We start from the raw sequence: 114,374 nt of genomic DNA, 5'->3' as shown, positions 1-114,374 counted from the left end.
GTCCGCGAGCTCGATTCCCGACCGCTCGGCCAGGGCCGTGCGCGCCGCGCCCTTCGACACCGCCAGCTCCAGCAGTCCCCGCGCATAGCCCGCGCCGACCGTCGGCTCAGCCATGGCGCCGTAGCCCCTGCAACCTGCGATCACGCTTTTGACGCATGGCGCCATGTTCCTTCGGTTCGCGGCGGCTAGGTTAGGTTCGAACAGCATGAGATCAAAAGTCCTTGCTTTCGTCATGGTGTTATAGTCAAGTAGTACACCAAAGCAAGCCTTAACCGCAGCCCCTGCGGTCCCGGAATGGATCATGGACTCCGAGTGGAATGACAGTCAGCCGATCTACCGCCAGCTGCGCGACCGTGTCGTGGCCATGATCCTCGATGGCGCCATCCAGGAGGGCGAGCCCCTGCCCTCGGTGCGCAACGTCGCCACCGAGACGCGGGTCAACCCGCTCACCGTGCTCAAGGCCTATCAGCAGCTCGTCGACGATGAGCTGGTGGAGAAGCGGCGCGGGCTCGGCATGTTCGTCAGCCCCGGCGCCCGCGGCCTGCTGCTGCGCGGCGAGCGCGAGCGGTTCCTCAAGGAGCAGTGGCCGCCGATCCGGGCCGCCATCCAGCGGCTCGGGCTGACGCTCGACGAGCTGCTCGCGCCTGCGAAGGAGCGCTGAGCATGACCGCCTCCATTCAAGCCCGCGGCCTTCGCAAGAGCTTCGGCAAATCGGTCGCCCTCGACGGCGTGGACCTCACGGTCGAGCCGGGGCGCATCCTGGGCCTGATCGGTCCCAACGGCGCCGGCAAGAGCACGACGCTGAACGCCATCCTCGGCCTCACGGAGTGCGAGGGCGAGCTGAAGGTCCTGGGCCTCGATCCCTGGGCCCAGCGCGACCGGCTGATGAACGAGGTCTGCTTCATCGCAGACGTGGCCGTCCTGCCCCGCTGGATGCGGGTCTGCCAGGCGCTCGACTATGTGCAGGGCGTCCATCCGCGGTTCGACCGGGCCAAGGCCGAGAGCTTCCTCGACCGCACCACCATCAAGCGCGCCAGCCGCATCCGCGAGCTGTCCAAGGGCATGGTGACCCAGCTGCACCTGGCGCTGGTGATGGCCATCGACGCGCGCCTGCTGGTGCTGGACGAGCCGACGCTCGGCCTCGACCTGCTGTTCCGCAAGTCGTTCTACGACAGCCTGCTCAACGACTATTTCGACGGCGACCGGACCATCGTCGTCTCGACGCACCAGGTGGAGGAGATTCAACACATCCTCACCGACGTGGTGTTCATCGATCGCGGCCGGGTCGTGCTCGACTGCAGCATGGAGAGCTTCGAGACCCGCTACGCGGAACTGGAGGTGGCGGCCGAGCACCTCGACTTCGCCCGGGCGCTGAAGCCGATCCACGAACGTCAGCTGTTCGGCCGCAGCTACCTGATCTTCGACGGCGCGGACCGCGACCGCCTCGCCACCCTGGGCGAGGTGCGCACCCCCAGCCTCGCCGACCTGTTCATCGCCACCATGGCCCCCGTGGCCGCCCAGGCCGGGAGGGCCGGATGAGCGCCTCGATGACCGACGTCTCCGCCCCTGCCGCCATCCCCGCCGCCCGGCGCGGCGTCCGGCCCTTCTACTGGTCGGTGCGCCGGGAGATCTGGGAAAACCGCGGCGTCTATCTCGCGCCCCTGGCCGTCGCCGGGATCGTGCTCGCCAGCTTCCTGTTCGCCCTGCGCCACCTGCCAGATCAGATGCGCCGCATCGCGGCCATGGCCGCGGAGCTGAACGCCACGCCGGGGACCCCCACCGCCGCCCTCGCGCTCGAGAAACTCGCGCTGGGCAAGGCTACGGCCGCCGTCGCCTTCCCCTACGCCGCCGCGGCCGGCGGGCTGATGCTGACCGCCCTGGTCTTCGCCATCTTCTATGCCCTGGCCTCGCTGCACAGCGAGCGCCGCGACCGCAGCATCCTGTTCTGGAAGTCCCTGCCGGTCTCCGACCTCACGACCGTGCTCTCCAAGGCGGCGATCCCGTTGCTGGTGCTGCCCGTGGCGACGGCGGTGGTGGCGCTCGCCACCCAGCTCGTCATGCTCGCTGTGGCGACCGGCGTGCTGGGCCTGAGCGGCCTCGATCCGTCGCTCATGTGGAGCCGGCTCGACCTCGGCGCGATCTGGATCGCGATCCCCTACGGCCTGGCGGTCCTGGCCCTGTGGCACGCTCCCATCGTCGGATGGCTGATGCTGGTCTCCGCCTGGGCCAAGCGCATGACCATGCTCTGGGCGCTCGCTCCGCCGGCCGCCATCTGCCTGTTCGAGCGGGTGGCGCTCGGCACCACCTATGCCTGGGACTTCCTGCGTCACCGCCTGGCGAGCGGCTTTACCGTGGGCTTCACGCCGCTGCCGGCCGGGCAGCACTCGATCTACGGCGCCGAGCGCGCCGACCCGGCGCACCTGCTGGCCAATCCCGGCTTGTGGGGCGGCTTCATCGTCGCCGGGGCCTGCCTCGCCGCCTGCGTCTGGCTGCGCCGCACCCGCGATCCGATCTGACCCCAAAGGACGCGCTCAGATGATTGTCCAGATCCCCACCGACGCCCCGCTGCTGTTGAAGGCCGCCGCGGGCAGCGTGCTCGTCCTGCACATCGGCGGGGCGAGCCTGGGTCTCGCGACGGGCTCCGTGGCCATCCTGGCCCGCAAGGGCGGAGGCCTGCACAACCTCGCTGGGAGGGTCTTCTTCGGCGCGATGCTCAGCATGGGCCTGGCCGCCGCGGTCACTGCGCCGTTCATCCCCGACCGGGTCTCGGCGGTGATGGGCCTTTTCGTCGCCTACCTCGCAGCCACCGCCTGGGCGGTGGTCCGCCGCCGGCCCGGTCAGGTCGGGCGCTTCGAGGGCTGGGCCATGCTGGCGGCCATCGGCATCTCCGCCGCCTTCTTCTCGATCGGCCTGATCGGCGGCGCCATGCCCGGCGGCGTCATCGACCATGAGCCGTCGCAGATCGGTTTCGTCGCCGCCGCCATCGTCGCCCTCGCCGCGGTCAGCGACTTCCGCGTCCTGCGCGCCGGCGGCCTCGCCGGACCCCGCCGCGTCGCCCGCCACCTGTGGCGCATGAGCCTGGCGCTGGCCATCGCCTGGGGCTCCTTCGCCGCCCAGCCGAAGGCCCAGCCCGAGGCGATCCGCGGTGCGCCCTGGTTGATCATCCCGGCCCTGGTGGTCGTTGGCCTGATGGCCTTCTGGATGGTCCGCGTGCGGATCGTCCCGGCGCTGCGCCGCGCCGCCCGCACCCGCCCAGACATGGCCGGAGCCGCGGCGTGATCATTCAGATCAGCCCCGACGCGCCCCTGCTGGTGAAGCTCGCGGCCAACACCGCGCTCGCCCTGCATATCGGCGGCGGGATCACCGCGGTGGTGGCCGGCGGCGCGGCCCTGATGGTCCGCAAGGGTGGACGCCTGCACCGGCTGGCCGGCGACTTGTTCATGATCGGCATGCTGGTCGCCATGACCATCGCGGCGATCACCGCCCCGCTATTGCCGCAACTGGCCAATGTGCCCGGCGCGATCCTGGCCATCTATCTGATCACCACGGCCTGGGTGACGGTCCGGCGCCCGCCCAATGCGGTCGGCGTCTTCGAGGTCGGCGCCTTCCTGGCCGCGACCGCGGCGACGGTCGCCCTGGGCGCCTTCGCCTGGACCGGCGCCAACAGCCCGCACGGCATGATCGACGGCGTACCCTACCAGGCGGCCTTGTTCATCGGCGTCTTCGCGGCCCTTGCGGCGGGCTTCGACTTGCGGGTGATCCTGCGGGGCGGCGTCTCCGGGCCACAGCGGCTCGCGCGGCATCTGTGGCGCATGTGCTTCGCCCTGTTCTTCGGCACCGGCTCGTTCTTCATCGGCCAGCCGCAGGTTTTCCCAGCGCCGCTGCGCGGCTCGCCGATACTGATCCTCGCGGGCGTCGCGCCCTTGCTGGCCATGATCTACTGGCTGGTCCGCGTCCAGTCGCGCGCGCGGCGTCGCCCGCTCCTGGCGGCGGCCGCCGCCTGAGCTCGGCTACTCGGCCGCCGCCATGGCCGGCGAGCGCGTGGCCGCCTTCAGCCGCTGCAACAGGGCCTCGTACTCGGCCCACAGGGCCTTGGGCAGGTGGTCGCCGAAGGTCTCGTAGTGCGGCTTGATCAGCGCGGCTTCCTGCATCCAGACCTCCGGATCGACGCTGAGCAGCAGGTCGAGCTGGGCCTCGGTGAGGCCGAGGCCCGAGACGTCCAGGCTGCCGCGCGCCGGCACCCGGCCGATCGGCGTCTCCTTGGCCTCGGCGCGGCCTTCCAGCCGTTCGACGATCCACTTCAGGACCCGGCTGTTGTCGCCGAAGCCCGGCCAGACGAACTTGCCGCGCTCGTCCTTGCGGAACCAGTTCACGAAATAGATGCGGGGCAGCTTGGCCGGATCGGCCTTGGCGCCCATGGCCAGCCAGTGCCCGAAATAGTCGCCCATGTGGTAGCCGCAGAACGGCAGCATGGCGAAGGGATCGCGGCGCAGCTCGCCGATCTTGTTCTCCGCCGCCGCGGTGCCCTCCGAGGCCACGTTGGAAGCCATGAACACCCCGTGCGCCCAGTCGCGAGCCTCGGTCACCAGCGGCACCGCCGAGGCTCTACGGCCGCCGAACAGGATGGCCGAGATCGGCACCCCGGCCGGGTCTTCCCACTCCGCGGCGATCACCGGGCACTGCGCGGCCGGCACGGTGAAGCGGGCGTTGGGGTGCGCGGCGGGCGTGGCGCTGGCGGGCGTCCAGCTCTCGCCCTGCCAATCGGTCAGGTGGGCCGGCGGCTTGTCGGTCAAGCCTTCCCACCAGACGTCGCCGTCATCGGTCAGGGCGACGTTGGTGAAGATGCAGTTGGCGTGCAGGGCGTCGATGGCGTTCTTGTTGGTGCTGGCCCCGGTGCCCGGCGCCACGCCGAAGAAGCCCGCCTCCGGATTGACCGCGTAGAGCCGGCCGTCGTCGCCGAAGCGCATCCAGCAGATGTCGTCGCCGATGGTCTGGGCCTTCCAGCCCGCAAGCGTCGGCTGCAACATGGCCATGTTGGTCTTGCCGCAGGCGCTGGGGAAGGCGGCCGCCACATAGTGCGCCGCGCCGTCCGGCGAGGTCAGCTTGACGATCAGCATGTGCTCGGCGAACCAGCCCTCGTCGCGGGCCATCACCGAGGCGATGCGCAGGGCGAAGCACTTCTTGCCCAACAGCGCGTTGCCGCCGTAGCCCGAGCCGTAAGACCAGATCTCCCGCGTCTCGGGGAAGTGGACGATGTACTTGATCTCGTTGCACGGCCAGGCGACGTCGGCCTGTCCCTCGGCGAGCGGCGCGCCCACCGAGTGCACCGCCGGCACAAAAAAGCCGTCCTCGCCGAGCTGGTCGAGGGCGGCTTTGCCCATCCGGGTCATGACCTTCATGGATACCGCGACGTAGGCCGAATCCGTGATCTCGACGCCGATGGCGCTGATCTTCGAGCCCAGCGGGCCCATGCAGAAGGGCACGACATACATCGTGCGGCCCTTCATCGATCCGGCGAACAGGCTCTTCAGATCGGCCCGCATCTCCGTCGGATCGAGCCAGTTGTTGGTCGGCCCCGCGTCCTCCGCTTTCTCGGAGCAGATGAAGGTGCGGCTCTCGACGCGGGCCACGTCCTTCGGATCGGAGGCGGCGTAGAAGGAATTCGGCCGCTTGGCCGGGTTCAGCCGTTTGAGCGTGCCGGCCTCGACCAGCTGCTGCGTCAACTCATTCCATTCCGCTTCCGAGCCGTCGCACCAGACCACCTTGTCGGGCCCCGTCAGTTCGGCGATCTCACGCACCCATTGGATCAGCCGCGCGTGTTTCGTAGGCGCAGGCTCGAGTCCCGGGATGGTGCGGTCGGACATACTCAAAAGCTCCTTGGCCCCAGACCGCCCCGCGCTCCCTCGTGGGCGGCCGACATTGACACGAGTTCATAAATGCAGATCGAGCGGCTGCATACCCGGACGCGACGGCGCTGCTCCGGATCAATTGCCACAACGCACAAAAGCCCCTTTGGATCAGCGACTTCCGATCACGGATGAGACATGGCGCGGGGCGCAAGGACCTGGCCCGCGCGCCCGGCCGCGACGTCGCGCGGTTTAGCGATTCGCCAGCGCCGTCTCCAGCCGCCGCAGCGCCGGTTCCCAATCGCCGGCCACCCGCTGGCGGAACAGCCGCGCGGTCGGATACCAGGGGCTGTCGTCGCGGCCCCGCAGCCAGCGCCAGTCGGTGTCGCGGGCCGGCAGCAGCACACAGACGGGCTTGCCCATCGAGCCGGCCAGGTGGACGACGGAGGTGTCCACCGAGACGATCAGGTCCAAGTCGGCGATGATCCGGGCGGTGTCCTCGAAGTCCTCGGCGCCGGTGGCCTCCGGCGTCAGGTCGCGGCCCAATTTCAGCAGCCGGTCGGCCTGGCGCAGCGACAGCGAGCGGTGCAGGTCGTTGCGGTGGGTCGCCGCGCCGCGGGCGACCACTCCGATCCCGCCGCCGGAGCCGATCGGCAAGCCCGCGAAATCGCTGGGCGGCGGCAGGGTCTCGAGCGTCGCCTCCAGGCGCACCGGCAGGGAGCCCGTCAGGGTCCAGTAGTCGGAGCGGATCGCTTCCGGGTCGGGGTTGGCGCCCACCACCGCGACGCCCAGCCTGGCCATCAGCCGGTGCAGCTCCGGCGGGCAGAAGAAGATAATCTCGGCGCCCTGCGAGCGAAGCGGGGCGAAGAAGCGCGAGAGCATGATCGAGTCGCCCAGCCCCTGCTCGGCGAACACCAGCAGCCGCCGGCCCGCCAGGTCCTCGCCGCGCCACTCCGGGAACGGCAGGTCCGGTTGCGGAATACGCAGCGCCGGCAGCTCGCGGCGCGCCTCCCAGAGCGGCCAGCCCTGCGCATAGCGACCGTCGGCCAACAGCAGCTCGGCCAGGGCGTAGCGGCTGCCGGGGTTGGGCTTGGCCGCCAGGGCCCCGCGGAACGCGGCCTCGGCTGCCTTGAACTTGCCCATCGCGCCCAGCACCAGGCCGAGATTGTGCTGCGCCTCCATCGGCTTGGAGCGGATCAGGCCGCGGTAGCCGCGCTCGGCCCTGGCGAAATCGCCTTTCTGGTGGGCGGCGTAGGCCTCGGCGAATTGGGATTCGATCGACACGGCGCAAAGCTAGCACGGGCGCGCCGCAGCGCCTCAGTTGGCGCAGCCCCGCGAATGGGGCAAACCAAGCCCGTGTCACCGCCTTCTTCCGGTCCGGGCAGCCCTGCAGGCGACGATCCGCTCGTCGAGGCCTATCTGGCCAGGCGCGCCAACCTGATCCGCTTCTTCGCCGCGCGCACCGGCTCGCACGCCGCCGCCGAGGACCTGGCGCAGGAGCTCTATCTGAAGGTCGCCGGCCGCCCCCCCGGGGAGGTCGCGGAGAACCCCGCGGCCCTGCTCTACCGCATCGCCACGAACCTGATGGTCGACCGCACCCGCGGAGAGGCCCGCGCCAGCGCCCGCGACGCCCATTGGCGCGGGGCCGTGCACACGACCATCGCCGGCGAGGATATCGCCCAGGAGCCCCCCGCCGACGAGGCGGCCGCCTCGCGTCAGCGGCTGCGTCAGCTCGTCGAGGCGGTGGCGGAGCTGCCGCCGCAGATGCAGCGGGCCTTCACCCTGCACAAGCTGGAGGGGCGCAGTCACGCCGACACCGCCCTCGCCATGGGAATCTCGGTGAAGTCCGTGGAGAAGCACATCAGCGCCGCCCTGAAGAACCTGACCGCGAGGCTGGGCCGTTGATCCATTTGCGGCCGCCAGGGACCGGGGGGCGCGGCGGACCGGCGCCGTCTTCACATGTAACAGGCGCGCTTTTTGGCGCGCATAAGGACGTCCGATGACCGGCGCTGGGCGCGATCAAGACCGAATGGCGGAGGCCGCCGACTGGGTCATCCGGCTGCAGGCCGGCGATCTGGACGGCGCCGATGGGCTGGCCTTCGACGCCTGGCTGCAGGCCGATGACCGCAACGCTACGGCCTATGACGCCGCGCTCGCGATCGACCAGGAGTTCGAGACCAATGCGGCCGCCGTGCGCGAGGGGCTGCGCACGCGCCGGCCCGGACGTGTCCTGGCCTTCCGGCGACCCTACTATGCGGCCGGCGCCGCAGCGGCGGCGGCGTTCGCCGCGGCGCTGATCGTGCCGGCCATGATGGTCTCGACCACGACCGCGGCCTATGCCACCGGCACGGGCGAGCACCGCACGGTGAGCCTCGCCGACGGCAGCAAGATCGATCTCGACGCCTCAAGCCGGCTCTCGGTCACCCTGGGCCGCCACGAGCGCCAAGTGACCATGGCCGAGGGCCAGGCGGTGTTCGACGTCACCCACGACTCGCGCCGGCCGTTCCTGATCGCCGCGGGCGACCGCACCGTGCGGGTGGTCGGCACCCAGTTCGACGTCCGCCATCGCGCCGGCCACCTGTCGGTGACGGTGACCCGGGGGACGGTCGAGGTGCTGCCCGCCGACGGCGCGTCCGGGCAGACCTTCCGCCTGCATCCGGGCCAGCGGCTGGAGCACCAGGAGGGCGCGATCAGCGCCCAGGTCGCGGCCGCCGCGCCCGACCAGGCGCTCGGGTGGCGTTCCGGCCGGCTGGTCTATCGCGATCAACCGCTGTCGATCGTGGTGGCCGACCTGAACGCCGAATTCGCCAAGCCCATCCGGATCGCCGACCCGGCGCTGGCGGCGACGCCGGTTTCGGGCGTCTTCATCGTCGACAGCGAGGATGCGGTTGTTCGTCGCTTGGCCTTGCTGGTTTCTGCCCACACGGTACCCTCTGACGGGGGCGTCACTTTGAAGCGCAACGAGACGCCCAACCGCTGATGGGGATCCGGGGCGATACCAAGACGGGGGCTGCAACTCGGCGGCATGCTCTGCGGGCTGGCCTTGGGCCTCGCCGCGCCGCGGGCGCTTGCGTCTGAGGCGCGATACCGCCTCGCGATTCCCCCCAGGCCCTACGCCGACGCCCTGATCGAGCTGGGCGTCCAGGCGAACGTCTCGGTCATCGGCACCTCGGCTTGCGGCGGCGTGGGCCAGGCCGGCGTCACCGGCGCGCTCACCCTCGATGAAGCGCTGCGCCGGCTGCTGGCGGGCGCGCCCTGCAGCTACCGCATCCTCGACCCCCGCACGGTGCGCATCTCCGAGCCCGTCCACACCCGCGCCGTCGAGCCGGTGCGCGCCGCAACCCTGGTGGCCGAGCTGCTGGTCACCGCCACCAAGCGGCCGGCCAGCACCAGCCGCCTGCCCGCCTCGGTCACCGTGATCCCGCGCGACCAGATAGAGCTCACCGGCACGGCCGACGTCCTGCAGGCCACCGGTCAGCTCTCGGGCGTGCTGACCACCAACCTGGGCCCCGGCCGCGACAAGCTGATCCTGCGCGGCCTGTCGGATGGCGCCTTCACCGGCCGAGCGCGATCTGCCGTCGGCAGCTATCTCGACGACGCACCGGTCAACTACAACGCTCCCGACCCGGACCTGCAGCTCGTCGATATCGAGCGGATCGAGGTGGTGCGAGGACCGCAGGGCGCGCTCTACGGCTCCGGCTCGCTGAGCGGCGTCTATCGCATCGTCACCCGCAAGCCGGATCTGACCGCGCCTGCCTTCGGCGTCGCCGGCCTGACGGCCGTCACCTACGGCGGCTCGCCCACCAACGAGATCGAAGGCTACGCCAACCTGCCGCTTTGGACGGACGTGGCGGCCGTGCGGATGGTCGGCTACCGCGAGGTGCAGGGGGGCTTCATCGACAACGCCACCCTGCGACTGTCGAACGTCGACCGCACCGTCCGCGACGGCGGCCGCGCGGCCCTGCGAGTGCAGCCGACCGACGCCTGGCAGCTGGACCTTTCGCTTTCCGCCCAGCGGTTGCGGTCAGCCGACACCTCCTACACCACGCCCAGCGACAGCGCCGCCATCCGACTCAGCACGACCGAGCGGCTGAGCCGCGTGCGGGAGGGCCACAAGAACGATTTCGCGGAGGCCAGCGCGACCTTGCGCGGCGAATTGGGCTGGGCCGTGATGCGCTCCACGGTGGCCTTCATCAGTCACGTGTTCTCCAGCCAGTACGACGCCTCGACCGTGCTCAACCAACTGGGGGCGGATCCCTCGGACCTGGGGGTCTATTCGGAGGGCGCCCGCATCAACATGGTCTCGACCGACACCATCCTGCGCTCCTCCCGGCCCGGTCCTTTCACTTGGCTCGCGGGCATCGAGAGCATCGCCACGATCGAGAAGACCCCCACGGCACTCGACACTCAGGCGCCGGCAGGGCCGCTGCACCGGATCTACAGCGAGAGCCGTCGCGACCGGGTGCGTGAGGTCGCGGCCTACGGCGAGGCCTCCTACGATTTCCGGTCCGGCTGGACGGCGTCGCTCGGCGGCCGGCTGTTCAGCAGCGACGTCAAGACCTCCGCCCTCATATTGGCGACCTTCCCCGGCGGGGTGTCGCGCGACTTCCAGGGCGCCCGCAGCTTCCGCGGCTTCTCTCCCAAGCTCTCGCTGCAGTACGAATTCCGCTCCGGCGCTCTGCTATATGGGCTCTATTCCGAGGGCTATCGGCCGGGCGGATTCAATTCCGGCGGCTTCCTGCAGATCAAGCCCAGCCGCATCGCCTTCTCGCCAGACCGTTTGACCAACTACGAGGTGGGGCTGAAGCTCAACCTGCTCGACCGCCGGTTGACCCTGCGCAGCGCGGTCTTCCTCGACCGGTGGAAAAACATCCAGACCGACCAGTACCGCCCTTCCGGCCTGCCCTACACGGCCAATGTCGGCGACTCCGACGTGGTCGGGCTGGAAAGCGAGATCGGCTGGGACGTCGGCGCGGGCCTCTCGCTGCAGGCCAACGCCCTGTTGGCGAACTCGCGCGTCACCCACACCAATCCCGACTTCGCCAACGGCGACCCGGTGGTCGCCAGCCTCCCCGGCGTCCCCAAGTTCTCGGCGGGGCTGCTGGTGATGTACGCGCATCCCCTGCCCCGCAACCTGACCTTCCGGCTGATGGGCGAGACCAGCTATGTCGGCCGATCTGCGCTTTCGTTCGACGCGGCCCTCAGCTCGCCGCAGGGGGAGTACGCCCGCACAAAGCTGTCCGCCCAGGTGGCGGGCCGGGGCTGGAACGCCACCCTCTTCGTGACCAATCCCGCCAACGCCGCCGGCGACACCTTCGCCTACGGCAATCCGTTCACCTTCGGACAGGTGCGTCAGTCGACCCCGCAGCGGCCGCGGACCATCGGTCTGCGCCTGGCCGCGAACTACTAACCAAATCTGGAAGCTTGACTGGGGGGCGAGCCCCCAGGGCGCCGTCTTACGGGTACGGGCGAGTTGTCCGGCCACGGGAGGACGGATCGTGGGGGTTAGGCTGTCAGCGCTGGTTTGCGTGCAGAATCAGGATGCCCGGCTGGCGGAATGCCTGCGCGGGCTTTCGTTCTGCGACGAGATCGTGGTGATCGCCGATCGCTGCACCGACCGTTCCCTCGAGATCGCGCGGCGCGCCGGCGCGGTCGTGACCACCGGCATCTTCCCCTTGGAAAATCAGCGCAGGATGGCGGGCCTCGCGGCCTGCACCGGCGACTGGGTTCTGGAGATCGAGGCGGACGAGCGGGTGGACTCCGCGCTGGCTTGGGAAATCCGGGCCACGCTGAAGCTGGGCGCGCAGGGCGATTACTTCCAGATCCCGGTGCACAACTACCTGGGCGATGACGCCATTCGGCAGGGCTGGGTCGGGGGACTCGGCGAAATGAGCGCGGTGCGTCTCTACCGGCCGGGCGTCAAGCAGTGGCAGGCGCGCCGGCGCGATCCCGGTCAGGTGGTCGCCGGGCGGTCGGCGGGCGCGTTGAAGGGGGCGATCCGTCGCGCGGCTGGGCGCGACGTGAACGACCTCGTGGAGAGCTTCAACCGCCTGACCGCGCTGCGCGGCGAGGACCTGGCCGACGCCTACGACGCCGGGGCCCTGGCGCCGGCCGTGGCCGCCGGCGTCGGCGCCTTCTGCCGCAGCTACCTGTTGCGCGCCGGCTGGCGGGAAGGCGGCGTGGGCCTGTTCCTGGCGCTGCTCTGCGGCTTCTACCCGGTGGTCTCGCACGTGAAGGCCCGGGAGACGCTGAGCGCCCGGCAACGCGCCATCGCGGCCAATCCGCAACCGACCTACCGCGAAGTGGTCGGCCTGGGCGCCTGAGCCTTCGGGTCGACGCCGCGGCGGCCAACGCCGTGGTCCACGCGACAGGAAGACGCATCCGCAAGCCGCCGATCCGCATCGAGGATCTGCTCTGAGCCGTTGCTGCGGCGCGCCGCGGCGCTCATACTGCCGGCCATGGGCAGCCGCTCCAATCCCGCCGCCAACGCCGATCTCGACCTGCGGGCCGAACGCGCGCCGCGTCGCGGCGCCCTGGTCCAGGTCGCGCCGGGCCCCGAACTGCCCGATGCGCGGGACAAGTCCGGCGCCCAGGCGGGCATGGCCATCGCCCTGACGCTCGGCGGCCTGTTCTGGGCCGCGGCCGGCGTCGCGGCGATCTACTTCTTCCGCCGCTAGGCCGAGCTCCCGGCGGGCGCCGATTGTCCGGTCACAAGCGCCTGAAATTGGGGCAGCTTGTCGGCCGATGGGCTGCGGCGGGCGGGCTCCCTGTGCGGGATGCGGCGTTTAGCTCTTGCTGGAGCTGGGAGGTGCGTCGCCGTCCATGGCGGACTCGTTCGACGAAATGAGCGGCTGGACCGGGTCTGACCCGCGCGAGGCCTATGGCGAGATCCGCCGCTGGCTGGAGGAGACGCCGCCGGACATCCTGCAGACGCGCCAGGCCCAGGCCGAGCTTCTGTTCCGCCGGACCGGCATCACCTTCAGCGTCTACGGCGACGCCGAGGGCGCCGAGCGGCTGATCCCCTTCGACGTGGTGCCTCGCGTTCTGACCGGCGCGGAATGGGCCCGGCTGGAGCGCGGCCTCATCCAGCGGGTCGAGGCGCTGAACCTGCTCCTGGCCGATCTCTACGGCAGCCAGGAAATCCTCAAGGCCGGCATCGTCCCCACGGAGCTGGTGATGGGCAATCCGCAGTACCAGCTGGCGGTGGCGGGCCACGTCCCCCCGCAGGGCGTCTATGTGCACATCGCCGGCATCGACCTGGTGCGCACCGGCCCCGACGACTTCTACGTGCTGGAGGACAATGCGCGCACGCCCTCGGGCGTCTCCTACATGCTCGAGAACCGCGAGATGATGCTGCGGCTGTTCCCCGAGCTCCTGGAGCGCTCGCAGGTCGCCCCGGTGGAAACCTATCCCGACCTGTTGCTGGAGACCTTGCGCTCGGTGTCGCCGGACGGCGCGGACGGCGACGCCGGCATCGTGGTGCTGACGCCGGGGCCGCACAACTCGGCCTTCTACGAGCACAGCTTCCTGGCCGACAAGATGGGCGTCGAACTGGTCGAGGGCGCCGACCTCTTCGTGCGCGACGACCGCGTGTTCATGCGCACCACCGAGGGGCCGCGCCGGGTGGATGTGATCTACCGCCGGATCGACGACGCCTATCTCGACCCGCTGTTCTTCCGTCCGGATTCGACCCTGGGCGTGCCGGGCCTGCTGACCGCCTACCTTGCCGGCAAGGTGGCCATCGCCAACGCGGTCGGCACCGGCGTCGCCGACGACAAGGCCATGTACAGCTACATGCCCGAGATCATCCGCTTCTATTCGGGCCAGGATCCGATCCTCTCCAACGTCCCGACCTGGCGCTGCCGCGAGCCGGACCATCTCTCCCATGTGCTGGCGCACCTGGGCGAGCTGGTGGTGAAGGAGGTCGACGGCTCCGGCGGCTACGGCATGCTGGTCGGGCCGCACGCCACCAAGGCGCAGATCGCCGGTTTCGCCGCCAAGCTGCGCGCCGCGCCGGAGAAGTTCATCGCCCAGCCGACGCTGGCGCTGTCCACCTGCCCGACCCTGTCGGACGGCCGCATCCAGCCGCGGCATGTGGACCTGCGGCCCTTCGTGCTGACCGGCGCCAGCGGCGTGAGAGTGGTTCCGGGTGGCCTGACCCGCGTGGCCCTGGCTCCCGGCTCCCTGGTAGTCAACTCGAGCCAGGGCGGCGGCACCAAGGACACCTGGGTGTCGGGCTAGGCATGCGGATGCTGTCGCGGACCGCGGCCAATCTGTTCTGGACCGGGCGCTACATCGAGCGCGCCGACTTCGTCTGCCGGCTGGTGGACGCCACGGCGCGCCTGGCGAGCCTGCCTTCGACCTACGGCGGCGACCCCACCGCCTGGACCGGCGCCCTGGCCACCGCCGGCGTGGCCGAGGCCTTCGCCGACACCGGGCTCGATCCGACCGAACTCAACATCACGCCGTTCCTGACCATCGGCGCCGCCAATCCGTCCTCGATCCGCAATTGCCTGGAGCGGGCCCGCGGCAATGCGCGGGCGGTGCGCACGGCGCTGACGCGCGAGGCCTGGGAATCCCTGAACGGCGCCTGGCATGAGGTGGAGCGGTTCACCGGCCCCCGGCTTTCCCGCGCCCGGGCCAGTGAACTGGTGGAGATGGTCCGCCGCGCGGTGCTGGCCTTCGACGGCTCGGCGCATCGCACCATGCTGCGCGACGACGCCTACTGGTTCCTGCAGCTCGGCGCGGCCATGGAGCGGGCCGACAACACCGCCCGCCTGCTGGACGTGAAGTACCACCTGCTGCTGCCGCGCGACGAGGCGGTGGGCGGCAGCCTGGACTACTTCCAGTGGGCGACCATCCTGCGCACGGTCTCGGCGCTCACCGCCTACCGCTGGGTCTATCGCGACACGGTGAAGCCCTGGCTGGTGGCTGATCTGCTGATCTTCAACACCCAGATGCCGCGATCCCTCGCCTCCTGCTATGGCGAGATCGTCGCCCTGCTGGACCACCTGGGCGAAGGCTCCGGCCGTCGCGGGCCTGCCCACCGGGTCGCAGGCGCCGTGCAGCTCGGCCTGGAGGGGACCGACATCGACCAGGTCTTCGCCTCCGGCCTGCACGAGTTCATCGACCGCTTCCTCGGCGACAACAACCGCCTGGGCGCGGCCGTAGCCGAGCAGTTCCTCTTCTGATGCGTATCCGGGTCCACCACGCCACCACCTACGACTACCAGTTCCCGGCCGAGGGCGTGGTCCAGGCGCTGCGCGTCTCGCCGTCGGCCCACGACGGCCAGCGGGTGATCCACTGGCGGGTCGACGTCGACGTGGACGGCGTGTTGCGCGAGCGGCGCGACGCGTTCGGCAATTGCCTGCACATCTTCTCCGCCGACCAGCCGGTGACCTCGCTCACCCTGCGGGTCACCGGCGAGGCCGAGGTGAGCGACACCGCCGGCGTGGTGCGCGGGGCCCTGGAGCCGTTCGCGCCGGCGGTCTTCCTGCGCACCACCGAGCTCACCGCCGCCGACGACGCGATCCGCGACTGGGCGGCGGCCACGGAACAGGGCGAGCCGCTGGCCCGTTTGCACGCGCTCATGGCGCGCCTGCACGACAAGATGGCCTTCGACGTCACCGCCACCAATGTCGCCACCCCGGCCGTCGAGGCCTTCACTCACAAGCGCGGCGTCTGCCAGGACTACGCCCACATCTTCGTGGCCGCGGCCCGCACCATCGGCATTCCCGCCCGCTACGTTTCCGGCCACCTGGCGCGGCCCGAGACCGACGCCCAGGACGCCGCCCACGCCTGGGCCGAGGCCTTCGTGCCCGACCTCGGCTGGGTGGCCTTCGATGCGGCCAACGGCGTCGGCGCCGACGACTCCTATCTTCGCGTGGCGGTGGGACTCGACTACCTAGATGCGGCGCCCATGCGCGGCGCGCGGCGGGGCGGCGGGGAGGAACGGCTGAGCGTGTCGGTGCAGGCGCGCGACGTCGGCCTCCAGCGCCAGGAGTAGGGCGAGGACCATTGACCTATTGCGTCGGGCTTCTGGTGAAGGACGGGCTGGCCATGCTGGCCGACACGCGGACCAACGCCGGCGTGGACAACATCTCGACCTATCGCAAGCTCAGAATCTTCGGCAATGACGGCCAGCGGCTGATCGCCGTCGCCTCGGCGGGCAGCCTGTCGACGACCCAGACGGCCATGGAGCGGGCGACGCTCGGCATCCTCGCGCCCGACACCGGCGAGACGGAATCGATCCAGACGGCGCCCTCGATCCACCGCGCGGCCTATCTGCTCGGCCAGGCGCTCCGCTTCACCCGCGACGAGATGGAAGGCCTGAAGCAGGAGGACGTGAACTTCGACGCCACCTTGCTGGTCGGCGGCAGCGTCGGCGGCGAGCCCACGCGCCTGTTCCTGGTCTATGGGGCCGGCAACTTCATCGAGTGCGGTCAGGACTCGCCCTATCTGCAGATCGGCGAGGTGAAGTACGGCAAACCGATCCTCGACCGCGCCCTGACCTATGACACTGAGCTCGACGAGGCGGTCAAGATCGCCCTGATCTCCTTCTCGTCGACCATGCGCTCGAACCTGGCGGTCGGCCTGCCCATCGACATGGTCAAGGCCCGCTCGGGCCAGTGCCGGGCCGAGCTGATCTACCGGATCGACGATCACGACGACTACTACCGCGAGCTCAACGACCGCTGGTCGGACGCCTTGCGCGCCGCCCAGGCTTCGATCCCAAGGCCGCCGTACCGCTAGTCGGGGGCCGCGGCGCCCTGCGCCGGCTTGAAGCCGACGGGCAGATAGCCGTGCAGGAAGCTTTCCACCGCCACCGTCACCGGGCCGGAAATGTCACGCTTGCCGGCTTCCATCTCCAGCACGCGCTTCTCGCCCTGCTTGTCGCCGCCGGCCAGCCTGAGCGCGCGCGCCAGGTCGAGCGGCGTCCAGCCCAGCGCTTCGCGCGCCTGTTTCAGATGCGGGCCGGTCTTGATCACGAGGCGCTCCACCACGTCGGGCATATCCGCGGGGCGCATAGCCCAGGGGGCGCCCGGCGGAAAGGGGGGATCATCTGCTTCTTGCGTGAGCCCGACAAAGCCCGTTTTCCGGGCGCCGCGTCGGAAAAACAGGCTGCGAACGCGCGGCGCAACCGGACCAGGCGCAACGGACGCCACACTTCCTGCGGGAAGCTTGGTGCGCGCGACCATGGGTTGCGATGCTCTCCAGGCGCGACAACCTGGGGGCTGCATCCGGCGCGGCGAACGCAAGCCTCTGTTTACCTTAAAGAAAACTTTGAAGGGTCAGGATGGCCCAAATGGACGCGGCAGGGATGCGCGCGTCCGGAGGAAAACCATGGGCTCGGCCCATCGAGGACCCGTCGGCGCGCGAAGCGCCCTGACCGTCGTGGCGGGTTGCGTCTTGCTGGCCGCCTGCGCCACCTCGCAACCCGAAGGCGGCGGCGCGGCCGCCCTGTTCAAGGCCCAGATCGGCGACATCTCCGGCGGCGTGGCGCCGGGCCCCCATTCCGTCTGGTACGTCCAACGGCAGCCGGTGGCCTATGTGAAGATGGGCTTCGCGACCTGGCAGCCCGAGCGCCACGGCCTGCGCGCCTGGTGGTCACGCCACTTTGGCCGCCATCCGACCGGCAAGGGCGCCGAGACCACCGGCGTCGCCTCCGCCAACCTCGGCCTGCCCGTGCCCTCCCGCGTGCAGGTGACCAACGTCGCCGGCGGCGAGGTGATCACCGTCCGGATCGACGACAAGGCGCCCATGGGCGACGGCATCCTGCGGCTCAGCCCCGAGGCGGCGAAGGCGCTGGGCGCCGATCCCGGCAAGCCGCTGCTGATCCGCATGCGCTACCTCGCCCCCGTAGTGGCCTACAACGAGCGGCCGACGCTGCGCTACGCCCTGCGCGGCGCCCCCCGCCGCCTCCCCGCTGCGGTGCAGCCGGCCGCGCCGACCGTGCTGGCCCAGGCCAGGCCGTCGCCGGCCCCGACCCCGCCGCCCGTCGCCGCGCCGCCCGAGATCATCCGCGTCGCCGACAGCCACCCCGCGGCCCTGGCGCTTCGCCCCCTGCACGCCGCCCCCGAGCCCAAGGCCCAGCCCGCGGCGCCTGCCGCCACGATGCATGCCTTTCGCGTGCAGGCCGGCGCCTTCGCGAGCCTCGCCAACGCCCATCACGCCGTCAGCATGCTGCAGCCCGCGGGCGCGGCGGTCATCGAGCCCGTCTCGCGCGGCGCCGAGACCCTCTACCGGGTGATCGTCCCTGGTCCGCGCGACGCCGGCTCGGCCGAGCGCCTGCGCGCTCGCGTGGCCCAGATCGGCTTCTCCGACGCCCGGCTGATCCGGCCGCTCTGAGCCCCGCACGGGCCTCGCCTCAGTCGACGGCGGGCTCGCGGTCCATGGGGATGCGCGGCGCGGGCTTCAGCATCAGGATCAAGGGCGCCAGCAGCATCACGCTCAGCGCCATCCAGCTGAACACATTGTCGTAGCTCACCATCGTGCCCTGGCGGGTGACCTCGCCGTTGAGGATCTGCAGGCCGCCGCTGGTGGCGGGGTCCATGATCCGCGGCAGTCCCCCGAGGAGCGAGGGATTGGCCCCGATGTGATCGGTGAGCCGCGAGTGGGCGATGGCGCTGTCGCGGATCAGCATGGCCTGCACCACCGAAATCCCTGCGCTGGAGCCCAGGCTTCTGGCCATGGTGGCCACGATCGTCCCCTCGGTGCGGTGGCGCGGATTCAGGGTCGCGTAGCCCAAGGTGTTCAGCGGCGCGAACATCAGGCCGGTGCCGAGCCCCTGAATGAAGCCCGCCAGCATTATCGGCTCAGCGGTCATGGAGAGATTGAACTGGCCCATCATCCAGGTCGACCAGACGTTCATGAGCACCCCCGAGAACAGCACCAGCCGCGCCCCGAACCGCTGCACCAGGAAAGGGATCATCAGGAACGAGATCAGCGACCCCAGGCCGCGGGGCATGCTGGCGATGCCGCTCTGCATGGCCGAATAGCCCATCAGGTTCTGCATGAACGAGGGCAGCAGCGCGCTTGTGGAGAACAGCAAGGCTCCCACGAAGAAGCCGAAGATGGTCGTGCCGACGAAATTCCGGTCCTTGACCAAGTCGCGGTGGAAGAACGGGTCCTTGGCGGTGGCCGTCTGCAGGACGAACATCCACAGCCCGATCGCGGCCATCACCGCCTCGACCCAGATTTCCTTGGAATAGAACCAGTCCTGGCTGGGACCGCGGTCGACCAGGATCTGGAACCCGAGCACGAACATGACCAGGGCGCCAAAGCCCAGGAAGTCGAACGGCCGCTCCCGCCCGCCCTCGTCGTGGCCCATGAAGGTCCAAAGTCCGAGGAAGGCCAGGATGCCCACCGGCAGGTTGATGTAGAAGACCCAGCGCCAGGTGAGGTTCTCGGTGATCCAGCCGCCGAGCGTCGGGCCGACGATGGGTCCCAGGATGACCGCGGCGCTCCAGATGCTCATCACGCGCGGGATCAGCCGCTGCGGATAGAGGTTCAGCATCACCGTCTGCGAGAGCGGCATCAGCGAAGCGCCGGCGATCCCCTGGAGGAGGCGGTAGAAGACGATCTCCGGCAGGCTGGTTGCGATGCCGCACAGCATCGAAGCGGCCGTGAAGCCGCCCACCGAGATCAGCAGCATCCGCTTGAGGCCGATCTTCTGGGACAGCCAGCCGGACAGCGGCGTCATGATCGCGGTGGCGATGATGTAGGAGGTGAGCACCCAGGTGATCTGGTCCTGGGCCGCCGAGACGCTGCCCTGGATGTGCGGCAGCGCGACGTTGGCGATCGTCGAATCCAGGGTGTTCATCAGCGTGGCCAGCATCAGGGCCCCGGTGATGGGTATCCGGTTGTCGATGTCCTGCTGTGTCGCCAAGCCGAAGGTCCGCCCCGTTCGGCCCTAGCGTCGCGGGGTGCGCGGCGTCCGTCCAGCCCGATCTGCGCGTTTCGTGACACGTGAAGGGCAGCCGATGGTGAAGTCGCAGGCGCCAAGCGACGGATCGCCTGTCATGGCGCGTTAATCGTTTGTGCGCCCCGCGCGTTGTCTGATGGTTGTGACGGCGCGCATTGATGGGCGTCGCTCCGCCGTGAGGGAGATGTGGCATGACCCACCTCAGTGCGTTCGACGGACCGCTCGGTTTCGCGACCCTGCATCCGCTTTTCACCTTCGGGCCGGTGCTGCTGGCCAGTTTCTTCGGCGCGCTCGCCGTGCGCCGCCGGCTGACCCCCGAGACGGTCCGCCGCCGGGCTTAGTTTCCGCCTGGGTTTGACCGCTCGCCTGCGCCGGCCGCACAGTGCCGGCGAATCCGGGAGCGGGCCTCGACATGACATCAGAGTTGCGGCCGCTCGCCCTGGTCACCGGCGCGTCGGCCGGCATCGGGGCCGCGTTCGCGCGGGCCTATGCGGCGCGCGGTCATGACCTGGCGCTAGTCGCCCGCCGCGGCGACCGGCTGGAGGCGCTGGCCGCTGAGCTCACGACCGCCCACGGCGTCGAGGCCTTCGCCATTCCCGCCGACCTGGCCGTGCTGGACGCCCAAGCGCCGATCCTGGCCGCCATCGAAGCCCGCGGCCGCCATGTCGACGTGCTGGTCAACAACGCCGGCTTCGGTATCGCCCAGAGCTTCACCGGCGTGCCCTGGGCGCGGCAACGGGACTTCCTGATGACCCTGGTGGTGAACGCCTGCGGCCTGGCCTACGGGGTGATCCCCGGCATGGTCGAGCGCGGCGGCGGGGCGATCGTCAACGTCGCTTCGCTGGCGGGTTTTGCGCCCGGCGCCGCCGGCCACACCCTCTATCCGGGCGCCAAGAGCCTGGCGATCAAGTTTTCCCAGGCGCTGGACGCGGAGTATCGCGCCAAGGGTCTGCGGGTGACCGCGGTCTGTCCGGGCTTCACCCTCACCGAGTTCGCGCAGGTGAATGGCACCCAGGCGATGATGGACGAGGCGCCGCGGCGCTTCTTCCAGACGGCGGACGAGGTCGTCCGGATCGCCATCGCGGCCAACCTGCGGGGCAAGGTCGTCGTGGTGCCCGGCTGGCACAACCAGCTGGCCGCCGCCCTGCTCCGCTACCTGCCCGAATCCCTGGTCGGCGCCGCGATCCGCCGCGGGGCGGCCAAGTACCATCTGGAGGATTGAGCCGTGGCGCATTTCGACGTCATCGTCATCGGTTCCGGCGCGGGCGGCGGGACGATCGCCCAGCGGCTGGCGCCCACCGGCAAGTCGATCCTGATCCTCGAACGCGGCGAGCATCTGCCCCGCGAGGCGGAGAATTGGAACCCGCGCGCGGTCTTCGTCCAGCACAGATATCGAACTCAAGAGAAGTGGTACGATAAGACCGGCAAGCCGTTCACGCCCAACACCCACTACTGGGTCGGCGGCAACACCACCTTCTATGGCGCGGCGCTCATGCGGCTGCGCGACCGCGACTTCGAGGAGGTGCAGCACGGCGGTGGGACCTCGCCCGCCTGGCCGATCAGCCTGGCCGACCTTGCGCCCTACTATGCCGAGGCCGAGACCTCTTGGCGCGTGCACGGCGCTCGTGGCGAGGATCCCACCGAGCACGGCGACGAACCGCCCTACGCCTACGCCGCCGTGCATCACGACCCCGGCGTGGCTCTGCTCAAGACCCACTGGGAGACGCAAGGCTGGAAGCCCTTCTCCCTGCCCCTGGGGATCAATCTGGACCAGGCCCATCCGGTCACCTCGCCCTGCATCCGCTGCAAGACCTGCGGCGGCTACCCCTGCCTGGTGAAGGCGAAGTCCGACGCCCGGACCCTGGCCATCGAGCCCCTGCTGGGCGTCGAGAACGTCACCCTGCTCACCGGCCGCAAGGTGATCCGCCTGGAGACCGATCCGACCGGCAAGTCGGTCACCGAGGTGGTCTGCCAGACCGAGGGGGGCGAGGAGCGCTGGACCGGCGATATCGTGGTGCTGGCGGCCGGCGCGGCGAACAGCGCGGCGGTCCTGCTGGCCTCGGCCAATGCCGCGCACCCCGACGGCCTCGCCAACGGCTCCGACCAGGTGGGGCGCAACTACATGTTCCACACCCTGACGGCCATGGTCTCGCTGACCGAGGCGGCGGTCGACGTCACCTTCCCGAAGACCCTGGCTGTGAACGACTTCTACTGGGGCGATCCGGCCGGCGGCTACGACCTGCCCATGGGGCATATCCAGCTGCTGGAATACATGTCCGGCCAGACGCTGGAAGGCCAGGTCTCCGACTGGTTGCCGCCGGGCCTGGTGCCCGACGTCATCAGCGAGGCGCTGGCGCAGCGGATGCTATCGATGCTGGTGATCTCCGAGGACCTGCCGCTGCCGCAGAACCGCGTCCGGCTGTCGGCCGACGGGCGGATCAACCTCGACTACGCCTACAACAACCTCGAGGGCCACGAGCGGCTGGTGGCCAAGCTGAAGGCCTCGCTGGACGGCTTCGTGGACCACGCCCACCCGATCTCGCAGCACCACCTGCAGTTCGACAGCCTGCTGCCGCTCTACGGCACCGCCCACCAGGCGGGGACGGTGCGGTTCGGCAAGGACCCGGCCGCCGCCGCCCTGGACCCGTGGTGCAAGGCCCATCAGCTGGACAACCTCTATGTGGTCGACACCAGCTTCTTCCCCTCGGTGGGGGCGGTGAATCCGACCCTGACGCTGGTCGCCAACGCCCTGAGAGTTGGCGACCACCTTATCGAGCGGCTGGGCGCCCGAAAGCCGGCCGCGAAGGCTGCCAAACGACCCCGGCCGAAGGGCCACGCGGCGGCCGAAAGCCTAAGCTGACGCCGCGTCACCAGGCCGGACTAGCATAGGTTAAGGCGCCATCTTCCGGCCGTTTTCGGAACTCTGCCGTGGATTCATGGTTTTGCCCCCCGGAGGCTGGACTATGGAAGCAACCGAGGCGGCTCATCGGATCGCTCGGCCGGTCGCGTTCGACGGCTGTGCGGGCTGGCTGCACCCCGCCCAAGGCCGCACCGCGGTCCTGCTTTGCAGCCCCTGGGGATATGAGGCGCTGTGCCTGCGGCGGGCCTGGCGGATGCTCGGCGACGCCTTCGCCGCGGCCGGCTTCCCCACGCTGCGCTTCGACTATCCCGGAACCGGCGACAGCCTGGGCGACGCCGAGGACGTGGTTTCGCTGGAGACCCTGAAGACCTCGATCCGCCGCGCCGCGGAGGAGCTGCGGACGCTCTCCGGGGCCAAACACATCGTCCTGGTCGGCCAAGGGCTGGGCGCCAGCCTGGCCGCGGCCGTTGCGACCGAGCTGGACGCCGCGGGGCTCGCCCTGCTGGCCCCGATCGTCCGCGGCCGGGAATACCTGCGCGAGCTGTCGGTCTGGGGCCTGACGGTCGCCGAGGCCATGCAGCTGGAGACCGGGTCGACCGCCCCGGGCGCGGTCGCCGGCTTCGCCTTGCCCGAAGGCCTGCGCGAGGAGATCGCCGCCCTCGACATGCTGGCCGGCGCCGTCCGGCTGCCGCCGACCCTCCTGGCCCTGCGCGGCCGGGTCGCGGAGCTGAAGCTGGTCCGCCGGCTGGACGAACTGGGCGGAGCGGTGAGCGAAACCTCCTACGCCGCCTACGACCAGGCCATCGGCAACCCGACGGTCGCCCGTCCGCCGCGCGAGACGCTGGAGGCAGTGGTGGACTGGGTGACGACGACGCTGGGCGCCGGCGGGCCGCCGATCGGCCCGTCTGAGCCTGCCGCGGCCATCCTGGAGGCGCCGGACTTCGTCGAGACCACCGTCCGCTTCGGCGCCGACCACCGGCTGTGCGGGGTGTTGTGCGAGCCGCGCGGCGCGCGGCGCGGCGCCACCGTGCTGATGCTGGGCGCCGGGGGAGATCCGCATATCGGCTGGGCGCGCGGCGCGGTGGAACAGGCGCGAACCCTGGCCCGCGAGGGCATCGCCTCCTTCCGCATGGACGCCAGCGACGTGGGCGACGCGGCCGGCCCGCTGACCGGGGAGTCCGTCCAGCTCTATGACGAACGCCACATCGATGACGCCCGCGCCGGATTCGACTGGCTGATGGCGCGCGGCCTGGGGCCCGTCCTGCCGGTTGGCCGCTGTTCCGGCGCCTTCGCGGCTTTCAACGCCGCCGCGCGGGACCCGCGCATCAGCGACATCATCCTGGTCAACCAGCTGCGCTACATCTGGAACAACAGCGGGGAATTCGACGCCGCCAGCGAGAAGGTGGGCTACTACCGCAAACAGGTGCGCAACCCCGCCAAGCTGTTCATGCGCTGGCTGCGCGGCGATGTGGACCTCGACGTGGCGCTGGCCAAGTTCGGCTCGGCGTCGATCGCGCTCGCCCACGCCACCCTGCAAGGCCAGGCGCGCCAGCGGCGGCGGCAGATTCGCGAGACCTTCGGCGGCCTGCAGAAGCGCGGCGTGCGGGTGAACCTGCTGATCAGCCGCGACCGCGAGGCGCACGAGGTGTTCCGCCAGTTCTTCGGCGCGGAGGGCGCCCGGCTGCGCCGCTACGGCGACCTGCGCCTGAGCTTCCTGGAGGGCGCGGACCACGCCCTGACGCCGAGGGCGGCGCGCGAGGCCCTGCTGGCGCTGATCCGCGAGACGGCGCTGGCCGGCCCGGAGACCTCAGCCCAGGCCGTAGCCGCCCAGGACCCGGCCGCCGAGCGCGAGCGCTTCGCCCTGCGGCCGGCCGGTCGCGGCCTGCTGCCGACCTGACAGCCGCACCCGCTTCGTCTCGCCGGGCAGCAGGACGAAGCCGTCGTCCGAAGGCTCGAACGCCGCATCGGCGATGTGAACATAGGGCTGCAACCGCTGCGCGGTGAGCGCGAGCGTCCAGCCTTCGACCGCCTCGCTCAGCGCGATCGCGACCTCGCCCTCGCCCGCGATCGGCGGCGCGAGCAGGTGGCAGGCCTCGGAGATGATGTCGCCGTCCGGCCCGATCAGTTGCGCCGCCACCGCCTCATGGGCCCGCGGGCCGAAGCGGTAGGCGTAGGACACATCGAAAAAGCGGCCGATCAGGTCGAAGGCCGAGAGCTCGACCGCGCCGCCAGCCGGCAGCTCCAGCGCGCGGCGCACGTCGATCAGCGGCCCGGGCTCGGCCCCGAACACCGCCAGCCGCAGCTCGGCGGCGAGTGGCTCGGGCCGCTCATTCAGCACACGGACGGCGAGGCCGTTGACGCCCTCGTCGGTCAGCAGCACCTGCCGCGGCTGCAACACCCGCTTCAGGGCGTACCAGCAGGGTTTCGGCTCTCCTAGGGCATCGATCAGGCCCCAGCCGGCGCCCGGCTCGAAGTCCTTGAGCAACCAGACGAGCCCCCCCGCGCACGGTGAGGCGGCGCGCCGCCACTCGGCGAACACCGCGGCCATGACGTCGCCGCTGACCTTGCGCGACAGGTCCAGGTAGAGCGCCGGATCGATGCGCCTCAGCGCGTAGGGGTCGCAGCCATAGAGCCGTTGCAGATAGTGGTCGCGCACGTCCTCGAAGTCCCAGCTCGCGCCGCGGTCGCGGGGCACGCGGGCCTTCCAGCGGGGATCGTGGACGGCCGGCGCGGTCAGCGCGTGGGCGAGGGTCTGAGGCTGCGGAACATTGGCGAAAGCCAGGCACTCGCTGGCGAACCGCACGCCGGCGGCCCGCGCATCGCCGAGCGGCCGCTCGTAGGCGCCGACGCCGTAGTAGTGGGTGACGCCCTGGTTCGCCACGAACGGCAACGGCCCGCCCCACGGCGTGTTGGGCACGAACGCGACGCCAGGCGCGAACCGCTCGGCCGCTTGCGCCAGCACATCGTCGAACAGCGGCCACGCCAGGCTACCGGGCGCGAGGCCCATCATGGCGGCCTGCTGCATCACCTCGCTGCCGCCGCAGAGCACGGCCAGGGACGGCGATCCCTGCACGCCCGCGAGGAAGGCCTCGGCCTCGGCGCGCACCTGATCCACGAACCCCGGATCGCCCGTGGGATAGTCGAAATTGGCGAGCATGAAGTCGTGCCAGACGAGGAGGCCGAGCTCGTCGCACAGCTCGAAGAACGCCCGGCCCTCATAGACCCCCACGCCGGTGACCCGGACCATGTTCATCCCGGCCTCGCGCATCCGGCGCAGGATCGGCTCGACCGTGGCGCGGTCGCAGACCAGGCCCACGAGGTCCGGCGGGACCCAGACGGCGCCCCGGGCGAACACCGCCGCGCCGTTGACCTTCAGGGCGAACCCCTGCCCGTCGGCCTCACGATCCACCTCGATGCGGCGAAAGCCGGTGCGGCCCAGGTCGATCTCGATATCGCCCGCCCGGACACGCACCGGATAGAGTGGCTGGTCGCCATGCGTGTGGGGCTGCCAGGGTTGCGCGGCTGGACAGTGGAGGCGGGCCCGGAAACGGTCGCCGCCCAGCGACTCCAGCGCTGTCGAGGCGCCGGCGCAGTCGAGGCGCGCGCCATCCGGCAGGCCGTGGATCGTCGCCTCCAGCCCCAGCGTCGCGCCGTCGTCGCCCCAGGTCGGCCGCAGCTTCACCTCGGCCACGCGCGCCGGTCCGTCCTCGATCAGCCGGATCGGCCGCCAGGGCCCCACCGCATGGATCGGCGGGCACCAGCCGCCCATGTGGCCGAGCAAGGTCGTGCGGACGAGCCGCAGCCCCTGGGCCTCGATCATGAACGGTCGCCAGCGGGCGCGGGGCCCCTTTGCGGCCAGCCGCGGCGCCAGCGCGCGGAAGCAGATCCACAGGGTCGCGCCCGGCGCGATCTCGACCTCAACCGCCTGCGGCTGGAACATCGACGACGAGGTCAGCAGCGGCGTTTCGTCGATCCAGACCTCGGCAAGGGTCGCCAGGCCGTCGAAGCACAGGCGCCGGCGGCCGCCTTCGGCAAGGTCAAGCCGCCACCAGGCGTCCTTGTCGTGCAGCGGCTCGGGCGCGTCACGCCGCCAGCGCCCGGCGACCTCCAACGCCTGGGCGACCGTTCCGGGCGCGCGGGCGGGGATCCAGTCGGCCAGCGCCCCGGCCTCGGCCGGCGTGGCGCACTCGCCCGGCGCGGTCAGGGCCAGGCGCCAGCCTTCGTCCAGGCTGACGACGCGCGTTCCGGTGATCCCCTTGATGGGCCCCATCCGGCCTTAACGCGTCATCGGGCGTTTCAGGCGGCGTCGCGCGCCTGGGCCACGTCGAACAGCGCGTCCCAGGCTTCGGCGGCGGGATCGAGGGTCGGGGCGAAGCCCTCGAGCTTGCGGCGCAGCACCGTGCGCGCGAGCTGGAACTGCGCCGTCTTCGCCGTCTCGGCGATCCGGCGGCAGAGCTGGGCGCGAGGATCGTCGGCCTGCAGCCAGGCGAGGCCCGAGCCGAGGAGTTCGAAGTTGGCGCCCATCAGGCGCAGGTTGTGGAAGGCGTAGGCGTGGAACGACTGCTCGGAGCCGTTCAGACGCTCGATCTGCTCCGGCGCGGCGGCCTGGAAGGCGCGGATCGGGTTGGCGCTTGGCCGGCGGGTCATGTGCCAGGCGAACAGCTCCCAGGCGATCGCCCGCAAGGCCTCGGGGGTCCGCCGGACCGGCTCGAGGGTGGTGAATTCCACATAGGGCCACATCCCGGGGCGGCCGCCCTCCCAGGAGGGGAAGATGCCGTCGAAGTCCTCGCCCTCGGCCACCGCGTAGCTGGCGTTGTGGAAATACTCGAGCCGCCGGGCCTCGGGGTCGAGGCGGTTCGCAGCGATCGTCGTCTTGCCGTGCTCGAAGCGGTAGGTCGTGCCCTCGGTGTCCGGCAGGAAGAAGGGATCGACCTCCACGAGGCACATCCGCTTGCGGGCCATCTGGCGCAGCACATGCTGCTCGACCGGCTCGTAGATGGCGAGTTCCGTGGCCTTCAGCCCATAGAGCGTCTCCAGGTCCTCCAGCGGGAACTTGGTGAAGGTGAACTGGTCGCCCTCGAAGTCCTGCGCCGCGGTGAAGCCCAGCGCCGCCTCGGGGGGCAGCCCGAGCGCGTGCAGGATCTCGATCCACAGATCGATGTAGCAGTTGGTCTCCGTCCAGCAACGGTCCCGCCCGTGAAGCCGGTGGGGCCGGAAACTCTCGACGGTCACTCTCGGCAGACAGGCTTTCAACTCAACCCCACAGGAGGCCACGGACACGCGATGGCCACCCCTGCACCTCCGGGCCGTGACGCTTGAACAGCGCCAGGGCCAGCCGCTCCAGACCGAAACCCACACAGCCCGTGTGCGCCAGGGTCCCATCCGCCAGCCGCACCCCCCAGGTGCTCGCGAAGTGGTCCTGGTGATAGTTGAAGCTCAGGCAGGCGGTCGGCTGGGCATTGGCAACGGGGATCACCATTTCGAGCTTCAAACCTTGCTCACGCTGGCTAAGTTTCATCATCTTGCCGGCGCGGCCAAAAAAAGGATCGTTCGCCGGCACGACGTCGAACGGCAATTCCAGCTTTCCGATCAATTCCTTGGCGCGCTCGATCCAGCCGGCGCGGAAGGCCTGCACCTGCTCCGCCGTGCCGGCCCGCACATACTCGCGCATACGGAACAGCTGCATCCGGCAGGGGTCGGTCGAGGGTTCGTGGCGGAAGCAGTAGGACTGCACGTCGAACAGCCGCCCCTCGGCCGGCAGCGTCCCCTGGGCGGCCAGCATCGGATAGAGCGGGTAGCAGGCGGCCGGCGTGAGCGCGATGTCGGTGCAGCACTGGTCTCCCGTCCAGTCCTCACCCGCGTCGAGTTTCTCGATCAGCGCGGCGTGCTGACCGTCGTCGCCGCAGAAGCTGTGCACCGTGCCGGCGAGCTGCGGGAAGCTCTTCATGTAGCCGCTGGTCTTCAGGAGCTGCATGGAGATGCCGGGGGGGAAGCGCAGCACCTCGGCGCCATCCGGCTCGCCGATTCCGGTGACCAGGGCCTCGAAGCGGGCAATGACATCCTCGAACACGCCGCTGCGGCCGTAGAGGCCGTCGACGCCAGTGGGCACCAGGAGACCCGCAGCGATCATCTGGTCCAGCAGCTTGGGTTGCGCGTCCATGGGGTCAGGCCCTCCGGGCCGCGGCGGGGCGCTGGATCAGCATCATCTGGCCGGCGCCGGCCATGATCCGGTCGTTGGAGATCATCAGCCGCGCGGAATGGATGTCGCGCAGGGGCCGGCCGAGGCCGTAGGGGCCGGAGTTCTTGTAGCCCTGCAGGCCACAGATCATCAGGGCGTCCTCGACCACCTGCAGGGCGGTGGTGGAGACCGAGACCTTCAGGGCGTTCATGGCCAGGCTGAAGCCCACGGTGGCGGCCCGTTCCGGCGCGGCGCGCATGGCGGCCCAGCGGGCCAGCGCGTCGGCGATCGTCGCCTCGATGGTGCGGAACCTCGCATAGGCTTCGGCGAGCTTGGTGGCGCTGGCGGGCGGCGAACCGGGCGACTTGCGAGCCTCGGCGATGACGAAGGCCTGCGCCTTGGCCATGGCGTCGGCCGCGATGCCGCACCAGACGCTGGACCACAGGATGTGCGAGCCGGCGATCATCGATTCCGCGGCGATGTCGGCGAACGGCCGCGGCAGGATCTGCTCGATGGGCGCCGTCGCCTTGAAGCGGAAGCCGTGGCTGCAGGTGCCGCGCATGCCGAGCGCGTCCCAGGTCGAAACCCGTTCCAGCTCGTACTGGTCGGCGAGCAGGACGCAGAGCACCTGGTCGGATGAGGGCGCGTCCGGATCGCGCCTCGCGGTCGCGAAGATGGCGTCGGTCTCCTCGCCGTAGGAGATCACCGGCGCGGCCTTGGCGAGGTTGAACGCCGCGCCGTCCGCCTCGACGGCGCAGATCGACTGGCGCAGGTCCCCGCCGACCCCGGCCTCGGTGGTGGAGGAGGCGAACAGCAGCTGCTCGGTGGTCGCCCGGTGCATCAGCTCGCGATGCCAGGGGCTCTCGAGGCCGCAGTCGATCAGGTTCGCCAGGCAGATGTGGTGCATGGCGAAGACCATCGCCGTCGAAGCGCAGGCGGTCCCCAGCGTGGTGCAGATCGGGGCGATGTCGGCCAGTCCCGCGCCCTCGCCGCCGAGCTCCGGCGGCACGGCGAACCCCATCAGGCGGTTGTCGCGCAGGGCTTCCACGGCCTCGATCGGGAAGCGGCCCTCGCGGTCAACGGCTTCGGCGTGCTGGGCGGCCGCCTCGACCGCGGCCTGCACGCGCTCGGCGAGGCTCGCGCCCGCCACGTCGCCGAGCGGTTTCATGCGGCCATCGACCCCGACGAGAGCTGCTCCACGGCCTGGGCGATGGCGCTGGCGCTGCGGAAGGTCGCCCGATTGAGCATCTCCTCCGGGAATTCGATCTCGAACGTCTCCTCGATGGCCAGCATCAGCTGCACCGAGGCGAAGGACTTCATGCCCGCGCGATAGAGATCGGTGTCGTCAGCGATCTCGCCGGCGCCCGGCGGCAAGCCGGCGTGCTGTTCGATCAATTCGCGGATTTTTTCCATCATCCCGAGCCGTCCCTTCCCGAGTCACAAAGTGAACTGCGCCGGACCCGTCCTTTCCGGCCGAGCCTGTGAACGCACGGCCAAGCCTCGTTGTTGCAAAGCTATGGATTTTCCGTCCTTTGTCGGCCTCCCGACGGAGTGCATCTCGAAAGCGCGGCTCAAATCAGCGCGCCGCGCGATATAGAATCTGAGATCGTGCACCCGCACTCAGCGCAGCCTTCGAAAGCCAACTCATGAAGCGGATTCTTGTCACCGGCGGCGCCGGGTTCATCGGCTCGCACCTGTGCGAGCGGTTGCTGGCCCAGGGGCACGAGGTGCTGTGCGTCGACAACTTCTACACCGGCACACGGCGCAATGTGTCACGGCTGCTGGACGACCAGAACTTCGAGCTGATGCGCCACGACGTGACCTTCCCGCTCTTCGTCGAGGTGGACGAGATCTACAACCTCGCCTGCCCGGCCTCCCCGATCCACTACCAGTTCGATCCGGTGCAGACGACGAAGACGTCCGTGCACGGCGCCATCAACATGCTGGGGCTGGCCAAGCGCCGGCGGGCGAAGATCTTCCAGTCGTCCACCAGCGAGGTCTATGGCGACCCGACCATCCATCCGCAGACCGAGGAATACTGGGGCAACGTCAACCCCATCGGCTTCCGCTCCTGCTACGACGAAGGCAAGCGCTGCGCCGAGACCCTGTTCTTCGACTACCACCGCCAGCACAAGCTGCGCATCAAGGTGGCGCGGATCTTCAACACCTATGGCCCGCGCATGCACCCCAACGACGGGCGCGTGGTGTCCAACTTCGTGGTCCAGGCCCTGAAGGGCGAGGTCATCACCCTCTATGGCGATGGCCAGCAGACCCGCTCGTTCTGTTTCGTCGACGACCTGGTGGAGGGATTCCTGCGCCTGATGGACACCGGCGACGAGATCACCGGCCCGATCAACCTGGGCAATCCCGGCGAGTTCACCATGAAACAGCTCGCCGAGACCGTGCTGGAGCTGACCGGCTCGAAGTCGAAGATCGAGCACCGGCCCCTGCCGCAGGACGATCCGCGCCAGCGCCAGCCGGACATCTCCAAGGCCAAGGCGATCCTCGACTGGGAGCCGACCATCCAGCTCAAGGAAGGCGTGACGCGGACCATCGCCTACTTCGACGAGCTCCTGAAGGAAGGCGTGGCCTAGGCCGGCCCGCCGACCGCGGTTGATATCCGCTCGATCAGCCAGAAGGCCGAAAGGCCGCCGATCGCGTAGGCCGGCGCCCAGCGGGTCACCAGCGGGCGCGCCAGCACGCCGCGCGCCGGCGTACGGCGGACCAGCCAGAGCAGGGCCAGGACCGCGGCGATGAAGCTCAGCTGACCGATCTCCACCCCGACGTTGAACAGGAACAGCGCCTGGGGCGCGGCCTTGGCCGGCAGGCCGATCTCCGCCAGGGCGCCGGCGAAGGCCATGCCGTGCAGCAGGCCGAAGGAAAAGGCGATCAGCCAGGGCTGCCGGCGGGCGAGCGTGTCGCCGCGGCGGCGAGGCGCCAGTTCGGTCGCCACGAAGACGATGGAGAGCGCCACCAGCGCCTCGATCACCGCGCTCGGGAACTGGATATAGCCCAACGCCGCCAGCGCCAGGGTCAGACTGTGGGACAGGGTGAAGGCGGTGATGGTCTTCACCAGCCGCCAGCTCGGCCCGACCAGCAGCAGCAGGCCCAGCACGAACAGCAGGTGGTCGAAGCCGGTGAGGATGTGCTCGACCCCCAGCCGCAGATAGGCCGGCACGGCGAGGCCCGACGGCCTGGCCAGGGCCAGGGTCTGGGTGGGCGACGCCGGCCTCAGGACGCCGTCGATCTGGCGGCCGTCGGCGGTGGTGATCCGCAACAACACATCGGTGACCGTCTCCGGCAGGCCCTCGATGCGGACCGTCTGGCCCTCCAGCGGCGGGCCCGCGGTGATGCGCCAGGTCTTCTCGACGAAGCCGGGCTCGGCGCTCTGGCTTGCGGGCGCGGCGTCCAGCCCGCCGCCCGACAGGCGCGGCGTCAGGTGGATGACCATCTCGCCCATGGCCGGCTGCTTCCAGGTCACGTCGTAGGCGTGCGGGCCGTGCTCGACGATCTGCAGCAGGGCCGGCCGGACCTCGTGGGCGCAGGCGCAGGCCGCGGCGCCCAGCCAGACCAGGAGGGCGAGCAGGAGCCGCCTCATGGCGTCTGGCCCGCCACCACCACCCGGTAGCGTTTCCGAAGGCTGTCCAGGAAGGCCGCATTGGCCGCCGCGCGGCGGTCCGCCAGCCAGGCGTCGCGCACCTCGTCGCGGACGGTCTCGAAGCGCGCGGTCGTTGCGCCTTGGCGGCCCTCGACCCTCACGACGTGGAAGCCGTAGGCCGAAGGGACCGGTCCGATCCAGGTCCCCAAGGGGGCGATCCGCACGGCCCGGGCGTAGGCCGCGCCATAGTCGCGTTCGATGTCGTCCAGACTGGCGTCGGCATAGGTCAGCGGCAGCAGGAAGGGATCACCGCCGGGATCCTCGCCCCGCCGAGCTCTGGCCAGGGCCGCGATCGCCGCGGCGCGGGCCGCCTCGGCGCCGCGGTCGCCGCTGAAGAAGGCGTGGCGCAGGGTGACGTGGGCCGGGGCCGGGTACTGGGCGCGACGGCGATCGTAGAAGGCCCGCAGCGTCGCCTCGTCCGGCTCGGCCACCGCGCCCAGGTCCTCGCTGGCGAAGGCCATCTTCTGCGCCAGCCGGCGGCGGATGATCATGTCGTCCTTGTCGAGACCCAGCCGATGGGCCTCGTGAGCCAGCAGCTCCTCGTCGACGCGGTCGCGGACGATGGCCTGCAGCTCCTGGCGGGTGGGCGGCCGCCCGCTCTGCAGTTCCCAGTAGGCGACCAGCTGGTTGAGGTCCTGCTCGGAGATGGTGACGCTCGGCCGCTGCGCTCCGCGGACCAGTTGAAGCCCCCCGAACAACAGGCCGCCGATGATCAGGAAATGCACCAGCGGCTCGCGCGCGATCCGCCTCAGCCCGCGCACCGCCGGATCGAACCGGGCCGTCCTGGGCGCGGCCTGCGCCACACTCGCCAAGACCTAGGCCCTCGGCTCGTACCAGATGGGCGAGGACCAGGCCCGCTCCATGATGGTCGCCGGCAGGTTCGGATTGGGCGGCGTGCCGTTGCGCAGCGCGTCCCAGGTCGACCACCGGCAGGAGGGGTTCTCCAGCACCCGCACATAGTAGAAGGCCCGCTGCTTCGGATCGAAGGTCGGGTCGCGCCAGACGGTGCGCAGCTCCACGTCGCCCTTGAAGCGGGTCGGCTCGCAGGTCTTGAGGTCGACGCTCGCGCCGTTGGCCGGGCAGCGCCAGCTGGCCTTGTCGAGGGTCAGGCGGTCGCCACAGGCCACGTCGAACACCCGCTCCTTGGCGACCCCGTTCTCGATCCAGCCTTTGACGACCTGCGCGCGCTGCAGATAGCCGCTGTTCGGATCGCGCACGCCCCAGATCAGAAAGGCCGGCGCCTTGCCCTTCGCGGGCAACAGGTCGCCGCCCATCGGCACGCCGTGCGCATAGGCCTGGGTGACCAGGTCCGTGCGCCTGTCGAGATCGGCGGGGAAGTCGTAGCCGGCGAAGAACCGCACGCGGATGCGCGGGCCGGAGGTGGCGAAGGTTTCCTTGCGCCGGAGCGCGGCATAGATCGCCTCGCGGCTGTTCTCCTCGGCCCAGACGCCGGCCAGGCCCGAGGCGCCCCACGCCTGGAAGCGCGCGGCCTGCGCGCCCGGATCGTGGACCACCCCGTCCCAGGTCCTGGCGCCGTCCGGTGGGATCGAGCCGCGCTGCGCCGGCGTCGCATCGATGCGGCCGACCTTGGAGAAGAAATTCCGCTCCTCCACCGAGCCCGGGGCCGCGTTGTGGGTGTCGCTGGAGCCGATGAAGCCGAGCTTGAAGGGGTTGAAGCCCTTCTTCTCCTGCAGCTCGATGCCGTCGAGCAGGGCCTGGCGAACGTAGGAGCCGTGGAACTTCGTGACCGCTTTGTTGAACCCGATGTAGCGCTCCATGATCTCGAAGTTCGCCCACTCGTCGTTGGGCGACAGCGACGGATGGGTCTCCGAGGTGCCCTTGATCTGGGTGATCTCGGTGAGCGGCTCGTTGCGGGCGCGCAGCTCGGCATAGGCCCTGTCGATCGGCGCTCCGTTGCGACGCACGCTGTCGAACATGATGCCGTCCGAGCCGTTGGCGTTGTGCGGGATGGCCAGGGCCTCGATGCCGCGCGCCCGCCAGCCGTCCATGGTGCGCCACAGGGTCTCCGGGTCGTTGGACTGCAGGGCGCTGTAGGGCAGGTCGGGCAGTTGCGTGCCGCGGAAGATCACGTTGCGGTGCAGGTTCCGGTGGTTGGGCGCCGAGGTGTACTCATAGCCGACGAAGGTCGTGAAGTGGCCCGGCGCGTAGTTGTGCGCGGCCGCCTGCTGGATCTCCGACCAGGCGCGCGAGACGATCCGCCGCTCGCTGAATTCCTTGGGCAGGGTTCCGGCGTCGTTGCCCTCGACCATGCGATTGAAGGCCGTCTGGATCGACTTGGGATCGGGGCTGAACAGGCCCTGGACCACGGGCAGTTTGGAGATCGGGCTCGACGGGTCGTTCGCCTCCTCCATGGCGCCGATATACTCGGAGTGGTCGGTCACCGCGACGAAGTCCAGCGGCCCGCCGGCCAGCCGGATGTTGAAGCCGGCCGCGTGCCCGATCGTCTCGCCCTTGGCGAAGCGGTAGGCGTCCTCGGGCGTCGCCCGCACATTGAAGATATAGGCGTCGAACGACAGCTTGGTGTGGACGTGCAGGTCGCCGAAATAGGCGTTCCGCTCGGGGTTCCAGCCGGGCAGGCGCCGTCCGGGCGGGGCGGCGTCGCGGGCGGTCCGGGGTCCGGCCGCCGGGGCCGCAGGGGCCTTGGCGGCGGGCTTCGGGGCGACGGCGTCGCTCGCCGCGATCGCGGCCCCGCCCGCGGCGATGGCCACCAGCGCGCCGGTGACCGTCCAGGCGCGCGCGCGATCTCGGCTTCTGGTCATGGTTCGCCCTCCCGATCCTGATCCGAGGGGCAGTTGGCGCTCGCCCGGCCCGCCTTGGCAAGGCGAAGGCTCCCCCAGCCCGAGCATGATGGTATAGCCTGGAGGCATGGAGCTTCGACATCTCGAACAGATCCTGGCGATCTGCCGCGCGGGCGGATTCAGCAGCGCGGCGCGATCCCTGCGCGTCTCGCAGCCGACGCTCAGCAAGAGCATTGCGCGGCTGGAGGGCAAGCTCGCGGTCAAGCTGTTCGACCGCTCGGCCGGGGCCGCCAAGCCCACCGCCTACGGCCGGTTCATCGCCGAACGCGCCGAGGGGCTGCTCAATGGCGTCGCCAGCCTGGAGCGCGACCTCGAGCAGCTCACCCACGGCGAGGCGGGCCGGCTGCGGATCGGCGTCGGCCCGGTGCCGCGGCTGGCCATCTTGCCCGGGCTCGTCCAGCACATGGCCGAGCGCTTCCCGACGCTGAAGCTGGAGACCGAGCAGGACAAGGCCCAATCCCTGCTGCGCGGCCTGGAGGAAGGCCGCTATGACGTGGTCTTCGTGACCTTCGAGGCGACCGAGCCGTTCGGCGACCTGATGCGGGTCAAGGTGGTCGAGGACGACCACGTGGCCGTCGCCCGGCCCGGCCATGCCGCCTTGCAGGAGGCTCAGCCGCTCTCCGCCCGCCAGCTGATGGCCTATCCCATGGCCACGGCGCGGCTGGTGCCGAGCTTCCGCCGCTGGGCCGGCGACCTGACGGAGGCGGAGCGCGCCAACCTCCAGGCCTTCGTCTCCGACGATTTCGACCTGATCAAGCAGCGGGTCATGGCCACGCCGCTCCTCACCATAGGACCGCGGCTGATCTTCCAGCCCGAGCTCGCGCAGGGCCGGCTCGTCGAGCTGCCGATCACCTGGGACACGCCCTACGAATGCTGGATGCTGACCACCGCCGATCGCTGGCGTTCGCCGGTGGTGAAAGCCGCCGCCGAGGCGGCCAAGGCGGCGGCCGCCTAGGCCCCTTCCCGCCCGGCGAGCCCCTGCTGGCCCATGCGCCAGACCATCTGGTCGAAGCGGTCCTGGCCGAAGAACGGCTCGTTATTGAACACCATCATGGGTACGCCCCAATGGCCGGCCGCGCGCTGGGCGGTCTGGTTGGCCTCGACGATCGCCGCGAAGTGGGCGGGGTCCGCATCCACGGCGGCGGCCATCTCGGGGAAGTCCAGGCCGGCGCGCTCGGCGGCGCGGGCCAGGTGGCCGCCCTCGTGCCAGTTCTCCACCTCGCCGCCCCAGATCACCGCGCTGGCTTCGCTCAGGAAGGCGAGCCCACGCCCCCGTTCCACGGCCGCGACGCCCAGGTGGGTCAGGCGGTGGATGTAGGGCTGTTCGACACGGTAACTGCCGTTCTCCATGCGCACGGGATCGGGCCGCGGCCAGCGGAAGGGCAGTCCCAGGAAGGCCGCCTCGCGGAACACGTCGCGCATGAAATAGGCGGTCCACAGGGGGTCGCGGGTCTCGAAGAACTCCGGCGTCCGCACCGCCAGCGGATAGACCGGCCGCACCTCGCAGCGGACATCGCGTTCGGCCTCCAGCGCCACGAGCCGGGGCAGCACCATGTAGGAATAGGGCGAGCGGAACGACCAGTAGAGGTCATAGCTCAGGGTCATGGGCGTCTCCCGCGCGGCCGGCGGTCCTTCCCGCCCCCAAGGGTCACCATAAGATGGGCTGACGGCGTAAGAAAATGCGGAGGGGTTTCGATGTCGAGGCGAAGGGTGCTGCGAGCGCTCGCGGGGATCGCGGTGGCGATCGGGCTGGGGCTGAGCGCCCGGCCGGCCGGCGCGCAGTTCGCCGCCGACTCGCCGCCGGCCCCCGACGGCCTGCGCGTGATCCTCTGCGGCACCTCGGGGCCCCTGCCCGTCCGCGACCGGTCCAAGGCCTGCGTGGCGATCCAGGCCGGCGACAAACTTTACCTCGTGGACGTCGGTCCGGAGGCGACCGAGAACCTGATCCTGTGGCGCGTGCCGCTGAACCAGGCCCGCGCCGTGTTCCTGACCCACCTGCACTCCGACCACATCGGCGAGGTGGGGGAATTCAACCTGCAGAGCTGGGTGGCTGGCCGGCCCGCCGCGCTGGCGCTCATCGGACCGGCGGGCACGGAGAAGGTCGCCGCGGGCTTCAACCTGGCCTACGGCCCGGACCACGGCTTCCGCAAGGCGCACCACGAGCACGATGGGTTCAAGTTCAACCTCGCCGCCGGCCTGCTGCGGCCGCGCGTGATCGCCATGCCGAAGCCGTCGGCCAGCGGGCTGCAGACGGCGACCGCGCTCCAGGACGGCGCCTTGACCGTCACCGCCATCCGCGTGCGGCACGAGCCCGTGGAGCCCGCCTTCGCCTATCGCTTCGACTACAAGGGCCGCTCGGTGGTGATCAGCGGCGACACCCGCAAATGGCCGCCGCTCGCCGAGGCCGCCAAGGGCGCCGACGTCCTGATCCACGAGGCGCAGAATGCCGAGATGACGCGCCAGTTCGCCCAGATGCTGAAGACCCTGGGCAACCCGCGGATGAGCTCGGTGATGACCGACACGCTCAGCTATCACACCACCCCCGTGGAGGCGGCTGACATCGCCCGCGCCGCAGGCGTGAAGCGGCTGGTGCTCACCCACCTCACCCAGTCCGGCCTGCCGATGTTCACGCCTGAGAAATTCACCCAGGGGATGGACGCCGGCGGACCGCTCGACTGGCGCCTCGGCAAGGACGGCATGACCATCGAGCTGCCGGCCGGGACCACAGACATCCGCTTCGGTCAGTTCTGAGCTGAAACAAAGCGTCGCACCGCCGCAATGAACTGGCCTAAGTCTGGCCGGCCTCTTTTGCGACCCAGAGGAACGGCTTCGCCCCCTCTACAGTTTAGGTCGCGGGGTTATGGTCAAGCTACGCGCGACGGAGGCGGAATGGACGTTACGGCCGGTGACCCACGGCGACGCCCCTATGCTCAGGCTTCCTCACGACGGCCCTGGATCATCCTTCTGGTCCTGCTGCTGCTCGCCGGGACCATCTGGGGCGCCTATGCGCTGACCCAGGCCTCCAAGACCGGCGGCCCCGGCGGCGGCTTCGGCCGGCGCGGCGGCCGGCCCCCGACGACGGTCGGCATGGCGAGCGCCGGGATCGCCGACGTGCCCGTGACGCTCGATGCGCTGGGCACCGTCACGCCCACCGCGACCATCACCGTGCGCCCGCAGGTCTCCGGCACCATCACCCAGGTGCTGTTCAAGGAGGGCCAGATGGTCCGCCGCGGCCAAGCGCTGGCGGTGATCGATCCGCGCCCGCTGCGCATGGCCCTGATGCAGGCCCAGGGCCAGCTGACCCGCGACGAGGCCCAGCTCGCCAACGCCCAGCTGACGCTGGGCCGCTACCGCACCCTGCTGGCCCAGGACTCCATCGCCCGCCAGGACGTGGACACCCAGGCCGCCACCGTGAAGCAGCTGCAAGGCGTGGTCACCTCCGACAAGGCCTCGCTCGGCACCGCCCAGCTCAACCTCGGCTATTCCCGCGTCACCGCCCCGGTGAGCGGCCGCGTCGGCCTGCGCGCCGTGGACGTCGGCAATGTGATCAGCGCCGGCGACGCCAACGGCCTCGTGGTGCTGACCGAGGTGGCCCCCATCGACGTGGAGTTCACCGTCCCGCAGGATCAGGCGCCGCAGATCATGCAGCGCGCCGCCCACGCCATCCTGCCGGTGGTCGCGCTCGACCGCACCCGCACCACCCCGCTGGCGCAAGGCGCCTTCTCGACGCTGGACAACCAGGTGGATCCGACGACCGGCACGGTGCGGGCCAAGGCGCGGTTCGCCAACACCGACGCGGCGCTGTTCCCCAATCAGTTCGTCAATGTGCGGGTGACGCTGGACACCTTGCAGAACGCCATCGTCGTACCGCTGACGGCGGTGCGCACCGGTCCCAACGGCGACTTCGTATGGGTCGTCAAACCTGACCAGACGGTCACCCAGCGGCCCGTGACGCGCGGCCAGAGCACCGCCACCCAGATGGTGATCCTGTCCGGCCTGCAGCCCTGCGAGCGTGTGGTCACCGAAGGCGGCGACCGGCTGACCGAGGGCGGCAAGATCCTGCTGCCCGGCCAGGGCGGCGGCGGGCGCGGCGGGCGTGGTCGTGGCGGCGGTGCGGCGGGGGGCCGTGGCGGAGCTCCGGCGGCCGGTGGTGCGGCGGGCGAGCAAGGCGGCGGCGCGGGCGGCTATGGCCAGCGCGGCGGCGGGCGCGGCGGCGCCGGCGGGCGTGGCGGCTTCGGCGGCGGCGCGGCGGGCCCCGGATTTATCGCCGGCCCCGGATGCCCCGGCGGTCCGCCGAAGGGCGCACCCTACCCCACCCCGGGCAGCCAGCCCGGGTTCGCGGCGCCCGGCGGCGCGGCCCAAGGTGGCCCAGCCCAGGGCGGCGCGGGCTTCACGCCGTCGCCGGAAATGCAGGCGGCGCGGACGGCCATGCGCCAGGCCTGCAGCGCCGACATGCAGAAGCTGTGTCCCGGTCAGGAGGGCCGCGAGGCGTTCATGTGCCTGCGCCAGAACGCCGCCAAGGCGGGCGCGGCCTGCCAGACGGCCATGGCCTCGGGGCGTCCCGGTGGCGGATCCCCGCCGGCCGCGGCGCCTTCCGCCGCACCTGGGCCGGCAGCGCGGGGCCGACCGGCTCCCGGCCCAGCCGCCGCGCAACCGGGCGCTGGCCAGGGCGGCTTCACGCCGTCTCCCGAGATGCAGGCGGCCCGCGAGGCCATGCGCCAGGCCTGCGCCGCCGACATGCAGCGACTCTGCGCCGGGCAGCAGGGACGTGAGGCCTTCATGTGCCTGCGTCAGAACGCCGACAAGGCGGGCGGGGCCTGCAAGGCCGCCATGGCCAAGATGCCCCGCCGCGGTCCCGGCGGCGGCCAAGGTGGCGGCGGACCCGGCTGATGGCCGGGCCTGGCGACGAGGAATTCGGGCCGCCCGGCGCGCCGCCGGCGGACGCCGCCGCGCCACCCGGCGGTGGGCCCTCGCGGCCGTTCATCCTGCGGCCGATCGCGACCTCGCTCCTGATGGTGGCCATCGTGCTGGCCGGCCTGGTGGGGCTGCGGCTGATGCCGCTGTCGGCCCTGCCCCAGGTCGACTACCCGACCATCCAGGTCCAGACGCTCTATCCGGGCGCCAGTCCCGACGTGATGGCCCAGACCGTCACCGCGCCGCTGGAACGCCAGTTCGGCCAGATGTCGGGCCTGTCGCGGATGAGCGCCGTCAGCTCCGCCGGCGCCTCGGTCATCACCTTGCAATTCGACCTGACGGTGAACCTCGACGTCGCCGAGCAGGAGGTGCAGGCGGCGATCAACGCCGGCGGCGCCTTGCTGCCCGCCGACCTGCCCGCCCCGCCGGTCTACGCCAAGGTCAATCCGGCCGACGCCCCGATCCTGACGCTGGCCGTCACCTCCGACACCGTGCCGCTCACCGAGGTGCAAAACCTCGTCAACACCCAACTCGCCCAGAAGATCAGCCAGGCGCCGGGCGTCGGCCTCGTCTCGCTGAGCGGCGGCCAGCGGCCGGCCGTGCGCATCCAGATCGACACCCAGGCCTTGGCGTCGCGCGGCATCGGCATGGACGCGGTGCGCACGGCGATCACCAACGCCAACGCCAATGCGGCCAAGGGATCTATCGACGGCCCGCTGCGCTCCTACGCCATCAACGCCAACGACCAGCTGGTCTCCGCGGCGGACTACGGAACCCTGGTGGTCGGCTACCGCAACGGCTCGCCGGTGCGCCTCTCCGACGTCAGCCAGGTGGTGGATTCGGCCGAGAACGTGCGCCTCGCGGCCTGGGCCAACATGACGCCGGCGATCATCGTCAACATCCAGCGCCAGCCGGGCGCGAACGTCATCCAGACGGTCAACGCCATCAAGACCCAGCTGCCGACGCTCACGGCGGGCCTGCCGCCGGCCGTCAAGGTGACGGTGCTCTCCGACCGCACCACCGGCATCCGCGCTTCGGTGCAGCACGTGGAGCTCGAACTGTTCCTGGCCGTCGCCCTGGTCGTGCTGGTGATCTTCCTGTTCCTGCACAGCCTGCGCGCCACGGCGATCGCCAGCCTGGCGGTGCCGGTCTCGCTGATCGGCACGCTCGGGGTGACCTACCTCTTGGGCTACAGCCTGAACAACCTGTCGCTGATGGCGCTCACCATCGCCACCGGCTTCGTGGTCGACGACGCCATCGTCATGCTGGAGAACATCTCCCGCCACGTGGAAGAGGGCGAGACGCCGTTCCAGGCGGCGCTGAACGGCGCCAAGCAGATCGGCTTCACCATCATCAGCCTGACCGTGTCGCTGATCGCGGTGCTGATCCCGCTGCTGTTCATGCAGGAGGTGGTCGGGCGCCTGTTCCGCGAGTTCGCGGTGACCTTGGCCATCACCATCCTGATTTCGGCGGTGGTCTCGCTGACGCTCACCCCGATGCTGGCCGCGCGCTGGCTGAAGCCCGGCGCCCAGACCGAAGGGGGCGCGATCGGCCGGCGATCCAAGACGGTCTTCGACAATCTGATCGAGCGCTACGACCGTGGGCTCACCTGGGTGCTCGACCGGCAGCGGGCGACGCTGATCGTGGCCGTGGCCACCCTGGTCCTCACGGTCCTGCTCTACCTCGTCATCCCCAAGGGCCTGTTCCCGACCCAGGACACCGGTCAGCTGCAGGGCCGCACCGAGGCCGCCCGCGACATCTCCTTCTCGCGCATGAGCCAGATGCAGCGCCAGGTGGTCGACGAGCTGCTCAAGGACCCCGCCGTGGACAGCATCAGCTCCCTGGTGGGCGTCGACGCCTCGACCAACGCCATGCTCAACACCGGCCAGATGCTGATCAACCTGAAGCCCAGCCACGGCTCGCAGGACAAGGTGATGCAGCGCCTGAAGGACGCCGCCGCCCGCGTCGCCGGCATGACCCTCTACCTGCAGCCCACCCAGGACCTGACCATCGACGCCGAGACCGGGCCGACCCAGTATCGCCTGTCGCTGGAGGGCTCGAATACCGCCGACGTGCAGGAGTGGGCGGGCCGCCTGGCCGCCAAGCTCGCCACCGTCAAACAGCTCGCCAACGTCTCCACCGACGCCCAGGCGACCTCGCCGGCGATCTTCATCGACGTGGACCGCGACACCGCCGCCCGGCTCGGCATCAGCACCTCGGCCGTGGACGACGCGCTCTATTCGTCGTTCGGCCAGCGCATCGTCTCGACGATCTTCACCGAGACCAACCAGTACCGGGTGATCCTCGAGGCCCAGGCCGGGCTCGCCACCACGCCGCAGGGCCTGGGCCAGCTGCAGATCGCCACCAGCGGCGGTCAGCCGACGCCGCTCTCGGCCATCGCCACCATCCGCGAACAGCCGGCGCCGCTACAGGTGACCCACGTGGCCCAGTTCCCGGCCGCCACCGTCGGCTTCGACACCGCCCCGGGCGTCTCGCTGGGCGCTGCGGTCAGCGCCATCCGCGGCGCCGTCAAGGATCTCGGCCTGCCGACCTCCGTATCGATGACCTTCCTCGGCGCGGCGGGGGCCTATGAGAACTCGCTCTCCAACGAGCTGTGGCTGATCCTGGCGGCTGTGGTCTGCGTCTACATCGTGCTGGGGGTGCTCTACGAGAGCTACATCCATCCGCTGACGATCCTGTCGACCCTGCCCTCGGCCGGCGTCGGCGCCCTGCTGGCGCTGATGATCACCGGCCATGACCTGGGCGTCATCGCCATCATCGGCATCGTCCTGCTGATCGGCATCGTGAAGAAGAACGCGATCATGATGATCGACTTCGCCATCGACGCCGAACGCGAGCAGGGCAAGAGCCCGCGCGAGGCGATCCACCAGGCCGCCCTGCTGCGCTTCCGTCCGATCCTGATGACCACCATGGCGGCCCTGTTCGCCGCCGTGCCGCTGATGATCGGCCTCGGCGAAGGCGCTGAGCTGCGCCGGCCGCTGGGCGTGGCCATCTTCGGCGGCCTGATCGTCAGCCAGCTGCTGACCGTCTTCACCACCCCGGTGATCTACCTGGCCTTCGATCGGCTGAAGCCGCGCAAGCGCCGCACTGGCGCCACCGCGGGCGAGCCGGATCCGGAGCCCGCGACGTGAACCTCTCGTCGCCCTTCATCCGGCGGCCGATCGCCACCATCCTCTTGACCATCGGCCTGGCCATGGCCGGGATCGCGGCCTTCTTCGTGCTGCCCGTCGCGCCCCTGCCCAACGTCGACTATCCGGCAATCTCGGTGAACGCCAACCTGGCTGGCGCGAGCCCGTCCAACATGGCCACCAGCGTCGCAACCCCGCTGGAGCGCAGGCTGGCCGTGATCTCCGGCGTCAACGAGATCACCTCCTCCAGCTCCACCGGCTCGTCACAGATCTCCCTGCAGTTCGACCTGTCGAAGGACATCGACGCGGCCGCCCGCGAGGTGCAGGCCGCGATCAACGCCGCCCGCGCCGACCTGCCGATCAACCTGCGCAGCAACCCGACCTATCGAAAGCGCAGCGCCGCCGCCCAGCCGGTGGTGATCCTGGCCCTGACCTCCAAGACCCGCACGCCCGGCCAGATCTACGACGCGGCGTCCAACATCCTGCAGCAGCGGCTCAGCCAGGTGCCGGGCGTGGGCGAGGTGGAGATCGGCGGCTCGTCCCTGCCCGCGGTGCGGGTCGAGCTCTTGCCCTATGCGCTCAACGCCTACGGTCTTTCCGGCGAGGACGTGCGCGCGGCGGTTCAGGCCGGCAGCGCCAACCGGCCCAAGGGCGCCGTCGACGACGGCGAGCGCCGCCTGCAGCTCTATACCAACACCCTGGGCCACACGGCCGCCGACTACCAGAACCTGCTGATCGCCTGGCGCAATGGCGCGCCGGTCCGCCTGCGCGATGTGGCCCAGGTCACCGACAGCGTGCAGGACCTGCGCACGCTCGGCCTGTTCAACAGCAAGCCGGCCATCGTCGTGCTGGTCACCCAGCAGGCGGGCGCCAACATCATCCGCGTCGTCGACAGCGTCCTGAAGGCGTTGCCGCAGCTACGCACCGAGCTGCCCTCCGACATCACCCTCGAGGTCGCCTCGGACGCCACCACCTCGATCCGCGCCTCCCTGCGCGAGATCGAGATCACCCTGCTGATCGCCATCGTCCTGGTGGTGCTGGTGGTGAGCGCCTTCCTGCGCAGCGCGCGGGCGACCGTGATCCCGGCGGTCGCCACCATCGTCTCGCTGACCGGCGCCCTGGGCGCCATGTACCTGCTGGGCTTCTCGCTCAACAACCTCAGCCTGATGGCGCTGACGGTGGCCACCGGCTTCGTCGTCGACGACGCCATCGTCGTGCTGGAGAACACCACCCGCCATCTCGAGGCGGGCATGGACCGCTTCCAGGCGGCGTTGCTGGGCGCCCGCGAGGTCGGCTTCACGGTGCTGTCGATCAGCGTCAGCCTGGTGGCGGTGTTCATCCCGCTGCTGTTCATGGGCGGCCAGGTGGGACGACTGTTCCGTGAGTTCGCCGTGACCCTGTCGGCCGCGGTGCTGATCTCGCTGGTCATCTCGCTGACGACGACGCCGATGATGTGCGCCTGGCTGCTGCGCCGGGAGGTCCGCACCCGCCAGCCGAACCGCGCCGCGCGCTGGCTGGAGGCCGGCTGGAGCCGGATGCTGAAGACCTACGAGGGCAGCCTCGACTGGGCGATCGGCAACAAGCTCCTGATCCTCTTGATCCTGTTCGCGGTGATCGGGCTCAACGTCTACCTCTACATGGCCGTGCCCAAGGGCTTCTTCCCGCAGCAGGAGAGCCGGCGGCTGAACGGCGGCATGCGCGCCGACCAGTCGATCTCGGCGACCGCCATGGGCGGCAAGCTGATGCAGATGCAGCGGATTATCGGACGCGATCCGGCGGTCCAGACGGTGGTCGGCTTCACCGGCGGCGGTCGGGCCGGCGGCGGCTTCCTGGCGGTCACCCTCAAGCCGCCATCGGAGCGGCCGGGCGTGAAGGGTCAGGACGTCATCGCGCGCCTGCGGCCGCAGCTCTCGCGGGTGACCGGCGTGGCGGTGTTTCTGAACCCGCAGCAGGACGTCCGCATGGGCGGTCGCGGCGGCAATGCCCTCTACCAATACACCCTGAAGGCCGACAACGACGCCGACCTGCGCAAGTGGACGGTCAGGCTCACCGACGCCCTCAAGCAGGACCCGACGCTCACAGACCTCGACAACGACGTGCAGGACAATGGCGTCGAAGCCTTCGTCAACGTCGACAAGGACACCGCCGCCCGCATGGGCGTCACGCCGCGCGACGTGGACAACGCGCTCTACGACAGCTTCGGCCAGCGGCAGATCTCGACCATCTACGAGGACGTCAACCAGTACAGCGTGGTGCTGGAGAACGGTCAGGCCTACGGCCAGGGGCCCGAGGCGCTGGCCAGCGTGCGCATCCCGGCCAAGACGCCGACCACGGTGACGAGGCGCGCCGCGACGCCCCTGACGACCCTCTACCGCGTCATCGCCGGCCGAACCGCCATCACCGACATCAGTCCCTCCATCGCCAACCCGTTCGGCGCGACGGCCACCCCGACCGGCGCCCCCAGCGGCGGCGGCGGCGGCGCCTTCAGCGTGACCCAGGGCCGGTCCGGGGCGACCGGCGCCGGCGAGGGCGCGGTCGCTGTCGCGCCGGCTCGCACCCCCGATGAGACCGCCCAGAGCGGCTCGGTGGCCGGCGGCAGCGCCGGCAGCGGCGCCTTCGGCCAGGCCGCGGCGGGCGCCGGATCCAGCGGCGGCGGTGGCGGCGGGAGCGCGGTGGCCGTCGGCGGCTCGCTTGTCCCGACGCTCAGCGGCGCATCCGGCGGCGGCGGCTCTCGCGCCACCACGACCTCGACGACCTCCAGCGCCGCCAGCACCGCACGCGCCAATCCCGGGCTGCGCGACAGCGCCACCGGCGCCGGCGTCAGCACCGCGGCCGCGCCGATGATCCCCCTGCCGGCGCTGGCCACCTTCAGCGAACGGGCAAGTCCGGCCAGCGTCAATCACCAGGACGCGGAGCTCGCGGCGACCATCTCGTTCAACCTGGCGCCCGGCAAGTCGCTGAGCGACGCCCAGGCTGCCTTCACCGCCGCCGAGTCCCAGATCGCCATGCCGACCAATGTGCGCGGCGGCTTCCAGGGCACGGCGCGCAGCTTCCAGGACCAGCTGAGCCAGGAGCCGGTGCTGGTGCTGGCGGCCCTGGTGGCGATCTACATCGTGCTGGGCGTGCTCTACGAGAGCCTGGTCCACCCGATCACCGTGCTCTCCACCCTGCCCTCGGCCGGCGTCGGCGCGGTGCTGGCCCTGCTGCTCTTCAAGATGGAGTTCTCGATCATCGCCCTGATCGGCGTCTTCCTCTTGATCGGCATCGTGAAGAAGAACGCAATCCTGATCATCGACTTCGCCCTGGAAGCCGAACGATCGCGCGGCCTCAGCGCCGTGGAAGCCGTCCGCGAAGCCTGCCTGCTGCGCTTCCGGCCGATCCTGATGACCACGCTCGCCGCGGGGCTCGGCGCCCTGCCCCTGGCCATCGGCTTCGGAGAGGGTTCGGAGCTGCGCCAGCCGCTGGGGGTCGCCATCATCGGCGGCCTGATCGCCAGCCAGCTCCTGACGCTGCTGACCACGCCCGTCGTCTACATCTACCTCGACCGCCTCCGCCCGCGCGGCAAGGACGAGCGGTTCCTGAGCCGGACAGGCGGGCCGTCGCCCGGCGCGCCCATTGGGCCCGCGCCGGCCCCAGCGCCGTCCATGGGTTGAAACACATGCGAAACCGCCTGATCCACGCCCTCGTCTCCAGCGCCGCCGCGGCCTCGCTCGCCGGCTGCATGGTCGGGCCCAACTACCATCGCCCCAGCCTGCCGTTGACGCCGGCCTTCAGGGAGCAGGGCTGGAACCCGGCCCAGCCCGGCGACCTCACGCCGCGCGGTGACTGGTGGACCCTGTTCAACGACCCGGCGCTGAGCGCGATCGAGAGCCGCGTCGTCGTCTCCAACCAGAACGTCGCCGCCGCCGAAGCCGCCTATCGCCAGGCCGAGGCCCTGGTGCGCGAGCAGCGCGCGGCGCTGTTCCCAACGGTCGATCTGACCGGCAGCGCCACCCGCTCCGGCTCGGGCAAGGGCTCCACCGGTACGGTCGTCACCGGCACCGGGGGAACGACCGTCGTCACCGGCGGCGGCGGTCGCACCACCAACAACTACCGCGCCAGCATCGGGGCGAGCTGGGAGCCGGACGTCTGGGGCCGCATCCGCCGCGGCATCGAGAGCGCGCGCGGCAATGCCCAGGCGAGCCAGGCTGACCTCGCCGCGGCCACCCTTTCGGCCCAGGGCTCGCTGGCTGTCGACTACTTCGACCTGCGCAGCGCCGACCAGCAGATCACGCTGCTCACCCAGGCGGTCGCCGGCTACCAGAAGAGCCTGCAGATCGCCCAGAACCGCTTCAACGCCGGCATCGCCCCGCACAGCGACGTGCTGCAGGCGCAGAGCCAGCTGGCCACCACCCAGGCCGACCTCACCGACCTCACGCGCACCCGCGCCATCTTCGAGCACGCCATCGCGGTGCTGGCCGGCCAGACCCCGGAGAGCTTCGCGATCCCGGCCGATCCCAACTGGGTCGCCGCCATCCCGCAGGTCCCGCCGGGTGTGCCCTCGACCCTGCTGCAGCGGCGTCCGGACATCGCTGCGGCCGAGCGGCGGGCGGCCTCGGCCAGCGCCCAGATCGGCGTCGCGACCGCGGCCTACTACCCCAGCCTGACGCTGACCGGCTCCTACGGCTTCGCCGCCACCGAGCTCGGCAAGCTGTTCAGCGCGTCCAACAGCGTCTGGTCGCTGGGGATTTCGGCGGCCGAGACCCTGTTCAACGGCGGCCTGACCCATGCCCAGGTCTCCGCGGCGCGGGCGTCCTACGATCAGGCTGTGGCGCGCTATCGCCAGGCCGTGCTCGCCGCCCTGCAGGACGTGGAGGACCAGCTCGCCGCCACCCGCGTCCTGGCCGAGGAATACACCTACCGCCAGACCGCCGCGACCGACGCCGACCTCGCCGCCACCATGGTGCTCAACCAGTACCGCGAGGGCCAGGTGGCCTACACCAATGTGGTCACCGCCCAGGTGAACGCGCTGAACACCCGCCGCACCCTCGTGCAGGCGGCCGCCACCCGGGAGACGACGGCGGTGGCGCTGATCCAGTCGCTGGGCGGCGGCTGGACCGCTCCGTTCTGAGGCGCGGCGCCGAAAAAAACGGCGGGGAGGTCGCCCTCCCCGCCGCTTGTACGAACGCTTTGGACGCGGCGGACCGCGCCCCTCCGGATTACCGGAACAGACCCAAAAGGACGCTGGTCGACTGGTTGGCGATCGACAGGGCCTGCACGCCGAGCTGTTGCTTGGTCTGCAGAGCCTGCAGGCTCGCACTTTCCTGGGCCAGGTTGGCGTCCACCAGGTTGCCGATGCCGGCGTTGAGACTGTCCTGCAGCTTGCCAACCAGGGAGATCTGGTTGTCGATAGCCTTGGAGTCCACGCCGAAGCCCGACAGGCCTTGGGTCACCGACTTGATGGCTGCATCGACCTCGGTCAGGGCGCTCTTGGCGTTGGCGCCGGTGCCGTCGGCCCAATTCCCCTTGCTCGTGACCTGATCGGCAGAGGCGGTCGTGGCCGGAGCCACGACCGTGCCTGCGACGACGGTTACCGAGGTGGTGAACAGGGCGGCGGCGTTCAGAGCGTTGTGCGCCGAGGTGATCTTGATCCCGCCGTCGGACGAGCCGATGGCCGAGATGTTCCCGGTGGAGGCGTCGACCAGGTTGACGCCGTTGAAGCCCGCGGACGCGATCACGTTCGCATAGCTCTGGGCGAGCTTGGCGAACTCGTTCTCGTACTGGGTCCGGGAAGGATCGTCGATGCCGGCATCAGACGCGGCCAGAGCCTTGGCGCGCATCTGGTTCAGGATGTCGGTCATCTGGCTGCCCGCCTGCAACGTCGTGTCGAGAACCGACTTGCCGTTGTTCAGCGAGTTCGTCACCGCGTCGAGCGAGACGGCTTGCGCCTTCTCGGTCTGCGCGATGGCCCAGATGGCCCCATTGTCCTTCGCGCTGGCGATCTTCAGGCCGGTATCAATCCGGTTCTGGACCTGCGCCAGCTCAGTCTGAGTCGCACTAAGGTTCTGCAGCGCGACCATGGCGGCTGCATTGGTGTTGATGGAGTTTGTAGCCATCTTGGATAGTCCTTCTTCTCAGGTCCGGACGTCTTTCTGACGTCGGGGGCAGTTGCCCGGTTGTGCGCGGCGCAAGTCGCGCGCCAGTTCGAAACGGCTGTTTTGGTTGGTCTTTCGCGAGCCCGCGGCAGAAGTTGCGCCGGCGCCTAGGCAAGCGCTGCAGCGGCCGCGGCAATTTCTACAGCGCCGCGGCCCGCGGCCTCTGGCGGCCGGTGGCGCCATCGCGTAATGCCGCTCATCGGCAAGGACGAGGCCCGGCATGGATACTTCCGCCCTCAACAGATTCGTGGGTGAGATCTGGCGAAACGAGATCACGCCTGAGCTGGTCGACTACATCCGCATCCCGGCCAAGTCGCCGCACTTCGATCCCGACTGGCAGGCGCACGGCCACATCGACGCCGCCGTCGGGCACATGGCCCGCTGGGCCAAGGCCAAGATCGCCGACCTGCCCGGCGCGACCCTGGAGGTGGTGCGCCTGGAGGGCCGCACGCCGGTGATCCTGATCGAGGCGCCCGGCGAGATCGACGACACCGTCCTGCTCTATGGCCACCTGGACAAGCAGCCGGAGATGAGCGGCTGGTCCGAAGGCCTCGGCCCCTGGGAGCCGGTGATCAGGGACGACAGGCTCTATGGCCGCGGCGGCGCCGACGACGGCTATGCGATCTACGCCTCGGTGACGGCGCTGCTCGCCCTTCAGCAGCAAGGCGTGAAGCGCGCCCGCTGCGTGGTGCTGATCGAAGCCTGCGAGGAGAGCGGCAGCTATGACCTGCCCTTTTACGTCGACCACCTGGCTGGCCGCATCGGGTCCCCGTCGCTGGTGATCTGCCTCGATAGCGGTTGCGCGAACTACGACCAGCTGTGGCTGACGACATCGCTGCGCGGCCTGGCCGGGGGCCAGCTGACCGTCGAGGTGCTGACCGAGGGCGTGCACTCCGGCGATGCGTCCGGCGTGGTTCCCGACAGCTTTCGCCTGGCCCGCGCCCTGGTCTCTCGCCTCGAGGACGAGAAGACCGGCGAGGTGCTGCTGCCCGAGCTGACCGCCCAGGTCCCCGCCGACCGCATCGCCCAGGCCAAGGTCGCCGCCGCCGCGCTCGGCGACGAGGTCTGGCGCAAATTCCCGTTCGCCGGCGGCACGCGCCCGACCGCGTCCGACGGCGTCGAGCTGGTGCTGAACCGCACCTGGCGCGCCCAGCTGGCCATCGTCGGCGCCGACGGCCTGCCCGCGCCGGAGAACGCCGGCAATGTCCTGCGGCCCCAGACCACCCTGAAGCTCAGCATGCGCCTGCCGCCGACCACCGACGCCGCCTTGGCCGCCGAGGCCATGACCCGCGCGCTCACGGAAGATCCGCCGCAGGGCGCGCAGGTCCGCTTCGAGGCCGAGCAGGCGGCCGGCGGCTGGAACGCCCCGCCGCTCGCGCCGTGGCTGGAGGCCTCGATCCAGCGGGCGTCGCAGGCGACCTTCGGGCGCGCGGCGGCGCTGATGGGCGAAGGCGGCTCGATCCCCTTCATCGGCATGCTGGGCGCCAAGTTCCCGGCTTCGCAGTTCCTGATCACCGGGGTGCTTGGGCCGCACTCCAACGCCCACGGCCCCAACGAATTCCTGCACCTGCCTACCGGCGCCAACGTCACCGCCTGCGCGGCGATCATCCTGGCGGACCACGGCGCGCGGAAGGGCTAGGCTCCGGCCCGAACCCTGGAGCTTTCGAAGTCTTGGAAACGGCGGCCGAACCCGACAAGCGCGCGCGGCTGGCCGCGGCCGAGCGGCTGGCGCCATGACCGCGATCACCCTGCTCTCGCCGCTGGCCGGCTGGGCCGCGCCGCTGGAGGAGACGCCGGACCCGGTGTTCGCGCAGCGGATGATGGGCGAAGGCCTGGCCATCGATCCCACCGGCGAGGCGCTGTTCGCGCCCTGCGCCGGGACCATCGTCAAGGTGCACGAAGCGCGGCACGCCGTGATCCTGCGCGCCGGGAACGGCGCCGAGATCCTGATGCATCTCGGCCTGGAGACCGTGGGCCTGGGCGGCGAAGGCTTCGTGGTGCATGTCACAGACGGCCAGAGCGTGGCCGCCGGCGACCGGCTGATCGGCTTCGACCTGGACCAACTGGCCCGCCGCGCGCCCAGCCTGCTGAGTCCGGTGCTGGTGACCAATTCCGAGGCGTTCGCGGTGCGGGTGCTGCGCACCGGCTGCGAGGTGGCGGTCGGCGACCCGATCCTGCAGGTGGTCGCGGTGGAGGCCGTTCAGGCCGCCGGCCCGCGCGCGACGGCCGCCCGAACCGCCTCGCGGAGCCTCCTCGTCACCCACCCGCACGGCCTGCACGCCCGGCCCGCCGCCAGGATCGCGGCGGAAGCCAAGCGCGCGGCCGGCGAGGTCGAGATCGCCCGCGGCGAGGCCCGCGCCGACGCCCGCAGTCCAGTGGCGATCATGACGCTCGGCGTCGCGCCCGGCGAGGAGATCACCGTCACCGCCAGCGGCGAGGACGCCGAGGCGGTGGTCGCCGCCATCGCCGTGGTCGTCGAGGCCATCAACGCCGCCCCGGCGCCAGATCCGCCACCGCCGATCCACACCCCGGCGCCCCGCAACGCCCCGGCCGGCGCGATCCGCGGCATCCGCGCAGCCCCCGGCCTGGCGATCGGCCCGGCCTGGAAGCGCACGGTCGCCGAGGCTCCGGTCAGCGAGCGCAGCGCCGGGCGCTCGCAGGAGGCCGCCGCGCTCGACGATGCGCTGGGCTCGGTGGCCTCACGGCTCTCAGCGCGCCGGCGCCAGCTCGCCGGCGACGCGGCCGAGATCATCGAGGCCCACCTGGCCCTGCTCGGCGATCCGCAGCTTCTGGAGCCCGCGCGGACCGCCATCGCGGCCGGCGCCAGCGCCGGCGTCGGTTGGCGCGAGGCCATTGGCGGACGCGTCGCGGCCTTGCGGGCCTCGCCCGATCCGCGCGTGGCCGAGCGGGCCCACGACCTCAAGGACCTCGAACAGCAGGTCCTGTGGGCGCTCAGCGGCCTTCAGCCGCAAGCCGCCGCGCCGCCGGCCGGGGCGATCCTGCTGGCCGACGACCTCCTGCCCAGCGACCTGGTCGGCCTGGACGGGGCGGGCCTGGGCGGCATCTGCACGGCGCGCGGCGGACCCACCTCCCACGTGGCCGTCCTCGCCGCCGCCATGGACATCCCCGCCCTCGTCGCCGCCGGGCCGGAGGTGCTGGCGGTGGCCGACGGGCTAACCCTGATCCTCGACGCGGACGCGGGCCTGCTCGACACGGCATGCGACGCGAAGCGCCTGCACGCCGCCCGCGTCGAATTGGCCGCCCGCGCCCAGCGCGGCGCCGAAGCCCTGGCCGCCGCCAGCGAGCCCGGCCGCACCGCCGACGGCGGCCGCATCGAGGTGTTCGCCAATGTCGGCGCGGTCGCCGACGCGGTCCTCGCCGCACGCAGCGGCGCCGAAGGCTGCGGCCTGCTGCGCACCGAGTTCCTGTTCCTCCATCGCGATACGCCGCCATCCGAGGACGAGCAGGTCCGGCAATACCAGGCGGTCGCCGAGGCGCTCGCCGGCCCCATCGTCATCCGCACGCTCGACGTCGGCGGCGACAAGCCCGCGCCCTATCTCGCCCTGCCGGCGGAGGAGAACCCGGCGCTTGGCGTGCGCGGCGTGCGCGTCAGCCTGCGTCAACCCGACCTGCTCAGCGCCCAGCTGCGGGCGATCCTGCGGGTCGAGCCTGCCGGCCGCTGCCGGATCATGGCGCCGATGGTGTCGAGCCTCTCGGAGCTGCGGGCCATGCGCAAGATCCTTGCCGCAGCCTGCGCCGACCTCGGCCGCGAGGCGCCGCCGCTGGGCGTGATGATCGAGACCCCGGCCGCCGCCGTCACCGCCGACCTGATCGCCGTCGAGGCCGACTTCCTGTCCATCGGCACCAACGACCTGGCGCAATACACTCTGGCCATGGACCGCGGGAACCCGGGCCTCGCCGCCGAGGTCGACGCCCTGCATCCCGCCGTGCTGCGGCTGATCCGCATGGCCGCGGCCGGCGCCGCGGCGCACGACCGGCCGGTCAGCGTCTGCGGCGGCCTCGCCTCCGACCCCGTCGCGGTCCCCATCCTCATCGGCCTCGGCGTCGGCGAGCTGTCGGTCGCCCCGGCGCGCATCCCGGCCATCAAGGCGCTGATCCGCACGCTCGACCTGCCGGCCTGCCGCGCCCTGGCCGCCCGGGCCTGCGACCGCGCGAGCGCCGCCGAGGTGCGCGCCCTTCAGCTCAAGCCCAGGGCCCGCCGGCGCGCGGCCAAAGGAGCCCCCGCATGATCCGCCTCCCCAGGCTGTCGCTGAGCGCGCTCCAGCCGCTCGGCCGGGCCCTGATGCTGCCGATCGCCGTGCTGCCGGCCGCCAGCCTGATGCTGCGGCTGGGCCAGCCGGACCTCGCCTTTCTGCCTGGCCTCGCCCTGGCCGGCCCCCTGCTCGGGGCGGCGGGCGATGCGATCTTCTCCAACCTCGGAATCCTGTTCGCCATCGGGGTCGCCGTCGGCCTGGCGCGCGGCGGCGACGGGGCGGCCGGGCTGGCCGGGGCGGTCTGCTTCCTGGTCGCCACGCAGGGCGCCCAGGCCCTGATCGCCGTGCCGCCGGACGCGGTGGCGGGCCTGGCCGGCAAGGGCAAGGACCTGGCCACGGCCGCCTTCAAGGCCGCAGCGCTCGCCAAGCTCGGCGTACCCATCGGCATCCTCTCGGGCCTGATCGGCGGCGGCGCCTTCAACCGCTTCGGGGCGATCAAACTGCCGGACTATCTGGCCTTCTTCGGCGGCCGCCGGTTCGCGCCGATCATCAGCGGCTTCGCGGGCCTGGCGCTGGCGCTGATCTTCGGCCTGGGCTGGGCCGGCGTGAACCAGGGCATGGACGCGTTCAGCCGCGCGATCCTCACCGCCGGTCCGGCGGGCCTGTTCCTCTACGGCGTCCTGAACCGGCTGCTGATCGTCACCGGCCTGCACCACATCCTCAACAACATCGCCTGGTTCATCCTCGGCGACTTCCACGGCGCGACGGGCGACCTCAAGCGCTTCTTCGCCGGCGACCCGAGCGCCGGCGCCTTCATGTCCGGCTTCTTCCCGGTGATGATGTTCGGCCTGCCGGCCGCGTGCCTGGCCATGTATCACGCGGCCCCGCCGGAGCGGCGCAAGGCGGTGGGCGGCATGCTGCTGTCGCTGGCCCTGACCGCGCTGCTGACCGGCGTCACCGAGCCCATCGAGTTCAGCTTCATGTTCCTGGCGCCGGCCCTCTACGGCCTGCACGCGGTGCTCACCGGGGTCTCCATGGTGGTCATGGACGCCCTGCACGTGCGGCTGGGCTTCGGCTTTTCGGCGGGCCTCTTCGACTATCTGCTGAACTTCCAGAAGGCGCAGCGGCCGCTGCTGCTGATCCCGGTCGGCGCCGTCTATTTCGCCATCTACTACGGCGTGTTCCGCGTGGTGATCGCCCGCTTCAACCTGATGACCCCGGGCCGCGAGCCGGAAATGCTCGCCACAGCCGCGGCCGGACCCATCGTTCCCCGCGCCGAAGGCTTCATCGCCGCGCTTGGCGGGGCTGGAAATCTCACTGCGGTCGAGGCCTGCACCACGCGGCTTCGCCTGCAGCTCATCGACCAGGCCCGCGTCGACGAGCCGGCGTTGAAGGCGCTCGGCAGCCGCGGCCTCGTGCGGCCGTCGCCGAAAGACCTGCAGGTCGTGCTCGGCCCGCACGCCGACGACGTCGCCCGCGAAATGCGCGACGCCCTGGCTCTCGCGCCGCAAGCTCGCGGCGGACCATCTCCGGCCGCGCCCCCGCCCGTCCAGGCCGCGGGACCGCCGGCCTCAGAGGTCCTGGCGGCTCTTGGCGGGGCGGCCAATGTGCTGGAGGTGGACGCAGCCTCCAGCCGGATCCGCGTCGTGCTGCGGCAGGCCGCCGGGCTCGACGAGGCAAAGCTCCGGGCGCTCGGAGTCCGCGCGCTGGCCCACACCGCGTCCGGCGCCATTCACCTGATCGTGGGCCCGGTTGCGGGATCGCTGGGCGCCGGACTGCGCACGATCATTGGCCGGGCCTAGGCGGGCGCCGGCCGAGCGCTCGCGAGGATTGTTGCGCCGCCGTCTGAAGTCGGCTGTTTTCCGCAACAAACAGACAAACTCCTGAGCCTATTGGGGACGAATGACCCCAGCCTCGTTCGCGTGCTTTCATCAAAGGACTGGCGGACCGGGCCTGAAGCGGCTACGGCCGCCGGCCACACGCTCACATTGCAGGTCTCTACGCGGATGAAGCGACACCATCTGCCTCTCATCCCTCTGCTCCTGTTGCTCGCCAGCTGCGGAGGCAAGACCCAGCAGCGGGGTCCCCAGACTCCGGAGGCCGGCTATGTGGTCGTCGCGAGCCAGAGCGTGCCCCTCGATATCGAGCTGGCCGGGCGCACGACGGCCTACGAGACCTCCGAGGTGCGGCCCCAGGTGAACGGCGTGATCCGCGCGCGGCGGTTCGTCGAAGGCTCGGTCGTCCGGCAGGGCCAGGCCCTCTACGAAATCGACCCGAGCCTCTACCAGGCCGCCGCCGCCCAGGCCCAGGCCAATGTCGCCAACGCCCAGGCAAGCTACGCCGCGGCGCAGGCCAAGGCCGCCCGCTACAAGCCGCTCGCCGACATCGAGGCGGTCAGCAAGCAGGACTACACCGACGCGCTCGCCGCCGCGAAACAGGCCGCCGCCCAGATCGCCCAGAACAAGGCCGCCCTGCAGACCGCCAACATCAACCTGCGCTACACCCGCGTGCCCGCCCCGATCGGTGGCCGGATCGGGCGCTCCATGGTGACCACCGGAGCGCTGGTCACCAGCGGCCAGGCCACGGCGCTGACCACCATCGAGCGCCTCGACCCGATGTTCGTCGACATCCAGCAGTCGAGCGCCGAGATCGTCGCCCTGCGTCGTGAGCTCTCCAGCGGCGGCGCCACGGCCGCCGCCGCCCCCGTGCAGCTGGTCCTGGAGGATGGCAGCCCCTACCCCCACCTCGGCCAGATCGAGTTCGCCGAGGCGATCGTCGACCCGAGCACCGGCTCGGTGACGCTGCGCGCCCGCTTCCCCAATCCCCAGGGGCTGCTGCTGCCCGGCATGTTCGTCCGCGCGCGCCTGTCCCAGGCGATCGCCCAGAACGCGATCCTCGTCCCGCAGCAGGCGGTCTCCCGCGACCCCCGCGGCAACGCCACGGTCTATGTCGTGGACCCCGACAACAAGGCGGCGCTGCGCGCCATCACGGCCGGTCGGACAGTGGGCGACAAGTGGCTGGTGACCAGCGGCCTGGCGGCCGGCGACCGGGTGATCACCGAGGGCCTCGACCGGGTCAAACCGGGCCAGGCGGTGCGGCCAGTGCCGGCAGGGTCTCCGGAGCGGCAGGGGCCGCCCGGCGGGGGCCGCGGCCGCGGCCGGCCGGGCAGCAGTCCGGCATGATCTCGAGGATCTTCATCGACCGGCCGATCTTTGCCTGGGTGATCGCCATCGTGATCATGCTGGCCGGCGCCTTCGGCATCCGCTCGCTCTCGGTCGAACAGTACCCGGACATCGCCCCGCCGCAGGTCAACATCCGCGCCAGCTATCCCGGCGCCTCGGCCGAGGTGCTGGAGACCAGCGTCTCGCAGATCATCGAGCAGCAGCTCACCGGCATCGACGGCCTGATCTACTTCCAGACCAACTCCAATTCCGCCGGCCAGGTCAACGTCACCTGCACCTTCCAGAAGGGCGCCAACCCCGACATCGCCCAGGTGCAGGTGCAGAACAAGGTGCAGCAGGCGCTCTCCCGCCTGCCGCAAGAGGTGCAGCAGCAAGGCCTGACCGTCGTCAAGTCAAACCCCGACTTCCTGATGGTGGTCGCGGTCTATGACGAGACCGACCGCAGCACCAGCGCCGACGTCTCGGACTATCTGGTCTCCAACCTGCAGGAGGCGATCGGGCGGATCCCGGGCGTCGGCGACACCAATGTGTTCGGCTCGCAGTACGCCATGCGCATCTGGCTCGATCCCTACAAGCTCTCCAGCTACAAGCTGATGCCGAGCGACGTGATCACGGCCATCCAGGCCCAGAACACCCAGGTCGCCGCCGGCCAGATCGGCGGCCAGCCGGCCCCCGACAGCCAGATGCTGAACGCGACGGTGACCGCGCGCTCGCGCCTGACCAGCCCGGAAGAGTTCCGCAAGATCATCGTCAAGACCCAGGCCGACGGATCGAAGGTCCTGCTGCAGGACGTGGGCCGCATCGAGCTCGGCAGCGAGAGCTATGCGCAGTTCAGCCGGCTGAACGCCCACTCCGGCGCCGGCATCGCGGTCTCGCTCACGCCCGGGGCCGACGCCCTGAAGACCGCCGCCCTGGTGCGCGCCGCGATCGACAGCCGCGTCAAGTCGATGCCCTACGGCTACAAGGTCGCCTATCCCAACGACGCCACCGCCTTCATCAAGCTGTCGGTGCGCGAGGTGGTGCAGACGCTCTTCGAGGCCGTCCTGCTGGTGGTGATCGTCATGTTCATCTTCCTGCAGAACTGGCGCGCGGTGCTGATTCCGGCCATCGCCGTGCCGGTCGTGCTGCTCGGCACCTTCGGCATCCTCGGCGCCGCCGGCTTCAGCATCAACGTGCTCACCCTGTTCGCCATGGTGCTGTCGATCGGCATGCTGGTCGACGACGCCATCGTCGTGGTCGAGAACGTCGAGCGGGTGATGTCGGAAGAGCCCGACCTGTCGCCGCGGGAAGCCACCATCAAGTCGATGGACCAGGTGCAGATGGCGCTGATCGCCATCGCCCTCGTCCTGTCGGCGGTGTTCCTGCCGATGGCCTTCTTCGGCGGCTCGGTGGGCGTGATCTATCGCCAGTTCTCGATCACCATCGTCTCCACCATGGCGCTTTCTGTGCTCGTCGCGCTGGTGCTGTCGCCGGCGATCGCCGCCAACCTCCTGAAGCGGCCCAGCGAGGCGCACCACGACGGCAGCTGGCTGGACCGCCACCTCGGCCGGTTCGGGGAACGCTTCAACCGCTGGTTCTTCGCCAACGCCGACCGCTACCGCGACGCGGTGGGCAAGGTCATCGACAACCTGGTCCCGGCCCTCGTCGTCTACGGCGCCGTCGTGCTTGTGCTGGTGGTCATTTTCATTCGCCTGCCCACCAGCTTCCTGCCGCAGGAAGACCAGGGCGCGCTCCAATTGCAGTTCACCCTCCCGCCGGGCGCCACCCAGGGCCGAACCATGGCCGTGGCCAAGGAGATCGAGCACTACTTCCTCGTCGAGGAGAAGGACAACGTCGGGGCCATGTTCACCGTGCTCGGCGGCAACAACGCCGGGTCGGGCCAGAATGCAGGCCGGGGCTTCCTCAACCTGCAGCCCTGGGACCACCGCAAGGGATCGGACAACGCCGCCCAGGCGATCGCCGCGCGCGCCATGCAGCACCTGGGCCACATGCGCGACGCCCAATTCTTCGCGCTCAACCCACCGCCGGTGCGGGGCCTTGGCCAGTCGAGCGGCTTCACCATGGAGCTGGAGAATACCGGAGGCCTCAGCCACGACGAACTTGCCGCGCGGCTCAACCAGGTGCTCGCCGCCGCCCGGCAGGACCCCGTCCTCAGTGGCGTGCGGGAAAACTCGCTGAAGGACACGCCCACCCTCAAGGTCGACATCGACCCGGAGAAGGTCGGCGCATTGGGGCTCTCCCAATCGCAGGTCGACTCGACCCTGACCGCGGCCTGGGGTGGCCAGTACGTGGGCGACTTCGTCGATCGAGGTCGGGTGAAGCGGGTCTTTGTGCAGGGCGACGCGGCCTACCGCAGCCGGCCGGAAGACCTCGGCGACTGGTTCGTCCGCTCGGCCAGCGGCGACATGGCCCCGTTCTCGTCCTTCGCCCGGACCAGCTGGAGCCAGGCGCCCACCACGCTCAGCCGCTTCAACGGCCTGCCGTCCTATGAAATCCAGGGCGACGCAGCGGAAGGCAAAAGCACCGGCGAGGCCATGCAGCACATGACCGACATCGTCGCCAGGCTGCCCGGCGTCTCGGCGGCTTGGAGCGGGCTGTCGTATCAGGAGCGCCTCTCGGGCGGCCAGGCGCCCATGCTCTATGCCGTGTCGCTGATCGTGATCTTCCTGTGCCTGGCGGCCCTCTACGAGAGCTGGTCGGTGCCGCTGTCGGTCATCGTGGTGATCCCGCTGGGGCTGGTCGGGGCGGCGCTGGCGGTCTGGCTGCGCGGCCTTTCCAACGACGTCTATTTCCAGGTGGGGCTGCTGACCACCATGGGCCTGTCGGCCAAGAACGCGATCCTGATCGTCGAATTCGCCGAGGCGGCGGTGAAGCGCGGGCGCGGCACGGTCGAGGCCGCCCTCGAAGGCGCGCGCCTGAGGCTGCGCCCGATCATCATGACCAGCCTGTCGTTCATGTCCGGCGTGTTCCCGCTCGCCATCGCCACGGGGGCGGGCGCCAAGAGCCGCCTGGCCATCGGCACCGCGGTGATCGGCGGCATGCTGACGGCGACCCTGCTGGCCATCTTCTTCGTGCCCATGTTCTTCGTCCTGGTGCGCAAGCTGTTCCACCGCGGCGACCGCAAGGCCGAGGGGCCGTCGCCCGGGAACGGGCAGGAGGCGCCGGCGTGAGGCGCACGCTCCTCCCCCTGGTCGCGGCCGCGGCGCTGGCCGGCTGCACGCTGGAGCCGCACTATGTGCGCCCGGCGCCGGCCGTCCCTGTGAGCTGGCCGGTCGGGGCGGCCTATTCCGCGCCGACCCCGCAGGCCGGTCCCTCGCTGACCTATCGCGAGGTGTTCCGCGATCCGCACCTGCAGGCCGTGATCGACCGCGCCCTCGTCAACAACCAGAACCTGCGCCTCGCCATGGCCAATATCCAGATCGCCCGGGCCCAGTACCGCGTGCAGCGCTCGGAACTGTTCCCGCAGATCAGCGCCAACGGCACGGCCGCCGAAAGCCGCAGCCCGGTGACCACGGTGGGCCCCAACGGCGTCCCGGCCACCCGCCGCGAGACCGTGCACAGCTATGGCGCCGATATCGGCCTGACGTCCTTCGAGATCGACCTGTTCGGCCGGCTGCGCAGCCTGGGCCGCGCGGCCCAGGAGCGGTACCTCGCGACGGAATCGGCGGCCCGCGCCGCGCGCCTGGTGCTGGTCGGCGAGGTGGCCGACGCCTATCTCGCCTACGCCGCCGACAGCAGCGACATGTCCATCGCCCGCGACACGGAGGCGAGCGCCCAGCGCACCGTCGAGCTGACCCAGGCGCGCCTCAGCGGCGGCGTCGCCCCGCGCAGCGACCTCAGCCTGGCCCAGACCCTGCTGCAGCAGGCGCGCTCCGACGTCGCCTCGCTGACCACCCAGGTGGCGCAGGACCGCAACGCCCTGCAACTGCTGGAAGGCGCACCCGTGCCTGACGCCGACCTGCCCGCCTCCATCGAGACCGTCGACGGACTGCTTGGCGAGGTCCCGGCGGGGCTGGATTCGCGCATTCTCCTGCAGCGCCCCGACGTGCTCCAGGCCGAAGACCAGCTGCGCGCCGCCAATGCCCAGATCGGCGCGGCGCGGGCGGCCTTCTTCCCGACCATCAGCCTGACCGGCCTGGCGGGGTTCGCCAGCCCCGCGCTCGGCTCGCTGTTCTCGGGCGGCAATTTCCACTGGCAGGGGCAGGGCGGCGTCTCGCTGCCGATCTTCACCGGCGGCGCCAATCTCGGGAACCTCGCCTTGGCCCGGGGCCAGCGGAACGCCGCCGTCGCCCAGTACCAGCTCGCCATCCAGACAGCCTTCCGGGAGGTCGCCGATGCGCTGGCCCGGCGCGGCACCATCGACGAGCAGATGTCGGCGCAGCAGGGCCTGCTGGCCGCCGCCACCACCTCCTACAACCTGTCGCTCGCCCGCTACCGCGAGGGGATCGACCCCTACCTCAACGCCCTCGACACCCAGCGCACCCTCTACAGCGCGCGGCGCAGCCTCACGGCCACGCGGTTGATCCGGGCGCAGAACCTCGTGGCGCTCTACCGGTCGATCGGCGGCGATCCGCTCATTCGGACGCTGCCGCCGGCTCAGAACCGGTAGTTGAACCGCAGGCCCACGTCGTCGAGGCCCGGGTTCTGTTTCCCGGCCAGCCGCGCATGGCTCATGTGCACCAGCGAGGCTTCCACCGACATCTTCGGACTGAACTGCCAGCCGGCGCCGAGTTCGAGCTCCGCCAGCACCCGGGAGCCCAGATTCAGCTCGTTGCCGACCTGGAACTTGCCGACCGTGCCGTTGTGAACGCCGACGCCGATCCCCGGCCGCAGGTAGAACTGGTCGCCGAAGCGCCAGGAGAAGCCGGCCGCGGCATAGTTCAGGCCGCCTGAGGTATTGGCCGCGCCGAAGCCGTAGGCGCTGGGCCGGCCGATGATCGACAGGCCGTCGAGCGGCGAGGTCCGGTAGCCGGCGGAGAGCTCGGCCCCATGCTCGAAGCCGCCGATGGCGAAGATATGCACGTCGTGATCGTAGGCCCCGACGAAGACCTCGCCCGCCGAGGCGGCTCCGGCGATGAGGCTCAGGCCGGCGGCAAGGCACAGGATGGTTGATCGCATTTGGGCGTTTCCTCCAAGGCTGCAACGCGCCGGCGACCGCCAAGCTCCGCCCAAGCCCGCCAGCATAGGCCCAAAGTCCAGGTCGTGGGTTAAGTCACGGCGTTCGCAGCTTTCTCAACAACCAAGCTTCGCGCCCGGCGTTGTCGTTGTAGGTGACACGAGGAAGCTGAGTGCATGGATTTCCCGATGACCCGCGGCCCCCGGGGGCGCGGATGGCTGATCGCGGCCCTGGCCGCCACCGCGCTGACGGCGCCGCTGGCCGCCTGCCACCGCGCGGGCCAGCCGCAGGCCGCCTCCCAGACCGCGCTGCAGTCGCAGCAGGCGGAACAGGTCCTCAAGGTGCTGGCCGATGCGCCGAGCCAGGGCTTCGCGCCGGGCGCCTTTCCGACCACCGGCATCGAGGACGGGCTGAAATCGCGCGACGCGGCGACCCGCGCCGCGGCCCAGGGGCGGCTGGTTGCGGAAATCCTCGCCTACGCCCGGGCCCAGCACGGCTTTGCGATCCCCAAGTCGGGCATGGACAAGAACTGGGGCATGCGCTCGCAGGCCCACTACGATCCGACGCCGGAATTCCAGGCCGCGGCAGCGCAGAACCAGCTGCCGCAATGGCTGGCGAGCTTGCCGCCGCCGGCCCCGCAGTACGAGTTGCTGCGCAAGGGCTACCTGACCTATCTGAAGATCGCCGAGGCCGGCGGCTGGCAGCCGATCCCGCCCGGCGGCGACCTGCGCCCCGGCAGCCGCGATCCGCGCATCGTGGCCCTGCGCCAGCGCCTGGCCTTCGAGGACGCAAGCCTCGGCCAGACGCCGGCGAACGCCCCCTATGACGGCGCCCTCGCCCAGGCGGTGCAGCGCTTCCAGCATCGCCACGGGCTGAAGGAGACCGGCATCGCCGACGCCCCCACGGTCGCGGCCCTGAACGTGCCCGCCGTGGCGCGGGCCGCGCAGCTCCGCGCCAACCTGGAACGCTGGCGCTGGGCGCCGCGCGACACACCCGCCACCCGCATCGAGGTGAACAGCTCCGCCGGCCTCTTCGACCTCTACGTGGATGGCCAGCCGGCGATGCACATGCTGGTGGTGGCCGGAAAGCCCGGCGACGAGACCCCGATCGTGGCCTCGAAGATTCACACCGTGGTGCTGAACCCGACCTGGAACGTGCCCGAGGACATCGCCCAGAACGAGCTGATCCCGAAGGGCGAGGACTATCTGGCCGCCCACCACTTCACCAACGACGGCGGCAAGCTCGTCCAGCAGCCGGGGCCCGGCAACGCGCTTGGCCAGGTGAAATTCCTGTTCGACAACCCCTACTCCGTTTACCTGCACGACACGCCCTCACGGGCGGCCTTCAACCAGACCCAGCGCTCGGCGAGCCATGGCTGCGTGCGGCTGGAAAGGGCGGCGGACCTCGCCAAATATCTGTTGGGCCACGAGGCCGGCTGGTCGCCGGAGAAGGTCGACCAGACCATGGCCGGCAATGACACGCTCAACGTGCCTTTGAAGCAGCAGGTGCCGGTGCGCATCTACTATTGGACCGCCTTCGTCGAGGGCGACCAGGTCTCGTTCCGCGACGACGTTTACGGCTGGGACGCGGCTACGCTGCGGCAGCTTGACGCATCTTTAGCCAGCCACGCTTGATCTTCGCGCTCCCAGTCCGCAGTTGAGCGGGCCAGGCAAGTCAGGGCCGGCCTCCAACCCAAGCCGGCTCAGGGAGCGTGAATGCAAGCCATCGCCCGTCGTCAGGTCCTGTTCGGCGCCGGAATGGCCGCCGTGGCGGCCGCGATCCCGTCCGTTCTGCAGGGCGAGATCCTCAAGGCCGCGCCCCTGGCTCCGCCCGATCTGGTGGTCCCGGCCCCGGCGGCCATGCTCTCCGCGGCCCTGGCCGGCGTCCGGCGTGTGACGCTGCACAACCTGCACACCGGCGACAGGTTCGACGAGGTCTACTGGGAGAAGGGCGCCTATGTGCCCGACGCGCTCGCCGCGGCCCAGCATGCCCTGCGCGATTGGCGCAACGGCGAAGAGCATTTCATGGACCCGAAGCTGTTCGACGTGCTGCACGGCATCTCTCAGCAGCTCGAGACGAAGCAGCCCTTCCAGATCATCTCCGGCTACCGCTCGCCGGCCAGCAACGCGGCGATGCACGCCCACAGCTCCGGCGTCGCCGAACATAGCCAGCACATGCTCGGCAAGGCCTCCGACATCCGCGTCGAGGGCGTCGAACTCGGCCATCTGCACAAGGCCGCCCTCAGCCTGAGGGCGGGCGGCGTCGGCCTATATCCGGTATCGAACTTCGTGCACGTCGACGTGGCGCGCGTGCGCACCTGGCAGGGCGTCTAGCGCGCGCATAGGCTCCGGCGTCGACAAGCCGGCGGTCCGAAGCTAAGCGAGGCGTGCCGTCCGCGGCCCCGCGTAAGCTCGATGGGAACTCGCCATCCTCACCTGCCGGACATCATGGCCGAGTTGACCGCCTGGGCGCTCACCACGGGCGAGGCCGGCATGCGCAGCCAGGCCCGCGGCCTGGCCCTGGCGGCCGCCGATGACGTCGCCGAGCGGGTCGTCGGCCTGCGCTGGCCATGGAGCTGGTTCCGCGCTGGCTGGCCCGGCGTGCTGGGCGCCATCGAGGCCGGCGACGGTGCGCCGCTCGGACCCCCCTGGCCCGACCTGATCGTCACCTGCGGGCGCCGCGCCGGCGTGGCCGGCGCGGCCCTTAAGGCGGCCGCGGGCGGCCGGCCCCTGCTGGTGCACGTGCAGGATCCGCTCGCCGATCCGGGCGTCTTCGACCTGATCGTGGCCATGGAGCACGACGACATCACCGGTCCCAAGGTGCTGAAGGTGCTGACCGCGCTGCACGACCTGACACCCGACCGCCTCGCCGCGGCGGGCGCGTCGTGGACGCCGCGACTGGCCCACCTGCCACGGCCGCTCACCGGGGTGCTGCTGGGGGGGCCGACCAAGAACAGCCCCTTCGGCCAGGCTGAGGCCGCGCTGCTGCTGGAGCGGTTGACCACCCTTGGCCGGGCGACCGGCGGCGGCGCGGCCATCGTCGCCTCCCGCCGCACGCCCGACGAAGCGCTCGCCGTCTTCACCGCGGCCGCGCGGTCGGATCCGGCCCTGTGGGTCTGGGATGGCGCCGGCGACAATCCCTACGCCGGCGTGCTGGCGATCGCCGACCGGCTGGTGGTGACCGGCGACAGCGTCTCGATGATCTCCGAAGCCCTGGCGACGCCGCATCCGGTGGAGATCTTCACCGCCACGGTGCGCCGGCGCCACGAGGGCTTCATCCAGACCCTGGTGGATCGCGGCTATGCGCGGCTGTTCGACGGCGCGGAGTCGGCGTCGGGTCCGCGCCCCCGCCTCGACGCCACCGAGGACGCCGCCCGCGAGGTGCGCAAGCTCCTGGCCGCGCGCGGCTAGAGCCTGTCCCGGTTGGCCCGCCAACCGGGATGAACAGGCTCGTCGCTATTCTTGCTGGCGCGCATCCTCATCGCCAAACCGGTGTCCACTTTGGCGGGATGCGCGCTAGAGCCGTTTCGCCATCGCCGACAGCCGGTGGCGGATGTTGCTCACCACGCCGGTCTGGGCGCCGCGGACATAGTTGAACTGCAGCACGCGCCGGCGGCCGTGGTAGGGCGTGTGCCCGTGCCAGGAGTTGTCCGAGCGGCGGAACACCACGAGGGAGCCCATGCCGGAGGGGATCTCGGCGGCCACGGCCTCGATGTCGGACCTGCTGCGGAGCAGCCGCAACTGTCCCTCCCCGCCCGCCCAGTCCTCGTTCAGGTAGAGCAGCAGGGAAAGGATCTTCGACCTCGAGTCCCGGTGGATGAAGCCGTCCCGGGGGCCGCTCTCGCCGCGGATCGTGACCATGGTGGAGGCGTCCGTCAGGTCTAGGTCGAACAGCCGGCTCATCAGCGCGCGGAAACGCCCGGATTGCAGGTCCGCGATGACCTCCGTCAGGACCGGTCCCGGCGGGGCGTCGTGCAGGGAAAAAGACCCCGGGCCGGGGACGCTCGGGAATTCGGCCGGCACGCGCGCGGCCGCCTGCGGATCCAGGGCGTCGGCGACGTGGAAATATTGGAAGGGATCGGTGTGGAGCTTCGCCGACTCCAGCCGCTTCCAGTTCAACGCCGACATCAACCAGGCCCTCTTGCGGCGCGCACCCATAACACGCCGGTTGTCTTCCTCGGGACGACGCCGCGCGGCGCGGTCCTCAAGGCCAGGACAAGAAAATCGCCTACTCCCGCGAAAGCAACCGCTCGATCCACCGCGCCGGCCCCTTCGTCCGATAGGCCGCCTTCAGCGCCACAGGATCGTAAGCCGGGCTCTGCGTCCACTGCAGGAATGTCTGACCGGCCGGTTCGCCTTCCGCCAGATAGCGCTCGAAGACGTAGTCGAGCAGCCCGGTCTCGCCGTGCGCGAGGTGGCCGAAGCGAAGCCCCAGCTGCCGCCGCGCCTGGCGGATCGGCAAGCCCTTGCGCAGGTGGAGGTACAGCGTGCCCATCAGGCCGGTGCGGTCGGAGCCTGACTTGCAATGGATGACCGCCGGATAGGCGATGGTTTCGAACAGCGCCTTGGCGGCCCGCACCTGCCCGGCGCTTGGCGCCTCCCGCGAGCCCAGCCGGAAGGTCACCAACCGCAAGCCCAGGGCTTCGCACGCCGCCCGCTCGATGACGTGGTGGCTGCCCTCGGTGCCACCGCGCAGACTGATCACCGTGCGGATCCCACGCCGCTTCCAGTCCGCCAGCTGGTGGGGCCAGGGCTGGTTGCTGCGCGCCAGGTCATCGGCCACCCAATGGGCGTTGCGGAACGCCAGCCGCAGCACCGCGTGGTCCTGCCACAGGAAATCCCAATAGGCGCGCAGCCGCCCGCCCGGCGTGGCGACGTCGAACGGCCTGGGGTCGCGGGATGACGGCATGGCGGCCTAGAAAGACTTGCCCGGCACGACGCCGGCGATCCGGGGCCGCTCCGGCGTCGACTGCACCACCGCGCTCACCTGCATGTCGGCATAGGCTCCCATCACCGGCGAGGTCCGCGCATCGAAGGTCGGACGTGAGCGCCCCACATAGGCGTAGCGCGAGGCAATCTCCAGCGAGGACAGCCCGACGGGCGGCCGCAGTCGTGGGCGGGCGTGGCGCAGGACAGCTTGGGCGCGCGCGGCTCGCAGCCCCACAGGCGGCCGCCAACGCAGCGGCGCCTCGCCGGCGCTCTGCTCACAGCCTCGCTTGTGCGGAAGCCACAGGCACCCGCCCCGCAGGGCGCTCGGCGAACTGCGATTTGCCGTTTTCCCCCGGATGAGCTTTGTTCACCTGATCGTAGCGGCGTTGGGGGATTCCATGGCCAGCAAGCGGGCGCCCCCTGTCTGGGTCATGGGCCTGACCAGTCTGCCGCTAGGCATCACCGGGGCGGTGGCCCTGCTCATCGTGCCCCAGCTGCTCGCAGCCCTGCACGTGCCCGAGCCGCGGATCGCGGAGATCACCGGGCTGGCGCTCCTGGCGGGCTTCGCCTGCGTCCCGGTCTCGCCGATCCTCGACGTCCGGTTCAGCCGTAAGACCTACACCATCGCCTTCACCCTGCTGGGCGGCCTGCTGACCACCCTGTCGCTGCTCGAATTGGAAAACCTGGCGCTGCTCGGCTGGCTGCTGTTCGCCACCTTCTTCTCGGTCAGCCTCGCGGTCGCCGCGGCGGGCGGCTGGCTGGGCAGTCTGGTGGTCAAGACCGACGATTCCCGCCTGGGCGCCTGGCTGACCGTGGCCAATATCGCGGGCTTCGGGATCACCGCGATCGTCGGCACGGGCCTGATACGCGCGCTGCCCTCCGGGTTCGGCGCCCTGGTCCTGGGCCTGGTGGCCGCCGCGCCGGCGCTCGTCTGCCTGTTCATCCAGGGACCGCCGCCCGACCGCCGCCTGGCGCGCGAGAGCTTCGGCCAGTTCTTCAGCGACCTGATGGCGCTGGTGCGCCGGCCCTCGGTGCTCCTGACGGTGCTGCTGTTCGCCGTGCCCGCCGCCTCCTTCGCGCTCACCAATACCCTGGGCGGCCTCGGCCGCGACTATTCGGCGTCCGAGCGGTTCGTTTCGCTGGCCGGCGGCGCGGGCGTCACCGTGGCCGGCGTCATCGGCAGCCTGCTGGTGCCCCGGCTCGCCGACCGCATCCCGCCCCGCGCGCTCTACCTCGGCATCGGCACACTGGGCGCGCTGTTCACGCTCAGCCTGATCGTCCTGCCGCGCACCCCGGGCGTCTTCCTCCTCGCCATGGGCGGCGAGAACATCGCCCAGTCGGCGGCGCTCGCCACGGCCAACGTGGTCATCTTCCGCACCATGGGGAAGGACAATCCCTTCGCCGCCACCGAGTTCGCCATCCTGACGGCCGCCGTCACCGTGCCGATCACCTACATGCAGGTGATCGACGGCCACGCTTATGGGTCGGGCGGCCTGGTCGGAACCTACCTGACCGACGCCGGGCTGGGCCTGGCGGCCTGCGCGGCCATGGCGGTAATCCTGATCCTCACGCGCCGGCGGTTCGAACCGGCGCAGGCCTGAGCCCCGGGAACCTCCAAGTTCGTCGATGCATTGTGAAGCTCATCGTCGGGCGATCCCCGGCGACTGACGAAAGGGACAATAATGTTTGGCATCATCGCGGCGGTATTGGTGGTCCTGTGGCTGCTGGGCTTCCTGGCTTTCCACGTGACCACGGCGGCCATCCACCTGCTTCTGCTCATTGCGGTGGTGCTGATTGTTCTGCACTTCATGCGCGGACGCCGCGGGGTCTAGAGACCCTCTCCGGCCGGCTCAGCCGATCGGCTGAGCGTGGTCAGGATCTGGCCGTCCAGCCAGATCTCGACCTTGCTGCAGCTGGCATGCTCGGCCAGGAAGGCGGCGCCGGCCCGCAGCCCGCCATCGGCTTCGCTCGCGGGGCGGATGTCCACGACCGGCGCGACGCCGTCGGCCCGCAAGCCGACGAGGGTATAGACGTTGTCCACGCGGCGACCTCTGCATCCAAGCGGCGCCCCGGCCGGAGGGCCGAGCGCGGCGCTCTGCTAGAGGTCTGCGCCTGAACGCCGTTTGAACGGGCCTCGGCGCGACCGAGGCTCAGCTCGGCTCCGGCGGCCGCCAGGAGCGGGCCTCCCGCGCGCCCGCCGCCTCGGCCCGACGACGCAGGTCCTCGGCGAGGCGCAGCAGGCGCTGCTTGTCCGGTGCGTAGCTCACCAGCCGGGCCAGTTGCTCGGTGGCTTCCGCCTCGCGCATCAATTGATAGCTCGTCCCCATGCCCTCCGAACCCGTGGGGACGAAGGCCGTTCCTAAGGCTCAGTTTTATCAGCAAAAATAAAAGCGGCGCGCGCTCAGTGGGTCAGGCCGCGCTGGCTTCGATCCCGGCCTCGCCCAGTACTCTGGGATCGTGCTCCAGGCTGGCGGTGTCGAAGCCATGGAACAGCGACAGGAAACGGAACGGGTGATCCTGGTAGCTCGGGTACATCACATTGTTGATGTCTGAAGCGGTGTCGAAATAGCCGATCTTCGCGCTCGGTGAGTGGAGCTGCAGGTTGTGGCGCGCCAGCGTCAGCCCGACCTGGTCGATCCAGCGGGTGACCTCCGGGCGGGCCAGCCGATCGTCCAGATAGGCTGCGAGTGCGCCGACGAACGCGGCGCCGTTCGCGGTCGGGTTGACCAGCAGCAGGTTGGCCGTCAGCCGCGAGCCGGCGTTGAAGGTGATCTCGTTCTCGTTCAGCACCACGTCTTCATGCGCGTGGGCGTCCAGCAGGTCCGCCACCCCGCGCTGCAGGATCAGGTCGATGTCCGACACGAACACCGGGCGTCCCAGTTCCGAAAGCAGCGCCCCCAGCCGCTGAAAGCGGGCCGACTGCAGGTGCGCCACGGGCTTCTCGGTCCAGGTCTTGGGCGGGGCGTCGCGGATCGTGGTGGTGACGGCGCCCATGTCGAAGTCGTCGGCGGTGAACACCAGCCGCTCGTCGATCACGCCGACCTTCTCGGCGATGCGCTTCAAGGCGCTTCCATTCTTCCCATTTCGGCCGCCGATCACGTGGATCACGATCAGCGCCGGCACGTCCGCATAGCGCCGCACCGACAGCGCGTACCAGCGCGCATAGAGGTCCACGTAAGCCTCGTCCGCCGCAGCGAAGAACAGGCAGCGCGCGCCAAGCCTCTGCGCCCTGGCCCGCAGCTTCTTCCAGTCGAGCTTCTCGCCGTCGGCCGCCATCATCTGCAGCTTGCCGGCCGGCCTGGGGGCAGGCGCCCGGAGCGCCACGTCCATGTCGAGGGCCTCGACCAGCGCGCCATAATGCTTGGCCCAGGCTTCCCATTCGGAGCCGGCCGGGGTCTCGACCTGCAGGGCCCGTGCGGCGCTCAGCAACTGGTCGAGCTGGTCGCGCGAGCGGGCGGTCAGCGGGCGGCAAAGGATCAGGCCGGCGGCGTCGTGCAGGTCGCGCAGCTGCAGCAGGGCCGCCGCCTCCGGGGCCGGCGCAAGGGCCAGGGCGACGCGGTGCTCGATCTCCTGGGCGATGTCGCCGGTGGCGTGCAGCAGGTCGGCCAGAGCCGTCCGCGCCGCGCGGTTGCCGGGCTCCAGCACCACGATGCGGTGGGCGAAGCGGATCGCCTCCGGCGCGCGCTGCAGGGTCTGGTTGCACGACAGCGCCGCCTGGATCATGGCGGTGTTCTGCGGCAGCAGCTCGGCGAGGGCTGCGGCGTAACGCTCGGCCTCGGCCACCTCGCCGCGCGCCAGGTGCAGGTTGAACTTGCCCACCGCGGTCTCGGCCAGAGCCTGCATCGCGGCGAGGACCTCGGGCGGGGCCCCCAGGGTCTTGATCACATTGAGCTGGGCGATGGCGTCGAGCGTCCGGCCGAGGTCGGCCAGCGCCGTCGCATGGGCCAGCCGGATCTCCATGCGCCCCGGATGCAGGATCGCCAGTTGTTCCAGGATCGGCAGGGCCTGGGCATGGCGGCCCTCGCGCCGCAGATCCAGCGCCAGGGCGAACAGCCGACCCACCTGGGTCTCGGCCGCCGCGGGCGTGAGTGGCGCTGGCAGGCTCACGGGCGGTCCAGGAACTGGGCGAACATGCCCACCACGTGGTCGCGGTTGGGGCCCATGTAGTCGCCGTTCATGGGCGTGAAGTTGATTGCGCCGCGCCACATCATCTGGAACTCGAAGCGATCGGGCGCGGCGGGCCACGCGCCTTCGCCGCTCAGCGCCAGATATTCCACCAGCGGCAGCTTCGGCGCGAGGATCAGGTCCTGGCCGACGTTGTCGATGACCCAACGGTGGTGGATGAAGCCGCGGTAGGGCCCCTCGGGCCGCAGCGACTCCAGATAGCGCGACGGCACCGCCACATAGCCCGCCTCGGCGATGCGCGGCAGCATCTCGAGCGCGATGGCCGGATAGGCGAGGTCTTCCAAGGTGTGCGAGCAGATGCAGTAGGAGAAGCGGCCATGCTTGGCCACGTGGCTCAGCACCGGCTCCCAGGCGCGCGGGTCGTTGAAATTGCCACGGAAATGCAGCGGGGCGGACGCGCAGTCGCCCATGTCGAAGGTCGCGTCGAGCACGTCGGCCGACCACGGATTGGCCGCCGCCCCCACGTCGATCACGGTGAAGTCGGGGCAATCGGCCTTCTGCTGGCGCAGCCAGCCCATCAGCGGCTCGTGCCCATGCAGCGGGCCGTAGGCGTAGTTCTGCGAGGGCCGGCGAACCTGGCGCTCGAACAGGAAGTCCATTTGCAACAGGCCGCCGTCGTTGACGCCCTGCAGGCGATGGAACTCGGTCACCGCGGCGTGGCGGAAGCCCATCCGCGCCAGTTGCGCGAACACCGCCTCGGCGGGCGGCGCGCCGGCGTTGAAATCGACCAGCGAGACCTCGACCAGGATGTAATCGGCCTGGCGCAGCACCGTCTCGCCGCCCATCAGCACGTCGAGCTCGGCGCCCTGGGTGTCGATCTTCACGAAATCGAAGCGGCGGCCCCGGAAGAGGTCGTCCAGCCGCGCCTTCTCGACCTGGTGCTCGATGACCACCTCGTCGCGGAAGAAGGCGGTGTTCTCCCGGTAGAGCGAGGAACCGGTGGACTGCAGCCATTCCTTGGTCAGGAACAGGGTCGCCTGGCCGCCCTCGCTGGAGGCGGCCACCGCGTGCCGCTCGTAGGGCAGCTCGCCCAGGGCGTCCTGGCAGAACGGGTTGGGCTCGACGAGGGTCGGCGCGCAGTCCGGGAAAGCTTGCAGGAACGACTGCGTGAACGTCCCCACATGCGCCCCGATGTCGAGCAGGGTGCGGGGCGCATAGCCGCGGAAGCGCAGGTCTTGCAGGATTTCGGCGTTCATGAGGCGCGGGCTCTCCTGACGCGCGGTTTGGGGATGTCGGTTTCGTTGGCCGCCAGCTTGGGCTCGCCCGCCCACAGGCGGCCGTCGGGCTTCAGCGGCCGTACGGCGTGGCGACCCGCCAGCCCGGCGCGATAGAGGTCTGGGTAGTCGGCGCAGGCCATGAGATCGCGGCCCTCGTGGTCGAGGTCGCAGCCCACCGCCATATAGGTCTCGAGGTTGGTCAGGTCCGGGCTCGGCAGCCGCCCGGCCCGATAGTCGGCGACCATCTCGCCATAGAGGCCCTCGAGGCGGCTCGCGAGCTTCTCCATGTTGAAGAGATCGCAGGTGTCGCGGGTCTTCATGAGCCGCGCCTTCAGGGCCGCGATCCGCGGCCGATCGCCGGCCAGGGCGACGGCGAGCGCGATGTATTCGTCTTCCGTCTCGCAGACCAGGTCCGGCAGGCCGGCGGCGCGCACCAGGCTGCCGCACACGCGACTGGCGAAGGCGCGACCGGAGATGGTGATCATCGGAACGCCCATCCACAGGGCGTCCGAGGCCGTGGTGTGGGCGCCGTAGGGGGCGGTGTCGAGGAACAGGTCGGCCAGCGGATAGCGCGCCAGGTGATAGGGGTTGGCCATCTTCGGCGCGAACACCAGCCGCGACGGCTCGACGCCATAGGCCTCGGCGAAGGCCTTGAGACGTTCGTGCGTCGGCGCCGTGCTCTCCAGCAGCCACAGGACGCTGCCGGGCACGGCCTTGAGGATCTTCAGCCAGCGCTCGAAGGTGAAGCGGGTGATCTTCTGCGAGCCGTTGAAGCAGCAGAACACGAAGGCCTCGTCCGGCAGCCCCGCCTGGGCCCGCGTCGGACGGCTCGCCTCCACGACCCGCTTGCGGTCGTTGGGCTGGTAGCAGGGCAGCCGCAGGATCTTCTCCGAGTACCAAGCCTCCGAGCCCGAGGGCGTGATCCAGTCGTCGCCGATGATGTAGTGGTGGTAGGGCGTGCCCATGGTCCCGGGATAGCCCAGCCAGTTCACCTGGATCGGGGCCGGCCGCCTCGCAAAGACCGCCGTGCGGGCGTCGCGGGTGTGGCCGTTGACGTCCACCAGGATGTCGATGCCGTCGTCGGCGATGAGTTGGGCCGCGGCCTCGTCGGAGAGCTCGCGGATATCGCGCCAGGTCTCCACCGCGGCGCGGATGCGGGTCTGCAGGCCGTCCTTCGCAGGGATGCCGCAGTAATAGGCGAACACCTCGACCTTCGACCGGTCGTGCAGCTCCAGCAGTTCGGCCATCAGGTAGCCCACCGCGTGATCGCGCAGGTCGGAGGAGACGTAGCCGACGCGCAGGCGCCGCGTCGCCAGGTCGACCGCGGCGTGCCGGCGGTCGGCCGCGCCGCCCGCCTCCTCGCGGATCGACTGCTCCACGTAGCGCGCCGCGGCGGCCAGTTGCAGCAGCGGATCGTCGGTGTAAGCCGCCATCGACAGCGGATGCATGCCGGCGACGATCTCGCGCCGGTCCAGGCCCTCGCGCGGCTCGGCGACCGGCCACTTGCACTGGCCCAGACGCACGGCCACGTACTGTTCGATCACGTCGCGTTGGTGCGGATTGATGTCCAGCGACTCGGCCATGGCCGCCTCGGCGGCCTCCAGGTCCTGGCGTTCGCCCGTGGCCCGCGCGATCTGTTTCAGGGTGGCGAGCTTGTGCTGCACCGAGGCGCCGGTGACCGGCGCGAGCCGGGCCAGGACGGCGTTCCACTGCTCCATGGCCGCGGCCGGCGCGCCCAGCCGCTCCAGCACCCCGCCCAGATTGATGTAGGCCGGCGTGAAGTCCGGGTGTCCCGAGATCGCGGCGTTGAGTTCGTCGCGCGCGCCGGCAAGGTCGCCCACCTGGCTCGACAGCACGGCGCAGTTGAACAGCGCCACGAAGCGCTGCGGATGCTCGCCGTTCCGATTGACCCACACGCGGTAGAGCTGCTGGGCAAGCGTCACCTGGCCCTGGTCGACCAGTTGCGTCGCGGCGGTGATCAGCTCCGTGAGGCCGACCTCGGCGGTCGTGATCCTCTGGAGCGTGGCGACGAAATGGTCCTGGTTCACTAAGGGGCCCGGGCTTGTGCGCAGCAGGGCGACCGAACCTCCGGCCGCCGCAGACCGCAGGCTCGGCGGTTATGGTGAGTCAAACGTTAACGCCGGCCGCTCCGGCGGCTGTTCCCCATAGAAAAGCGCCAGGCGGAGGACCGCCTGGCGCTGGAGATGATGGCGACTTTTCTTGGTTTAGAGGTAGGCCGCGATCTGTGCGGCGTTGAAGCTCTGAACCTGGGTCTGGGTGAAGGCGGCCAGCTGGGTCGCGTTCATCAGGCCGATGCTCGTCGTGGTCAGCTGCTGCAGCTGGGTCGTGGTGAACCCGGGGATCTGCGTGGCCGTCAGGGCGCCGACTTCGGTGCTGGTCAGGGCGCCGACGATCGTGGTGCTGAGCGCGCCCACCTGGGTGGCGAACAGTTGGCCGAGCTGGGTCGTGGTGAACTCGCCCACGTCGGTGGTCGAGAGGCCGGAGACCTGGGTCTTGGTCAGGGCCTGCAGCTGCGTCGAGCCGAGGGCGTTCACCTGGGTGGTGTTCAGGGCCGAGACGTTGGCCGCCGAGAGCGCCGCGACCTGGCCGGCCGCGAGTTGACCGACCTGCGTCGAGGTCAGCTCACCGATGTCGCCGGCCGAGAGGCCCTGCAACTGGGTCGCGGTCAGCGCCTTGATCAGGGTGGCGTTGAGGCCGGTCACCTGGGTCGTGGTCAGGGCCGAGACGTTGGCCGCCGAGAGCGAGGACACCTGGCTGGCGGTCAGACCCCCGATCAGGGTCGAAGTGAGCTCACCCACCAGGGTGCTGGTGAAATTCTTCAACTGGGTGGTCGTGAAGCCCTTCACCTGGGTGGTGTTGAGGAGCTGGATCTGGGTCGTAGCCAGGGCGCCCAGATTGGTGGTGGTGAAGGCGCCCACCTGGGTCGCCGTCAGCCCCTGGATATGGGTGTCGGTGAGCTCGCCCAGCTCGGTCGAGGTGAAGGCCCCGATCTGGCTGGTGGTCAGGCCCTTGATCTGGGTGCCGTCGATCACGCCGAACTGCGTCGAGGTCAGGGCCGCGAGCTTGGTTGTCGACAGACCGCCGAGCTGCGTGCCGGTGAGCCCGCCGACCTGAGTGGTGCTCAGGAGCGCCAGGTTGGCGCCGCTGAGCGCATTGACCTGGGCGGCGCTGAGCTGGCCGACCTGGGCGGCGGAGAACTCGCCCAGCAGGGTGGAGCTGATGCCGGCCAGCTGGGTCACCGACAGCGCCTTCAGCTGGGTCGCGGTGAGCGCGTTGACCTGCGTTTGCACCAAGGCCGAGAGGTTGGTGGCCGACAGCGCGCCGATCTGGGCCGCGGTTAGGGCGCCGATGTGCGTGGTGTTGAACTCACCCACGTCGGTGGTCGAGATGCCGGCGAGCTGGGTGGTCGTCAGCGCCTTGATCTGGCTGGCGTCCAGGCCGCCGACCTGGGTCGCGGAGAGCGCCGAATAGGCGGCCGCCGTGAGCGAGCCGATCTGCCCGGGCTTCAGCGCCGCCACCTGGGTGGCGGCGAACTCGCCGACGTCGGTGGTCGACAGACCGGCCAGCTGGGTGTTGGTCAGGCCCTGCAGCACGGTGCTGTTCAGGGCGGCGACTTGGGTGCCGACCAGCGCCGAGGTGTCGGCGGCGCTGAGCGAGCCGAGCTGGTTGGCGCTGAGCGCGCCGATCTGGGTCGCGAGGAACTCGCTGACGTCGGTGGTCGACAGGCCCTTCAGCTGGGTGCTGGTGACCCCGCCGATGACCGTCTGGGTGAGCGCGGCGACCTGGGTGGAGCTGAGCGCCGAGAAGGCGGTCGCGGAGAGCGAGCCGATCTGGGTCTGCGTCAGGGCGCCGATCTGGGTGTCGGCGAACTCGCCGACGTCGGCCGCGCTCAGGGCCTTCAGCTGGTTGGCCGAGATGCCCTTGATCTGCGTCGCGTTGAAGGCCGCCACATCGGTGCTGTTCAGCGACGAGAAGGCGGTCGCCGAGAGCGCGCCGACCTGCGTCGCCGTCAGGGCCGACAGCTGGGTGGTGGTGAACTGGCCGACCGCCGTGGTGGTCAGGCCCGCCAGCTGGGTGGCGCTCAGCGCCTTCACATGCGTGGCGTCGAAGGCGTTGAACTGGGTGATCTGGCCAAGCTGCGTCGAGTTCAGGCCGCCCAGCTGGGTGCTGGTCAGAGAATTCAGCTGCGTGGTGGTGAATTCGTTGAGGTCGGCCGCACCGAGACCCTTGAGCTGGCTGGCGGTGACGCCGCCCAGCTGGGTCGGGGTGAAGGCATTGACCTCGGTGACGGTCAGCGAGCCGAGGTTCGTCGCCGAAAGGGAGCCGACCTGGCCGGCGGAGAGCTGGCCGATCTGCGTCGAGGTGATTTCGGCGAAGTCCGCCGACGACAACCCGGCGAGCTGGGCGTTAGTCAGGCCGCCGATCTGGGTGGCGTTGAGCGCGCCCGTCTCGGTCGAGGTCAGGGCCGAAAGCTTGGTGGCGTTGAGCGCGCCCAGCTCCTGGGCGGTGACGCCGGCGAGCTGGGTGGTGGTGATCACCGACAGCTGGGTGGTGGCGAGGCCCGCGAACTGCGTGGTGGCCAGCTGGCCGAGCTGCGTGGCGCTGAACTCGCCGATGTCGGCGGTGGAGAGGCCCGCAAGCTGCGTCTGGCTAAGGCCGCGCAGTTCGGTCTGGTCGAGCGCCGCGATCTGGGTTCCGACCAGCGAAGACAGGTTGGCGCCGGACAGGCCGCCGAGCTGGGCGGCGCTGAGGGTATGAATATGGGTGGTGTCGAAGCCCGCCAGCTGCGTGCTGGTCAGCGCGCCCACCTGCGTCGAGGCCAGGGCGACCAGCTGGGTGGTGTTGAACACCACAGCGCTGTTGAAGAGCGGGATCTGCGAGGTCTTGAGGCCCTTGGCGCCGGTGGCGGTGATCGCGCCGACCTGCGTGCCGACCAGCGCCGCAATATCCGTGGCGTTGATGGACCCGACCTGGGTCGCATTCAGCGACCCCATATCCGTCGTGGTGAGGGCCTGGATCGAAGTGACCGACAGGGCAGCAATCTGAGCTGCTGAAAGGGCCGAGATCGACATCTAAACCATCCTGGTTTTCACGAACGATATTCTGTCGTTCGTTGGGCAATCCGCACGCCGACTAGACTTGGCGTTACCCTCGGTTGGTAAAGGAGAGACCTTTCCAGATCGTTATCGGCGCCACGCCCGGATTCAGAATTTGGGCGCCTCGCCACAATTCTCGCCCGGATTGAATCATCGCGGCGCTACACCACGGCGCCGCAACACGCCGAGGCCCACGCCCGCCGCCGGCCCTCGGCCCCCGCCGGGAACCGGTTCAGGCCGTCGTTCCGGCCAGGGCGAGGCCGTCCATCAGCAGCTTGCGATGCTCCGCCCGGGGGAACCAGATGCGGCCGAAGTCGTCGATAGCGCCGGCGGAGAGGCTGACGAACTGCGACAGCGCCTCCTGCGCCTGGCGCGTCTGCCCCAGCTGTCCGTGGATCGCGGCCAGCACCACATAGCTCACCGGCAAGCGGAAGGTCGTCGTCCGGAACAGCGCCAGGGCGTCGTCCCACCGCCCCTGCTGGAACCGCGCGGAGGCCAGATACATGCGGGCCAGCGCCCCGATGGATGAGATCGGATCGAGGCCGATCGCCGTTTCGAGATGCTCGGCCGCGACGTCGGGCTGGCCGTCGCGCAGCCGCAAGACGCCGCTGATCAGCCACACGAAGGACGAGGCCGGGTTTATCTTGAGCGCGCGTCCGATGATCGTCAGCGCCCGGTCGACCGTTCCTTCCAGTCCCGGCAGGCTCACAGCCACCTGCGCCAGCACCCGGGCGTCCTCGTTGGCCAATCCAAGCGCGCGCTCCGCCAGCGCCAGTCCGCGGCGGCGGTGGGCCTCCGGGTCGTCGCACCAGCCGTGCTCGATCACCTGCCGGCGGCAGACAGCGGACTGCGACAGGGCGAGCGCGAAGTCCGGATCGAGGGCGATGGCCCGGTCGAGCAGCTCGATCGCCTGCAGCATCTCGTCCTTCTTGAACAGATGGAACAACGGCAGGGACCGCAGGTAGAGATCATAGCTGTCCAGGTTGCTGGTCGGGCGCGTCCACGCCCTGCGCGCGCCGTGATCCAGCACCGTCGGCTCCATGACCCCCGCCACGCGCAGCGCGACCTGGTCCTGCAGGGCGAAGACGTCCTCCAGCGTGCCGTCCAGTCGATCTGTCCAGATCTCGCGGCCGTCGCCGGCGTCGATCAGATGGACGGCGATCCGCACCTGGTCGGCGGCCTTGCGGACGCTGCCTTCCAGGATGTAGCGCACGCCCATCTGGCGGGCCGCCTCGCGCGCGCTGATGGGCACGCCGCGGACGATCAGCTCCGAGCCCGCCGTTATCACGAAGACCGACTTGAACCGCGCCAGGGCCCCGACGATCTCCTCGACCATGCCCTGGGCGAAATAGTCCTGCTCCGGGTCGTTGCTCAGGTTGGCGAAGGGCGCCACGGCGACGCTGCCCTTCGAGGGCAGCTGCGGCAGCGGCTCCGCGGGCCGGGGCGCGCCGGCCGCCCCCACCAGGTCGGCGACGCTGGCGGTGATCTTGCGCCAGCCGCGCGCCTCGACGTCGCCCGTCCAGCCGGTCAGGTCGGCGCACTCGATGCGGTCGAACGGCATCGGCACCGCGGCGCCGTCGACGGTCAGTTGCACCAGCTTGCGCTGGCTCCGCGCGCGGTCGGCCTCCGACTGCACCCACTCCGATCGGGCCGCGTCGGCAGACCAGACCACGACGACGGCCTTGGCCGCCGCCAGCCGCTCGGCGATCACCTCGGCGTAAAGCCGGTGCGCCGGCAGCTCGTCGTCGCGCCAGACCCCATAGCCAAGCGCCCGCAAGCCCTCGGCGATCCGCTGCGCCTGGGCTTCCGTCGATCGGGCGTATGAGATGAAGACGTCGGACATCGGGCGCGGCCCACCCCCGCGGTAGGCGTCACCCTAGCGAGGTCCAGGCGCAGCGAGAAGTCGCTCGCCCCGCGGCCGGATCAGCGGCCCTTGAAGTCGGCCGGGCGTTTTTCCAGGAAGGACGCCATGCCCTCCCGGAAGTCCTGGGTGCGCACCAGCTGCAGGAACTGCAGATAGACGTGGTGGACGTGGTCGTTGAACGTCTCCTCCAGGCCCATCCGCATCAGCCGCTTGGCCGACTGCACGGCGAGCGGGGCGTTGGCGGCGATCTCGGCGGCGACGGCGCGGGCGCGGTCCATCAGCTCGGCGTCGGGCGTGACCTCGTTGGCAAGGCCGAGCTCCAGGCTCTCCTTCGCCGACAGGGTGCGGCCGGTGAAGATGATCTCGGCCGCCTTCGACCAGCCGAGCAGGCGCGGCAGCACCCAGGTGCCGCCGCTCTCCGGCACCACGCCGCGCTTCACGAAGGCCGCCGCCAGTTTCGCGCCCTCGGCCATGATGCGGATGTCGCAGCCCAGGGCCGTGTCCATGCCGTAGCCGGCCGCGGCCCCGTTCAGGGCGCAGATGGTCGGCTTGTCCATGGCGAACAGTACGGTGGGGGGCGTGTTGCGCAGGTCGAGGTTCACGGAGACCGCGCTCGCCTGGGTCGCCGAGCCAATGCCCGAGCCCTTGGTGGCGTCCACCAGGTCGAGACCGGCGCAGAAGGCCCGGCCCGTGCCGGTGAGGATCACGCAGCGCACGTCGCGGTCCGCGTTGGCCTTCAGCAGCAGCTCGGTGAGCTGGGCCAGCATGGGGCCGGAGATGGTGTTCATCCGCTCCGGGCGGTTGAGGGTGATCACCGCAACGCCGTCGGCCGCCTCGTAGAGCACCTCGTCGGTTTGTTTGGCGGCCGGCTTGGCCAGGGTCTCGCTCATCGGGGCCATCCCTTTACGTCGTCACCTGTCAGCTAAGACGCCGGCCGGCGCGGCTGGCAAGGGGAATGGCGGGCGACCTCAGAGGTCGCGTGCGACCCGGAAGCCGATGTCGCCGACGCGCAGGTCGGCGTGCCGGCCCTCGGCGCGGCGGCCCCCGCCCCGGTCCAGATCAGGCCGGCGACGGCGACGACGATCAGCGCGACCATGCCTCGCACCCTGCGGTCTCCGGCCCTGCCGCAGGGTCCCCGTCCGGGTCCGCCCGCGCAATGACAAGGGCGCCACCTTTCGGGCCACCGGACCGCGTGCGGATCGAATGGCCAAGCTCGACGTTTCCGCCTCGCCCATGGCCGTTCCCGACACCGTCTTCGACGACTTCCCGCCCACGCCCTACGCCGAGGTCCGCAAGCTGGTCCGCGACGGCGACCTGCTGCTCTGTTCGGCCCACGAGCCGATGTCGCGATTGATCCGCTGGGCCACGAAGAGCCCGTGGAGTCACGTGGCCATGGCCTTCCGGCTGCCGGATATCGAGCGGGTGATCGTGCTGGAGTGCGTCGAGCGCCTGGGCGTGCGCGCCGTGCCGCTCAGCGACTTCATCACCCGGACATCCAGCGGCGTCACGCCCTACCCCGGCAAGATCCTGCTCGCCCGCCACGAGGGCCTTTCCGCCAAGTCGCGCCAGAAGCCCCTGAAGCGCATGGCGGAATTCGCCTTCGACCGGCTCGGCGACAGGTTCTCGCAAGGCGAGATGATCAAGATCGCGCTGCGCGTCGCGCTCGGCCGCCTGCACATGAAGACGCCGCGCACCCTCGGACCGGACGACGAGTTCATCTGCTCGGAATATGTCGCCCGCTGCTTCGAGGCCGTGGGCCTGAAGGTCCCGTGGGACGGCTACGGCTTCGTCGCCCCGGCCGACTTCGCCTGTGATCGCAGGGTGCAGCCGATCGCCCAGGTGGCGACCCGCCGCTAGAGCCGCCCGCCGCGGGTCGGGTCTGGACGGCGCGCCCCGGAGGTAACAATGTTACCAAGGGTGTAGGGGGCGATCATGAAGCGTATCGGGGCGGGCATCATCCTGGGGCTGTGCCTCGGCGCGGCCGGCGCGGCCCTGGCCCATCAGTTCGGCCCGGCCGAGGGCGACCACTACCAAATGGGCTGGACGGTCCTCGTGCGCGGCGCGGTGATCTGCCAGGACCCCTATGTCCGTTCCTCGGAGCGCGAGATCGAGTGCCGCAGCGCGGGCCGCTGATCTAGCCCGCCACCTGGACCGCCTGCCGCTGCGCCCCGCGACCGCGCCGCCACTCCGGCGGCATCTCCGCCGGACCGAACCGCCGCTCGATATCCTTCTGCAGGGCGCGCGCGGCCATCAGGTGACCGCGGAACAGGGTGTCCATGGCCCAGCCGATCACCGGGATTTCGGTGAGCGCGCTGTTGGCGGTGAGATAGAGGCCCATGCGCAGCAGGGTGTAGGCCGAGGCCTTGGCCCCGATCGCCTCGTAGATCAGCAGGCCGCCGGCCCCCACGCTGTAGAGGGTGTTCGCGCCCGGCACCCAGGCGAGCACGCCGTCCAGCCCGATGCCCCACGGCCCGATCGGGATCAGGTTGTCGCTGAGGCGGGCAATGCGCCCGGCCACGCGCCAGGCGCGATGCGCACGATCTTGGCTTACGTCCATCTCGTCTCCAACGGCGACGGCGGTCCCTCGGTTCATCCAGATGGGGGCGGCGCGTGCGATTGCGAGCGTGGCCTTGGGACGCAGCTGGCCCCAGCTACCCCCAGAACTCGGCGCTGGGCGGCTCGATCAGCGAGCCGGTGATGGCCAGGCCCGGCTCCCGGTCCCTGGCCAGCAGCAGCGGTCCGTCGAGGTCGGCCACCTCGGCGCCCTGCGCCAGGATCAGCGCCGGGGCGACGCCCAGCGAGGTGCCGACCATCGAGCCGACCATCAGGCCCAGCCCCTGCGCCTGGGCGGCGGCCGCCAGCGCCAGGGCCTCGGTGAGGCCGCCGGCCTTGTCGAGCTTCACATTGACCAGGCTGTAGCGCCGCGCGCAGGCGGCGAGCTCGGCGCGGGTGTGCAGGCTCTCGTCGGCGCACAGCGGCACCGGGCTTTCAAAACCCTCCAGCTGGATGTCCTGCGACACCGGCAAGGGTTGCTCCAGCAGCTTGACCCCCAGCCGCGTGAGTTCGGCCGTCACCCGCGGAAGGTCCTCGAAGACCAGGCCCTCGTTGGCGTCGACGATCAGCCGGGCCTTGGGCGCGGCCGCGCGGACGGCGGCCACCCCTTCCACCCCATCGGGCGAACCGATCTTCAGCTTCAGCATCGGCCGGCCGGCGTTGGCGCGCGCGGCCTCGGCCATGTCCGCGGGCGCGCCGAGGCTGATCGTGAAACAGGTCTTCACCGGATCGAGCCGCGACCGGCCCGCGAGCGCCCAGGCGCGGCGTCCGGCGCGCTTGGCCTCCAGGTCCCAGAGCGCGCAGTCGAGCGCGTTGCGCGCCGCGCCGGGCGGAAGGAACCCCTGCAGGTCCTGGCGCGTGGCCCCCGCCTCGACGGCCGGCCGCACGCCCTCGATCTGCGCCAGTACGCTCTCGACGCTCTCGCTGTAGCGGCCGTAGGGCACGGCCTCGCCCCATCCGCGATGGGGCCCCTCGAAGATCTCGGCGACCACGACCTCGGCTTGCGTCTTCGCGCCGCGGGCAATGACGAAGGCGGCGGCCAGCGGCCAGCGCTCGGCCCGGGCGCTGAGGGCGCGGGCCATGCCGGCGGTCCTAGACGACGTCGCCGGCCGCGGCGTCCAGCAGCAGGTACAGCCGCCCGGCGTCCTCGCCCAGCATCCCGGCCATCAGGAAGCCCTCCGGGTCGCGCACGGCGGCGTCGGCGATCAGCGTCTGGTAGCGGCGCACATAGGTCAACGCCTGGCGCTTCACGGCAGCGTCGGTGGCGAGCCGGCGGGCGATACGGCGGGTGGCGGCCGGGGCCAGGCGCTTGACCACCTGGCGCGCGCCCTCGGCGTCGCCGGTCTGCACGGCCGCGGCGATCTCGTCGATGCGGCCCTTGGGCAAGAGCTTGCCGGACTCGACGCCCATCCGCTCCAGCTCCGCGCCGAGTTGGTCCTGCAGCCGCTCACCCTGGGCTTCCGCTCCGTCGATCGAGGCCAACAGGTCCTTCCAGGTCCACTCTTCGGAGCCCTCTGCGGGCGGCGTCTCGGCCTCCGCATCGACCTTGGGCGGTCCGCCGGCGGCCTCGAAGACCTCGGTGAACTCCGCGTCGGTGGCGGTGGGCGTGAGTTTCAGCCGCGGCCGCAGGCCGATCTTGTCGGCCAGCTCGGGCCCGGACGGCTCCGACGCCACCTGCGCCGGGGCCGGCTCCATGATGTCGTCGAGCTCGAGGTCGGTCCCGGCGGCGGGCGCGGGCGCAGCCGCGGCAGGCTGCGGCGCAGGCGCGGCGGGACGGGCGGAGATCCGCGTGGCGGGCTCGAGCGCGGCACGGGGCGCTACGGCCGCCAGCGGCGCGGCGGCGGACGCCGCGCCCATCAGCCGGACCGCTTCGCTGAGCATCTCGAAATTGCGCCGCACGCGATCCTGGAATGCCACGTCGATGGCCTGGGCTTCCTCGGCCGTGCGGTGGGCCGCGGCCATCAGCTCGTCCATGCCCGCCAGGACCGCGGTGCGGACTTCGTTGGCCTGGGCCCGCGCGCTGGCGGGCAGCCGCTGCGCGCGCTCCTCGATCTCGCCCAGCATGGCGGCCAGTTCGGCCAGCGAGGCCTTGGCCGCCGCGGCGCCCTCGTCCAGCTTGCGGGCGGTGGTGGCGCCGGCGTCCTCGACCATCTTCGAGGACTGCTCGACCAGCGCCTTGGCCTCCTCCAGCCTGGCCTCGAACACCTGGTTGGCCTTCTGGCCGGCGGCGAAAGCGGCCTCCGAAAGCTGGTCCACCTGATCGCGCGCGGTCTTGGCGTGGGCCGCCGCGGCTTCGCGGGTTTCCTCCGCCGCGCGGGCCAGGGCCTCGATCGCCGCGCGGGTCTGGGCCTCCAGTTGGCGGCGCTGCTCGGCGGCGGCTTCGGCGACCGCCTCCAGGGATTGCACGGTCGACTGGCCGAACTCCTCGCGCTCGGCCCGCGCCGTCTCGGCGAGGTCGCGGAACTGCGCCGCGGCCTCGGACATCAGGCTCTTCAGCGCCTCGCCGCCCTTGGCCGCCCGGTCGCTCATCTCCAGGGCCGACAGGCGCGCCTGGCCGATGAACTCGCCGAGCTTGGCGGCATGGGCCTCGGCCTGGTCGGCGAAGCCCTCGTGATCGGTGCGCAGCGCCGAGGCGAGAGTGGTCAGCGCCGCACGCTGTTCGGACAGGCCGCCCTCGACGGCCTTGACCTGTTCGGAGACGCCGACGCCGGCGCTTTCCAGCCGGGCGATGTGGCGCACCAGGTCCTCGCCCGCGGTGCGCGCGGCGTCGCTCGCCTCGCCGGCCGCGGCGGCCAGGTCGGCGGCGCGGGCCGACAGCTGAGCCTCGGATTCGCGCATTTGGGTGTCGGCCAGCTCGGCGGCGTCGGAGACCATCCGCGCCTGCTGGGTGATGGTCTCGGCGACCTTGGAGGCCTGGGCGTCCAGCACGTGGGACAGGTCGCTGAGCTCGCTGCGTTCGCGGCCCAGCGTCCCCGAAAGCTCCTGGGCGGTCCGCACCGACTGGGCCGCGGCCTCGGCCAGCTTCTCGGTCTCCATGGCCAGCGCGTCGCGCAGCGCCAGCAGGGTCTCGCGGGCCTCCTCCGCCGCGGCGCCGGCGCGGACGATCTCGTCGCGCACGCCCTGCACCACATCGCCCGAGCGGGCGGCGGCCGACAGCGCGGGCGAGAGCATGTCGTCGGCCATGGCCTTGGCCCGCCGGGTCTCGTAGGCGAGCTTCTGGGCCTGGCGGATCATATAGGCCGCGCCCCAGACGAAGACCGCGGGGCCCACCGACAGCATGGCGAAGACCGCGAGCGCGAAGGCGTCATTCTGCAGCGGAGCCACGGCCCGGCGATAGCCCACGGCGAAGGCCAGCGGCGCGAAACCCCAGAGCACCGAAACCGCCAGGGCGGTGATGTAGATCGGCCAGGGCGAGGGCGGGGTGAAGGCCTCTTCGGACGGCTCCGGCTCCCGCTGCGGATCGGGGCGGTGGACGGGCATGCGGGAGGTCGCGGCGGTCACCTTGGCGCTGGCCGGCGGCGGCTGCAGCGGCGGCGCGGTCTCCGGCTCGCGCTCGGCCAGCTCCACGCGCGGCGGCTCGGCGGCGGCCGAAGGCTCGCCCCCCTCGCCGGAGGCTCCGAAATCCATCGGCGGACCCTGCCTGTTGCTTCTCATCCACGCACTTCCGAAGACGGCGCGTGCTGGAGGTCTGGAGCCCCCGCCCGCGCCCTATCCAGAGCACACCTTACGACAGATCAGGCGCGCGAACACCCGGCTCGCGCCAAACGGGCATTCGGCCGCGCGGTCGGCGGGCTGTTGGGGGATCAGGTGTGGTCGAGGAGGTGCGGATGCGTCAGCCGCTCGGGGCAGGCGGCCAGCTTCTGCGGCGTGACGTGGGTGCGGGCCACCACATGTTCGGCGGCCGGCTGGGGCCTGTCGAGGCTCATCGGCGCCAGGGTCAGGCCGAAATGCGAGAAGGCCGCGGCGGACGAATGCACCACCACCGAGGCGAGGAAGCCCGTCAACGTCGTCATCTGGCTCCCCGTCTCTCGAATCCGTCGAGCAGCGTTATACGACGAACCCCAGGTTGCGGCGACGGTTCGCCGGATGAAATTTTGGCAATGTTGGCCAGGCCCTTCAGGGCTTCGCCGGCGCCGGCTTGACGGGGCCTGGCCTGGCCGCCTGATGCTTGGCCGGCGCCTCGGGCGCGGCCTCCCGGCCGGGCTCGATGTAGAGGGAATCCCGCCGGCCGCAGGCGGTCAGTCCCATCGTCGTCAACAGTATCGCCATGAGGATCCGCCCCCGCATCCCCGTCTCCTTTCGTCTAGGTGGTCGGCGCCGCTGTCCGGCGGGCGGTCGGCGTGCGCCAGACCCGCGGATCCAGGAAGCCCAGGAAGTGCGCCACGCGGATCACGGGGGGGCTGGCCCCCGCTTCCAGCGCCATCTCGCGCCGCAGCGCCGTCATTGCCGTCCAGTGCTGTTTCGGCCGGTAGTGATGCTCCGCATGGTAGCCGTTGTTGAGAAACAGCAGGTTGTAGACGGGCTCGTAGGTCGACACGCCCGTGGCGCGCGGGTCCTCCGGATCGGCCCCCAGGTGCTCGTAATAGGCGATCAGGAACGAGAGCGACTGGCCCAGGTAATAGAAGGGCGCCAGCACCAGCACGAAGTCCCAGCGCAGAACCAGCAGCACCGCATAGACCGCCACCATCACCCAGAATTCCTGCAGGGCGCGCCGAGCCTCTGCCGGGCGTTTGGCGCGGATCTGCCGGGCCACCTCGAAGGGGCTGTCGTCGCGCCAGAAGCCCATCAGCACATAGGCCGCCATCGGCTCGGCCTTGCCCTCGGCGCCGTGCCGGTAGATCGAGATCGGATCGCGCGTCTGACCCTTTGCGTCCGGCCGGTCGGAATTGCCGGCGTGGTGCCGCATGTGGACGTAGCGGTACATGGTCTGCGGCACGCCGTTCTCCAGCGTCAGCGCGAACTCGGTGATCCGGTTCATCAGGTCCGAGGTGAAGAACGGATTGTGGATGAAGTTGTGGCTGAGCGAGTCCTGGTTCCAGCCAATGGCGAAGGCGTAGAGCCCCGCCCCCGCCAGCCGCGCCGTCCAGCTGAGCTGGGGCCAGGCGATGAAGAAAGCGACCAGCGCCGCCAGGTGCGCGAAGACCAGCAGCGCGGGCACGGCGTCCCAGGCGCTGTAGCGGAAGATCCGCCCGGCCTTTCGCATCGTGGGTTTCGCCGTCGTGGTCATCGCCCGTCTCGTCCGACCCCCTTAAGCTGAGAACGCCATCGAGACATTCAAGCCCCCGAAGGCAAATGCGTTGACCAAGGCGTGGCGGGCCTTGATCGGCCGCGCCTGGCCCACCACCACGTCCACGTCGCACTCCGGATCGGGCTCGTTGAAGTTCAGCACCGGCGGGGCCAATCCCGCCTTCAGCGCCTGCAGCGCGATCACCGCCTGCAGGGCGGCCGAGCCGCCGATCAGGTGGCCATGCGCGCTCTTGGTTGCGATCACCGGATGGCGCCTGGCCCGCTCGCCGAACACCGCGCGGATCGAAGCGGCTTCGTTCTTGTCGTTGAGTGGCGTGCCGGTGCCGTGAGCCGAGATCAGCACTTCGTCGGCCTCGGCCAGGCCGCCGTTGGCGATCGCCTGGCGCATGGCCCCGCTGGTCCCTTCCAGCGACGGCTGGGTGATGTGGAAGGCGTCCGAGGTCATGCCGGCTCCCAGGTATTCCGCAAGGATCTCCGCGCCGCGCGCCCGGGCGTGCTCATAGTCCTCGAGGATCAGCGCCGCGCCGCCGTCGGCCATGACCATGCCATCGCGGTCCTTGGAGAACGGCCGGCAGGTCGCGTCCGCCAGCGCCTGGATGGCCATCCAGCCGGCCATGCAGCCGGGCGTCGCGATGGCCTCCGAACCGCCCACGATCGCCACGTCGGCGAGCCCCGTCTGGATCAGGCCCGCGCCCTGCACGATGGCGTGCGCCGACGAGGCGCAGGCCGAAGAGGTGGCGAAGGTCGGGCCGTGCACGCCGAACTGCATGGCCACCGCGCTCACCCCGCCGGAGACCATGATCTTCGGCACGGTCGCCGGATGCATGCGCTGCGACTTCAGGCCGAAGAAACGCTCGTAGCTCTTCTCGAGGGTCTCCTGGCCGCCCTGGCCATGGCCCAGCACGATGGCGGTCCTCTGATCGAGCGCGGCATGGTCGACCAACCCAGCCTGCTCGATCGCTTCATAGGCCGCCGCCAACCCCAGGAGGGCGAAGCGATCCAGCGTGCCCGACACCTTGCGCCCGAAGCGCGCCTCCAGCCCCGCCGCAAAGCCGTCCGCGGTGAGGGCCGCGGGCAGGGTCACCGGCTCAGGCGCATGCTGGCCGCCCTCGAACCGATGGGGGGCGATGCCCGACCGCCCCTCCCGCGCCGCGTCCCAGTTGGCCTTGGCGCCGAGCCCGATGGCCGAGACCGCGCCCAGTCCGGTGATGGCGATGCGTCGCGCCATCAGGCCGTCGCCTCCGCGTTGATCCGCGACAGCAGGAAGTCGACCATTTCGCCCAGGGTCTTCATCTGGGGCATGTCGCCCTCCTCGATGACCACGCCGTACTTCTCCTCGAGCTCGAACAGCATCGAGATCACGTCCAGCGAGGAAATGCCGAGGTCCTCCAGCGTCGCCTCGCGGGTCAGCTTCTCGCGATCGATGATGGCTTCCTGGGCGATCAGGTCGAGGAGCTCGGATTCGGTGGCTTTCATTGGGGACGTCCTGGGGTCCGGGCGGACCAGTGGTAGGTGAAGCCGAGAGAGGTCGTGAAGATGTTACGGCTGGCGAAGATCGGGCTGGGACGAAGCTCGCCGACGATCCGGTCCGCCGTGACGGCGGCGACGAGGCGGATTTTCGGCGTCAGCTGCTGCACGGCGTCCAGCTCGGCCCCCACCGTGGTGAAATCCTCGTCGAGGAACCTGGGCAGGCCGAAGCTGCGCGCCGCGTGCGGCCGCAGCCCGAAGTACTCCTCCGTGAAGCTGGAGTCCGCCCAGGAAATGCGCGCCTGGCCGGCCAGCGAGAAGCTCGCGGTGATCGGAACCCCGGTGTCGAACGACAGGTCCCCCGACCAGCCGTCATAGCCACCGACCGCGTGGCGCAGCCGGGCTTCGGCCAGGCCGATCGGCGTCTTCACCTGGGTGAAGCCGCCCAGCTCGATCACGTCGCTCATCCGGAAGGCGCCGCGCGGCAGGTTGTCGTTGAACGACTGGCGATACTCCGCGATCGGCCCGGCCTCGACCGGGCCCCAGCGCAGCGCGCGGTACTTCAGCCCGTCGTCGAGGCTGAGCGAGATCCGGTCGCCGTAGGTCGCCTCGATGATCGGCACGGCGTCCACCAGGTAGCGCGTCCCGCCGATATGGTCGGGCCGGACCCGCACCGCACCGCCGAGGTCCACGGTCCACTCGGGGTCGGCCGCCGCGGCCGGCGCCGCCAGCGCCAGGGCGGCGAAGCCCGCCAGGAGGGCGAGCGCCTTCATGGCTTGGCCTCCCCCTCGCCCAGCAGCCAGACCCCGGCCAGGATCGCCGCCCCGCCGATGATCTCCGCCAGGGTCACCGGCTCGCCCAGTAGCGTCCAGCCCAGGCCGATCACCAGCACATAGCCCAGCGCCGTCATCGGGAAGGCCGCGCTCAGCGACAGGTTCGACAGCACCACCATCCAGATCGCCAGGGTGACGATCTCGCAGCCGATCCAGGCCTGCACCCAGGGCGAGGCGATCGCCGCCCCCAGCCAGCCGAGCCCGAGCGGCTGGCCGAGCAGCACGTGGGCCGTGCGCTCCGCCAGGTACTGGTTGACGAGCGCCATCAACGGCATGGCCAGCCAGACGAGCGGGCGGGCGGCGCGGGCCCGGGTCAGGGCGGCGGCGGTCATGCGGCCCCCCTTTGAGGCGCGGGATCGTCGGCCAGCAGCGGGGCCGCCCATTGCAGCGCCCGGTTCACCAGCGGCCGGCGGTGGCGGAAGTACATGTCCGCGCCGATCAGACGGCTGCCAAGCCTCAGCTTGTTCTCATAGGCCGCCTGGCCGCTCTGATAGCGCTGCAGGCCGCGCTCCAGGCACAGGCGCACATTGGTGAACCAGCTCACGAAATAGAGGTTGAGCGCCGGCCCCCGCGCGCTCTCCATGCAGAAGAACTTGTCGAGCAGCGTCACGCCGTCCTGCAGCAACAGGTTGAAACCCACCAGCTCGTCCCCCGCCCAATAGACGACGCACAGCGCCCGCTCCCCCATCGCGGCGAGCACGCCGGTGAAATAGGCGGCCGTCAGGTCCTCGAACTGCAGCTCCGAGCGCGCGCGCGTCTGGCGGTAGAGCTCCAGGATGCGGGCCTCCAGACCGGTCAGGTCGCGGACGACTTCGATGCGCAACTCGCAAAGCGCCTTCAGCTTGCGGCGCATGTCCTTGCGGGTGGCGCGGCTCAGGCCCGCCAGATAGCCGTCGAGATCGGCGAAGTCGATCACCAGCTCCGCGCTCGGCATGCCGCTGGCGGGCTGATAGCCGATGGCGCGGGCGGCTTGCGCCCACACCGCCCGGTCGCGCTCCGGCGCATCCTTGATCGCCAGCAGCCAGCAGCCCGCCTGGGCGGCCGCCGTCTCGAAGGCCTGCAGCAATTGCTCCAGCACCGCGGCCCGGCGATCGGGCGACAGGTCCCGCGAAAAGCCCAGGCCCACGTCCTCCGTGCAGGGTGAGCCCAGGCACGCCATGCGCACGGTGAAGGCCCTGGGCGCGATCTTGCGGGTCGCGGCCACCAGCCGGCGGCCCAGGTCGGTCAGGGTGGTGTCCAGCGAATAGTCGGTGAAGAACCCCGGCGCGGCGGCGATCGCGCGCCCGCCCTCCTCCACCACGGCGTAGCGCCAGTCGAAGCCCGCCAGTCCCGCGGCTTCCACCGCCGCCAGGTAGTCATAGCCCTCCAGCGCGCCCGGGAAGCAGTCGTCCCAGGCCTCGCGGCCGATCTCGGCGATCGAGCGGACGACGCGGGCCGCCGGCGGGACGTCAGGCATCGGCGGGCTCCGCCGTCCGCCGCCGCTCCGGCTCCGGCGCCTGTGGCGCGCCACAGAAGTCGGCCGTCAGGTCGCCCACCAGATCCCTTTGCCGGTCCACGTGGATCATGTGGTAGCAGTCGTCCAGCAGGTGCAGCTCCACCGGCCCGCCCAGCACCTTCTTCAGGCGGTGCGCATTGCGCGGGTGGCTCATGTCGTCGTCGCGCGCGTGCAGGATCAGCGTCGGCTGGTGGATCAGCCGGCCCACCGAGTCCAGATGGTCCGACAGCCGGTGCATCTCGGCCATGGCCCCCAGCGGCACCCGGTCGAGCGCGCCCGGGATCACCGCGCCCTGCGTCGCGGCCATGCCGTCGCGCAGCCGCTCGTCCTTTAGCCCATAGGGATAGGGCTCGACGAAGCTCATCTTGCGCACCAGCGGCAGGCCGGCGAACGGCGTGGCATAGGGCGCGATCGCCGAATACCAGGCCTTCATGTTCCAGCCGTCATAGCGATAGGTCATGGAATAGACCGCCGCGCCAGCCACCGACGGGTCTTCCGCCGCCAGCGCAAGACCCAGCGCCCCGCCCACGCAGATGCCCGCCACATAGACCTCGTCGTGGTCGTAGCGCAGCGCCCGATAGGCCTCGCGCACCGAGCCCAGCCAGTCCTGCCAGCTGGTCCGCAGCAGGTTCTCCTCGTCCACGCCGTGGCCGGCCAGGAGGGGGGCGGCCACCGACAGACCCCGGCGGTGCAGGCGCTTGGCCAGGAACTTCATCTCGCCCGGCGCGCCGGTCATGCCGTGGATCAGGAGCACGGCCTTGCCGGTCGTCCCGCGCAGCCGGAACGTCAGGTCGCGGGTGGGCGATTGGTAGTGGATCATGCGCCCGACACCCCGACCAAGAGCACGCCCGAGAAAATCAGACCCGCGCCCAGCATCTGGCGCCCGGTCATCCGCTCACGCAGGAGCAGCAGGCCCGCCAGCGGCACCGTGGCGTAGGTCAGGGTCATCACCGGATAGGCCATGCTCAGTGGGCTGCGCTGCAGCACCAGCACCCAGGCGATGCTCTCCACCACCCACAGCAGCACGCCGATCCAGACCAGCGGCTGGGTCAGCACGCCGCGCACGAACGACGGCGCGGCCTGCGCCTTGCCCGAGCCGACCTTGAAGCTGAGCTGCTGCACCGTCTCGGCCGCGATGCAGAAGGCGAGCAGGGCCAGGGCCGCCGGAACGAGCTTCGCGGCGGTCACGACGGCAGGCCCTCGAAGAGGCTTAGCAGCCGCAGGTTCACCGCCTCGTTCACCCGGCCCGCGTCGATCGGCTCGGGCGTGCGCCACGGCTGGTCCAGCAGCGCCTCGCCGCGCTTCAGCCAGCCCGCGCCGGCCCGGCCCCCATAGACCGGCTTCGACCAGTCCCCGACCACGTCGGCGCCGACGATCCGGCGGGCCTGCGCCACGCGGGTGATGGCCGCCATCACGAAGTCCAGGCTGGCCCGGCCCTGGTCCCAGTTGGTCACCGCGTCGGCCGGGCGCAGCACGTCCTTGTCGATCGTCACATAGACCGCGCCGGTCGGGATGGTCGCTTCCAGGCAGTCGAGGAACGGGCCCTCTCCCATGGCCGAGATGGTTGGCCAGGCGCGGCCCTCCAGCACCACCTCGTCGCCGCCGTCCGGCGCCTCCCAGGCGAACAGGTCCAGCCGGTCCTCGGCGATCAGCGCCAGGTCCCCCTCGCGGGACCGCACGCGGCCGATGTCGGGGCTGCAGACGCCCACGGTGATCACCCGCGCAACGCCCTCCAGCCGCGCCGCGCGACCGACCCACGAGCCGCAGTGCCGGCCCGGCGCATGGCGCACCCAGTCCGGGTGGTTGTCGAAATGCAGCAGGGTCACAGGACCGTCGGCCTCGGCGACCGCGCGTTCCAGGAACAGCGGCGTCACATGGTGGAAATCACCGGAGCCCGCGAACACCACCTCGGCCTCCCCGCGGCTCGGCAGGCAGGCGCCGATGCGCCGCTTCAGCTCCGCCAGCGTGTCGGCCCGGCTCCACAGGCGAAGCGCGGGCCCCAGGTCGCGGGCGGCCAGCACCCGACCGCCGCGCGCCAGCACGTCCCGTTCGAGGGCGGGTTGCCGCTCGAAGGCGTCGTCCAGCTGCAGGATGACGGGACGCATGTGATCAGCTCTTGGCGCAACGCCTCAGGAGTTGGTCGATGAGCCGGATGCCGAGGTCGATCTCGTCCTTCGAGATATGCAGCGAGGGCGCGAGGGTGATGACGTTCTTGTGGTAGCCGCCGACGTCGAGGATCAGGCCGCAGGTCTTGCCGGCGCCGGCGTCCAGGTCGCCCTTCATGCCCTCCTCGGCCATCTGGTCGAGCAGCGCCTTGGCCGGCGTCCAGCCATCCGCCTCGCAGATCTCGGCCCGGAGCGCCAGGCCCAGCCCGTCCACGTCGCCGATCTGCGGCCAGCGCTTTTGCAGGTCCTTCAGGCCCTCGAGGAAATAGGCGCCCTTCTGCGTCACCGAGGTCTCGTAGTCGTCCTCGGCCAGCATCTTCATGACCTCCAGGCCGACCGCGGTGCCCATCGGGTTGGAGTTGAAGGTCGAGTGGGTTGACCCTGGCGGGAAGATGGTCGGGTTGATCAGCTCTTCCTTGGCCCAAAGGCCCGACAGGGGGTTCAAGCCGTTGGTCAGCGCCTTGCCGAACACCAGCACGTCCGGCTCGACGCCGAAGTGCTCGATGGACCACAGCTTGCCGGTCCGGAAGAAGCCCATCTGGATCTCGTCGACCACCAGCAGGATGCCGTAGCGGTCGAGCACCTTCTTGAGCTCGATGAAGAAGTTCTTCGGCGGCACGACATAGCCGCCGGTGCCCTGGATCGGCTCGACGTAGAAGGCGGCGAACTCCGCCTGGCCGGTCTTGGTGTCGAGCACGCCGTTGTATTCCGTCTCGAACAGCCGGGCGAACTTGGCCACGCACTGCTCGCCGTACTCCTCCTTGCTCATGCCCTTGGGGCCGCGGAAGTGGTACGGGAACTCGATGAACTGGGCCCGCTCGCCGAAGTGGCCGTAGCGGCGGCGGTAGCGGTAGGACGAGGTGATCGCCGAGGCGCCCAGCGTGCGGCCGTGGTAGCCGCCCTCGAAGGCGAACATCAGGCTTTTGCCGCCGCAGGCGTTGCGCACGATCTTCAAGGAATCCTCGACCGCCTGGGCGCCGCCGACGTTGAAGTGCACCCGGCCCTTCTTGCCGAACTTCTTTTCGGCGTCCTGGGCGATGACGGCGGCGAGCTCGACCTTCTCGCGGTGCAGGTACTGCGAGGCGACCTGCGGCAGGGTGTCGAGCTGGCGGGCGGCGACGGCGTTCAGCCGCGGGTTGCGGTAGCCGAAGTTGACCGCCGAATACCACATCTGCAGGTCGAGGAACTCGCGGCCCTGGGCGTCGTACATGTACGAGCCGTCGCAGCCGGTGAAGAACTTCGGGTCGGGCAGATAGTGCACCGTGTCGCCGAAGGAGCAGTAGGTCTCCTCGAGGCGGCGCAGTTCGGCTTCGTCCAGCGGTTGGCTGAGCGGCGCGTCGTACATCTATGAACTCCTAGAGCGCGGTCGCGCGACGGGCCTCGACAAGGGGCTTCAGGGTCGCGGTGATGTCGTGGAAGGACTCGAATACGTGGTGCGCTTCGCCGCGGCCGGCGGCGTAGTCGGCGAGCGCGTCCTTGGCGAACAGGATGTCGGCCCGGTGGGAGACACAGAAGTCGCTCCGGCCGTCGCCGATATAGACCATGGTGTTGGACGAGGCGGCCTGCGCGGCGGCGACGTCGCACTTGCAGACCCCGGCCCCGGCGGCGCAGCCGAGCCGGCGGTGCGGCTGGGCGAGCGCGCGGGCGCCCGCCTTGCCGGTCAGGCAGTTGGAGACGATCGGCAGGTCGCCCAGTCCGTGGCGGGCCAGGATGCGGCGGATGAAGTAGTCGACGCCGTCGGAAACGATGGTCAGCGGAATCCCGTGGTCGGCGCACCAGGCGGCGAAGACCGGGAAGGCGGGGTCCAGCTCGACCGCGTCCAGCACCGCGTCCAGTTCGGCGTCGGAGCCCTCGATCAGGGCGATCTGACCGCGCATGCAGGTGGCCGCATCGATGCGGCCGGCGATCCAGTCGGCCTCCAGCGATTCCCATTCGGCGGCGGCCAGTCGGCTCAGCACGCGGTCGGTCGTGTCGACGACCGAGATCGTCCCGTCGAAATCACAGAACACGTGCATGACTGAAACCTCACCCCCGCGGGGGGCTTAGAGGCTCAAACTGATGCCAACATGATGCGACCCGCCCATTTCCTAGGCTGATGCTCGTCCCGTCTCGGGCAGCTCCACCATCACGCACAGCCCCGGCGCGTCGTCTTCCCGGTCGCGCAACTCCAGCCGGCCGCCCAGCAACCGCACCGCCTCGCCGACGATGGCCAGGCCCAGTCCCGATCCTTTCGGGGACGCGCCCGACCCGCGGAAGAACCGCTCCAGCACCTTGGCCCGCTCCGCGGCGGGGATACCCGGCCCGGCGTCGGTGACCGTCAGCCGCCGCTGGCCCTGTGCGGTGGATAGCCGCACCGCCACCTCAGAACCGGCCGGAGCGTGGTTGATGGCGTTCTCCAACAGGTTGGCCGCGATCAGCCGCAGCAGCACCGGATCGCCGCCGGGATAGCTTCCGTGGCCCTCGAAGGAGAGCTCCACCTCGCGTCGCGCCGCCACCGGGGCCAGGTCGGCCATGGCCGCGACGGTCTCGGCTTCCAGGTCGCCGCCGGTGTCGCCGGCCCCGCGTCGGGCCTCCAGCCGCGCCAGGGTCAGGAGGCTGTCGGTCAGGCCCGCGGCGCGGTCGACGCTCTCCACCAGCTGCGCCGTCATGGCCTGGCGCTCGACAGGATCGGCCTCGCTGGCGATCAGCTGGGTCTGCAGCTTCACCGCCGCCAGCGGCGTGCGCAGCTGGTGGGCCGCATCGTCCAGGAACCGCCGCTCGTGCTGCAGCGAGCGATCGATCCGCTCGAACAGGCGGTTGATGGAACGGACCAGGGGATGCAGGTCGCGCGGCCAGGGGTCCAGCGGCAGGGGCGAGAGGTCGCGCATGGTCCGGCGGCCGATCTCGGCGATCAGGGCGCGCAGCGCCCGCAGCCCGTCCGAGAGGGTCAGCCAGATCAGCACCCCGCAGGTCGGGATCAGCAGCAGCAGCGGCAGCGCCAGGCCCAGCGCGATGCCCTGCACCAGCACCAGGCGGATATCCATCCGCTCGCCGATCTGCACGATCACGTTGCTGGACGGCACGGGCAGGCTGTAGATCCGCCAGCGCTCCTGGTTCGCGACGATCTCCGAGAACCCGTTGTGGGCCGGCGGCGGCAGGACGGCGGGACCGGTGTCGGATCGCAGCACGACCTTCGGCCCCCGCCAGATGCGGAACATCCGCCAGTCGGCATAGCTGTTGAAGGCCTCCCGGTCCTCGGGGCTCAGGAGGTCGGAATCGTCGACGGTGAACTCGGCCTGACCGGCGCTCGGCTTGCCGGCCTGCTCCTTGATCTCGTCGGTCATCAGGGCGCGCAGCACATTGGCGCCGATGATCAGCTGGCCGTCGTAGATCTCGTTGATCCGGCGCTGCGCGGTGAAGAAGGCGAGCGACCCCACCACCAGCACGATGATCAGGAACAGCACCCCGATCCGCCCGAACAGGGCGGCGAGCAGCGAGGTCGGCCGGGCGATCCGGCGGCGGGCCATCAGGCGTCCCCCATCACGCATCCCCCATTACGTATCCTTGGGGATGGTGTAGCCGAGGCCGCGGGCGGTGACGATCAGCCCCGAGCCCAGCTTGCGGCGCAGGCCGTAGACCGCGACCTCGATGGTGTTGCTCTCCACCTCGGCGGTGTCGTCGTAGAGCGCGCCTTCCAGCTCCTCCTTGGAGACGAACTGGCCCATCCGCCGGATCAGGGCGGCGAGCACCTTGAATTCCTTGGCGGTGACCGCCACCGGCTCGCCCTTCAGGGTCACCGTGCGGGCGGCCAGGTCGACGCTGACCTCGTGGGCGGAGATGGCGTCGCTGGTCCGCTGTTCGCCGCGCCGGATGTGCGCCCGGATGCGCGCCATCAGCTCATCGAGGTCGAACGGCTTGACCACATAGTCGTCGGCCCCGGCGTCGAGGCCCTCGACCTTCTGCTCGGGGCGGTCGCGGGCGGTGACTATGATCACCGGGGTCGGGTCGCGGCGGCCGCGCAGGGCCTTCAGCGCCTCCAGCCCGCCGATGTTGGGCAGGCCGAGATCCAGCAGGATCAGGGCGTAGTCCTGCGCCCGGGTGGCGGCCATGGCCTCGTCGCCGGTCACCGCCAGGTCCACCGTGTATCCGGCCCGTTGCAGGGCGCGGCGCAGCCCGGCCCCCAGCATCGGATCGTCCTCGGCGATGAGCAGGCGCATGGGCTAGCTAGAGCGTCCCCCCGTCCACGGCGCAAGGCCCCAAAGCAAAAGGCGCCCCGCCGGAGCGGAGCGCCTTCGCCAGGTTCAGGACCTGATCCTAGAAGCGGTACTGCAGCTCGACGCCGTAGGTCCGCGGCGGGGTCAACAGATAGCCGGAGACGATGTTTCCGACGTTGTTGTTGCCGGGCGTGAGCACCGAGATCGCCGTGTTGGCGTTGCAGGTCGGGCAGGTCGCGCCCACCACATAGGCCGGCAGGGTGCCCGCACGCCGTCCAGCGCCCGCACCGCCCTCGTATCCGAGGTCGTTGAAGATGTTCTTCACGAAGGCGATGATCGTATATTTGTTGTCCTTGTCCTTATAGGTCAGGCGCGCGTCCCACTGGTCGTAGGCGGGAGCCTGATAGTAGGACCGGTCGAACAACGAGCCGAACTGCTTGTCGCGCCAGACGTAGTTCACCGATCCCGTCACCGAACCCGGCTCGAACTGCAGGGTATAGTTGACGTTGATCGCGACCTTGTTCTTCGGCGCGTTGGGCAGGTGGCTGCCGACGATGCTCTGCGGCCGCTGGAAGCCACCATTGCCGGCCCCGTTCACGCTCTGCACCGGGACGAAGGTGCCGTTCGGCAGCAGGATGAAACCGCCGGCGCTGGTCGCCGAGGGGCCCGCCGTGAACACGTCGGTCGAGCAGGCGTTCGCCGTTCCGACCGCCGCCTGGCACTGGGCGAAGGTGACGTCCGGCTTGGCCCCGGGCGCGAGCGCGGCCGGGTCGGCCGGGTCCACGATCCCGTCGCCCTGGGTCACGTGGGCGTCCAGGTAGGAGTAGTTGAACAGGACTTGCAGATGGTCGATCGGCTGCCAGATCGATTCCAGCTCGAAGCCCTGGCTCTTGGCGGCCGGCACGTTGAAGAAGATCGACTGCGCCTGGCCAAGACCGCCGGAGGTCTGGGCGACCGTCAGCGGGATCTGGTCGTTCTTGTAGTCGTAGTAGAACAGCGCCGCGTTCACCTGGAAGGTCCGCCCGAAGTCCTTCTTAAGGCCGATTTCGAAGGCGTTCAGGTGCTCCGGGCTGGTGGAGGGCTTGGCGCCCTCGGTGGTGTCGATGCCAATCCGGAAGCCGCCCGCCTTGAAGCCACGGCTGTAGTTGAAATAGGCCATGGTCCCGGGCTCGGGATCCCACTGCAGGCCGAAGGTGCCGGTGGTCGCCGACCACGCCTGGTCGTAGTGGCGGGTGGCGAAGCCGGTCGCCGGATCGATCGTCGTGGTGGTGGAGACGCCGGGGGCCACGCCGGGCGAGCCCGGTCCACCGGGTGTGAACCCGCTGAGCACGGCGGTCGCCGGCTGCGACAGGTCGATGACGAAGTTGGAGCCCAGCAGTTCCGGCGCAACGCCGCAGGCGGTCACGTCGAAGCAGAGCAGGCGCAGCGATTCCTGACCGCGCTTGTGGTCGTGCGTGTAGCGCAGGCCCAGCGTGGTCTTGAACTGTTGGGTGATCTGGTAATCGATCTGGCCGAACGCCGCCTCGGAGGTGGTGGTCAGCGACGGCCGGTCATCATAGACTCGGTCGTTCGGCGCTTCCGCCGGGCAGACGCCGCCGGTGAGGTTGCAGACCGCGTTCGACAGGAAGCCGGGGGCCAGAGTGCCGGCCGGCTGGTCCTGCAGGGTCGTATAGACTGGCTGCACATAGTATTCGTCGTAGTAGAAAAGGCCGCCGATCCACTGCAACGGACCCTTGTCGGTCGAGGCCAAGTTGATCTCGTGGCTGTACCAGTTCAGGGCCTCGTGATAGTTGAACGAATACCGCGGATGCACCGTCGGGCCACCGCCCGGGATCACCACCGTCGTCGGCGCGACGAGCCCCGCGGGGAACACCCGCGGCAGGGTGAAGGAGGTGATCGGCGCCTGGTCAACCGGGGTCGGGCCGGTCAGGGCGTAGTTATACGCCGTGCCGCCCATGATGTACTTCAGGTCCATCCCGGTGAAGTGGTAGTTCCACTCACTGGCGAAGATCATCGTGCCGGTCAGCTTGACCTGGTAGGGCACGTCGCTGGTGAACTTGCGCGGATCGTCCAGCGCCGCGTTGTGGCAGGCCGCGGCCACGGGCATGCCGCCGGCCGCGATGACATTGGTCACCCCCGTGCCGGGAAGGCAGGCGTAACCCGCGGTCGGCACGATGCCGGCGTTGACGGCCTCGAACACCGGGAACGGCGCCGGCTGCCAGGTTTCGCGCGAGCCCGGCCCGCCGCCCTGGTTGTGCCAGTCCTGCCAGGCCAGCTTCATCCAGCCGTCGAAGTTGTCGTTGAATTTGAATTTCAGCTGACCTTCGACGTACTTGGTGTCGATGATGTTGCCTTCGTCCGGCTCGCCGGGAACGGTGTTCTTGAACCAGCCCTGGGTCTGCTTGGTCCAGTTGGCGCCGGCGCGGAACTCCACCCCCGGAATCATGGTCGGGCCGGACACGGCGCCTTCGATCACCCGCATGCTGTAGTTCTGCAGCGAGGCGCGGACTTCGGCGTAGAAGTCCTCGGTCGGGCGCTTGGAGATGATGTTGATCGCGCCGCCGATCGAGTTGCGCCCGTAGAGGGTGCCCTGCGGTCCGCGGAGGATTTCGATCCGGTCGACGAACAGCGGCGTCTTGCCGGCTTCGGTCGTCGAGGAGGTGTAGATCCCGTCCGAATACTGGGCGACGGAGCCGTCGGCCGCGTGGACGTTGGTGTTCCGGCCGACGCCGCGCAACGTGTTGCGGTCGTTCTGCGCGTTATATTCGAGGCCCGGTGTGAAGTTCGTCAGGTCGGCGATGGTGTTGACGCCGATCAGGTCGCGCTTCTCTGAGGTGAAGGCGGACACGGCCACAGGCACGTCCTGCAGGCTCTGCTCGCGCTTCTGGGCGGTGACCACCAGCTCTTCGATGGTGTTCGAGGCCGCGGCCGTGGTTCCGCTGCGCGTCTGCGCATGGGCCGTCGCGCCGACGAGCGCAGCCATGACCGCGCCGGACGCCAAGAGATAGCCCTTAAAGTGCATTTGAATCCGCCTCCCCAGATGGCTGAGCGCTATTTATTTCTGCGCTTCAGGGGGAAGCTGTAGCACGCGCCAGAGATCGTCAACAGTGATGTACGTAATCGGCGATAACCCCAAACAACCATTGCAAGTTGTGCGGACCATCCCGCGGCGCCCACGCCCCGGGGCAAATATTCGGAGACTTCGCCGGGCCACTTCTGGGGCCTCGACCTCGCCCCGCCGCCTCCCGGCCGCTTTCCGCCCGAAGACTGCCTCTGTATTCGCAAAATCAATCCGTTGCGGGCGAACGAAAGCTATATTGCCATTGATCACTTATTGCCGCTGACGACTCGGCTCCGACCGCTGGCGGGACAAGGCCTTCGACCCGCCGCCGCACCTTGTAGTTGAATTCGGCAATCCGCCCCCCCTGTGGCCCTCGGGACACGGCCGGACGCGACTTGGCGCCGGCCGAGGGCCCCCTCGCGAAAGGGGCGCTCTCCCCGCCGCGATTTGACGAAGCGGAATCTGGCGCTGAGCCCGGCCTCCGGGGGGTCGCATTCCGGATAACGGTGTTCCCCGTGCGACGGACGGCCGCAGTCGCTGATCTAAACCCCAAATTGAGTAGGCCGCGCCTTCAACCGAGGCCCAGCTTCACCGTAATCACAGGGATCAAACCGAAGCGCCGGTATGGAGAGCCCCGCCGGGGCCCCACGTGTCGGATGTTCAGTGCAACTCGAACGCGGTGTTTCCCAATGAATGGCGCCACCCACAAAGAATTCATGACAAGCGAACCCACATCACTGTCCGCGGTCGATGACAACGCCACGGGGCCGCACCCCGTCGATCGTCATGTCGGTCTCCATATCCGCATGCGGCGCAAGGCCCTGGGGATCAGCCAGGAAAAGCTCGCCGAAGCGCTCGGCCTCACCTTCCAGCAGGTCCAGAAGTACGAGCGCGGCGCCAACCGCGTGAGCGCCTCCAAGCTGTGGGAGATCGCCCGCGCACTGAAAACCAACGTCGCCTACTTCTACGAGGGCCTCGAGGAAGAGACCGAGACCGTCGGGCGCGGCTTCATGGGCGCCAACGCCCAGGAATTCCTGCTGACGCCGGAAGGCCTCGAGCTCGCCGCCACCTTCCCGCGCGTCCGCCGTCCGGGCCTGCGCCGCAAGGTGCTCGACCTGGTCCGCGCCATGGCCGAGATGGAGGCCGAGGAGCGCGCCGAGACCGCCGGCCTCTCCTGAGGTCCTGATCCTCGAAGTCTAGGCGGCCAGCTGTTCCTTGAAGCTGGCGCCCTCATGCCCGAGCAGCCAGCGCTTGCGCGGCAGCCCGCCACCGTAGCCGGTCAGCGAGCCGTTCGCCCCGATCACCCGGTGGCAGGGCACGACCAGGCTGATCGGATTGGCCCCGTTGGCCAGCCCCACCGCCCTGACCGCGCTTGGCCGGCCGATCCGCTCGGCGAGCCCCGCATAGCTCAGCGTCTCTCCCGCCGGGATGGTGCAAAGCGTTTCCCAGACCTTCAGCTGGAACGCCGTTCCCGACGCCCGCCAGGCGAGGCCGTCCAGCGCCCGCGCCTCGCCGCCGAAATAGGCGCTGAGCGCGGCGCGGACCGCGGCCGGGATGGCCCCCTCCACCAGCGGCGCCTTCGGATAGTGACGCGCGATCCAGGCCCGCATGCGCGCCTCATAGTCGGTCCAGTTGAAAGCCCGGAGCGCCCCGGTCTCGTCGGTGACGACCAGCGCTTCGCCGATCGGGGTCGGCATGCGCTCCAGGGTCAGGGTTTCAGGCGGCGCGGCGGTCATGGGCCTTGGTCCTCTTGATGTCGGGCGTGGCGGCGGCGTCGGCCGCCCACAGGTGCTGCGCGGCATAGGCCCGCCAGGGCCGCCAGCGCTGGCTGGTCTGAAGCAGGGCCTCGGGGCTGGGGCGCGCGCCATCGGCGTCGGCCATGGCCCTGAGGAGGCCGATGTCGGCGTGCGGGAAGGCGTCGGGCTCGCGCAGTTCGCGCAGCGCGATGTACTGGGCGGTCCAGGCGCCGATCCCGGGCAGGGCCGACAGCGCCGCGATCGCGCTCTCCAGGTCAGCCCGCGGGGTGAAGATGCTCGGGTCGGCCGCGACCGTGCGCGCCAGCGCCTCGATCGAGGCGCCCCGCGCCCGCGGCATGCCCAGCGCTGCGATGTCGGCGCCCACCAGCTGCTGCGGCGTGGGGAAGATCCGCGTCAGGCCGAGTTTGGCCGCCGCGGCGTCGTCGACAGGCTCGCCGTAGGCGGCCGCCAGCTTGGCGGCGAGGTTCACCGCCGCCGTCACCGTGATCTGCTGGCCCAGGATGGCGCGTACCGCCATTTCGAATCCGTCCCAGGCGCCGGGCGCGCGCAGGCCGGGCCGTGCGGCGACGAGCGGCGCGAGCCGCGGGTCCTGCGACAGGTGCGCCCCGATCAGGCTCGGATCGGCGGTCAAATCGAACACCCGGCGGATGCGGGCGATCACCGCGGGCAGCGCCTTCAGCTTCGGGAAGCGGATCTCGGCGACCAGGAAATCGCCCTCGCCGGGCCGCACCACCACCACGCCGATCGCGCCGTCCACCGACAGCGTCCGCGCATAGCGCTTGGCCGAGACGCTTTCGACGCCGGGGATGGCGCGGGCCGTCAGGAAGCCGATCATCGCGTCCCAGTCGTAGGGCGGCTTGTAGGGCAGGCGGACGGTGACGCCGGCGGCCGCGGCCGGGGTTTCTCCGCTCAGTCGCCGCAGCGCGCCCGGCGGGCGGCCGAACAGGTCCTGGAAGGTCTCGTTGAAGCGCCGCACGCTGCCGAAGCCCGCGGCCAGGGCCACCTCGGCCATCGGCAGGCGGGTCTCCTGGATCAGCTGCTTGGCGAGCAGCACGCGGCGGGTCTGGGCCACGGTGATCGGCGCGGCGCCCAGGTGCTGGCGGAACAGTCGCCGAAGCTGCCGCTCCCCGACCCCCAGCCGGCCGGCCAGCCCATCCACGTCGCCGCCGTCCAGCGCCCCGGCCTCGATCAAAGCCAGCGCCCGCGACACGGTGTTGGAAGTCCCGCGCCAGGCGCCGAGGTCCGGCGAGGCCTCCGGCCGGCAGCGCAGGCAGGGCCGGTAGCCCGCCGCCTGGGCCGCCGCGGCGCTCGGATAGAAGCTCATGTTCTCCGCCTTCGGCGTCCTGGCCGGGCAGATCGGGCGGCAATAGATGCCGGTGGTCTTGACGGCCCCGAACACGCGCCCGTCGAACCGGGCGTCGCGGGTCAGGAAGGCGCGTCGGCAGGCTTCGAAATCCATGTCCATGCCCGCAAAGTGGGCCTGCGCGCCGCCGATGTCTCGCGGTTTTCGGACATAGATGACTAGGGCACCAGCACCGCGAGCCGCTTGTCGCGGGCGATCGAGGCCGCCGCCGCCAGGTGCGCCAGGACGGTCACCACCACCACCGGGATGACCGCGGCGAAGCCGATCGCCAGCGAATGGGCGCCGTAGTGCGGCTTGGCCATGTCGCTGATCTTGCCGACGAACACCGGCCCGCCGCCCAGCCCGACCAGGTTCAGCACGAACAGAAGGGTCGCCCCGGAAATCGTGCGCATGGCCGGAGGCACGGCGTTCTGCACCACCGCCAGCGCAGGGGCCAGGTACATGGAGTTGAGCAGCGCCGGTCCGGCGATGAACAGCAGCGTCAGCTGCCAGGTCGGGGCCCATAGGATGGCGATCCAGAACGGAATGGTCAGGGTGAAGGCGATCGCCGGGATCCAGGCGTACCAGCGCCGGTCCAGCGGCACGAGCTTGTCGGCGAGCCAGCCGGCCGCGAAGGTGCCGATGACCCCGGTAATCCCCAACACCAGGCTGTAGTAGGCCGCAACCTCGGTCAGGGTCATGCCCTTGACCCGCATCAGGAACGGCGGGTTCCAGGCCAGGCCCGCATAGCCCACGAAGGCCGACAGCCCCGACGAGATGGCCACCAGCAGCAGGGTGCGGTTGGCGAAATAGCTGCCGACCGCGCTCAACAGCGGCGGCGGGGGTTCATGGGCGTCCTTGCCCGTGACATAGGCGTCCAGCCCCCCGCGCGCCGGCTCGCGCACCACCACCAGCAGCACCAGCGCCATCAATATGCCCGGCGCGCCGACGGCGAAGAAGGCCATGCGCCAGCCGTAGTGCGCCGCCACCCAGCCGCCGAGCGCCGCGCCCAACATCGAGCCCAACGGCACGCCCAGGGAATAGATCGCCAGCCCCGTTCCGCGCTCCTTGGGCGGGAAATAATCGGAAATCAGTGAATAGGAGGGCGGCGATCCGCCGGCCTCGCCGATGCCCACGCCCATGCGCATGATCGCCAGCTGCACGAAACTGGTCGCCGTCCCGCAACCCATGGTGAACAGGCTCCACAGCGCGCACGCGCCGGACATGATCCAGATGCGCCGGCCGCGGTCGGCCAGCCAGCCGACCGGGATGCCGAAGAAGGTGTAGAAGGCCGCGAAGAAGATGCCGCCCAGCATGCCGAGCTCGGTGTCGGTGAGCGACAGGTCCTTGCGGATCGGCTCGGCCAGGATCGAGATCATCTGCCGGTCGAGGAAGTTGAGGGTGTAGACGATGACCAGCATCCACACGACGAGGTATCGGTAGCCGGGGCTGGCCTTCGCCCCCGTCGTCGTCGTGGCGGTCATCCGCAATTCCCCCCTGCACCGCGGGCCCGGCCGATCGGTCGGCTTCGTAAGACCCGTACGTTTCCCTGCGCGTCATGTTGCACGGGCCCGCGCGGCTCGCCAAGCGGCGCGGGCCATGAAGCCTGCATCGGCCGACAGATTTCCTGGGGGGCCGGCGCCTTGCCGCGCCCGGGCGGCTTCTCTAAGTCACATCCAGTCGTCGCTTGGGGCCGAGCGAGGGCCGATCATCCGGCGGGCGGTTTTCATCGTAACTGTTGTAGGGTCCCCTGAAATGGACGCCCGCGTCGCGCCCACCTCCGTCAGCTCCGAAGGCGCCGTCCCGCCCGCAATGCTCACCCACCTGCAGCGCCTCGAGGCCGAGAGCATCCACATCATGCGAGAGGTCGTCGCCGAGTGCGAACGGCCGGTGATGCTCTATTCGATCGGCAAGGACTCAGCGGTCATGCTGCACCTCGCCGCCAAGGCCTTCCATCCCTCGAAGGCGCCCTTCCCGCTGCTGCACGTCGACACCACCTGGAAGTTCCAGGCCATGTACGAGATGCGCGAGCGGATGGCCGCCGAGCTCGGCTTCGAACTCCTGGTGCACAAGAACCCCGACGCCATCGCCCGCGGCATCAATCCCTTCGATCACGGCTCGGCGACCCACACCGACATCTGGAAGACCGAGGGGCTGAAACAGGCGCTCGACAAATACGGCTTCGACGCGGCCTTCGGCGGCGCCCGGCGCGACGAGGAGAAGTCCCGCGCCAAGGAGCGCATCTTCTCCTTCCGCTCGGCGCAGCACCGATGGGATCCCAAGAACCAGCGCCCCGAGCTCTGGCGGCTCTACAACGCGCGCAAGAACCCCGGCGAGAGCATCCGCGTCTTCCCGCTCAGCAACTGGACCGAGCTCGACATCTGGCAATACATCTACCTTGAGGCCATCCCGATCGTGCCCCTCTACTATGCGGCCGAACGCCCGGTGGTGGAGCGCGACGGCGCCCTGATCATGGTCGACGACGACCGCATGCCGCTGAAGCCCGGTGAGACCCCGCAGCTCAAGTCGGTGCGCTTCCGCACCCTCGGCTGCTACCCGCTCACCGGGGCCGTCGAGAGCACGGCGGCCACCCTGCCCGAGATCATCCAGGAGATGCTGCTCACCACCACCTCCGAGCGCCAGGGCCGCGTCATCGACCACGACCAGTCGGCCTCCATGGAGAAGAAAAAGCAGGAGGGCTATTTCTGATGGCCCACCAGTCGGCCCTGATCGCCGAGGACATCGAGGCCTACCTCAAGGCCCACGAGGTGAAGTCGCTGCTGCGGTTCCTCACCTGCGGCTCGGTGGACGACGGCAAGTCGACCCTGATCGGGCGCCTGCTCTACGATTCCAAGATGATCTTCGAGGACCAGCTGGCGGCCCTCGAAGCCGACAGCAAGAAGCTCGGCACCCAAGGGGGCGAGATCGATTTCGCCCTCCTCGTCGACGGCCTGGCCGCCGAGCGCGAGCAGGGCATCACCATCGACGTCGCCTACCGCTTCTTCTCCACCGACAAGCGCAAGTTCATCGTCGCCGACACGCCGGGCCACGAGCAGTACACGCGCAACATGGTCACCGGCGCCTCCACCGCCGACGCCGCCGTCATTCTGATCGATGCGCGCAAGGGCGTGCTGACCCAGACGCGGCGGCATTCCTATCTCGTCAGCCTCTTGGGCATCCGCCACGTGGCGCTGGCCATCAACAAGATGGACCTGGTCGGCTTCGACCAGACCCGCTTCGAGGCGATCGTCGCCGACTACACCGACTTCGCCGAGCAGATCGGCATCAAGGCCTTCACCGCCATCCCCATGTCGGCGCTCCGCGGCGACAACATCACCGAGCCCTCGGACCAGACGCCCTGGTATTCCGGCCCGCCGCTGCTGCGCTGGCTGGAGGATCTGCCGGTCGAGGACGACCTGCGCGAAGCCCCGTTCCGCATGCCGGTGCAGTGGGTCAACCGGCCCAACCTGGATTTCCGCGGCTTCTCGGGCCAGATCGCCTCGGGCGTCATCAAGCCTGGCGACCGGATCAAGGCCCTGCCCTCGGGCCGCGAGAGCACGGTCGAGCGCATCGTCACCTTCACCGGCGACCTGCCCGAGGCGGTGGCCGGCCAGTCGGTGACGCTCACCCTCACCGATGAGATCGACGTCTCGCGCGGCGATGTGCTGGCCCAGGCCCAGTCGCCGCCCGCCGTCGCCGACCAGTTCGAGGCGACCCTGGTCTGGTTCGACGACGAGCACATGCTGCCCGGCCGCCCCTATCTGATGAAGCTCGGCGCCCGCACGGTCGCGGCGACCGTCACCGAGCCCAAGTACAAGGTCAACGTGAACACCCTCGAGCACCTCGCCGCCAAACGGCTGGAGCTCAATGAGATCGGCGTCGTCAACCTCTCCACCGACGCCCCGATCGCTTTCGATCCCTACGTCGAGAACAAGGACCTCGGCGGCTTCATCCTCATCGACCGGATCTCCAACCGCACGGTGGGCGCGGGCCTCATCCACTTCGCGCTCCGCCGCAGCCAGAACATCCACTGGCAGGCCATGGACGTGGACAAGCGCCACCGCGCCGCCGCCAAGGGCCAGAAGGCCAGCGTGTTGTGGTTCACCGGCCTTTCCGGGGGCGGCAAGTCGACCATCGCCAACCTGGTGGAGAAGAAGCTCTCGGCCGACGGTCGCCACACCTATCTCCTGGACGGCGACAACGTCCGCCACGGCCTCAACAAGGACCTCGGCTTCACCGAGGAGGACCGGGTCGAGAATATCCGCCGGGTGGCTGAGGTCGCCAAGCTGATGGTCGACGCCGGCCTGATCGTGCTGGTCTCCTTCATCTCCCCATTCCGGGCCGAGCGGCGGATGGCCCGCGAGGCGCTGGCCGACGGCGAGTTCGTCGAGGTGTTCGTCGACACCCCGCTGGCCGAGGCCGAGCGCCGCGACGTGAAGGGCCTCTACGCCAAGGCCCGCGCCGGCGAGCTGAAGAACTTCACCGGCGTCGACAGCCCCTACGAGCCGCCGGAACACGCCGAGATCGTCATCGATACGACGAAGCTCACCCCCGAGGCCGCCGCGGAGCAGATCGTGGCTTGGCTGGACCAGGGATTCGATCCGGGAATCTGACCACGCCGCGTCAATCCTCCCCTTTTGGGGAGCATCTCACCGCCGTCCCACGTCCAGGAAGTCCCGCGCGCTGAAGCCCTCCGGCGAGGCCACCTCGACGATCGGATCGTCGCGGTCGTCCCATTCTGTCCGCAGCGCCCGGCTCATCACCGCGTGCATGTCGTAAAGGCAGGTGATGTAGGTCAGCTCGAGGATCTCTTCGTCGGAGAGGAAAGCCTTCAGCGCCTGGAACACCGCGTCCGGCGTGCGACCCGCCTGCAGCGCCAGGCAGTCGGCATAGGCCAGCACCGCCCGCTCCTTCTCATCGAAACAGTCGGCGACCTGCCAGTGCGGGACGGCGGCGATCTTCGCCTCCGGACAGCTCATCCCCCGCAGCGACTTGCAGTGCTGCGAAAAGACGAACTGGCTGGCCTTGGCCCAACCCACCCGGGTCTGCGCCAGCTCGCGCAGCAGCGGGTCGAGCTTGCGCTTGGGATTGCGGTAGAGGGCGAAGCCCCGGTTGCAGTGCTCCAGCACGTCGGGGACCAGCGCGAAGACCGTCCACCAGTCGCCGGGCGTGCCGGTCGAGGTGCCCGGCTGGCTCACCGGATCGCGGTCCTCGAACAGCAGGTCGTAGGTCTTCTTGACCACCTCGCTGTCGGCCTCGGCGCGGGTGACCTGGCGCAGGCGCGGCATCAGGCCACCGGCTCTGCGGCGCGGGCGGGCTCGTGCGCCACATCCTCAGGCCGGAAGCCGCGCAGCACGGCGGCGAACTCCAGCATCACCCCGTTGGGGTCGCGGAAATAGACCGAGCGCACCCAGACGCCCTCGTGCATCTCGCGCGCCACGCCTGCGGGGCTGTCGTCGTGGTTCACCACCACCGGCACGGAGACATGCACGCCCGCCGCCTTCAGGCGCGCGATGGAGGCCTCCAGCTCCGCTTCGTCCATGTGGAAGGCCACGTGGTTCATCGAGCCCACGGCCGACTTCGGCTTGGCGGGGAAGTCCTCGACTGAGGCGATCCCGGGCGCCGCGGCCGGCGCGTCCGGCCACCAGAAGAAGGCCAGCAGCGAGCCTGCGCCGCAGTCGAAGAAGAAGTGCTGCCCGCCGTCCGGCAGGGCGACGGTCTTCACCAGCGGCATGCCCAGCGCGCCCTCGTAGAAGGCGGTGGTCTCGGCCATGTCGCGGCAGACCAGCGCCAGGTGGTTGATCCCTTTCGTCTGCATCTCAAGCCTCCCTCCAGAGGTCAGAACTCCAGCACGATCTTCCCGAAGTGCTCGCCGCCCTGCATCGCCTGGAAGGCGGCCCGCGCCTCCGTCCAGGGGAACACCTTGTCGACAACGGGCTGGATGCGGTGCTGGTCGATGGCGCGGCACATGGCCTCGAACATCTCGCGCGAGCCGACCGACAGGCCTTGCAGCTTGGCGGAATTGCCGATCAGGCTTGCCGGATTGAACGGATTGCCGGCCCCGGCCACGACCCCGATGATGGCGATGTGGCCGCCGATGCGGATCGCCCGCATGGACTGCTCGATGGTGCCCGCGCCCCCGACCTCCAGGATCACGTCGGCGCCGACCCCGCCCGTCGCGGCGCGCACGGGCTTGGCCCATTCCGGCTCGGTCCGGTAGTTGACGAGGGTGTCGGCCCCGAGCCCCTTGGCGCGCTCGAGCTTTTCATCGGACGACGAGGTGATGATCGTCTTCAGCCCTGCCGCGTGGGCGAATTGCAGGCCGAAGATCGAGACGCCGCCGGTGCCCTGCAGCACCACGGTCTCGCCGGGCTGGGTCCGCGCGTCTTCGAAGAGGCCCCGCCACGCCGTCAGCGCCGCGCACGGCAGGGTCGCGACCTGCTGGTCGGTGAGGAAGTCCGGGACCTTCGACAGCCCTTCCTGGCTGAACACGCCGAGCTCGCGCCCCGCGCCGGGGATCGGATAGCCCAGCGCCGTCGAGACCTTCTCGAGCGTCGGCGGGCCGGAGATCCAGCCCTGGAAAAACAGCGTCGCCACCCGGTCGCCCACCGCGAAGCGGGTCACGCCGGCGCCCACCTGTTCGACGATCCCGCAGCCGTCGGAGAACGGCACGATCGGCCCGCCCATGGCCGGGCCCCGGCCATAGATGCCGCCCACCATCAGGAGGTCGCGGTAGTTCAGCGAGACCGCGCGCATGCGCACCAGCACCTCGCCCGGTCCCGGCTTCGGGTCCGGCGCCTCCACGACCTTCAGCTGGTCGAGGCCCCAGGGCTCTGAGACGTTGAGTGCGCGCATCGGGGTCCTCCGCCCCCCATCTCGCGCCCAGCGGGCCGCCGCGGCAAGCCTCACCCGACGTAAGTCCAAGAGCGACCGCCAGAAAATGGGGAACCCACTCTTCCGTCCGGCTGCGTGCAGAAATCCTACGGCGTCAGCCGTCCAGCCGGCGCATGCCGTAGAGCCTCAGCGCCCCCAGCGAGCCCGCCACGCACATGGCGGTCATCAGCAGGTACCCCTGAGCGCCGTAGCGGTCGAACAGCCATCCCGACGCCATGGTCGCCACGCCTGAGATGAATCCGCCCGACAGCGAGGAGTTGATCGCCTGGGCGGCCGAGGCGTTGCGCGGCGAGGACAGCCGCTGCACCAGCTGCAGCGAGGCCATGAAGGTCGCCGCATAGGACAGGGCGTGCAGCGCCTGCAGCGGGAACAGCGCCCAGAGCGGCGGCGAGAAGGCGAGCGCCGTCCAGCGCAGCACGGCGGCCACGCCGCCCAGCGCCAGCAGGTTGCGCGGCCCCATGCGCCGCCGCCACGGCTCCAGGAACCACATGAACCCGACCTCCACGGCGACGGCCGACCCCCAGAGGACCCCGGTCATGCTGGGCGCAATGCCCTGCTGCTTCCAGGCCAGCGTCGAGAAGCCGTAGTAGAAGGCGTGCGCCGACTGGATGAGGCCGGCCGAGAGCGTCGCGGTCATGAAGGCCGGGTCGCGCAACAGCTCGGAGAGACCCGCCATGCGATCGGAGAGCTGGGCCACGTGGCCTTCCTCATGCACCGGGTCGGGCGGCAGCAGCAGCCGCGCGGCCACGCTCGCCAGGGCCACGGCCGCGGCCATCCAGACCAGCACCAGCTCCGGCGATCCGCGCGCCAGGATCGCCCCCATGCCGATGTTGCCGACGATGAAACAGGCCGAGCCGATGCCGCGCGGCCAGCCGAAGTTGAAGCCGTCGCGCGCCGCCCGCGAAAGCGTGATCACGTCGGCCAGCGGGCTCATGGTCGTGTAGAGCGAGGACGCCGCGAACCACACCAGCGCCCACCAGGCGAAGCCCAGCGGAAGAGCCATGGCCACATAGAGCCCTGTCACCACCGCTCCCATGACGATCAGGGCGGTGCGGCGCAGGCGGAAGCTGTCGGCCCACACCGCCAGCAGCGGCGCGGTGAAGGCCCGCGCCATCATCGGCAGCGACAGGATCAGCCCGATCTTGGCGCCGCTCAGCCCGTGGTGGGCGAACCACACCGGCAGATAGGGCGAGGACACCCCCGTGCCGACGAAGATGGCGCCGTAATAGAGGCCAAGGCGCAGGGGCAGCGACATGGCGCGCGGGATATCAGGAGTCGCCGGGCGTTGCCGCAGGCTCGCGTCCGCGCAATTGTCTGATCGACGATCAGGGAGCCGCCGCATGGACCGCACCAACAGCCGCGACCGGGAGCTGCGCGCCCGCGCCGAGGCCGTCATCCCCGGCGGCATGTACGGCCACCAGGCGGTCGGCCTCCTGCCCGACGACTATCCGCAGTTCTTCGAGAAGGGCGAGGGCGCCCACATCTGGGACGCCGACGGCCGGCGCTACCTCGACTTCATGTGCGCCTATGGCCCGAACCTGTTCGGCTACGCCAACCCGCAGATCGACGCGGCCTATGTCCGCCAGCTCGGCCTCGGCGACACCCTGACCGGCCCCACCGCCCTGATGGTCGAGATGGCCGAGGCCATGGTGGCCATGGTCTCCCACGCCCAGTGGGCGATGTTCTGCAAGAACGGCACCGACGCCACCTCCATGGCGCTGACCATCGCGCGCGCCCACACGCGGAAGAAGACCGTGATCCGGGCCAAGGGCGCCTATCACGGCGCGGCGGCCTGGTGCACGCCACGCCCGGCAGGCGTCATCGAGACCGACCGCGCCCACCAGATCTTCTGCGACTACAATGACGTGGGCTCGCTGGAGGAAGCTGTCCGCCAGGCCGGCGACGACCTCGCCTGCATCTTCGCCGCCCCCTTCAAGCACGACGCCTTCATCGACCAGGCCGAGCCGGACCTGGCCTACGCCCGTCGGGTGCGCGAGATCTGCGACCAGACCGGCGCCTTGCTCATCGTCGACGACGTCCGCGCGGGACTGCGCCTCGCCCGCGACTGCTCCTGGTCGAAGATCGGCGTCCAGCCGGACCTCTCGACCTGGGGAAAATGCATCGCCAACGGTCATCCGATCTCGGCGTTGGCGGGCGCGGACAAGGCCCGCAAGGCCGCGTCCGCCATCTATGTCACCGGCTCCTTCTGGTACCAGGCCGCCCCCATGGCCGCCGGGCTCGAGACGCTGCGCCTGGTCCGCGACACCGACTATCTGGAGCGCATCACCGCGCTCGGCCAACGCCTGCGCGACGGCCTCGCGGAGCGCGCCAAGGCCGCCGGCTTCAGCTTGCGCCAGACCGGCCCGGTGACCATGCCGCTGTTCCTGTTCGACGACGACCCGGACCTGCGGAAAGGCTTCTGCTTCTCCTCCGAGATGCTGGCCCGCGGCGTCTATGTGCACCCCTGGCACAATATGTTCCTCTGCGCGGCCATGACCGAACAGGACATCGACGGCGCGCTGGACGCCGCCGAAGGCGCCTTCGGGGTGCTGAAGCGCAACGTCGGCGACCTCGCCCCCGTCGAGAAGCTCGCCTTCCTCTCCGCCGGAGCCCGCTGATGGATGACTATTCGCACTACGACGGGCTGGGCCTGGCCGAGCTGGTGGCGAAGCGGAAGGTCACCCCCGCCGAGCTGGTGGAGGCCGCTATCGCGTGCATCGAGCGGCACAATCCGACCCTCAACGCCGTGGTCTTCAAGGGCTATGACGACGCGCGCAAACAGGCGGCCGGCGCCCTGCCGGACGGCCCCTTCAAGGGCGTGCCGTTCCTGATCAAGGACCTGGCCATGCCGGTCGCGGGCTGGCCGCGCACCTCGGGGTCCAGGTTCGCCAAGGACATCGTCGACACGGAGGACTGCGGCCTCACCGCCCGCTATCGCGCGTCCGGCGTCATCCCGCTCGGCAAGACCAATACCCCCGAATACGGCATCACCGGCACGACCGAGAGCGCGCTGCTCGGCCCCTGCCGCAACCCCTGGAATCCGAACCACATCGCCGGCGGCTCGTCGGGCGGCTCGGCGAGCGCGGTGGCGGCGGGCTTCGTGCCCATGGCGCACGCCTCGGACGGCCTGGGCTCGATCCGCATCCCCGCCGCCTGCTGCGGCCTGGTTGGGCTCAAGGTCACCCGCGACCGCAACCCGAACCTGCCCGATGGCTACGACTATGCGCTGGGCAACGTCGTCGACCATGTGGTCAGCCGCACGGTGCGCGACAGCGCCGCCATGCTCGACGCCACCGGCTGGCCGGAGCCCGGCTCACCCTACCCGGCCCCGCCCAAGGCCAGGCCCTACCTCGAGGAGGTGGCCGCCTCGCCCGGACGCCTGCGCATCGCCTGGTCGGCCGAGACGCCCAACGGCCGGCCGATCCACGAGGAGATCGAGGCGGCCCTGCAACAGACCGCCGCCCTGCTCAAGGCGCTGGGCCACGAGGTCATCGAGCGGGGTCTCGGCATCGACTACCGCGCCCTCTACGCCTCGCGCGGTCCGGCCGCCGCCGCCAACTTCGCCGCCGGCATGGGCCGCCTGATCGAGCAGCTCGGCCGCGAGCCCGAGCCGGACGAGCTGGAGCCGCTGACCTGGGCCTCGCTGAAGGTCGGCCGCCGCCAGACGGGCGACGCGGTGATGCGCTCCCTGCAGGAGACCCGCATGCTCAACCGGGCGACCCTGGCCGCCTTCGAGGACATCGACATCTATCTCTGCCCGGTGATGGGCGAGCCGCCACCGGAGATCGGCGTCATCGATCCGGTGAATCTGGAGCCGCGCGAGGTGAACAAGCGCCAGGGCCGCGTCTTCCCCTACACCCCGCCGTTCAACTTCTCCGGCCAGCCCTCGCTCAGCCTGCCCCTGGCGCAGTCGAAGTCCGGTCTGCCCATCGGCATGATGTTCACCGCCAAATACGCCGATGAGGCCACCCTCTTCCGCCTCGCCGCCCAGCTGGAGAAGGAAGCGCCCTGGAAGGACCGCCGGCCGCAGGTGTTCGGGTGAGGATTTGCGGCTGATGCGCC

General features: G+C 70.4%; 97 protein-coding genes (1 of these 97 running past the window's edge). 44 read left to right on the top strand and 53 right to left on the bottom strand.

Annotated features, from left to right (window positions below; genetic code table 11):
* On the bottom strand, positions 1–114 hold the 5' portion of the coding sequence (locus VGT80_RS09860; protein WP_327455273.1) for an AraC family transcriptional regulator. It extends 909 nt beyond the left edge of the window; the window shows 114 of its 1,023 coding nt (coding positions 1–114); its start codon is at positions 112–114; its stop codon lies off the left edge, out of view.
* A 187-nt stretch (positions 115–301) separates the two neighbouring features.
* Between VGT80_RS09860 and VGT80_RS09855 the strand changes: the two genes are divergently transcribed.
* Genes VGT80_RS09855 through VGT80_RS09835 form a run of 5 tightly spaced genes read left to right on the top strand, consistent with a single transcriptional unit; the run spans position 302 to position 4,004 of the window.
* On the top strand, positions 302–661 hold the full coding sequence (locus tag VGT80_RS09855; RefSeq protein ID WP_327455271.1) for a GntR family transcriptional regulator: 360 nt from the start codon (positions 302–304) through the stop codon (positions 659–661).
* Between the two features lie 2 nt (positions 662–663).
* On the top strand, positions 664–1,539 hold the full coding sequence (locus VGT80_RS09850) for an ABC transporter ATP-binding protein (protein ID WP_327455269.1): 876 nt from the start codon (positions 664–666) through the stop codon (positions 1,537–1,539).
* On the top strand, positions 1,536–2,516 hold the full coding sequence (locus tag VGT80_RS09845; protein ID WP_327455267.1) for a hypothetical protein: 981 nt from the start codon (positions 1,536–1,538) through the stop codon (positions 2,514–2,516). Before VGT80_RS09850 ends, VGT80_RS09845 begins: the two co-directional genes overlap by 4 nt.
* A gap of 19 nt (positions 2,517–2,535) precedes the next feature.
* Positions 2,536–3,279 (top strand): hypothetical protein, encoded by a 744-nt coding sequence (locus VGT80_RS09840; protein WP_327455265.1) that lies wholly within the window; start codon positions 2,536–2,538, stop codon positions 3,277–3,279.
* Positions 3,276–4,004 (top strand): hypothetical protein, encoded by a 729-nt coding sequence (locus tag VGT80_RS09835; protein ID WP_327455263.1) that lies wholly within the window; start codon positions 3,276–3,278, stop codon positions 4,002–4,004. Before VGT80_RS09840 ends, VGT80_RS09835 begins: the two co-directional genes overlap by 4 nt.
* A 6-nt stretch (positions 4,005–4,010) precedes the next feature.
* Here the strand turns inward: VGT80_RS09835 and VGT80_RS09830 are convergent, their stop codons facing one another.
* Positions 4,011–5,864, bottom strand: coding sequence for a phosphoenolpyruvate carboxykinase (GTP) (locus VGT80_RS09830; protein ID WP_327455260.1), 1,854 nt, complete (start codon positions 5,862–5,864; stop codon positions 4,011–4,013).
* A 234-nt stretch (positions 5,865–6,098) separates the two neighbouring features.
* Positions 6,099–7,130 carry a hypothetical protein gene (locus VGT80_RS09825; RefSeq protein ID WP_327455258.1) on the bottom strand — a complete coding sequence of 344 codons (1,032 nt, stop codon included), beginning with the start codon at positions 7,128–7,130 and terminating at the stop codon, positions 6,099–6,101.
* Between the two features lie 72 nt (positions 7,131–7,202).
* Between VGT80_RS09825 and VGT80_RS09820 the strand changes: the two genes are divergently transcribed.
* The 9 genes from VGT80_RS09820 to VGT80_RS09780 all read left to right on the top strand — a co-directional run bounded on the left by VGT80_RS09820 (position 7,203) and on the right by VGT80_RS09780 (position 16,598).
* Positions 7,203–7,751, top strand: a complete 549-nt coding sequence (locus VGT80_RS09820; protein WP_327455256.1) for an RNA polymerase sigma factor — start codon at positions 7,203–7,205, stop codon at positions 7,749–7,751.
* Between the two features lie 124 nt (positions 7,752–7,875).
* Positions 7,876–8,826, top strand: coding sequence for a FecR family protein (locus tag VGT80_RS09815; RefSeq protein ID WP_327455254.1), 951 nt, complete (start codon positions 7,876–7,878; stop codon positions 8,824–8,826).
* Between the two features lie 45 nt (positions 8,827–8,871).
* Positions 8,872–11,256: a TonB-dependent receptor gene (locus VGT80_RS09810; RefSeq protein WP_327455252.1), complete on the top strand. Its 2,385-nt coding sequence runs from the start codon at positions 8,872–8,874 to the stop codon at positions 11,254–11,256.
* Positions 11,257–11,374: 118 nt separating this feature from the next.
* Positions 11,375–12,169, top strand: a complete 795-nt coding sequence (locus VGT80_RS09805) for a glycosyltransferase family 2 protein (protein WP_327455250.1) — start codon at positions 11,375–11,377, stop codon at positions 12,167–12,169.
* A gap of 99 nt (positions 12,170–12,268) precedes the next feature.
* Positions 12,269–12,523, top strand: a complete 255-nt coding sequence (locus tag VGT80_RS09800; protein ID WP_327455248.1) for a hypothetical protein — start codon at positions 12,269–12,271, stop codon at positions 12,521–12,523.
* A gap of 145 nt (positions 12,524–12,668) precedes the next feature.
* The gene (locus tag VGT80_RS09795) at positions 12,669–14,087 is read left to right on the top strand and encodes a circularly permuted type 2 ATP-grasp protein (RefSeq protein ID WP_327455246.1); all 1,419 of its coding nucleotides are present in this window, start codon (positions 12,669–12,671) and stop codon (positions 14,085–14,087) included.
* Between the two features lie 8 nt (positions 14,088–14,095).
* Positions 14,096–15,037, top strand: a complete 942-nt coding sequence (locus VGT80_RS09790) for an alpha-E domain-containing protein (RefSeq protein WP_327455244.1) — start codon at positions 14,096–14,098, stop codon at positions 15,035–15,037.
* A complete protein-coding gene (locus tag VGT80_RS09785) occupies positions 15,037–15,852 on the top strand; it encodes a transglutaminase family protein (protein ID WP_327455242.1) in 816 nt (271 codons plus the stop codon). Before VGT80_RS09790 ends, VGT80_RS09785 begins: the two co-directional genes overlap by 1 nt.
* A gap of 11 nt (positions 15,853–15,863) precedes the next feature.
* Positions 15,864–16,598, top strand: a complete 735-nt coding sequence (locus VGT80_RS09780) for a peptidase (RefSeq protein WP_327455240.1) — start codon at positions 15,864–15,866, stop codon at positions 16,596–16,598.
* Here VGT80_RS09780 and VGT80_RS09775 read toward each other — a convergent pair.
* Positions 16,595–16,873, bottom strand: coding sequence for a helix-turn-helix transcriptional regulator (locus VGT80_RS09775; protein ID WP_327455238.1), 279 nt, complete (start codon positions 16,871–16,873; stop codon positions 16,595–16,597). The genes VGT80_RS09780 and VGT80_RS09775 overlap by 4 nt on opposite strands.
* A 316-nt stretch (positions 16,874–17,189) precedes the next feature.
* On the opposite strand from VGT80_RS09775, the gene VGT80_RS09770 reads away from it, so the two are divergent.
* Positions 17,190–18,194 carry an SPOR domain-containing protein gene (locus VGT80_RS09770; RefSeq protein WP_327455235.1) on the top strand — a complete coding sequence of 335 codons (1,005 nt, stop codon included), beginning with the start codon at positions 17,190–17,192 and terminating at the stop codon, positions 18,192–18,194.
* A gap of 19 nt (positions 18,195–18,213) precedes the next feature.
* Here the strand turns inward: VGT80_RS09770 and VGT80_RS09765 are convergent, their stop codons facing one another.
* On the bottom strand, positions 18,214–19,734 hold the full coding sequence (locus VGT80_RS09765) for a DHA2 family efflux MFS transporter permease subunit (RefSeq protein WP_327455233.1): 1,521 nt from the start codon (positions 19,732–19,734) through the stop codon (positions 18,214–18,216).
* 227 nt (positions 19,735–19,961) lie between these two features.
* Here VGT80_RS09765 and VGT80_RS09760 point away from each other — a divergent pair, with 227 nt between their 5' ends.
* The 4 genes from VGT80_RS09760 to VGT80_RS09745 all read left to right on the top strand — a co-directional run bounded on the left by VGT80_RS09760 (position 19,962) and on the right by VGT80_RS09745 (position 24,527).
* Positions 19,962–20,111: a hypothetical protein gene (locus tag VGT80_RS09760; RefSeq protein ID WP_327455231.1), complete on the top strand. Its 150-nt coding sequence runs from the start codon at positions 19,962–19,964 to the stop codon at positions 20,109–20,111.
* 71 nt (positions 20,112–20,182) lie between these two features.
* Entirely contained in the window at positions 20,183–20,992 is an 810-nt protein-coding gene (locus VGT80_RS09755) for an SDR family NAD(P)-dependent oxidoreductase (protein ID WP_327455229.1), read from the top strand.
* Between the two features lie 3 nt (positions 20,993–20,995).
* On the top strand, positions 20,996–22,630 hold the full coding sequence (locus tag VGT80_RS09750; RefSeq protein ID WP_327455227.1) for a GMC family oxidoreductase: 1,635 nt from the start codon (positions 20,996–20,998) through the stop codon (positions 22,628–22,630).
* A 103-nt stretch (positions 22,631–22,733) separates the two neighbouring features.
* Positions 22,734–24,527, top strand: coding sequence for a serine aminopeptidase domain-containing protein (locus VGT80_RS09745; RefSeq protein WP_327455225.1), 1,794 nt, complete (start codon positions 22,734–22,736; stop codon positions 24,525–24,527).
* Here the strand turns inward: VGT80_RS09745 and VGT80_RS09740 are convergent.
* The 5 genes from VGT80_RS09740 to VGT80_RS09720 are packed head-to-tail and all read right to left on the bottom strand — an operon-like array spanning position 24,438 to position 30,221.
* Positions 24,438–26,900, bottom strand: coding sequence for a glycosyl hydrolase 2 galactose-binding domain-containing protein (locus VGT80_RS09740; RefSeq protein WP_327455223.1), 2,463 nt, complete (start codon positions 26,898–26,900; stop codon positions 24,438–24,440). The two genes, VGT80_RS09745 and VGT80_RS09740, sit on opposite strands and share 90 nt — an antisense overlap.
* A 26-nt stretch (positions 26,901–26,926) precedes the next feature.
* Positions 26,927–27,862 (bottom strand): DUF1839 family protein, encoded by a 936-nt coding sequence (locus tag VGT80_RS09735; RefSeq protein ID WP_327455221.1) that lies wholly within the window; start codon positions 27,860–27,862, stop codon positions 26,927–26,929.
* Between the two features lie 22 nt (positions 27,863–27,884).
* The gene (locus tag VGT80_RS09730) at positions 27,885–28,790 is read right to left on the bottom strand and encodes an amino acid--[acyl-carrier-protein] ligase (RefSeq protein WP_327455219.1); all 906 of its coding nucleotides are present in this window, start codon (positions 28,788–28,790) and stop codon (positions 27,885–27,887) included.
* A 4-nt stretch (positions 28,791–28,794) separates the two neighbouring features.
* On the bottom strand, positions 28,795–29,976 hold the full coding sequence (locus VGT80_RS09725) for an acyl-CoA dehydrogenase family protein (RefSeq protein ID WP_327455217.1): 1,182 nt from the start codon (positions 29,974–29,976) through the stop codon (positions 28,795–28,797).
* A complete protein-coding gene (locus VGT80_RS09720) occupies positions 29,973–30,221 on the bottom strand; it encodes an acyl carrier protein (RefSeq protein ID WP_327455297.1) in 249 nt (82 codons plus the stop codon). The genes VGT80_RS09725 and VGT80_RS09720 overlap by 4 nt, the downstream gene beginning before the upstream one ends.
* A gap of 233 nt (positions 30,222–30,454) precedes the next feature.
* Between VGT80_RS09720 and VGT80_RS09715 the strand changes: the two genes are divergently transcribed.
* The gene (locus tag VGT80_RS09715; protein ID WP_327455215.1) at positions 30,455–31,402 is read left to right on the top strand and encodes a UDP-glucuronic acid decarboxylase family protein; all 948 of its coding nucleotides are present in this window, start codon (positions 30,455–30,457) and stop codon (positions 31,400–31,402) included.
* Here the strand turns inward: VGT80_RS09715 and VGT80_RS09710 are convergent.
* The 3 genes from VGT80_RS09710 to VGT80_RS09700 are packed head-to-tail and all read right to left on the bottom strand — an operon-like array spanning position 31,399 to position 35,246.
* Entirely contained in the window at positions 31,399–32,406 is a 1,008-nt protein-coding gene (locus tag VGT80_RS09710) for a HupE/UreJ family protein (RefSeq protein WP_327455213.1), read from the bottom strand. The genes VGT80_RS09715 and VGT80_RS09710 overlap by 4 nt on opposite strands.
* Positions 32,403–33,269 (bottom strand): peptidylprolyl isomerase, encoded by an 867-nt coding sequence (locus VGT80_RS09705; protein ID WP_327455296.1) that lies wholly within the window; start codon positions 33,267–33,269, stop codon positions 32,403–32,405. Before VGT80_RS09705 ends, VGT80_RS09710 begins: the two co-directional genes overlap by 4 nt.
* A gap of 12 nt (positions 33,270–33,281) precedes the next feature.
* The gene (locus tag VGT80_RS09700) at positions 33,282–35,246 is read right to left on the bottom strand and encodes a DUF3604 domain-containing protein (protein ID WP_327455211.1); all 1,965 of its coding nucleotides are present in this window, start codon (positions 35,244–35,246) and stop codon (positions 33,282–33,284) included.
* Between the two features lie 106 nt (positions 35,247–35,352).
* Here VGT80_RS09700 and VGT80_RS09695 point away from each other — a divergent pair, with 106 nt between their 5' ends.
* Entirely contained in the window at positions 35,353–36,240 is an 888-nt protein-coding gene (locus tag VGT80_RS09695) for a LysR family transcriptional regulator (protein ID WP_327455209.1), read from the top strand.
* Here VGT80_RS09695 and VGT80_RS09690 read toward each other — a convergent pair.
* On the bottom strand, positions 36,237–36,890 hold the full coding sequence (locus VGT80_RS09690; RefSeq protein WP_327455207.1) for a 2-hydroxychromene-2-carboxylate isomerase: 654 nt from the start codon (positions 36,888–36,890) through the stop codon (positions 36,237–36,239). The genes VGT80_RS09695 and VGT80_RS09690 overlap by 4 nt on opposite strands.
* 90 nt (positions 36,891–36,980) lie before the next feature.
* On the opposite strand from VGT80_RS09690, the gene VGT80_RS09685 reads away from it, so the two are divergent.
* From VGT80_RS09685 to VGT80_RS09665, 5 genes are all read left to right on the top strand, one after another.
* Positions 36,981–38,036, top strand: a complete 1,056-nt coding sequence (locus VGT80_RS09685; RefSeq protein WP_327455205.1) for an MBL fold metallo-hydrolase — start codon at positions 36,981–36,983, stop codon at positions 38,034–38,036.
* A 138-nt stretch (positions 38,037–38,174) separates the two neighbouring features.
* Positions 38,175–40,175 carry an MdtA/MuxA family multidrug efflux RND transporter periplasmic adaptor subunit gene (locus tag VGT80_RS09680; RefSeq protein WP_327455203.1) on the top strand — a complete coding sequence of 667 codons (2,001 nt, stop codon included), beginning with the start codon at positions 38,175–38,177 and terminating at the stop codon, positions 40,173–40,175.
* The gene (locus VGT80_RS09675) at positions 40,175–43,351 is read left to right on the top strand and encodes an efflux RND transporter permease subunit (RefSeq protein ID WP_327455201.1); all 3,177 of its coding nucleotides are present in this window, start codon (positions 40,175–40,177) and stop codon (positions 43,349–43,351) included. Before VGT80_RS09680 ends, VGT80_RS09675 begins: the two co-directional genes overlap by 1 nt.
* Complete coding sequence (locus VGT80_RS09670) at positions 43,348–47,001, top strand: efflux RND transporter permease subunit (RefSeq protein ID WP_327455199.1); 3,654 nt, start codon at positions 43,348–43,350, stop codon at positions 46,999–47,001. The genes VGT80_RS09675 and VGT80_RS09670 overlap by 4 nt, the downstream gene beginning before the upstream one ends.
* Before the next feature lie 5 nt (positions 47,002–47,006).
* Positions 47,007–48,458, top strand: a complete 1,452-nt coding sequence (locus VGT80_RS09665) for an efflux transporter outer membrane subunit (protein ID WP_327455197.1) — start codon at positions 47,007–47,009, stop codon at positions 48,456–48,458.
* A gap of 88 nt (positions 48,459–48,546) precedes the next feature.
* On the opposite strand, the gene VGT80_RS09660 is transcribed toward VGT80_RS09665, so the two are convergent.
* Entirely contained in the window at positions 48,547–49,443 is an 897-nt protein-coding gene (locus tag VGT80_RS09660) for a flagellin (RefSeq protein WP_327455195.1), read from the bottom strand.
* Positions 49,444–49,702: 259 nt separating this feature from the next.
* Between VGT80_RS09660 and VGT80_RS09655 the strand changes: the two genes are divergently transcribed.
* The 6 genes from VGT80_RS09655 to VGT80_RS09630 all read left to right on the top strand — a co-directional run bounded on the left by VGT80_RS09655 (position 49,703) and on the right by VGT80_RS09630 (position 61,487).
* Positions 49,703–51,121 carry a M20 family metallopeptidase gene (locus VGT80_RS09655; RefSeq protein ID WP_327455193.1) on the top strand — a complete coding sequence of 473 codons (1,419 nt, stop codon included), beginning with the start codon at positions 49,703–49,705 and terminating at the stop codon, positions 51,119–51,121.
* A 94-nt stretch (positions 51,122–51,215) separates the two neighbouring features.
* Complete coding sequence (gene ptsP / locus VGT80_RS09650; RefSeq protein ID WP_327455191.1) at positions 51,216–53,732, top strand: phosphoenolpyruvate--protein phosphotransferase; 2,517 nt, start codon at positions 51,216–51,218, stop codon at positions 53,730–53,732.
* Positions 53,729–55,498 (top strand): N-acetylglucosamine-specific PTS transporter subunit IIBC, encoded by a 1,770-nt coding sequence (nagE, locus tag VGT80_RS09645; protein ID WP_327455189.1) that lies wholly within the window; start codon positions 53,729–53,731, stop codon positions 55,496–55,498. Before ptsP ends, nagE begins: the two co-directional genes overlap by 4 nt.
* A 204-nt stretch (positions 55,499–55,702) precedes the next feature.
* Positions 55,703–56,878, top strand: coding sequence for an efflux RND transporter periplasmic adaptor subunit (locus VGT80_RS09640; RefSeq protein WP_327455187.1), 1,176 nt, complete (start codon positions 55,703–55,705; stop codon positions 56,876–56,878).
* Positions 56,875–60,048, top strand: coding sequence for an efflux RND transporter permease subunit (locus tag VGT80_RS09635; RefSeq protein WP_327455185.1), 3,174 nt, complete (start codon positions 56,875–56,877; stop codon positions 60,046–60,048). Before VGT80_RS09640 ends, VGT80_RS09635 begins: the two co-directional genes overlap by 4 nt.
* Positions 60,045–61,487: an efflux transporter outer membrane subunit gene (locus VGT80_RS09630; RefSeq protein WP_327455183.1), complete on the top strand. Its 1,443-nt coding sequence runs from the start codon at positions 60,045–60,047 to the stop codon at positions 61,485–61,487. The genes VGT80_RS09635 and VGT80_RS09630 overlap by 4 nt, the downstream gene beginning before the upstream one ends.
* Here VGT80_RS09630 and VGT80_RS09625 read toward each other — a convergent pair.
* The gene (locus tag VGT80_RS09625; protein WP_327455181.1) at positions 61,475–61,996 is read right to left on the bottom strand and encodes an acyloxyacyl hydrolase; all 522 of its coding nucleotides are present in this window, start codon (positions 61,994–61,996) and stop codon (positions 61,475–61,477) included. The genes VGT80_RS09630 and VGT80_RS09625 overlap by 13 nt on opposite strands.
* 186 nt (positions 61,997–62,182) lie before the next feature.
* Here VGT80_RS09625 and VGT80_RS09620 point away from each other — a divergent pair, with 186 nt between their 5' ends.
* The 3 genes from VGT80_RS09620 (at position 62,183) to VGT80_RS09610 (ending at position 65,404) form a co-directional block, all read left to right on the top strand.
* The gene (locus VGT80_RS09620; RefSeq protein WP_327455179.1) at positions 62,183–63,628 is read left to right on the top strand and encodes a L,D-transpeptidase family protein; all 1,446 of its coding nucleotides are present in this window, start codon (positions 62,183–62,185) and stop codon (positions 63,626–63,628) included.
* Positions 63,629–63,709: 81 nt separating this feature from the next.
* On the top strand, positions 63,710–64,327 hold the full coding sequence (locus VGT80_RS09615) for a DUF882 domain-containing protein (RefSeq protein WP_327455177.1): 618 nt from the start codon (positions 63,710–63,712) through the stop codon (positions 64,325–64,327).
* Between the two features lie 114 nt (positions 64,328–64,441).
* The gene (locus VGT80_RS09610) at positions 64,442–65,404 is read left to right on the top strand and encodes a mitochondrial fission ELM1 family protein (protein WP_327455175.1); all 963 of its coding nucleotides are present in this window, start codon (positions 64,442–64,444) and stop codon (positions 65,402–65,404) included.
* Between the two features lie 105 nt (positions 65,405–65,509).
* Here VGT80_RS09610 and VGT80_RS09605 read toward each other — a convergent pair whose 3' ends face one another.
* The 3 genes from VGT80_RS09605 to VGT80_RS09595 all read right to left on the bottom strand — a co-directional run bounded on the left by VGT80_RS09605 (position 65,510) and on the right by VGT80_RS09595 (position 67,157).
* A complete protein-coding gene (locus VGT80_RS09605; protein ID WP_327455173.1) occupies positions 65,510–66,121 on the bottom strand; it encodes a 2OG-Fe(II) oxygenase in 612 nt (203 codons plus the stop codon).
* A 100-nt stretch (positions 66,122–66,221) separates the two neighbouring features.
* Complete coding sequence (locus VGT80_RS09600; protein WP_327455171.1) at positions 66,222–66,902, bottom strand: fused DSP-PTPase phosphatase/NAD kinase-like protein; 681 nt, start codon at positions 66,900–66,902, stop codon at positions 66,222–66,224.
* A 6-nt stretch (positions 66,903–66,908) separates the two neighbouring features.
* A complete protein-coding gene (locus VGT80_RS09595) occupies positions 66,909–67,157 on the bottom strand; it encodes a hypothetical protein (protein ID WP_327455169.1) in 249 nt (82 codons plus the stop codon).
* A gap of 163 nt (positions 67,158–67,320) precedes the next feature.
* Between VGT80_RS09595 and VGT80_RS09590 the strand changes: the two genes are divergently transcribed.
* On the top strand, positions 67,321–68,523 hold the full coding sequence (locus VGT80_RS09590; protein ID WP_327455167.1) for a hypothetical protein: 1,203 nt from the start codon (positions 67,321–67,323) through the stop codon (positions 68,521–68,523).
* A gap of 81 nt (positions 68,524–68,604) precedes the next feature.
* Positions 68,605–68,754, top strand: coding sequence for a lmo0937 family membrane protein (locus VGT80_RS09585; protein WP_327455165.1), 150 nt, complete (start codon positions 68,605–68,607; stop codon positions 68,752–68,754).
* Here the strand turns inward: VGT80_RS09585 and VGT80_RS09580 are convergent.
* The 8 genes from VGT80_RS09580 to VGT80_RS09545 form a co-directional block, all read right to left on the bottom strand.
* Complete coding sequence (locus VGT80_RS09580) at positions 68,751–68,963, bottom strand: hypothetical protein (protein ID WP_327455163.1); 213 nt, start codon at positions 68,961–68,963, stop codon at positions 68,751–68,753. The genes VGT80_RS09585 and VGT80_RS09580 overlap by 4 nt on opposite strands.
* A 109-nt stretch (positions 68,964–69,072) precedes the next feature.
* Positions 69,073–69,249 (bottom strand): hypothetical protein, encoded by a 177-nt coding sequence (locus tag VGT80_RS09575; protein ID WP_327455161.1) that lies wholly within the window; start codon positions 69,247–69,249, stop codon positions 69,073–69,075.
* 82 nt (positions 69,250–69,331) lie between these two features.
* Positions 69,332–71,029, bottom strand: a complete 1,698-nt coding sequence (locus VGT80_RS09570) for a hypothetical protein (RefSeq protein WP_327455159.1) — start codon at positions 71,027–71,029, stop codon at positions 69,332–69,334.
* Positions 71,026–72,303 carry an FkbM family methyltransferase gene (locus VGT80_RS09565; protein ID WP_327455157.1) on the bottom strand — a complete coding sequence of 426 codons (1,278 nt, stop codon included), beginning with the start codon at positions 72,301–72,303 and terminating at the stop codon, positions 71,026–71,028. Before VGT80_RS09565 ends, VGT80_RS09570 begins: the two co-directional genes overlap by 4 nt.
* Positions 72,300–74,372: an N-acetylglucosamine transferase gene (locus tag VGT80_RS09560; RefSeq protein ID WP_327455155.1), complete on the bottom strand. Its 2,073-nt coding sequence runs from the start codon at positions 74,370–74,372 to the stop codon at positions 72,300–72,302. The genes VGT80_RS09565 and VGT80_RS09560 overlap by 4 nt, the downstream gene beginning before the upstream one ends.
* A gap of 177 nt (positions 74,373–74,549) precedes the next feature.
* On the bottom strand, positions 74,550–77,417 hold the full coding sequence (locus tag VGT80_RS09555; RefSeq protein WP_327455153.1) for a hypothetical protein: 2,868 nt from the start codon (positions 77,415–77,417) through the stop codon (positions 74,550–74,552).
* Between the two features lie 256 nt (positions 77,418–77,673).
* Positions 77,674–79,284, bottom strand: coding sequence for a TIR domain-containing protein (locus VGT80_RS09550; RefSeq protein WP_327455151.1), 1,611 nt, complete (start codon positions 79,282–79,284; stop codon positions 77,674–77,676).
* A gap of 80 nt (positions 79,285–79,364) precedes the next feature.
* The gene (locus VGT80_RS09545) at positions 79,365–80,195 is read right to left on the bottom strand and encodes an enoyl-CoA hydratase/isomerase family protein (RefSeq protein WP_327455149.1); all 831 of its coding nucleotides are present in this window, start codon (positions 80,193–80,195) and stop codon (positions 79,365–79,367) included.
* 313 nt (positions 80,196–80,508) lie between these two features.
* Here VGT80_RS09545 and VGT80_RS09540 point away from each other — a divergent pair, with 313 nt between their 5' ends.
* Positions 80,509–81,162, top strand: coding sequence for a YiiX/YebB-like N1pC/P60 family cysteine hydrolase (locus VGT80_RS09540; RefSeq protein ID WP_327455147.1), 654 nt, complete (start codon positions 80,509–80,511; stop codon positions 81,160–81,162).
* Positions 81,163–81,237: 75 nt separating this feature from the next.
* Complete coding sequence (locus VGT80_RS09535; RefSeq protein ID WP_327455145.1) at positions 81,238–81,438, top strand: hypothetical protein; 201 nt, start codon at positions 81,238–81,240, stop codon at positions 81,436–81,438.
* A 1-nt stretch (position 81,439) separates the two neighbouring features.
* Here the strand turns inward: VGT80_RS09535 and VGT80_RS09530 are convergent, their stop codons facing one another.
* The 19 genes from VGT80_RS09530 to VGT80_RS09440 form a co-directional block, all read right to left on the bottom strand.
* Positions 81,440–81,862, bottom strand: a complete 423-nt coding sequence (locus VGT80_RS09530) for a DUF4112 domain-containing protein (protein ID WP_327455143.1) — start codon at positions 81,860–81,862, stop codon at positions 81,440–81,442.
* 94 nt (positions 81,863–81,956) lie between these two features.
* On the bottom strand, positions 81,957–82,940 hold the full coding sequence (gene dgcA, locus VGT80_RS09525) for an N-acetyl-D-Glu racemase DgcA (protein WP_327455141.1): 984 nt from the start codon (positions 82,938–82,940) through the stop codon (positions 81,957–81,959).
* A 10-nt stretch (positions 82,941–82,950) separates the two neighbouring features.
* Positions 82,951–85,485, bottom strand: a complete 2,535-nt coding sequence (locus VGT80_RS09520) for a polar localization protein TipN (RefSeq protein ID WP_327455139.1) — start codon at positions 85,483–85,485, stop codon at positions 82,951–82,953.
* A 176-nt stretch (positions 85,486–85,661) separates the two neighbouring features.
* Complete coding sequence (locus tag VGT80_RS09515; protein ID WP_327455137.1) at positions 85,662–85,871, bottom strand: hypothetical protein; 210 nt, start codon at positions 85,869–85,871, stop codon at positions 85,662–85,664.
* Positions 85,872–85,974: 103 nt separating this feature from the next.
* Positions 85,975–86,127, bottom strand: coding sequence for a hypothetical protein (locus tag VGT80_RS09510; RefSeq protein WP_327455135.1), 153 nt, complete (start codon positions 86,125–86,127; stop codon positions 85,975–85,977).
* A gap of 34 nt (positions 86,128–86,161) precedes the next feature.
* Positions 86,162–87,061 carry a fatty acid desaturase gene (locus VGT80_RS09505; protein WP_327455133.1) on the bottom strand — a complete coding sequence of 300 codons (900 nt, stop codon included), beginning with the start codon at positions 87,059–87,061 and terminating at the stop codon, positions 86,162–86,164.
* 45 nt (positions 87,062–87,106) lie between these two features.
* Positions 87,107–88,333 (bottom strand): beta-ketoacyl-[acyl-carrier-protein] synthase family protein, encoded by a 1,227-nt coding sequence (locus tag VGT80_RS09500; RefSeq protein ID WP_327455131.1) that lies wholly within the window; start codon positions 88,331–88,333, stop codon positions 87,107–87,109.
* Complete coding sequence (locus VGT80_RS09495; RefSeq protein ID WP_327455129.1) at positions 88,333–88,581, bottom strand: acyl carrier protein; 249 nt, start codon at positions 88,579–88,581, stop codon at positions 88,333–88,335. Before VGT80_RS09495 ends, VGT80_RS09500 begins: the two co-directional genes overlap by 1 nt.
* Entirely contained in the window at positions 88,578–89,345 is a 768-nt protein-coding gene (locus VGT80_RS09490; RefSeq protein WP_327455127.1) for a MipA/OmpV family protein, read from the bottom strand. The genes VGT80_RS09495 and VGT80_RS09490 overlap by 4 nt, the downstream gene beginning before the upstream one ends.
* Positions 89,342–89,737, bottom strand: coding sequence for a hypothetical protein (locus VGT80_RS09485; RefSeq protein ID WP_327455125.1), 396 nt, complete (start codon positions 89,735–89,737; stop codon positions 89,342–89,344). The genes VGT80_RS09490 and VGT80_RS09485 overlap by 4 nt, the downstream gene beginning before the upstream one ends.
* Positions 89,734–90,861, bottom strand: a complete 1,128-nt coding sequence (locus VGT80_RS09480) for a GNAT family N-acetyltransferase (RefSeq protein ID WP_327455123.1) — start codon at positions 90,859–90,861, stop codon at positions 89,734–89,736. Before VGT80_RS09480 ends, VGT80_RS09485 begins: the two co-directional genes overlap by 4 nt.
* Positions 90,854–91,720 (bottom strand): alpha/beta hydrolase, encoded by an 867-nt coding sequence (locus tag VGT80_RS09475; RefSeq protein ID WP_327455121.1) that lies wholly within the window; start codon positions 91,718–91,720, stop codon positions 90,854–90,856. Before VGT80_RS09475 ends, VGT80_RS09480 begins: the two co-directional genes overlap by 8 nt.
* Positions 91,717–92,088 (bottom strand): EamA family transporter, encoded by a 372-nt coding sequence (locus VGT80_RS09470; RefSeq protein ID WP_327455119.1) that lies wholly within the window; start codon positions 92,086–92,088, stop codon positions 91,717–91,719. The genes VGT80_RS09475 and VGT80_RS09470 overlap by 4 nt, the downstream gene beginning before the upstream one ends.
* On the bottom strand, positions 92,085–93,005 hold the full coding sequence (locus VGT80_RS09465) for a hypothetical protein (protein ID WP_327455117.1): 921 nt from the start codon (positions 93,003–93,005) through the stop codon (positions 92,085–92,087). Before VGT80_RS09465 ends, VGT80_RS09470 begins: the two co-directional genes overlap by 4 nt.
* A gap of 4 nt (positions 93,006–93,009) precedes the next feature.
* Positions 93,010–94,410, bottom strand: coding sequence for an aspartate aminotransferase family protein (locus VGT80_RS09460; protein WP_327455115.1), 1,401 nt, complete (start codon positions 94,408–94,410; stop codon positions 93,010–93,012).
* Positions 94,411–94,420: 10 nt separating this feature from the next.
* On the bottom strand, positions 94,421–95,080 hold the full coding sequence (locus VGT80_RS09455; protein WP_327455113.1) for an MtnX-like HAD-IB family phosphatase: 660 nt from the start codon (positions 95,078–95,080) through the stop codon (positions 94,421–94,423).
* Between the two features lie 72 nt (positions 95,081–95,152).
* Positions 95,153–96,571 (bottom strand): ATP-binding protein, encoded by a 1,419-nt coding sequence (locus tag VGT80_RS09450; protein WP_327455110.1) that lies wholly within the window; start codon positions 96,569–96,571, stop codon positions 95,153–95,155.
* Positions 96,572–96,598: 27 nt separating this feature from the next.
* Entirely contained in the window at positions 96,599–97,261 is a 663-nt protein-coding gene (locus VGT80_RS09445; RefSeq protein ID WP_327455108.1) for a response regulator transcription factor, read from the bottom strand.
* Positions 97,262–97,358: 97 nt separating this feature from the next.
* A complete protein-coding gene (locus VGT80_RS09440; protein WP_327455107.1) occupies positions 97,359–100,241 on the bottom strand; it encodes a TonB-dependent receptor in 2,883 nt (960 codons plus the stop codon).
* Between the two features lie 815 nt (positions 100,242–101,056).
* Here VGT80_RS09440 and VGT80_RS09435 point away from each other — a divergent pair.
* Positions 101,057–101,497, top strand: coding sequence for a helix-turn-helix domain-containing protein (locus tag VGT80_RS09435; RefSeq protein ID WP_414693901.1), 441 nt, complete (start codon positions 101,057–101,059; stop codon positions 101,495–101,497).
* An 18-nt stretch (positions 101,498–101,515) separates the two neighbouring features.
* On the opposite strand, the gene VGT80_RS09430 is transcribed toward VGT80_RS09435, so the two are convergent.
* The 3 genes from VGT80_RS09430 to VGT80_RS09420 all read right to left on the bottom strand — a co-directional run bounded on the left by VGT80_RS09430 (position 101,516) and on the right by VGT80_RS09420 (position 104,902).
* The gene (locus VGT80_RS09430; protein ID WP_327455103.1) at positions 101,516–102,055 is read right to left on the bottom strand and encodes a methylated-DNA--[protein]-cysteine S-methyltransferase; all 540 of its coding nucleotides are present in this window, start codon (positions 102,053–102,055) and stop codon (positions 101,516–101,518) included.
* Positions 102,036–103,535 carry an AlkA N-terminal domain-containing protein gene (locus tag VGT80_RS09425; protein WP_327455101.1) on the bottom strand — a complete coding sequence of 500 codons (1,500 nt, stop codon included), beginning with the start codon at positions 103,533–103,535 and terminating at the stop codon, positions 102,036–102,038. The genes VGT80_RS09430 and VGT80_RS09425 overlap by 20 nt, the downstream gene beginning before the upstream one ends.
* Before the next feature lie 62 nt (positions 103,536–103,597).
* Complete coding sequence (locus VGT80_RS09420) at positions 103,598–104,902, bottom strand: MFS transporter (RefSeq protein WP_327455099.1); 1,305 nt, start codon at positions 104,900–104,902, stop codon at positions 103,598–103,600.
* 271 nt (positions 104,903–105,173) lie between these two features.
* Here VGT80_RS09420 and cysD point away from each other — a divergent pair, with 271 nt between their 5' ends.
* Together cysD and cysN are read left to right on the top strand one after the other, a co-directional pair.
* The gene (gene cysD, locus VGT80_RS09415; RefSeq protein ID WP_327455097.1) at positions 105,174–106,127 is read left to right on the top strand and encodes a sulfate adenylyltransferase subunit CysD; all 954 of its coding nucleotides are present in this window, start codon (positions 105,174–105,176) and stop codon (positions 106,125–106,127) included.
* A complete protein-coding gene (gene cysN / locus VGT80_RS09410; protein ID WP_327455095.1) occupies positions 106,127–108,031 on the top strand; it encodes a sulfate adenylyltransferase subunit CysN in 1,905 nt (634 codons plus the stop codon). The genes cysD and cysN overlap by 1 nt, the downstream gene beginning before the upstream one ends.
* Before the next feature lie 36 nt (positions 108,032–108,067).
* Here cysN and VGT80_RS09405 read toward each other — a convergent pair whose 3' ends face one another.
* From VGT80_RS09405 to VGT80_RS09390, 4 genes are all read right to left on the bottom strand, one after another.
* Positions 108,068–108,706: a carboxymuconolactone decarboxylase family protein gene (locus VGT80_RS09405; protein WP_327455093.1), complete on the bottom strand. Its 639-nt coding sequence runs from the start codon at positions 108,704–108,706 to the stop codon at positions 108,068–108,070.
* Positions 108,706–109,236, bottom strand: a complete 531-nt coding sequence (locus tag VGT80_RS09400) for a VOC family protein (RefSeq protein WP_327455092.1) — start codon at positions 109,234–109,236, stop codon at positions 108,706–108,708. Before VGT80_RS09400 ends, VGT80_RS09405 begins: the two co-directional genes overlap by 1 nt.
* A 20-nt stretch (positions 109,237–109,256) precedes the next feature.
* Positions 109,257–110,273 carry an NAD(P)-dependent alcohol dehydrogenase gene (locus VGT80_RS09395; protein ID WP_327455091.1) on the bottom strand — a complete coding sequence of 339 codons (1,017 nt, stop codon included), beginning with the start codon at positions 110,271–110,273 and terminating at the stop codon, positions 109,257–109,259.
* A gap of 133 nt (positions 110,274–110,406) precedes the next feature.
* Complete coding sequence (locus tag VGT80_RS09390) at positions 110,407–111,567, bottom strand: MFS transporter (RefSeq protein WP_327455090.1); 1,161 nt, start codon at positions 111,565–111,567, stop codon at positions 110,407–110,409.
* Positions 111,568–111,652: 85 nt separating this feature from the next.
* Between VGT80_RS09390 and VGT80_RS09385 the strand changes: the two genes are divergently transcribed.
* The gene (locus tag VGT80_RS09385; RefSeq protein ID WP_327455089.1) at positions 111,653–112,930 is read left to right on the top strand and encodes an aminotransferase class III-fold pyridoxal phosphate-dependent enzyme; all 1,278 of its coding nucleotides are present in this window, start codon (positions 111,653–111,655) and stop codon (positions 112,928–112,930) included.
* Complete coding sequence (locus VGT80_RS09380) at positions 112,930–114,354, top strand: amidase (protein ID WP_327455088.1); 1,425 nt, start codon at positions 112,930–112,932, stop codon at positions 114,352–114,354. Before VGT80_RS09385 ends, VGT80_RS09380 begins: the two co-directional genes overlap by 1 nt.
* Positions 114,355–114,374 lie beyond the last annotated feature (20 nt).

Source organism: Phenylobacterium sp. (genome assembly GCF_035944335.1).
Lineage (GTDB): Bacteria > Pseudomonadota > Alphaproteobacteria > Caulobacterales > Caulobacteraceae > Phenylobacterium.
The sequence above is the reverse complement of the archived record's forward strand: the minus strand, read 5'-3'. Positions and strand labels throughout refer to the sequence as shown.

Bases quoted from the DNA above. Each gene is read 5' to 3' on its own strand.
- VGT80_RS09855 (WP_327455271.1), top strand. From the start codon at position 302: ATGGACTCCGAGTGGAATGACAGTCAGCCGATCTACCGCCAGCTGCGC.
- VGT80_RS09850 (WP_327455269.1), top strand. From the start codon at position 664: ATGACCGCCTCCATTCAAGCCCGCGGCCTTCGCAAGAGCTTCGGCAAA.
- VGT80_RS09845 (WP_327455267.1), top strand. From the start codon at position 1,536: ATGAGCGCCTCGATGACCGACGTCTCCGCCCCTGCCGCCATCCCCGCC.
- VGT80_RS09840 (WP_327455265.1), top strand. From the start codon at position 2,536: ATGATTGTCCAGATCCCCACCGACGCCCCGCTGCTGTTGAAGGCCGCC.
- VGT80_RS09830 (WP_327455260.1), bottom strand. From the start codon at position 5,864: ATGTCCGACCGCACCATCCCGGGACTCGAGCCTGCGCCTACGAAACAC.
- VGT80_RS09815 (WP_327455254.1), top strand. From the start codon at position 7,876: ATGGCGGAGGCCGCCGACTGGGTCATCCGGCTGCAGGCCGGCGATCTG.
- VGT80_RS09810 (WP_327455252.1), top strand. From the start codon at position 8,872: ATGCTCTGCGGGCTGGCCTTGGGCCTCGCCGCGCCGCGGGCGCTTGCG.
- VGT80_RS09795 (WP_327455246.1), top strand. From the start codon at position 12,669: ATGGCGGACTCGTTCGACGAAATGAGCGGCTGGACCGGGTCTGACCCG.
- VGT80_RS09790 (WP_327455244.1), top strand. From the start codon at position 14,096: ATGCTGTCGCGGACCGCGGCCAATCTGTTCTGGACCGGGCGCTACATC.
- VGT80_RS09785 (WP_327455242.1), top strand. From the start codon at position 15,037: ATGCGTATCCGGGTCCACCACGCCACCACCTACGACTACCAGTTCCCG.
- VGT80_RS09775 (WP_327455238.1), bottom strand. From the start codon at position 16,873: ATGCGCCCCGCGGATATGCCCGACGTGGTGGAGCGCCTCGTGATCAAG.
- VGT80_RS09770 (WP_327455235.1), top strand. From the start codon at position 17,190: ATGGGCTCGGCCCATCGAGGACCCGTCGGCGCGCGAAGCGCCCTGACC.
- VGT80_RS09760 (WP_327455231.1), top strand. From the start codon at position 19,962: ATGACCCACCTCAGTGCGTTCGACGGACCGCTCGGTTTCGCGACCCTG.
- VGT80_RS09755 (WP_327455229.1), top strand. From the start codon at position 20,183: ATGACATCAGAGTTGCGGCCGCTCGCCCTGGTCACCGGCGCGTCGGCC.
- VGT80_RS09745 (WP_327455225.1), top strand. From the start codon at position 22,734: ATGGAAGCAACCGAGGCGGCTCATCGGATCGCTCGGCCGGTCGCGTTC.
- VGT80_RS09740 (WP_327455223.1), bottom strand. From the start codon at position 26,900: ATGGGGCCCATCAAGGGGATCACCGGAACGCGCGTCGTCAGCCTGGAC.
- VGT80_RS09730 (WP_327455219.1), bottom strand. From the start codon at position 28,790: ATGGACGCGCAACCCAAGCTGCTGGACCAGATGATCGCTGCGGGTCTC.
- VGT80_RS09725 (WP_327455217.1), bottom strand. From the start codon at position 29,976: ATGAAACCGCTCGGCGACGTGGCGGGCGCGAGCCTCGCCGAGCGCGTG.
- VGT80_RS09720 (WP_327455297.1), bottom strand. From the start codon at position 30,221: ATGGAAAAAATCCGCGAATTGATCGAACAGCACGCCGGCTTGCCGCCG.
- VGT80_RS09715 (WP_327455215.1), top strand. From the start codon at position 30,455: ATGAAGCGGATTCTTGTCACCGGCGGCGCCGGGTTCATCGGCTCGCAC.
- VGT80_RS09710 (WP_327455213.1), bottom strand. From the start codon at position 32,406: ATGAGGCGGCTCCTGCTCGCCCTCCTGGTCTGGCTGGGCGCCGCGGCC.
- VGT80_RS09700 (WP_327455211.1), bottom strand. From the start codon at position 35,246: ATGACCAGAAGCCGAGATCGCGCGCGCGCCTGGACGGTCACCGGCGCG.
- VGT80_RS09695 (WP_327455209.1), top strand. From the start codon at position 35,353: ATGGAGCTTCGACATCTCGAACAGATCCTGGCGATCTGCCGCGCGGGC.
- VGT80_RS09690 (WP_327455207.1), bottom strand. From the start codon at position 36,890: ATGACCCTGAGCTATGACCTCTACTGGTCGTTCCGCTCGCCCTATTCC.
- VGT80_RS09685 (WP_327455205.1), top strand. From the start codon at position 36,981: ATGTCGAGGCGAAGGGTGCTGCGAGCGCTCGCGGGGATCGCGGTGGCG.
- VGT80_RS09680 (WP_327455203.1), top strand. From the start codon at position 38,175: ATGGACGTTACGGCCGGTGACCCACGGCGACGCCCCTATGCTCAGGCT.
- VGT80_RS09675 (WP_327455201.1), top strand. From the start codon at position 40,175: ATGGCCGGGCCTGGCGACGAGGAATTCGGGCCGCCCGGCGCGCCGCCG.
- VGT80_RS09665 (WP_327455197.1), top strand. From the start codon at position 47,007: ATGCGAAACCGCCTGATCCACGCCCTCGTCTCCAGCGCCGCCGCGGCC.
- VGT80_RS09660 (WP_327455195.1), bottom strand. From the start codon at position 49,443: ATGGCTACAAACTCCATCAACACCAATGCAGCCGCCATGGTCGCGCTG.
- VGT80_RS09655 (WP_327455193.1), top strand. From the start codon at position 49,703: ATGGATACTTCCGCCCTCAACAGATTCGTGGGTGAGATCTGGCGAAAC.
- ptsP (WP_327455191.1), top strand. From the start codon at position 51,216: ATGACCGCGATCACCCTGCTCTCGCCGCTGGCCGGCTGGGCCGCGCCG.
- nagE (WP_327455189.1), top strand. From the start codon at position 53,729: ATGATCCGCCTCCCCAGGCTGTCGCTGAGCGCGCTCCAGCCGCTCGGC.
- VGT80_RS09640 (WP_327455187.1), top strand. From the start codon at position 55,703: ATGAAGCGACACCATCTGCCTCTCATCCCTCTGCTCCTGTTGCTCGCC.
- VGT80_RS09635 (WP_327455185.1), top strand. From the start codon at position 56,875: ATGATCTCGAGGATCTTCATCGACCGGCCGATCTTTGCCTGGGTGATC.
- VGT80_RS09625 (WP_327455181.1), bottom strand. From the start codon at position 61,996: ATGCGATCAACCATCCTGTGCCTTGCCGCCGGCCTGAGCCTCATCGCC.
- VGT80_RS09620 (WP_327455179.1), top strand. From the start codon at position 62,183: ATGACCCGCGGCCCCCGGGGGCGCGGATGGCTGATCGCGGCCCTGGCC.
- VGT80_RS09615 (WP_327455177.1), top strand. From the start codon at position 63,710: ATGCAAGCCATCGCCCGTCGTCAGGTCCTGTTCGGCGCCGGAATGGCC.
- VGT80_RS09610 (WP_327455175.1), top strand. From the start codon at position 64,442: ATGGCCGAGTTGACCGCCTGGGCGCTCACCACGGGCGAGGCCGGCATG.
- VGT80_RS09605 (WP_327455173.1), bottom strand. From the start codon at position 66,121: ATGTCGGCGTTGAACTGGAAGCGGCTGGAGTCGGCGAAGCTCCACACC.
- VGT80_RS09600 (WP_327455171.1), bottom strand. From the start codon at position 66,902: ATGCCGTCATCCCGCGACCCCAGGCCGTTCGACGTCGCCACGCCGGGC.
- VGT80_RS09590 (WP_327455167.1), top strand. From the start codon at position 67,321: ATGGCCAGCAAGCGGGCGCCCCCTGTCTGGGTCATGGGCCTGACCAGT.
- VGT80_RS09585 (WP_327455165.1), top strand. From the start codon at position 68,605: ATGTTTGGCATCATCGCGGCGGTATTGGTGGTCCTGTGGCTGCTGGGC.
- VGT80_RS09575 (WP_327455161.1), bottom strand. From the start codon at position 69,249: ATGGGGACGAGCTATCAATTGATGCGCGAGGCGGAAGCCACCGAGCAA.
- VGT80_RS09565 (WP_327455157.1), bottom strand. From the start codon at position 72,303: ATGAACGCCGAAATCCTGCAAGACCTGCGCTTCCGCGGCTATGCGCCC.
- VGT80_RS09555 (WP_327455153.1), bottom strand. From the start codon at position 77,417: ATGTCGATCTCGGCCCTTTCAGCAGCTCAGATTGCTGCCCTGTCGGTC.
- VGT80_RS09550 (WP_327455151.1), bottom strand. From the start codon at position 79,284: ATGTCCGACGTCTTCATCTCATACGCCCGATCGACGGAAGCCCAGGCG.
- VGT80_RS09545 (WP_327455149.1), bottom strand. From the start codon at position 80,195: ATGAGCGAGACCCTGGCCAAGCCGGCCGCCAAACAAACCGACGAGGTG.
- VGT80_RS09540 (WP_327455147.1), top strand. From the start codon at position 80,509: ATGGCCAAGCTCGACGTTTCCGCCTCGCCCATGGCCGTTCCCGACACC.
- VGT80_RS09535 (WP_327455145.1), top strand. From the start codon at position 81,238: ATGAAGCGTATCGGGGCGGGCATCATCCTGGGGCTGTGCCTCGGCGCG.
- VGT80_RS09530 (WP_327455143.1), bottom strand. From the start codon at position 81,862: ATGGACGTAAGCCAAGATCGTGCGCATCGCGCCTGGCGCGTGGCCGGG.
- dgcA (WP_327455141.1), bottom strand. From the start codon at position 82,940: ATGGCCCGCGCCCTCAGCGCCCGGGCCGAGCGCTGGCCGCTGGCCGCC.
- VGT80_RS09520 (WP_327455139.1), bottom strand. From the start codon at position 85,485: ATGGATTTCGGAGCCTCCGGCGAGGGGGGCGAGCCTTCGGCCGCCGCC.
- VGT80_RS09515 (WP_327455137.1), bottom strand. From the start codon at position 85,871: ATGACGACGTTGACGGGCTTCCTCGCCTCGGTGGTGGTGCATTCGTCC.
- VGT80_RS09510 (WP_327455135.1), bottom strand. From the start codon at position 86,127: ATGGCGATACTGTTGACGACGATGGGACTGACCGCCTGCGGCCGGCGG.
- VGT80_RS09505 (WP_327455133.1), bottom strand. From the start codon at position 87,061: ATGCGAAAGGCCGGGCGGATCTTCCGCTACAGCGCCTGGGACGCCGTG.
- VGT80_RS09500 (WP_327455131.1), bottom strand. From the start codon at position 88,333: ATGGCGCGACGCATCGCCATCACCGGACTGGGCGCGGTCTCGGCCATC.
- VGT80_RS09495 (WP_327455129.1), bottom strand. From the start codon at position 88,581: ATGAAAGCCACCGAATCCGAGCTCCTCGACCTGATCGCCCAGGAAGCC.
- VGT80_RS09490 (WP_327455127.1), bottom strand. From the start codon at position 89,345: ATGAAGGCGCTCGCCCTCCTGGCGGGCTTCGCCGCCCTGGCGCTGGCG.
- VGT80_RS09485 (WP_327455125.1), bottom strand. From the start codon at position 89,737: ATGACCGCCGCCGCCCTGACCCGGGCCCGCGCCGCCCGCCCGCTCGTC.
- VGT80_RS09480 (WP_327455123.1), bottom strand. From the start codon at position 90,861: ATGCCTGACGTCCCGCCGGCGGCCCGCGTCGTCCGCTCGATCGCCGAG.
- VGT80_RS09475 (WP_327455121.1), bottom strand. From the start codon at position 91,720: ATGATCCACTACCAATCGCCCACCCGCGACCTGACGTTCCGGCTGCGC.
- VGT80_RS09465 (WP_327455117.1), bottom strand. From the start codon at position 93,005: ATGCGTCCCGTCATCCTGCAGCTGGACGACGCCTTCGAGCGGCAACCC.
- VGT80_RS09460 (WP_327455115.1), bottom strand. From the start codon at position 94,410: ATGTACGACGCGCCGCTCAGCCAACCGCTGGACGAAGCCGAACTGCGC.
- VGT80_RS09455 (WP_327455113.1), bottom strand. From the start codon at position 95,080: ATGCACGTGTTCTGTGATTTCGACGGGACGATCTCGGTCGTCGACACG.
- VGT80_RS09450 (WP_327455110.1), bottom strand. From the start codon at position 96,571: ATGGCCCGCCGCCGGATCGCCCGGCCGACCTCGCTGCTCGCCGCCCTG.
- VGT80_RS09445 (WP_327455108.1), bottom strand. From the start codon at position 97,261: ATGCGCCTGCTCATCGCCGAGGACGATCCGATGCTGGGGGCCGGGCTG.
- VGT80_RS09440 (WP_327455107.1), bottom strand. From the start codon at position 100,241: ATGGCTGCGCTCGTCGGCGCGACGGCCCATGCGCAGACGCGCAGCGGA.
- VGT80_RS09430 (WP_327455103.1), bottom strand. From the start codon at position 102,055: ATGACCGCCGCGCCGCCTGAAACCCTGACCCTGGAGCGCATGCCGACC.
- VGT80_RS09425 (WP_327455101.1), bottom strand. From the start codon at position 103,535: ATGGATTTCGAAGCCTGCCGACGCGCCTTCCTGACCCGCGACGCCCGG.
- VGT80_RS09420 (WP_327455099.1), bottom strand. From the start codon at position 104,902: ATGACCGCCACGACGACGACGGGGGCGAAGGCCAGCCCCGGCTACCGA.
- cysD (WP_327455097.1), top strand. From the start codon at position 105,174: ATGGACGCCCGCGTCGCGCCCACCTCCGTCAGCTCCGAAGGCGCCGTC.
- cysN (WP_327455095.1), top strand. From the start codon at position 106,127: ATGGCCCACCAGTCGGCCCTGATCGCCGAGGACATCGAGGCCTACCTC.
- VGT80_RS09405 (WP_327455093.1), bottom strand. From the start codon at position 108,706: ATGCCGCGCCTGCGCCAGGTCACCCGCGCCGAGGCCGACAGCGAGGTG.
- VGT80_RS09400 (WP_327455092.1), bottom strand. From the start codon at position 109,236: ATGCAGACGAAAGGGATCAACCACCTGGCGCTGGTCTGCCGCGACATG.
- VGT80_RS09395 (WP_327455091.1), bottom strand. From the start codon at position 110,273: ATGCGCGCACTCAACGTCTCAGAGCCCTGGGGCCTCGACCAGCTGAAG.
- VGT80_RS09390 (WP_327455090.1), bottom strand. From the start codon at position 111,567: ATGTCGCTGCCCCTGCGCCTTGGCCTCTATTACGGCGCCATCTTCGTC.
- VGT80_RS09385 (WP_327455089.1), top strand. From the start codon at position 111,653: ATGGACCGCACCAACAGCCGCGACCGGGAGCTGCGCGCCCGCGCCGAG.
- VGT80_RS09380 (WP_327455088.1), top strand. From the start codon at position 112,930: ATGGATGACTATTCGCACTACGACGGGCTGGGCCTGGCCGAGCTGGTG.